Annotated in this window: 103 protein-coding genes and 2 pseudogenes (1 of these 105 running past the window's edge); 18 read left to right on the top strand and 87 right to left on the bottom strand. The window is 47.7% G+C overall.

Annotation, left to right across the window (positions count from 1 at the left end; translation table 11 throughout):
• Positions 1-75: 75 nt before the first annotated feature.
• Together KTH90_RS12625 and KTH90_RS12630 are read right to left on the bottom strand one after the other, a co-directional pair.
• Complete coding sequence (locus KTH90_RS12625) at positions 76-264, bottom strand: (2Fe-2S)-binding protein (protein ID WP_158354233.1); 189 nt, start codon at positions 262-264, stop codon at positions 76-78.
• A gap of 50 nt (positions 265-314) precedes the next feature.
• Positions 315-1,370, bottom strand: a complete 1,056-nt coding sequence (locus KTH90_RS12630) for a lactonase family protein (RefSeq protein ID WP_158354232.1) — start codon at positions 1,368-1,370, stop codon at positions 315-317.
• 229 nt (positions 1,371-1,599) lie between these two features.
• Here KTH90_RS12630 and KTH90_RS12635 point away from each other — a divergent pair, with 229 nt between their 5' ends.
• From KTH90_RS12635 to KTH90_RS25320, 4 genes and pseudogenes are all read left to right on the top strand, one after another.
• Positions 1,600-2,139, top strand: a complete 540-nt coding sequence (locus KTH90_RS12635; protein WP_158354231.1) for a helix-turn-helix domain-containing protein — start codon at positions 1,600-1,602, stop codon at positions 2,137-2,139.
• A gap of 15 nt (positions 2,140-2,154) precedes the next feature.
• Positions 2,155-3,228 (top strand): ABC transporter ATP-binding protein, encoded by a 1,074-nt coding sequence (locus tag KTH90_RS12640; protein ID WP_158354230.1) that lies wholly within the window; start codon positions 2,155-2,157, stop codon positions 3,226-3,228.
• A complete protein-coding gene (locus KTH90_RS12645; RefSeq protein ID WP_158354229.1) occupies positions 3,221-4,033 on the top strand; it encodes an ABC transporter permease in 813 nt (270 codons plus the stop codon). Before KTH90_RS12640 ends, KTH90_RS12645 begins: the two co-directional genes overlap by 8 nt.
• A pseudogene (locus tag KTH90_RS25320) lies at positions 4,033-5,900 on the top strand (extracellular solute-binding protein). Before KTH90_RS12645 ends, KTH90_RS25320 begins: the two are co-directional and overlap by 1 nt.
• 49 nt (positions 5,901-5,949) lie before the next feature.
• Here the strand turns inward: KTH90_RS25320 and KTH90_RS12655 are convergent.
• From KTH90_RS12655 to KTH90_RS12675, 5 genes are all read right to left on the bottom strand, one after another.
• Positions 5,950-6,930: a Gfo/Idh/MocA family protein gene (locus tag KTH90_RS12655; protein ID WP_158354228.1), complete on the bottom strand. Its 981-nt coding sequence runs from the start codon at positions 6,928-6,930 to the stop codon at positions 5,950-5,952.
• A gap of 22 nt (positions 6,931-6,952) precedes the next feature.
• Positions 6,953-8,428: a rhamnulokinase gene (locus tag KTH90_RS12660; protein WP_158354227.1), complete on the bottom strand. Its 1,476-nt coding sequence runs from the start codon at positions 8,426-8,428 to the stop codon at positions 6,953-6,955.
• A 91-nt stretch (positions 8,429-8,519) separates the two neighbouring features.
• A complete protein-coding gene (locus tag KTH90_RS12665; protein ID WP_158354226.1) occupies positions 8,520-9,299 on the bottom strand; it encodes a DeoR/GlpR family DNA-binding transcription regulator in 780 nt (259 codons plus the stop codon).
• Positions 9,300-9,453: 154 nt separating this feature from the next.
• On the bottom strand, positions 9,454-10,059 hold the full coding sequence (locus tag KTH90_RS12670; protein WP_158354225.1) for a class II aldolase/adducin family protein: 606 nt from the start codon (positions 10,057-10,059) through the stop codon (positions 9,454-9,456).
• 32 nt (positions 10,060-10,091) lie between these two features.
• Positions 10,092-11,024, bottom strand: coding sequence for a 1-phosphofructokinase family hexose kinase (locus tag KTH90_RS12675; RefSeq protein ID WP_158354224.1), 933 nt, complete (start codon positions 11,022-11,024; stop codon positions 10,092-10,094).
• Positions 11,025-11,467: 443 nt separating this feature from the next.
• Here KTH90_RS12675 and KTH90_RS12680 point away from each other — a divergent pair, with 443 nt between their 5' ends.
• Genes KTH90_RS12680 through KTH90_RS12695 form a run of 4 tightly spaced genes read left to right on the top strand, consistent with a single transcriptional unit; the run spans position 11,468 to position 14,992 of the window.
• Positions 11,468-12,967, top strand: coding sequence for a sugar ABC transporter ATP-binding protein (locus KTH90_RS12680; protein ID WP_158354223.1), 1,500 nt, complete (start codon positions 11,468-11,470; stop codon positions 12,965-12,967).
• A 19-nt stretch (positions 12,968-12,986) separates the two neighbouring features.
• A complete protein-coding gene (locus tag KTH90_RS12685; RefSeq protein ID WP_238726907.1) occupies positions 12,987-13,937 on the top strand; it encodes an ABC transporter permease in 951 nt (316 codons plus the stop codon).
• Between the two features lie 34 nt (positions 13,938-13,971).
• The gene (locus tag KTH90_RS12690; RefSeq protein ID WP_238726908.1) at positions 13,972-14,439 is read left to right on the top strand and encodes a substrate-binding domain-containing protein; all 468 of its coding nucleotides are present in this window, start codon (positions 13,972-13,974) and stop codon (positions 14,437-14,439) included.
• Positions 14,426-14,992 (top strand): substrate-binding domain-containing protein, encoded by a 567-nt coding sequence (locus KTH90_RS12695; protein WP_238726909.1) that lies wholly within the window; start codon positions 14,426-14,428, stop codon positions 14,990-14,992. The genes KTH90_RS12690 and KTH90_RS12695 overlap by 14 nt, the downstream gene beginning before the upstream one ends.
• Positions 14,993-15,103: 111 nt before the next feature.
• Here the strand turns inward: KTH90_RS12695 and KTH90_RS12700 are convergent, their stop codons facing one another.
• From KTH90_RS12700 to KTH90_RS12710, 3 genes are read right to left on the bottom strand one after another with little or no spacing between them, the layout of a single operon-like run.
• Complete coding sequence (locus KTH90_RS12700; RefSeq protein WP_158354220.1) at positions 15,104-15,790, bottom strand: L-ribulose-5-phosphate 4-epimerase; 687 nt, start codon at positions 15,788-15,790, stop codon at positions 15,104-15,106.
• A gap of 5 nt (positions 15,791-15,795) precedes the next feature.
• Positions 15,796-16,638 carry an L-ribulose-5-phosphate 3-epimerase gene (locus tag KTH90_RS12705; protein WP_158354219.1) on the bottom strand — a complete coding sequence of 281 codons (843 nt, stop codon included), beginning with the start codon at positions 16,636-16,638 and terminating at the stop codon, positions 15,796-15,798.
• A 15-nt stretch (positions 16,639-16,653) separates the two neighbouring features.
• Entirely contained in the window at positions 16,654-18,171 is a 1,518-nt protein-coding gene (locus tag KTH90_RS12710) for an FGGY-family carbohydrate kinase (protein ID WP_158354218.1), read from the bottom strand.
• A 348-nt stretch (positions 18,172-18,519) separates the two neighbouring features.
• On the opposite strand from KTH90_RS12710, the gene KTH90_RS12715 reads away from it, so the two are divergent.
• Positions 18,520-19,311 carry a nitroreductase family protein gene (locus KTH90_RS12715; protein ID WP_158354217.1) on the top strand — a complete coding sequence of 264 codons (792 nt, stop codon included), beginning with the start codon at positions 18,520-18,522 and terminating at the stop codon, positions 19,309-19,311.
• A 55-nt stretch (positions 19,312-19,366) separates the two neighbouring features.
• Here KTH90_RS12715 and KTH90_RS12720 read toward each other — a convergent pair whose 3' ends face one another.
• The 5 genes from KTH90_RS12720 to KTH90_RS12740 form a co-directional block, all read right to left on the bottom strand.
• On the bottom strand, positions 19,367-19,543 hold the full coding sequence (locus tag KTH90_RS12720; protein ID WP_158354216.1) for a DUF3795 domain-containing protein: 177 nt from the start codon (positions 19,541-19,543) through the stop codon (positions 19,367-19,369).
• Positions 19,507-20,454, bottom strand: coding sequence for a helix-turn-helix transcriptional regulator (locus KTH90_RS12725; RefSeq protein WP_158354215.1), 948 nt, complete (start codon positions 20,452-20,454; stop codon positions 19,507-19,509). Before KTH90_RS12725 ends, KTH90_RS12720 begins: the two co-directional genes overlap by 37 nt.
• A gap of 74 nt (positions 20,455-20,528) precedes the next feature.
• Positions 20,529-21,491: an aldo/keto reductase gene (locus KTH90_RS12730; RefSeq protein WP_158354214.1), complete on the bottom strand. Its 963-nt coding sequence runs from the start codon at positions 21,489-21,491 to the stop codon at positions 20,529-20,531.
• 109 nt (positions 21,492-21,600) lie between these two features.
• Positions 21,601-22,827, bottom strand: coding sequence for an L-rhamnose isomerase (locus KTH90_RS12735; protein ID WP_158354213.1), 1,227 nt, complete (start codon positions 22,825-22,827; stop codon positions 21,601-21,603).
• 88 nt (positions 22,828-22,915) lie between these two features.
• Positions 22,916-23,983 (bottom strand): LacI family DNA-binding transcriptional regulator, encoded by a 1,068-nt coding sequence (locus tag KTH90_RS12740; RefSeq protein WP_238726910.1) that lies wholly within the window; start codon positions 23,981-23,983, stop codon positions 22,916-22,918.
• Between the two features lie 343 nt (positions 23,984-24,326).
• Here KTH90_RS12740 and KTH90_RS12745 point away from each other — a divergent pair, with 343 nt between their 5' ends.
• Positions 24,327-24,668: a sensory rhodopsin transducer gene (locus KTH90_RS12745; protein ID WP_158354211.1), complete on the top strand. Its 342-nt coding sequence runs from the start codon at positions 24,327-24,329 to the stop codon at positions 24,666-24,668.
• Between the two features lie 146 nt (positions 24,669-24,814).
• On the opposite strand, the gene KTH90_RS12750 is transcribed toward KTH90_RS12745, so the two are convergent.
• The 7 genes from KTH90_RS12750 to KTH90_RS12780 are packed head-to-tail and all read right to left on the bottom strand — an operon-like array spanning position 24,815 to position 31,423.
• Entirely contained in the window at positions 24,815-25,549 is a 735-nt protein-coding gene (locus KTH90_RS12750; protein ID WP_158354210.1) for a GntR family transcriptional regulator, read from the bottom strand.
• Positions 25,550-25,557: 8 nt separating this feature from the next.
• A complete protein-coding gene (locus KTH90_RS12755; protein WP_158354209.1) occupies positions 25,558-26,487 on the bottom strand; it encodes a GNAT family N-acetyltransferase in 930 nt (309 codons plus the stop codon).
• A 24-nt stretch (positions 26,488-26,511) separates the two neighbouring features.
• The gene (locus tag KTH90_RS12760; RefSeq protein ID WP_158354208.1) at positions 26,512-27,360 is read right to left on the bottom strand and encodes an SAM hydrolase/SAM-dependent halogenase family protein; all 849 of its coding nucleotides are present in this window, start codon (positions 27,358-27,360) and stop codon (positions 26,512-26,514) included.
• A 60-nt stretch (positions 27,361-27,420) separates the two neighbouring features.
• Entirely contained in the window at positions 27,421-28,263 is an 843-nt protein-coding gene (locus KTH90_RS12765; RefSeq protein WP_158354207.1) for an SAM hydrolase/SAM-dependent halogenase family protein, read from the bottom strand.
• A 21-nt stretch (positions 28,264-28,284) separates the two neighbouring features.
• Entirely contained in the window at positions 28,285-29,136 is an 852-nt protein-coding gene (locus tag KTH90_RS12770) for an energy-coupling factor transporter transmembrane component T family protein (RefSeq protein WP_158354206.1), read from the bottom strand.
• Positions 29,129-30,838: an ABC transporter ATP-binding protein gene (locus KTH90_RS12775; protein WP_158354205.1), complete on the bottom strand. Its 1,710-nt coding sequence runs from the start codon at positions 30,836-30,838 to the stop codon at positions 29,129-29,131. Before KTH90_RS12775 ends, KTH90_RS12770 begins: the two co-directional genes overlap by 8 nt.
• 9 nt (positions 30,839-30,847) lie before the next feature.
• The gene (locus KTH90_RS12780; protein WP_158348812.1) at positions 30,848-31,423 is read right to left on the bottom strand and encodes an ECF-type riboflavin transporter substrate-binding protein; all 576 of its coding nucleotides are present in this window, start codon (positions 31,421-31,423) and stop codon (positions 30,848-30,850) included.
• A gap of 730 nt (positions 31,424-32,153) precedes the next feature.
• Between KTH90_RS12780 and KTH90_RS12785 the strand changes: the two genes are divergently transcribed.
• Positions 32,154-32,432, top strand: a complete 279-nt coding sequence (locus tag KTH90_RS12785) for a DUF6061 family protein (RefSeq protein WP_158354204.1) — start codon at positions 32,154-32,156, stop codon at positions 32,430-32,432.
• Between the two features lie 17 nt (positions 32,433-32,449).
• On the opposite strand, the gene KTH90_RS12790 is transcribed toward KTH90_RS12785, so the two are convergent.
• From KTH90_RS12790 to KTH90_RS12890, 21 genes are all read right to left on the bottom strand, one after another.
• On the bottom strand, positions 32,450-33,010 hold the full coding sequence (locus KTH90_RS12790; RefSeq protein WP_158354203.1) for a TIR domain-containing protein: 561 nt from the start codon (positions 33,008-33,010) through the stop codon (positions 32,450-32,452).
• Between the two features lie 16 nt (positions 33,011-33,026).
• A complete protein-coding gene (locus tag KTH90_RS12795; protein ID WP_158354202.1) occupies positions 33,027-33,908 on the bottom strand; it encodes a macro domain-containing protein in 882 nt (293 codons plus the stop codon).
• Positions 33,909-33,931: 23 nt separating this feature from the next.
• Complete coding sequence (locus KTH90_RS12800) at positions 33,932-36,667, bottom strand: Eco57I restriction-modification methylase domain-containing protein (protein WP_158354201.1); 2,736 nt, start codon at positions 36,665-36,667, stop codon at positions 33,932-33,934.
• Between the two features lie 10 nt (positions 36,668-36,677).
• Positions 36,678-37,538, bottom strand: a complete 861-nt coding sequence (locus tag KTH90_RS12805) for a DNA-methyltransferase (protein WP_158354200.1) — start codon at positions 37,536-37,538, stop codon at positions 36,678-36,680.
• Between the two features lie 221 nt (positions 37,539-37,759).
• Entirely contained in the window at positions 37,760-38,062 is a 303-nt protein-coding gene (locus tag KTH90_RS12810) for a hypothetical protein (RefSeq protein WP_158354199.1), read from the bottom strand.
• Positions 38,063-38,167: 105 nt separating this feature from the next.
• Positions 38,168-38,770, bottom strand: coding sequence for a plasmid recombination protein (locus KTH90_RS12815; protein ID WP_158354198.1), 603 nt, complete (start codon positions 38,768-38,770; stop codon positions 38,168-38,170).
• 1,063 nt (positions 38,771-39,833) lie between these two features.
• Positions 39,834-40,868 (bottom strand): LacI family DNA-binding transcriptional regulator, encoded by a 1,035-nt coding sequence (locus tag KTH90_RS12820; RefSeq protein ID WP_158354197.1) that lies wholly within the window; start codon positions 40,866-40,868, stop codon positions 39,834-39,836.
• A 123-nt stretch (positions 40,869-40,991) separates the two neighbouring features.
• On the bottom strand, positions 40,992-41,420 hold the full coding sequence (locus KTH90_RS12825) for an RbsD/FucU family protein (RefSeq protein ID WP_158354196.1): 429 nt from the start codon (positions 41,418-41,420) through the stop codon (positions 40,992-40,994).
• 82 nt (positions 41,421-41,502) lie between these two features.
• On the bottom strand, positions 41,503-42,660 hold the full coding sequence (locus tag KTH90_RS12830) for an autoinducer 2 ABC transporter substrate-binding protein (RefSeq protein ID WP_158354195.1): 1,158 nt from the start codon (positions 42,658-42,660) through the stop codon (positions 41,503-41,505).
• 145 nt (positions 42,661-42,805) lie between these two features.
• A complete protein-coding gene (locus KTH90_RS12835) occupies positions 42,806-43,795 on the bottom strand; it encodes an ABC transporter permease (protein WP_158354194.1) in 990 nt (329 codons plus the stop codon).
• A 1-nt stretch (position 43,796) separates the two neighbouring features.
• A complete protein-coding gene (locus tag KTH90_RS12840) occupies positions 43,797-44,783 on the bottom strand; it encodes an ABC transporter permease (protein ID WP_158354193.1) in 987 nt (328 codons plus the stop codon).
• A gap of 1 nt (position 44,784) precedes the next feature.
• Positions 44,785-46,296 (bottom strand): sugar ABC transporter ATP-binding protein, encoded by a 1,512-nt coding sequence (locus tag KTH90_RS12845; RefSeq protein ID WP_158354192.1) that lies wholly within the window; start codon positions 46,294-46,296, stop codon positions 44,785-44,787.
• 66 nt (positions 46,297-46,362) lie between these two features.
• On the bottom strand, positions 46,363-47,574 hold the full coding sequence (locus KTH90_RS12850; RefSeq protein WP_158354191.1) for a hypothetical protein: 1,212 nt from the start codon (positions 47,572-47,574) through the stop codon (positions 46,363-46,365).
• 374 nt (positions 47,575-47,948) lie between these two features.
• The gene (locus KTH90_RS12855) at positions 47,949-48,980 is read right to left on the bottom strand and encodes a LacI family DNA-binding transcriptional regulator (RefSeq protein WP_238726911.1); all 1,032 of its coding nucleotides are present in this window, start codon (positions 48,978-48,980) and stop codon (positions 47,949-47,951) included.
• A gap of 175 nt (positions 48,981-49,155) precedes the next feature.
• On the bottom strand, positions 49,156-50,463 hold the full coding sequence (locus tag KTH90_RS12860; protein ID WP_238726912.1) for a cupin domain-containing protein: 1,308 nt from the start codon (positions 50,461-50,463) through the stop codon (positions 49,156-49,158).
• A gap of 311 nt (positions 50,464-50,774) precedes the next feature.
• On the bottom strand, positions 50,775-51,857 hold the full coding sequence (locus KTH90_RS12865) for a LacI family DNA-binding transcriptional regulator (RefSeq protein ID WP_238726913.1): 1,083 nt from the start codon (positions 51,855-51,857) through the stop codon (positions 50,775-50,777).
• A gap of 36 nt (positions 51,858-51,893) precedes the next feature.
• Positions 51,894-52,391: a heme-degrading domain-containing protein gene (locus tag KTH90_RS12870; protein WP_158354188.1), complete on the bottom strand. Its 498-nt coding sequence runs from the start codon at positions 52,389-52,391 to the stop codon at positions 51,894-51,896.
• Positions 52,392-52,461: 70 nt separating this feature from the next.
• Positions 52,462-53,466 (bottom strand): tryptophan--tRNA ligase, encoded by a 1,005-nt coding sequence (gene trpS / locus KTH90_RS12875; protein ID WP_158354187.1) that lies wholly within the window; start codon positions 53,464-53,466, stop codon positions 52,462-52,464.
• Between the two features lie 69 nt (positions 53,467-53,535).
• Positions 53,536-54,072, bottom strand: a complete 537-nt coding sequence (locus KTH90_RS12880) for a DUF5662 family protein (RefSeq protein ID WP_158354186.1) — start codon at positions 54,070-54,072, stop codon at positions 53,536-53,538.
• A 184-nt stretch (positions 54,073-54,256) separates the two neighbouring features.
• Positions 54,257-54,925 carry a TraX family protein gene (locus tag KTH90_RS12885; protein ID WP_158354185.1) on the bottom strand — a complete coding sequence of 223 codons (669 nt, stop codon included), beginning with the start codon at positions 54,923-54,925 and terminating at the stop codon, positions 54,257-54,259.
• Between the two features lie 19 nt (positions 54,926-54,944).
• The gene (locus tag KTH90_RS12890) at positions 54,945-56,825 is read right to left on the bottom strand and encodes a hypothetical protein (protein WP_238726914.1); all 1,881 of its coding nucleotides are present in this window, start codon (positions 56,823-56,825) and stop codon (positions 54,945-54,947) included.
• A gap of 412 nt (positions 56,826-57,237) precedes the next feature.
• Here KTH90_RS12890 and KTH90_RS12895 point away from each other — a divergent pair, with 412 nt between their 5' ends.
• The 3 genes from KTH90_RS12895 to KTH90_RS12905 all read left to right on the top strand — a co-directional run bounded on the left by KTH90_RS12895 (position 57,238) and on the right by KTH90_RS12905 (position 58,820).
• Entirely contained in the window at positions 57,238-57,672 is a 435-nt protein-coding gene (locus tag KTH90_RS12895; protein ID WP_158354183.1) for a DUF134 domain-containing protein, read from the top strand.
• Positions 57,650-58,051, top strand: coding sequence for a NifB/NifX family molybdenum-iron cluster-binding protein (locus KTH90_RS12900; RefSeq protein ID WP_158354182.1), 402 nt, complete (start codon positions 57,650-57,652; stop codon positions 58,049-58,051). Before KTH90_RS12895 ends, KTH90_RS12900 begins: the two co-directional genes overlap by 23 nt.
• 295 nt (positions 58,052-58,346) lie before the next feature.
• Positions 58,347-58,820 carry a pyridoxamine 5'-phosphate oxidase family protein gene (locus KTH90_RS12905; protein ID WP_158354181.1) on the top strand — a complete coding sequence of 158 codons (474 nt, stop codon included), beginning with the start codon at positions 58,347-58,349 and terminating at the stop codon, positions 58,818-58,820.
• A 285-nt stretch (positions 58,821-59,105) separates the two neighbouring features.
• Here the strand turns inward: KTH90_RS12905 and KTH90_RS12910 are convergent, their stop codons facing one another.
• The 7 genes from KTH90_RS12910 to KTH90_RS12940 all read right to left on the bottom strand — a co-directional run bounded on the left by KTH90_RS12910 (position 59,106) and on the right by KTH90_RS12940 (position 65,867).
• Positions 59,106-59,717 carry a hypothetical protein gene (locus KTH90_RS12910; RefSeq protein ID WP_158354180.1) on the bottom strand — a complete coding sequence of 204 codons (612 nt, stop codon included), beginning with the start codon at positions 59,715-59,717 and terminating at the stop codon, positions 59,106-59,108.
• A gap of 149 nt (positions 59,718-59,866) precedes the next feature.
• Positions 59,867-61,522: a putative polysaccharide biosynthesis protein gene (locus tag KTH90_RS12915; protein ID WP_158354179.1), complete on the bottom strand. Its 1,656-nt coding sequence runs from the start codon at positions 61,520-61,522 to the stop codon at positions 59,867-59,869.
• Between the two features lie 30 nt (positions 61,523-61,552).
• On the bottom strand, positions 61,553-62,692 hold the full coding sequence (locus KTH90_RS12920) for a DUF3048 domain-containing protein (RefSeq protein ID WP_158354178.1): 1,140 nt from the start codon (positions 62,690-62,692) through the stop codon (positions 61,553-61,555).
• Entirely contained in the window at positions 62,692-63,204 is a 513-nt protein-coding gene (gene ybeY / locus KTH90_RS12925) for an rRNA maturation RNase YbeY (RefSeq protein WP_158354177.1), read from the bottom strand. The genes KTH90_RS12920 and ybeY overlap by 1 nt, the downstream gene beginning before the upstream one ends.
• A 57-nt stretch (positions 63,205-63,261) precedes the next feature.
• The gene (locus KTH90_RS12930; RefSeq protein ID WP_158354176.1) at positions 63,262-64,290 is read right to left on the bottom strand and encodes a PhoH family protein; all 1,029 of its coding nucleotides are present in this window, start codon (positions 64,288-64,290) and stop codon (positions 63,262-63,264) included.
• A complete protein-coding gene (gene yqfD / locus KTH90_RS12935) occupies positions 64,287-65,534 on the bottom strand; it encodes a sporulation protein YqfD (protein ID WP_238726915.1) in 1,248 nt (415 codons plus the stop codon). Before yqfD ends, KTH90_RS12930 begins: the two co-directional genes overlap by 4 nt.
• 21 nt (positions 65,535-65,555) lie before the next feature.
• Positions 65,556-65,867, bottom strand: a complete 312-nt coding sequence (locus KTH90_RS12940; RefSeq protein WP_158354174.1) for a YabP/YqfC family sporulation protein — start codon at positions 65,865-65,867, stop codon at positions 65,556-65,558.
• Positions 65,868-65,917: 50 nt separating this feature from the next.
• On the opposite strand from KTH90_RS12940, the gene KTH90_RS24905 reads away from it, so the two are divergent.
• Complete coding sequence (locus KTH90_RS24905) at positions 65,918-66,052, top strand: hypothetical protein (RefSeq protein ID WP_275061400.1); 135 nt, start codon at positions 65,918-65,920, stop codon at positions 66,050-66,052.
• Between the two features lie 129 nt (positions 66,053-66,181).
• Here KTH90_RS24905 and KTH90_RS12945 read toward each other — a convergent pair whose 3' ends face one another.
• The 14 genes and pseudogenes from KTH90_RS12945 to rsxC (KTH90_RS13010) form a co-directional block, all read right to left on the bottom strand.
• The gene (locus tag KTH90_RS12945) at positions 66,182-67,501 is read right to left on the bottom strand and encodes a pyrimidine-nucleoside phosphorylase (RefSeq protein WP_158354173.1); all 1,320 of its coding nucleotides are present in this window, start codon (positions 67,499-67,501) and stop codon (positions 66,182-66,184) included.
• 102 nt (positions 67,502-67,603) lie between these two features.
• Positions 67,604-68,590 carry a diaminopimelate dehydrogenase gene (locus KTH90_RS12950; RefSeq protein WP_158354172.1) on the bottom strand — a complete coding sequence of 329 codons (987 nt, stop codon included), beginning with the start codon at positions 68,588-68,590 and terminating at the stop codon, positions 67,604-67,606.
• 87 nt (positions 68,591-68,677) lie between these two features.
• On the bottom strand, positions 68,678-69,061 hold the full coding sequence (locus KTH90_RS12955; protein WP_158354171.1) for a VOC family protein: 384 nt from the start codon (positions 69,059-69,061) through the stop codon (positions 68,678-68,680).
• A gap of 56 nt (positions 69,062-69,117) precedes the next feature.
• On the bottom strand, positions 69,118-69,747 hold the full coding sequence (locus KTH90_RS12960) for a TetR/AcrR family transcriptional regulator (RefSeq protein ID WP_158354170.1): 630 nt from the start codon (positions 69,745-69,747) through the stop codon (positions 69,118-69,120).
• On the bottom strand, positions 69,656-70,852 hold the full coding sequence (locus KTH90_RS12965) for a radical SAM protein (RefSeq protein ID WP_238726916.1): 1,197 nt from the start codon (positions 70,850-70,852) through the stop codon (positions 69,656-69,658). The genes KTH90_RS12960 and KTH90_RS12965 overlap by 92 nt, the downstream gene beginning before the upstream one ends.
• Before the next feature lie 148 nt (positions 70,853-71,000).
• Positions 71,001-72,068 (bottom strand): 16S rRNA (cytosine(1402)-N(4))-methyltransferase RsmH, encoded by a 1,068-nt coding sequence (gene rsmH / locus KTH90_RS12970; RefSeq protein WP_238726936.1) that lies wholly within the window; start codon positions 72,066-72,068, stop codon positions 71,001-71,003.
• A gap of 21 nt (positions 72,069-72,089) precedes the next feature.
• Positions 72,090-72,584, bottom strand: a pseudogene (locus KTH90_RS25325) (GNAT family N-acetyltransferase); the annotation flags it as partial.
• Between the two features lie 108 nt (positions 72,585-72,692).
• Positions 72,693-73,178, bottom strand: coding sequence for a hypothetical protein (locus KTH90_RS12980; protein WP_158354168.1), 486 nt, complete (start codon positions 73,176-73,178; stop codon positions 72,693-72,695).
• A 60-nt stretch (positions 73,179-73,238) separates the two neighbouring features.
• A complete protein-coding gene (locus tag KTH90_RS12985; protein ID WP_158354167.1) occupies positions 73,239-74,642 on the bottom strand; it encodes a glutamate decarboxylase in 1,404 nt (467 codons plus the stop codon).
• Between the two features lie 73 nt (positions 74,643-74,715).
• Positions 74,716-75,195, bottom strand: a complete 480-nt coding sequence (rlmH, locus tag KTH90_RS12990; RefSeq protein ID WP_158354166.1) for a 23S rRNA (pseudouridine(1915)-N(3))-methyltransferase RlmH — start codon at positions 75,193-75,195, stop codon at positions 74,716-74,718.
• A gap of 114 nt (positions 75,196-75,309) precedes the next feature.
• Positions 75,310-76,086, bottom strand: a complete 777-nt coding sequence (locus KTH90_RS12995) for a hypothetical protein (RefSeq protein ID WP_158354165.1) — start codon at positions 76,084-76,086, stop codon at positions 75,310-75,312.
• Between the two features lie 31 nt (positions 76,087-76,117).
• On the bottom strand, positions 76,118-77,116 hold the full coding sequence (locus tag KTH90_RS13000; protein ID WP_158354164.1) for an FMN-binding protein: 999 nt from the start codon (positions 77,114-77,116) through the stop codon (positions 76,118-76,120).
• Between the two features lie 29 nt (positions 77,117-77,145).
• A complete protein-coding gene (locus tag KTH90_RS13005) occupies positions 77,146-78,102 on the bottom strand; it encodes an RnfABCDGE type electron transport complex subunit D (protein WP_158354163.1) in 957 nt (318 codons plus the stop codon).
• Positions 78,099-79,442: an electron transport complex subunit RsxC gene (gene rsxC / locus KTH90_RS13010; RefSeq protein ID WP_158354162.1), complete on the bottom strand. Its 1,344-nt coding sequence runs from the start codon at positions 79,440-79,442 to the stop codon at positions 78,099-78,101. Before rsxC (KTH90_RS13010) ends, KTH90_RS13005 begins: the two co-directional genes overlap by 4 nt.
• A gap of 183 nt (positions 79,443-79,625) precedes the next feature.
• Here rsxC (KTH90_RS13010) and KTH90_RS13015 point away from each other — a divergent pair, with 183 nt between their 5' ends.
• The gene (locus KTH90_RS13015; protein ID WP_238726917.1) at positions 79,626-80,624 is read left to right on the top strand and encodes an FAD:protein FMN transferase; all 999 of its coding nucleotides are present in this window, start codon (positions 79,626-79,628) and stop codon (positions 80,622-80,624) included.
• 64 nt (positions 80,625-80,688) lie between these two features.
• Here the strand turns inward: KTH90_RS13015 and KTH90_RS13020 are convergent, their stop codons facing one another.
• On the bottom strand, positions 80,689-81,954 hold the full coding sequence (locus KTH90_RS13020; RefSeq protein ID WP_158354160.1) for an L-rhamnose isomerase: 1,266 nt from the start codon (positions 81,952-81,954) through the stop codon (positions 80,689-80,691).
• Positions 81,955-82,068: 114 nt separating this feature from the next.
• Positions 82,069-83,067, bottom strand: coding sequence for an AraC family transcriptional regulator (locus tag KTH90_RS13025; protein WP_158354159.1), 999 nt, complete (start codon positions 83,065-83,067; stop codon positions 82,069-82,071).
• A gap of 538 nt (positions 83,068-83,605) precedes the next feature.
• Between KTH90_RS13025 and KTH90_RS13030 the strand changes: the two genes are divergently transcribed.
• A complete protein-coding gene (locus KTH90_RS13030) occupies positions 83,606-84,448 on the top strand; it encodes a helix-turn-helix transcriptional regulator (protein ID WP_158354158.1) in 843 nt (280 codons plus the stop codon).
• Between the two features lie 84 nt (positions 84,449-84,532).
• Positions 84,533-85,000 carry a VOC family protein gene (locus tag KTH90_RS13035; RefSeq protein ID WP_158354157.1) on the top strand — a complete coding sequence of 156 codons (468 nt, stop codon included), beginning with the start codon at positions 84,533-84,535 and terminating at the stop codon, positions 84,998-85,000.
• A 510-nt stretch (positions 85,001-85,510) separates the two neighbouring features.
• Here KTH90_RS13035 and KTH90_RS13040 read toward each other — a convergent pair.
• The 21 genes from KTH90_RS13040 to KTH90_RS13140 all read right to left on the bottom strand — a co-directional run.
• On the bottom strand, positions 85,511-86,299 hold the full coding sequence (locus KTH90_RS13040) for an RnfABCDGE type electron transport complex subunit B (RefSeq protein WP_158354156.1): 789 nt from the start codon (positions 86,297-86,299) through the stop codon (positions 85,511-85,513).
• Positions 86,300-86,312: 13 nt separating this feature from the next.
• Positions 86,313-86,888, bottom strand: coding sequence for an electron transport complex subunit RsxA (rsxA, locus tag KTH90_RS13045; protein ID WP_158354155.1), 576 nt, complete (start codon positions 86,886-86,888; stop codon positions 86,313-86,315).
• A 3-nt stretch (positions 86,889-86,891) separates the two neighbouring features.
• Positions 86,892-87,602: an RnfABCDGE type electron transport complex subunit E gene (locus tag KTH90_RS13050; protein ID WP_158354154.1), complete on the bottom strand. Its 711-nt coding sequence runs from the start codon at positions 87,600-87,602 to the stop codon at positions 86,892-86,894.
• Complete coding sequence (locus KTH90_RS13055; RefSeq protein WP_158354153.1) at positions 87,595-88,227, bottom strand: RnfABCDGE type electron transport complex subunit G; 633 nt, start codon at positions 88,225-88,227, stop codon at positions 87,595-87,597. Before KTH90_RS13055 ends, KTH90_RS13050 begins: the two co-directional genes overlap by 8 nt.
• Positions 88,224-89,156: an RnfABCDGE type electron transport complex subunit D gene (locus KTH90_RS13060; RefSeq protein ID WP_158354152.1), complete on the bottom strand. Its 933-nt coding sequence runs from the start codon at positions 89,154-89,156 to the stop codon at positions 88,224-88,226. Before KTH90_RS13060 ends, KTH90_RS13055 begins: the two co-directional genes overlap by 4 nt.
• A gap of 14 nt (positions 89,157-89,170) precedes the next feature.
• Positions 89,171-90,490: an electron transport complex subunit RsxC gene (gene rsxC / locus KTH90_RS13065; protein ID WP_158354151.1), complete on the bottom strand. Its 1,320-nt coding sequence runs from the start codon at positions 90,488-90,490 to the stop codon at positions 89,171-89,173.
• 327 nt (positions 90,491-90,817) lie between these two features.
• Positions 90,818-91,996, bottom strand: a complete 1,179-nt coding sequence (gene rpsA / locus KTH90_RS13070) for a 30S ribosomal protein S1 (protein WP_158354150.1) — start codon at positions 91,994-91,996, stop codon at positions 90,818-90,820.
• Positions 91,984-92,829, bottom strand: a complete 846-nt coding sequence (gene ispH, locus KTH90_RS13075; protein ID WP_158354149.1) for a 4-hydroxy-3-methylbut-2-enyl diphosphate reductase — start codon at positions 92,827-92,829, stop codon at positions 91,984-91,986. Before ispH ends, rpsA begins: the two co-directional genes overlap by 13 nt.
• Positions 92,826-93,500, bottom strand: a complete 675-nt coding sequence (cmk, locus tag KTH90_RS13080; protein ID WP_158354148.1) for a (d)CMP kinase — start codon at positions 93,498-93,500, stop codon at positions 92,826-92,828. Before cmk ends, ispH begins: the two co-directional genes overlap by 4 nt.
• Positions 93,501-93,536: 36 nt before the next feature.
• Positions 93,537-94,796 (bottom strand): BaiN/RdsA family NAD(P)/FAD-dependent oxidoreductase, encoded by a 1,260-nt coding sequence (locus KTH90_RS13085; RefSeq protein ID WP_158354147.1) that lies wholly within the window; start codon positions 94,794-94,796, stop codon positions 93,537-93,539.
• 176 nt (positions 94,797-94,972) lie between these two features.
• On the bottom strand, positions 94,973-95,203 hold the full coding sequence (locus tag KTH90_RS13090; RefSeq protein ID WP_158347571.1) for an acyl carrier protein: 231 nt from the start codon (positions 95,201-95,203) through the stop codon (positions 94,973-94,975).
• Positions 95,204-95,263: 60 nt separating this feature from the next.
• A complete protein-coding gene (locus tag KTH90_RS13095; RefSeq protein WP_158354146.1) occupies positions 95,264-96,916 on the bottom strand; it encodes an AMP-dependent synthetase/ligase in 1,653 nt (550 codons plus the stop codon).
• Positions 96,917-96,946: 30 nt separating this feature from the next.
• Complete coding sequence (locus KTH90_RS13100; protein ID WP_158354145.1) at positions 96,947-98,476, bottom strand: response regulator; 1,530 nt, start codon at positions 98,474-98,476, stop codon at positions 96,947-96,949.
• 12 nt (positions 98,477-98,488) lie between these two features.
• Positions 98,489-100,348: a sensor histidine kinase gene (locus KTH90_RS13105; RefSeq protein ID WP_158354144.1), complete on the bottom strand. Its 1,860-nt coding sequence runs from the start codon at positions 100,346-100,348 to the stop codon at positions 98,489-98,491.
• 32 nt (positions 100,349-100,380) lie between these two features.
• Positions 100,381-108,015 (bottom strand): non-ribosomal peptide synthetase, encoded by a 7,635-nt coding sequence (locus KTH90_RS13110; RefSeq protein WP_238726918.1) that lies wholly within the window; start codon positions 108,013-108,015, stop codon positions 100,381-100,383.
• A 647-nt stretch (positions 108,016-108,662) separates the two neighbouring features.
• On the bottom strand, positions 108,663-110,069 hold the full coding sequence (locus tag KTH90_RS13115; RefSeq protein WP_158354142.1) for an oxaloacetate decarboxylase subunit alpha: 1,407 nt from the start codon (positions 110,067-110,069) through the stop codon (positions 108,663-108,665).
• 29 nt (positions 110,070-110,098) lie between these two features.
• Positions 110,099-111,247 carry a sodium ion-translocating decarboxylase subunit beta gene (locus tag KTH90_RS13120; RefSeq protein WP_158354141.1) on the bottom strand — a complete coding sequence of 383 codons (1,149 nt, stop codon included), beginning with the start codon at positions 111,245-111,247 and terminating at the stop codon, positions 110,099-110,101.
• Between the two features lie 123 nt (positions 111,248-111,370).
• Positions 111,371-111,733, bottom strand: a complete 363-nt coding sequence (locus tag KTH90_RS13125; RefSeq protein ID WP_158354140.1) for a biotin/lipoyl-binding carrier protein — start codon at positions 111,731-111,733, stop codon at positions 111,371-111,373.
• Between the two features lie 22 nt (positions 111,734-111,755).
• Positions 111,756-112,475 carry an OadG family transporter subunit gene (locus KTH90_RS13130; protein ID WP_238726919.1) on the bottom strand — a complete coding sequence of 240 codons (720 nt, stop codon included), beginning with the start codon at positions 112,473-112,475 and terminating at the stop codon, positions 111,756-111,758.
• A 15-nt stretch (positions 112,476-112,490) separates the two neighbouring features.
• On the bottom strand, positions 112,491-113,927 hold the full coding sequence (locus KTH90_RS13135) for an acyl-CoA carboxylase subunit beta (protein WP_158354138.1): 1,437 nt from the start codon (positions 113,925-113,927) through the stop codon (positions 112,491-112,493).
• A gap of 203 nt (positions 113,928-114,130) precedes the next feature.
• Positions 114,131-115,343 carry the 3' portion of a phosphoenolpyruvate carboxykinase (ATP) gene (locus tag KTH90_RS13140; protein ID WP_158354137.1) on the bottom strand. It continues 461 nt past the right edge of the window, so 1,213 of the gene's 1,674 nt are visible here — the last part of the coding sequence; the start codon falls outside the window, past its right edge; its stop codon occupies positions 114,131-114,133.

A 115,343-nucleotide genomic window follows, 5' to 3' on the forward strand; every position in this document is an offset into this window, starting at 1 on the left:
TATGTTCCCCGGTCGATTTGTACCTGTCCCCAACTGATTTGTACCTGTCCCGGATTGATTTGGACATGTCCCCTTTTAACTTTCCTGCTCCTTCAGCAATTCTTCCACCACATTCCTGGCGTATTCCTCACAGGAGCCGCAGGCTGTAGACACATTCGTAATTTCCTGTACCTCGTCAAAGGAGCCGGCTCCATTTTCGATCGCTTCTTTCAGATCGCCGATGGTAACCCCATAGCAGGTACAAACTGTTTTATTCATATCCATAAGTATCGCCTCCTGCTTCCATTGTTCCCACAAGCAGGAAAATGATACTGCTATTCTCCGATTTTTGAAATCAAAACACAGTTTGGCGTATCCACCTTTACTTCCTTCCCGTTCATCACCAGCGTCCCCTGTTCGTAATCCACTGTAAAGAAAGTGATGGAGTCCGATTCATGATTCAAAGAGATCAGGTGCCGTCCGTCCGGGAAAATAGCAATGTCCTTGGGATAGTCCCCGCTGATCGGGAGGATACAGATCTTTTCCAGCTCTCCGGTCTCATGATTCACCTTATACATCCCCACACTATCGTCACCCGCATTGGAACAGATCAGATAGTTCCCGTCCGGTGAAAACCGCAGGGCGCAGGCCGCGCTGCCGCGCTCGTATTTTTTATTTAACGTGGAGATCGTCTGAATCAGCTCGAACTTCGGGCTCTTGCCTGTTCCGTTGTATGTATAGACGTTAATATAATTCTTAAGCTCACAGATCAAATAAGCGAACCGTCCGTCCGGGCTGAACAGCAGCCGGGTAGGCGCGCTTTCTAACTCACAGCGCAGAATGTCAATCAGTTTGATCCGCCCTGTGTTATGGTCCAGCTTATATAGTTTCACCTGATCCACTCCCAGGTCCACCGCGCACAGATATTTTTCATCCGGAGTCATGGCAACGCAGTTCACATGAGGCCTGAAGTTCCGCTCCGCCAGCCCGCCAAGGCCCTGATGGAAAATACCATCCGCGATATCGCCTACGCTGCCGTCTTCATTTAAATGCAGCACCGATACCCGGCCGTCGTGATATCCGGCCACAAACAGGAAGCGGTCTTTTTGATCGGTGGCCAGGAAACAGCCCCGCATGCCCCCGGTTACTGCATTATTAATCGGTTCCAGATCCCCGTCCGGCAGGATTTTAAATGCTTCCACGCCTTCATCCGCGATAGAGTACAGATACTTTCCATTATGAGATTTTATAACATAGGAAGAATTGTTGATCGGAATCACTTTACGCTCCGTCATTCTGCCGGCTTCCACATCCAGATCATACAGATGGATGCCGATACTGCTTCCGTGCGTGTAGGTACCCACATATGCCACATATTTATCTTTCTTCATATTTTATGTCCTCCTCTTATGGCTTGACTACAAAATAATCTCTCAATCTTCTACATATTTTACCACAGAAATTTCGAAAAGAATAGGGAAATTTGATCCGTAGAAAATTGACGAAAATTTTGATTGACAGTGGTATAAAAACGTGTATAATGATATCTGATGCTGCGTTTAGCATTTGTAAACTTTTTGTTTATATTTACTGTTTTTCCACAGAAAAAGGAGTATGGTCATGGAGATCGGAAATAAGTTAAAAGAACTGCGGATCGGTAAGGGCTTAACCCAGGAAGAACTGGCGGACAGAGCGGAGTTATCGAAGGGCTTTATCTCCCAGATCGAGCGGGATCTGACTTCCCCTTCCATCGCCACACTGGTTGATATTCTGCAGTGCCTTGGCACGGATTTAAAGGATTTCTTTAATGATACCGCAGATGAGCAGGTGGTCTTTCACGATGCGGACTATTTTGAAAAAACAGATCCCGAACTTCTCAATAAGATCGAGTGGATCATACCGAATGCTCAGAAAAATATCATGGAACCCATACGCCTGACTCTTAAGCCCGGCGGCTCCACTTACCCGGATAATCCCCACGAGGGGGAGGAATTCGGATATGTTCTTCAGGGCAGCATAACGATCCACATCGGAAATAAAAAATATAAAGCCAAAAAAGGGGAATCCTTTTATTATATTCCCAGCTCCAAACATTACATCACTGCCAGCCCGAAAACCGGGGCCATTATTCTCTGGGTCAGTTCGCCGCCCAGTTTCTAACACAGGAGGATCGATATGAGTCATAAATTGATTGATTTGCAGGGTATTACGAAGACATTTGATAAAGAGATCGTGTTGGATGATCTGAACCTGTATATACGGGAAAATGAATTTCTGACCTTATTGGGGCCCAGCGGCTGCGGAAAGACGACTACCCTTCGGATTCTGGGGGGCTTTGAGACTCCCGATAAGGGACAGGTGCTTTTCAACGGAACGGATATTACGAATCTTCCCCCTAACAAACGCCAGTTAAATACCGTATTTCAGAAATACGCGCTCTTCACCCACATGAGTATCGCAGAAAATATTGCATTCGGATTGAAGATAAAGAAAAAAAGTAAAGACTACATCATGGATAAAATCAAGTATGCCCTGAAGCTTGTGAATCTGCAGGGATTCGAGAACCGTTATCCGGATTCCTTAAGCGGCGGTCAGCAGCAGCGTGTCGCCATCGCCCGTGCCATCGTCAATGAGCCGAAGGTACTGCTTTTAGATGAACCGCTGGGTGCATTGGATCTGAAGCTGCGTCAGGATATGCAGTATGAGCTGATCCGCCTTAAGAATGAACTGGGTATTACCTTTATCTATGTCACCCATGATCAGGAGGAAGCCCTCACGATGTCCGACACCATCGTCGTCATGAATCAGGGCTACATCCAGCAGATCGGAACGCCTGAGGATATCTACAATGAACCGCAGAACGCCTTTGTGGCGGACTTCATCGGAGACAGTAATATTATCGATTCCTTGATGATAGAAGACCGGCTGGTGGAAATACTGGGCACCCGTTTTGCCTGCGTGGATGAGGGCTTTGGCAATCATAAGCCGGTGGATGTCGTCATCCGTCCGGAGGATATCTGCCTGGTCAAACCGGAAGAAGGTACGATACAGGGAGTCGTCTCCAATGTGATATTTAAAGGCGTGCATTATGAAATGGAAGTGGAAGCCTCCGGTTATACCTGGCTGGTACATAGCACCGGGATGTATCCGGTGGGCACCAATGTAGGAATCAGTGTGGATCCATTTAACATCCAGATCATGAATAAGCCTGAATCAGAGGATGAGGAGGCCGTAGCTGCAGATGCGTAAAAAATTAATTGCCGGCCCTTACATGCTCTGGGCCATAGCCTTTATTCTGATCCCCCTGGCCATGGTATTCTATTACGGCCTGACGGATAAAAACGGCAGTTTCACCCTGTCCAATATAGCATCGATCTCTTCGCCGGAGGCGTTAAAATCCCTGGTGCTGGCGTTAGGCCTGTCCCTGCTCAGCACGGTGATCTGTTTGATTCTGGCCTATCCGCTGGCCATGATTTTAAATAACCTGAAGGTAAACCAGAACAGCTTTATCGTGCTGATTTTCATCCTTCCCATGTGGATGAATTTTCTGCTGCGCACCATGGCCTGGCAGACACTGCTGGAGAAAACCGGCGTGATCAACCAGCTGCTCGGTCTGCTTCATCTGCCTTCGTTAAATATTATCAATACGCCCACGGCGATCGTTCTGGGTATGGTATATAATTTCCTCCCCTTTATGGTTCTGCCCATTTATAACGTACTGGTCAAGATCGATCCCAATGTGGTCCACGCGGCCAGGGATCTGGGCGCTAACGGCTTCACCACGTTTGTGAAGATCATCTTCCCGCTGAGCCTTCCCGGTGTGATCAGCGGCATTACCATGGTGTTCGTCCCCTCGCTCACCACATTCGTCATCTCCGATCTGCTGGGCGGAGGCAAGATCCTGCTGATCGGAAATGTCATTGAGCAGGAATTCAAGCAGGTCAACAACTGGCATGTGGGCAGCGGTCTGTCCATCGTCCTGATGATCTTTATCATCATCAGCATGTTTATTACGAATAAGTACGACCGGGATGGAGAGGGGGCCGTATTATAATGAAGAAAACCGCACAGCGGATCTATCTGACGCTCGTCTTTGTGTTTTTGTACGCTCCTATCGTCACGTTGATGGTGCTGTCCTTTAACGGCTCCAAATTCCGAACTAAATGGGGCGGCTTCTCCACTAAATGGTATGTACAGCTGTTTCAGAATGAACAGATCATGGCCGCTCTGTATAATACGCTGGCCATCGGCCTTTTATCGGCCCTGTTCGCCACGATACTGGGCACTGCCGCCTGCATCGGAATTCACGCCATGAAGAAGAAAAGCCGGATGGTTTGGATGGGAATTACCAACATCCCCATGCTGAATGCCGAGATTGTAACCGGTATCTCCCTGATGCTTTTGTTTATCGCCTTTGGGGTTAACTTTGGTTTTATGACCATTTTGCTGGGACATATTACTTTTAATATACCTTATGTGATTTTAAGTGTCATGCCGAAGTTAAAGCAGACAGACAAAGCTACCTATGAGGCAGCCATGGATCTGGGCGCTTCCCCGCTGAAAGCGTTTTTCAGGGTGGTATTCCCGGATATCCTGCCGGGAGTGCTCTCCGGATTTCTTTTGTCCTTTACCATGTCGTTGGACGACTTTGTCATCACCCATTTTGTAAAGGGCGCCGGTGTGGATACCCTGTCCACGAAGATCTATACCGAGGTCCGGAAAGGTATCAAGCCTGAAATGTATGCTCTGTCTACGATTATGTTTATTTCGGTACTGCTGCTGTTGCTCATCATCAACCGGCCGTCCCGTAAAAAGGCACAAAAATCTGCAGTTTAAGAGGAGGACTATCTATGAAAAAAGTATTGACCGCCATTCTGGTAATGGCTCTGATCCCCGGCATCCTGGCCGGCTGCGGCAGCAAATCCGAGGGATCCAATGGGAAAGTTGTCGTATATAACTGGGGGGAATATATGGACCCCGATGTGCTTACACTGTTCGAAGAAGAGACCGGAATCAAGGTCGTCTACGATGAGTTTGAAACCAATGAAATCATGTATCCGAAAGTGGAAGCCGGTGCTGTATCCTATGATCTGGTCTGTCCCTCCGATTACATGATCCAGAAGATGTTAGATAATGACCTGCTGGCTGAACTGGATTTTGACAATATGCCGAACACGAAAAATATCGGAAGCATGTTCATGGAGAAATCAAAGGAATTTGATCCGGAGAATAAATACTCTGTCCCCTATATGTGGGGTACTGTGGGAATTCTCTACAATAAGACCATGGTGTCTGATCCGGTGGACAGCTGGGATATCCTTTGGGATGCGAAATATAAGGATAATATCCTGATGCAGAACAGTGTGCGGGATGCCTTCATGGTGGCGCTCTCTCGCCTGGGCTACTCCATCAACTCCACAGACGAGGCCGAGCTGCAGGAGGCCAAACAGACACTGATCGATCAGAAACCTCTGGTTCAGGCCTATGTCATCGATCAGGTACGGGATAAGATGATCGGCGGCGAGGCTGCCCTGGGCGTGATTTATTCCGGGGAAGCGCTGGTATGCCAGCAGCAGAATCCCGATCTGGATTACGTGGTTCCCAAGGAAGGTTCCAACATCTGGATCGATTCCTGGGTCATACCGAAAAATGCCGAAAATAAGGAAAACGCGGAAAAGTTCCTGGATTTCCTCTGCCGTCCTGATATCGCAGCCAAGAACTTTGAATATATCACCTACTATTCTCCTGTGGAGGGCGTGAAGGAATATGTGGAGGACGAATATCTGTTAAACAGTCCGCTTGCCTTCCCCGATCCGGAACAGTATACAAATTGCAATACGTTCCACTACCTGGGTGAGGAAGCCGATGAGTATTATAACGAGATCTGGCGTGAGGTGCAGGCCGCCGGGACTTCTGAGTAGCTGGTTTCTATCCGGGGCCGGGCCTTAAAGGTCCCGGCCCTGTGTTAATCTATGCAAATAATGTCCCATAGCCGGCAGCCTCTAATATTTGTTCTGTAACCCGGGCCACCTTCATGGAAAAAGCGTGGCTCACAAGCGGGTCTTCTCCCTCTAATATGCATCTGCCAAACTGTTCGATTTCCAGCTTATAATTATCGGGGACATCAAATTTATAGGTATCCGTTCCCGATTCCGTATGAATCATATAGCTTAAACGACCGCTGGAATTAAAGGGGACCGGAGCCTCCAGTGTTCCTTTACTACCGTGAATAAAATAGCGGGAAACTTCCTGGGGGGAACAAAATCCCATCGTCATACCGGCTCTTTTTCCATCTGGAAATTTTAAGACCGCACTGGTGAGCAGATCGATCCCCTGGGCTGTAAATTCCGAAACAGCCCCAACGCTGTATGGCATCTCCCCTAGCAGGGCGAGTACCAGGCTTGTATTATAACAGCCCACGTCATAGCTGGCCCCTCCAAGCGTCTCTTTATTTACCCGGATATTATCAGCCGCGGGTGTTGGAATCAGATAGGTGGTCTCCATATATTCCGGTTTTCCGATACATCCTGCATCCAGGGCTTCTTTTATTGATTTTATTATCGGAGTATGCAGATAGGCAAACGCTTCCATAAAACAAACCCCGGCCTTGTAACAGGCCTCTATCATTTCTTTCGTATCCTGCGGATTACCGGACAACGGTTTCTCACATAAAATATGTTTTCCACGGGCCGCCGCCTTAAGCACCCATTCTTTATGAAGGGAATTCGGGAGTGAAATATACACAGCCTCCACCTGATCATCTTCCAGGAGCTCCTCATAGTTTAAACAGGCTTTTTCAAAACCAAACTTTTGCAGGAACGCTTCCGTTTTTTCCGGGGACCTTCCAGCAACTGCATAGAGAGAAGCGTTTTCTGCCTTCTGCATAGCTGGAACAGTATGATTATTGGCAATATTGGATGTTCCAAGGACACCCCATCTGACTTTTTTCATAATGGATCCTCTTTTCATTTTACTATTTGGATATTAGTTCTACAAATTTTTTATATTGTTCCTCACAGGCCTCAGCTTCCGCTTCCCGCGGATAAAATACGACGGCCGGGCAGGTCTCCTTTACCAGACTGCGGCCCTCCTCTATGGATTTAATTTGTCCATGGGCAATCAATTGCACTATGACATTTCCCATAGCCGCCGCATTTTCCGGGCCTGCATAGACAGTTCTGTGGCATATATCCGCGGTAAGCTGATTCAGCAATCGGTTATTCGAACCACCGCCCACAATGTGAATATCGCACAAGCTCATCCCAGTGGCCTCCTTAAGCGCCTCTATCGCCCAACGGTACTTAAACGCCAGGCTTTCCAATACACAGCGGACAAGCTCTCCGACACCGGAAGGCGCGCTGTTGTACAAGAGCTCACATTTTTTACAGATATGGAGAGGCATATTCCCCGGAGTGAAGAATATTGGGTCATCCGGGTCTATCAGATATTGATATGGCTTAGCCGCCTCCGCTTTTTGGACCATTTCCGGGATCGATATATCCATACCTATCGCGTTATAATACGCCTGCACTTCCTGCAGAATCCACAGTCCCATCACCGACTTCATCAGACGGTGCCTGCCCGGAACCCCTCCCTCATTGGCAAGATTATACCGGCAGGTGGTTTCATTGATCACCGGTCCGTCCATCTCGATTCCAACCAAAGACCAAGTCCCGCTGCTAATAATGACCGAAGACTCCTCACATGGGGCGCTCACAAACGCGGAAGCGGTATCATGTTCACAGACCGTTATTACCGGGAACGGATCTGTATTCCATTCCTCACACAGAGCGTTGGAAAGGTTTCCCACCACTGTCCCGGGCATCGTAACTGTGGGCAGAAGCCGGTCCGGGATGTGATAGGCATCCAGAATCCGGGGATGAAAACTGCCCGTTTTAAAGTCAAACATTTCACTGACGGAAGCTATGGTATATTCCGATATCTGACAACCGGTCAGGAAATAAGTCAGCAAATCAGGGATAAAGAGAAGTTTATCCGCATAATCCAGCATAAATCCACTGTCCTCCAAGCGCATCGCCGCCAAATGCATCAGCGTATTACACGGTGCAATCTGATTTCCGGTTAGAAAATGCCGTTCTCTAGCTGAAAGAATCCGATCGATCTCCTGCCGGTGTGTCTGCGTTCTTTTATCCCGATAACAATGTACGCAGCTTAGCAGCTCCCCGCTTTTACTTACAAGCCCGTAATCATTTGAAAAGGTATCCAGTCCCATAGAAACCACCGGCTCCGATGACTCCTGAATACACGAACGGATCCCTTTTTCCAGATTGGCATAGATAGATATGATATCCCAATACAGATAACCATTCATCTGTATGCAGGAGTTTTGAAATCGGTAAATTTCTTTCAGGTTTAACATGTTATCTTTAAATGAGCCAAGATAGATTTTACCACTGCTGGCTCCCAGGTCAAAAGCGATCATGTTCATAGTGACTCCTCTCTTGCCCGTTTCACCTCAATCGGCCGCGGGCAGCCGTCACAAAGCTTCCTGCCTGCCCCCTCTTATTTCGTGGGTATGCTCACGAGCCTGCGACATACGTGTGTATCGCGTTTCCTTCCAGATAATCCAATTTTATCCTATCCGTCTTACTGTCCGTAATCACATTCTGGATATCAGAAAATTGGCACAAATGCACTGTTCCTGTGCTTGAAAATTTTGTATAATCGGCAAGCACATAATTTTCTTTGGATCGTTCTATCATAAATCGTTTGGTATCCACTTCATAGATGCTGTTATCGGTAAATGTTTTGTTCTGTGTCATCCCGGCACAGGATACAAAGGAACGGTTGGGATAATACTCATTCGCGTTTTTCAGGGTAACGCTTCCATGCATCGAAAAATTACCGGATCTGAAAAGGCCTCCCAGACAAATTACCGTCAGATTATCATTTGTCAGTTTGGCGATCTCCAACAATGCCTGAGCTGAATTCGTGATAATCGTCACCTTAATATTTCGATTGATATATTTAAATAAATGAATGGCCGTGGAACTATTGTCCACAAATACGGTTTCCCCGTCTTGAATGAACTGAGCAGCGAATTTACATATTTGATTTTTTTCCTCATAACGCTGTATCTTTCGCACCGCCACCGGATATTCAGGATTGGCCTCATTCGTCTCTACCAAAACCGCACCTCCATGGGTACGTTTCAGAATTCCATCCAACTCTAATTCTCTGAGATCCTTGCGGATGGTTTCCTTGGAAATATCAAACTTCTCAGCAAGAAAATTCACATCCACTTTTCCATGTTTTTCTAAAAAATTCATAATTTCAGATTTTCTTTCAATCGTATACATATCCGGTATCCCTCCAAATTTGGTTTATCCGCCTGCCCGGGCAGAAGTCTTTTCTTATTATACTATATCTGTGCGGACATGAGTAGTCTAATCCAAATCTTCCAACGGGATGGCTGTACGGCTTATATTGCAGTACATACCAAGTTTTTTCTCATCAGACAAAATTTTTAAACAGATTGCAGATCGCATCCGCTTCAATCCGTTCCAGCATACTGTACGCCATATGTAGGTCAGGGCCTGAGACCACCACTCCATGCATGGGCATTATGGCCCCAATGGGCTGTTCCTCTGCCAGTTCTCTTCTATTGTCAAAATATTCGTAAACCTGTTCATGTAATTCCTTTGTATAAGCCTTTGTATAGGGAATACATTCAACCGGCCCCCGTTTCATAGTGGCCTCCGTAATATTCCGGATCGGTTTACTCTGAGCTACAAAAACCATGCAAAACTGAGGATGGGCATGTATGGTAGCACCAATATTTTTAAAGTTTTTGAGCAACAAAACATGCATATAGGCTTCCCTTGACAGGTTTCCCGATCCCTCCAGAATATTCATATCGTAATCAATCAGCAGAAAATCACAAGCGTTTAGATCACAGAATTTTCGTTCTGACATCAGGGACGGAGAGATGAGCACCCGGTTATTCGCCACACGATATGCAAAATTCCCGCCCGCTGCGTTTGTCAGCTTCCGATCCCACATGTTCTTTGCTACCTTTACCATTTCCATTCGCTCAGCCATAAAAGATAAATTTCCCATACTATTTCCTTCTTTCTTTTTGATTCAAAAAGTTAAGCCAGTTTTTTTATGGTTACCAGATTTTCCAATTGTTTGGCCCGGTCCGTATCAAATCCCACAGAGGTGTTAGATTCCGCCGCTGCGGCTGATGCGGCTGTGGCGATTCTTAAGGTCTCCGCAATATTTTTTCCCTCATGTATTCCGTAGACCAGCCCTGCCAGATAGCAATCTCCGCAGCCAATTGTATTGCTCACCCGGACCCTTGGGGGGTACACACGATAAAATTCATCCCGGTATTTTACCAGCGATCCGTCCCCTCCCAGAGAGACCGCTATGATCTCGACTTGATATGGATCCAGCTCCTTTAAAGCTTGTATAATTTCCTCATCCCCGGACAGATTTTTTTTACTTATATAAGATAATTCATCCAGATTAGGCTTAATCAGATACGGGGATGACCGTATACATTCCATGAGAGATTCCCCGCTGGTATCCAGAAATACCCTCAGCCGCTTATCCGAAAGTTCTTTCATAATCCGATTGTATACCATAGGGTCGGAACAATTGGAAGCGTCTCCTGACAAAACCAGATAATCTTCCTCTTTTAGATTCATCCTCATCTGGTGAATCAGCCTTTCTAATATCCCTTCAGCCAGATCCATTCCTCTGTCCGCTATAATACTGCAGTCATTGGTATCTTCGATTACTAAATAATTTGTCCTGGTCTCCCCTTTGTCTTCATAAATAAACTGGACATCAATCTGAAAATCTTTCAGAAACTGTATCACTTTTTTTCCTGTATCTCCGTAGGCTATTCCAAAAGCCCTGCTTGCAGTATTCAGGAGTTTTAAATTAATGGATACATGCGTACCTTTTCCTCCTAAATAGTCTTTGGTCGATCGGATTCTGTTTGTAATATTCCTGGTGAATGAAGGAATATACAAAATCCGGTCTACCGCCGGATTCAGTGTCACTGTGTTAATCATAATTTCCTCCTTTCTCAATGGTATCTCCATTTTTCATGTCTGCAATTTTCAAACTTTCCCTTTACGTAAATGTACTTCTTATAACTGCGCCCCCATATCGGAACCATATGGAACTTCCGTTCACTTGGATTATAGCAATCGATTCCGTTTTTTACAACCTCTTTTTTGCAAAAAATCTTTTTTATGATTTTTGCATATTTTCTATCTGAAATTTAACCGTTCATATGAGCATTATGCTTATATAAGCTCATTTTAATCAATATTTTTCACATATTTCCAGACTTTATTTAATCTATTTTTACCAAAACCGATTTTTATTTCAAAAATATATTGCCATATCAAAAATTAAATAGTATAATTCGGAATATATCAAGCATTCTGTTTTGTTCCGTTTGTTGGTAAATTACATATAAAACGATTTATGTAGGATGGGAGGATGAAGTATGACCACAGACAGGCTTGAACTCAAAAACCTTCATAAAAGGTTTCCCGGCGTTTACGCGGTGAAGGGCGTTAGTTTCAAGGTCGCACCAGGTGAGGTCCATGCCCTGGTAGGTGAAAATGGAGCGGGCAAGTCCACTTTAATGAAAATGATCATCGGCGAATATCTGCCTGACCAGGGAGATATCTTTCATAATGGAACACCGTGTAAAATCCGTTGTATCGCGGATGCCCAGGAAATTGGAATTGCCATGATCCACCAGGAACTTGCCCCTCTGCCCAATATGACGATTACACAGAATATCTTTCTTGGGCAGGAACTCATGAAAAACGGGTTTGTCGATGACCGTGCGATGAATGCCGCCGCGAAAGAAATTCTGGCAGAATATAAAATGGATTACGAGCCAACGACATACGTAGAAAAGTTAAGTGTGGCGCAAATCCAAATGTTGGAAATTATCAAGGCAGTCCGCAAGAATGCGGATATTATTATTATGGATGAGCCAACTTCGTCCTTGTCAGAAGAGGAAGCAAATAAACTGTTTACTATTATCAAAGATATGACCGCAAGAAGCGTTTCTATCATCTATATCTCTCATCGCCTGGAGGAAATACTCAAGTTAGCTGACAAAATTACAGTTCTAAGGGACGGTGAATATATCGAAACGGTAGATGCGGCTTTGGTTACGAAAAATCGTTTAATTGAGCTCATGGTAGGCCGGTCGTTGGATCAGGTGTATCCAAAAGAGGAGGTCCCCATCCGAGATACGGTATTAAAGGTCGAAAATTTATGTTCCGCGGGAGTTTTCAAAAATATTTCTTTTGAAGTACATAAAGGTGAGATTCTGGGTATTTCGGGATTAATGGGTGCCGGACGCAGTGAAATAATGAGGGCTATTTTCGGTATGGATCCCTGCGACAGCGGAACAATCCGGATACACGGTGAACAAGTGATTTTAAAGTCACCAGCCGATGCGATTAATAAAAAGATTGCAATGGTCAGCGAAGACCGTAAAGAATACGGCCTGATCCTCTGCCGTTCTATCCGAGAAAACATTTCACTTCCCAACCTAAAAAAATGCTTCAAAGGGTTATTTATCAGCACAAGAAAAGAGCTGTTAGAGGCACAGACCTATGAAAGTTCCCTGGGGATCAAATGCTCCAACCTGAATGCAACCGTGGAAACCCTCAGTGGCGGAAATCAGCAAAAAGTGGTTCTGGCAAAATGGCTTCAGTCAGAGCCTGAAATTCTCATACTCGACGAGCCAACCAGAGGAATCGATGTGGGAGCTAAGTTTGAGATCTATAAGATTATGGTGGAACTTGCCAAGCAGGGCATGGCCATCATCATGGTTTCCTCGGAGCTTCCTGAGATTATGGGGATGAGTGACCGTATACTGGTTATCTCGAATGGACAGATTACCGGAGAATATAGCCGGAATGAAATACAGGCCGGAAATGTAACACAAGAAGAGCTGCTAAGCAATGCTTTTAAAATGTAAAGTTGAGGAGGAATCACTGATGAAAGAGATAATAAAAACCAGCAGGTTTCGTTCGAGAGATCTGACCCGAAAATATGGTATTTTGATGGTACTGCTTCTTTTATGTATTATCATGGCCATTACTTCCCCTACCTTTCGAACCGCGCAAAATGTAATCAATATTCTAAGGCAGGTATCTGTAAATGGGATTATCGCCATAGGAATGACCTTTGTGATCATGACCGGTGGAATTGACCTGACAGTGGGTTCTTTGTTTGCAGTTGCCGGTGTCGTCTGCGGTAGTATTCTAGTCCGTAATCCTTCCAATGTATTATTTGCCATTACAGCTTCCCTGGCCATCTGTGCCGTCTTCGGCGTAATGAACGGTTTTTTTGTATCCCGCATGAATGTGCCGGCATTTGTAGCCACCTTGGCCGCTCAGACGATGGCCCGGGGATTCGCATATGTCTATTCCGACGGAAAACCTTACACACTGGCGTCTCCCCTCTTCAGTAAAATTGGGAAGGGCTATGTTCCCATTGTCATATTTGCCGCTATCCTGCTCGTTTCCTTCGTTGTATTATCAAAGACCAAATTCGGCCGCTATATCTATGCCGTCGGCGGAAATCCAAAAGCAGCAAACGCGTCCGGGGTCCATGTATCCAGAATCCTGATGAAGGTCTATATATACAGCGCCGTCCTGGCCGGGATTGCCGGGATTGTACTGGCATCACGTACAAATGCCGGACAGCCCGCCGTTGGTATCGGATATGAAACAGACGCCATCGCTTCCGCTGTGATCGGCGGGACCAGCATGACCGGCGGTATCGGAACTGTAGGCGGAACCTTTATCGGAATTCTGATTATCGGCGTACTTAATAATGGGTTAAATCTGCTGGACGTCTCATCCTATTGGCAGCAAATTATTAAAGGAATTATTATTCTTGGAGCAGTCTGCTTCGATCTGCATTCTAAAAGCAGCACCAAATAATTAAATATAAAGAAAGAAAAAGGAGAAATGAAAGATGAAAGCAAAAAGATTAGTGGCATTATTACTTACAACCGTTCTGGTAATCGGTATGACAGGCTGCCAGGTCAAAGAGGAATCGGCCTCCGCCGCGCCGGAGGCCGGCAGTTCGGCAGCCACCGGGCAGCCACAGTCGAAGCCTGTTGAAACGGCTGCCCTTTCGAACAGTACCGGGGATGAGATTACCATTGGCGTGCTGATGAAAACCATGTCCGATACTTATTCCAATAAGCTGGGCACAGCCATCGAAAACTACGCCGCCGAGACTTATCCAAACGTCAAAATATCCCTAATGGACGGCCAGGCCGATGTCGCAAAACAGATCTCCCAGGCAGAGGACCTGATTGCCAAACAGGTGGATATTATCATACTGAATCCCCAGGACGCAGATGGTTCTTCCCAGGTGCTGGATCTGTGCGCCGCTGCCAACATTCCTGTTATCGAAGTAAACAATGCCACCCGATGACTATCTGTCCTTCGTAGGCTCCAACGACGTAGAAGCCGGTGAAATTATGGGCAACTATGTAGATGAAAAGCTCGGCGGCAGCGGTAACCTGGTTTTGCTGGAAGGGCTAATGGGCGAAAGCGGGCAGCTCTACCGCAGGGAAGGCCTGGAAAATACCATCCTTGCTAAGGATGGATATGAACTGCTGTCAGAATTGTCCGCGGAATGGTCCAGGGCGAAAGCAATGTCCATCACAGAGGACTGGTTAGGCAAATACCCTCAGATTGATGCGATCCTATGCGAGAATGATGATATGGCTATGGGCGCTTTGCAGGCAGCCGAATCCTCCGAAAGGGATCCGCTTATCATCGGTGTGGATGCTATCCCCGATGCTTTGCAGGCAGTAAAAGACGGCCGGATGGATGCCACTATTCTGCAGGATGCGCAGGGGCAGGCTCAGGTTTCCGTAGACGTTGCCGTCAAGATTGTAAATGGCGAATCCGTTGAAAAAGAATATTCTGTCCCCTTCCAATTAATCACAAGTGAAAATGTAGATCAGTTCATGGAGCCTTAGTCCCAATTAAACAGGCGATCCGGTTATGGATCGCCTGTTTTTCAATAGGAAAGTACTCCTATTGAATGAAAAATCCCTCCGGGGCGCGCAGCGGCGGAAATCCTCAAATGCTCAGATCTGCCCGTAATAAGCATTAGCCCCATGTTTTCTCATGAAATGTTTCTCTTTGATCACATCGGGAGCGGGTTTTACATCCGGTTTGATCATCTCAGTACGGCAGGCCATTTTCGCCACTTCCTCCAGGACCACTGCGTTATGAACCGCCTCATCCGCATCTTTGCCCCAGGTAAAGGTACCGTGGTTTGTGCAGAGCACAGCCTGTACATATTCCGGGTTCAGGTCTTTGAAGGTTTCCACGATCACCAGGCCGGTGTTTTTCTCATAGGCTTCGCTGATCTCCTCTGCCGTTAAGCTTCTGGCGCAGGGAACCGGGCCGTAGAAATAATCCGCATGGGTGGTTCCGTAGCAGGGAATGCTGCGTCCGGCCTGTGCCCAGGATGTAGCCCAGGGTGAATGCGTATGAACCACGCCGCCTACTTTGAAAGCCTTATACAGCTCAATATGGGTGGGTGTATCGGAAGAAGGTTTGTATTTACCCTCGATTTTATTGCCGTCAAGATCCATAACCACCATATCTTCCCACTTCAGCACGTCGTAATCAATGCCGCTGGGTTTGATGACGAAATAACCGGTTTCCTTGTCAAATCCACTGACATTGCCCCATGTATAGGTAACCAGCCCTCTCTTCGGCAGTTCCATATTTTGTTCAAATACCTGTTTTTTTAACGCTTCTAACATATCTCTTATCTCTCCTTTTCTATAATTGCACTCATCATATCATGAGCGAACTTCAGATCTTCTCTCCAGGCATCGCTGCCTGTGTACCAGAACTCAGTCACAAACTTGCGGATTCCCAGCTTCCATGCCTCATGCACCATACTCTCAAAATCCACATGTCCGGTTCCAAAGGGAATCTCCCGAAACTTGCCGGGAACCGTCTCTTTTAAGTGCATGGCTACCAGATGTCCTTCACCGGTCCTCAAATCATCCAGCACGTCGGTATCGTACATAACCGCGGCATTGGTGATATTTCCGGCGTCCGGATAAACGTTCAGATAGGTGCTGTTGACCAGTTTCACATAATGCATAGCCTTCTCCACCGTGTTCATAAACTCGGTCTCCATGGTCTCGAATCCCAGGGTAACGCCGGCCCGCGCCGCCATCATCGCAGCGATCTCCAGATTTTTTCCAAAACGCTCCACGGATTCCGGAGTGGATTCTTCATAATACACATCATAGCCGGCCAGCTGTATGATCCGGATTCCTAAGTCCTCAGAAAGCTCAATGGCCTTCTCCATGATCTCCATCCCCCGGCGGCAGACAGCCTCATCATTACTGCCGATGGGGTATTTGCGATGGCCGCTCAAGCACATCGTGCGGATCGGAACACCGACTTCGTACATGATCTTCACCAGCTCCAGCCGCTCCTCTTTTGTCCAGTTCAGCCGGTCCAGTTTTTCGTCGGTCTCGTCAATGCTGATTTCCACAAAATCAAACCCAGCTTCCCTGGCCTCCAGAAGCTTTTCTTTCCAGGTCAGGGTACCTGGCATGGATTTTTCGTAAAGTCCTAACGTATATGCTTTCAATTCGGTTCCTCCATATTAATCGTTTTCGAAGCATTTCCATGCTCCGCTCAAGCTTTCGATTACCTTCCGGTAATTCGCGTACTTCTCCTCATAGATCGCCTTGTATTCAGGCCGCGGCTGCACGGTCTTCGTGATATTCACCGTGCGGGCGATCGCTTCCGGGTAATCCTTATAGATACCGGCCGCGATCCCGGCTGCCATGGCACATCCCTGTGCGCCCAGCTCCTTATCCTCGATCACATCCACAGGGATCTGAAGGGCGTCCGCAAAGATCTGCACCCACACGTCGGAATTGGCGGCACCGCCGGCCAGCCGGATCGACTTGGGTACTTCACGGTTGCGCAGCAGCTTCCTTACATGGGTCAGATGGGAAAATACGATTCCCTCATAGACTGCCCGCAGCATATGTTTCTTGGAATGATAAGCGCTCAGCCCGATAAAGGTTCCCTTGGCTATGGGATCTTCATTAGAACCATTCAGGAACGGCAGGAAGATCACATTATTGTCCTGAGGCTCGATAGAAGCCACCCATTCGTTGGTTATATCATAGACCGACCCGCCATTTTCCTTCGCCTCCGCCTTCTCATAGGACATCAGGTTGCGGATGAACCATTCCATATTGCCGGCAGACGTGGGGCTGCTCTCCTCCACCAGGAAATATCCTGGGATACAGAACATGGAATTCAAAGACACCGTACCGTTCGTAACCGGCTCTTTGGCGATAAACTCATTGATGCTCCAGGTGCCGGCGATCATGCACATCTGGTCCTCATCGGAAAGTGCGGAAGCGATACCGCAGGCATTCACATCGAACATTCCGGCAGCAACGGGAATTCCCTCCGGAAGCAGGGTCTTTTCACTGACTTCCTTCGTAACTGTACCGCAGACATCCGCCGCATAGCGAAGAGGCGGAAGTTTGTCATAGATCTCTTCCAGTCCGAAGTATCCCAACAGTTCCTTATCATAAGCAAGCGTATGCAGATTCACAAGATTAGCTCCGGAGAAATCGGTATATTCCGCATAAGCCTCCCCGGTCAGCATGAAACGGATATAATCCTTCACTGCAAATATGTATTTGGTCTTCTGAAGCACTTCCGGGTGATGATCCTTAAACCATGCCAGCAGGCTGACAGGCTGACAGGCCAGGATGTCCTGGATAGACTTTTCAAATACTTTCTCCTTGGTTCCGTCCTGGGACCACTTCTCAATATACTTCCAGGCTCTGGAATCCGTAGAAACAATACCATTATAAGACGGTTTCCCGTTTTCGTCTACCATATAAAGTCCTTTGCCGTGTCCGGTCAGGGAGACACCCGCGATCTCCTTCGGGTCCAGCCCGCTCTTCTCGATAGCATTGCGAATCGCCTGAGCGTTAACTTCCCAAAGCTCTTCCATATCTCTCTCCGTATATCCGGGCTTCGGCGTGATCGTGATCGTGGGAACGCTGGCCACGGAAATCTGTTTTCCATCTTCGTCAAATATGGCAGCTTTGGAGAAGGTTCCTCCGTTGTCAATACCCATCAAATATCTCATGCTTCACAACTCCTTTTCATTTAATAAGCGATTGGAAAACGTTTTTCCAACCGCCTACTATTATACCATTCCTTAAGAAATCTTCCAATACCAAAAAACAACTTTTCCGCCTGATCACAATTCTGATCATTTTCTCAGTTTACGAGCTGCAAAATTGCTTGTTTGTCACGGGGTGAAGGGAGTCTTTTTCTCTTCAGCCTTTATACTATCTGCAATGTACCATTGTGTATGCCGCCACGAGAGTCATGGGATTCGATAGTAAATCTCCTGCAATCGTGATATAATAGGAACGAAAAAATAGGGTATTCGCAAGAAATGATTCCAATGCCCATGACTGGAGGTAAAAAGATGGTAGTAATAGACGCATCAAAATGTATCGGCTGTGGAAAATGTGCAAAGGACTGTATCGCACAGATAATTGAAATAAAAAATAAAAAAGCGCATGCCGCAGGAGAATGTATCTTATGTGGGCACTGTGTCGCTGTCTGTCCGTGTGATGCCGTCAGCATTCCCGAATATGACATGGATGAAGTGGAACTTTATAATAAGGAAACGTTTCATCTCGATCCCAGGGCTGTTCTACATACGATCAAATTCCGACGCAGTATCCGTGATTACCGGCAGATACCAGTAGAACAGGAAAAACTGGAACAGATCCTGCAGGCTGGGCGATACACGGCCACATCCAAAAATAATCAGGATTGCCATTTCCTGTTTGTGCAAAAGGATCTGAACCAGCTGAAAACCATGGTCTGGGGCTATATCGACCAAATCACGCCTGCCAAGTCCAGTGAAATTTCGCGGGATCTGCTGCCGTATGTCGCCTTTAACCGTCGGCGAAAATCTGACCCGGCAGATGACTATCTGTTCCGCAACGCGCCCATCGTCATCTTCATCACTTCCGACTGGAAACTGGACGCCGGGCTGGCTGCTCAAAACATGGAACTGATGGCCGTCTCCCAGGGACTGGGAATGCTCTACAATGGATACCTGGCCCGGATCGCCGATGACAACAAAGTTCTGAAGGCCTGGCTTGGCATTGAAGGCAAGACGATCAAAGCCTGTATGCTGTTGGGCTATCCCAATGTCACATATGCCCGCACCGCGCCGAGGAAACCTGCCAACGTCATATGGAAATAAGGGCAGTGGATACAAGGCTGCGTCATCTGCCAAGAATCTGCCCGTTTTCATTACCCTACAGCCAGCCTCTGCATTGCTCAATCCGTATTCCGTCATCGCCCTGCTGCTCATCATAAGCAAACTGCTTCAGCAGCTCGCATGGGAATTCCGGACATTGGCCGCAGTGCTCCTTCCCCCGCTCCTCACAGCTGGATTTCACCGGGCAGCTCTCTCCCCAAAACGGTTTCTCCATATGCGTCCTCTTTCCATCTCAAGAATATGTCCGGCCTGCCTCTTTCTGTCCTCGTATAATTCCTCGGGTTCGAGAACCCTTACCCTGTCACCAAAACTAAAAATCCATTCCCGCATATTGTCGTAGCTTACAAAATCCCACTCGAATAACAGCCTGTTATTTTCATCAACCGTATAACAGTCAATCCCGTATTCCTCAATTAAGCGGTGTTTTTCCTCGTTTTCGAATACAGCCTTCAGGCGGATGGGATCCGCCTTATAAAAGTCTTTAAAATCCAGCTCTTCTTTTGGGACCTCTCTTACCGCAAACTGTTCCGGCTCCAGTTCCAGATCCCATAACCGGTTTAATTTGAACAGCCGGTACGCCTGCCTTTTCAGGCAATAGCCAAAGACATACCAGGACGACCATTGGAAAACCAAATGATAGGGCTCTATAGTCCGCTGCTGTTCCCCCTTTTCATAGAAATATCGGAAAGAAATCAAATGATGTCCCCGGATCGCTTGTTTCATCGTATCTATTTTTTGTGTGAGAGGCCCCTGGTAATGGGACGCCAGGTCAATAAGAATCATATCATCCGAGGCGATCCGGTGTTCCCTGCCAGATAGCTTCTCAGCCAGTTTGGTCAGATACGAAGTTTTCGATACACTGTCTATTCCCTTTAATCCCGCGAGAATCGTTTGTATTTCTTCCTGTGTAAATAACGTCTTATCTAATTTATAGCCTTCCGCGATGGAAATACCGCCGCCGTATCCCTGCGTGGTAACCAGCGGGATGCCGGCTTTACACAGATCCTCAATATCTCTGTTAATGGTTCGTCTTGACACCTCAAAACGTTCCGCCAACTGGGGCGCGGTTATCTTATCCTTTTGCAGCAGAACCGTGATTATACCAATTAACCGGTCTATTTTCAATGAAATATCACCACCTGATATCCATTATACCCCAGGAACCTGACATGGCTGCCATCTTCCCATTCCGGGGCAACTTACAGCGCATAGTCCTCTTTGCTAAACGCAACATCCAGCGTACCCATCGCATCCTTCAACTGTTCCACATTCTGCGGGCCATACAGCGGCAGGCACGCAAAGTCCTGCTGATAGAAGTAACCGAGAACCACCTGAGACACGCTGGCCTCATATTTTTCCATGAGGGCTTTCACTTTCTTCGCCACTTCCAGGTTACCCGGTGTATAATATGGGCTGTTCTTCACCGCATCTTCGCCTTTGGCCACGTACAAATGGAAGAATCCGCTGCAAACACCCATATAAGGCATAGCCAGATTTTCCGGGGTTTTCCTGTGGTACTCATACATAGCGTCATCGATCGCGCACATGGTATCATCATCCAGAGGATTCATGTATTTGGAGCCAATATTCAGAAGCGCCTGGTTCGCCACAAAACCACGGTATCCTTTTTCCTTACAGTAAGCATCCGCTTCGGCCATTCTAGCGGCTGACCAGTTGGAGCACCCATAATAGCGGATCTTTCCTTCCTTCACAAACCCCTGCATGACCTCGATCAGATCTTCCACCGGCTGCGCAGTGTCGTCCCGGTGATAGAAATACAAGTCGATATAGTCGGTTCTCAACTGTTTTAGGGATTCGTTCAGATCTTTCTCCATATCGGACTTCTTCATCCGGCTGTTGTGAAGGTCGGGCGTCTCAACCGTCATGTCGGGATGACCGCCTTTGGTGATCAGCACGATGTCATGCCTCTTCCCGCTTCTTAGAAGCCAGTCTCCAACCACTCTCTCACTTCTGGCAACCTCCGGCTTAACCCAGTCGGAATATACGTGCGCGGAATCGATCAGGTTTCCGCCCAGCTCCATATACGTGTTGAAAATAAGATCCGCGTCCGTTCCGTCCCAGTCAAGGCCGGCACCTACGGTGCCCAGGCCGATGGGGCACAGGGACAATTCTGTCTGAGGTATTACTATTTTATTATGCATATTTTCCTCCATCCGCGCGTTTTCCCGCGCATATAATTATAGATGAACATGATGTTCAACCTTTTCCTCCAACCTTATTTGTCAGTAAATATTCCGGCTTTCCAGCACATTATTTCGTGATATCCAGCCACTGTACTCCGGGTACGCCTTCCCGCTCGCAGAACATATCCCATACGAGTCCTGCCGGCATGGTCTTCATCTCCTCACTGAGAGCCAGCCTTCTGGTCAGGTTGCCTTCCCGCTCCACCCGGATCAGCTCTTCGGACGGCTCTAACAGCGCGTACAGCAGCGCTTTTCTCGCATTTCTGGCTCCGATGACGGTTGCCGCCACACGGTTAATGCTGGCATCGAAAAAGTCCAGACCAATATGTACTTTATCCAGCGCCTGATACCGGACGATTTCCTGCATGATCGCTTTTGTCTCATCATCCAGCATTACCACGTGATCACTGTCCCATCTCACCGGCCGGCTCACATGCAGCATCAGTTCCTGGCCAAACACCAGATAAGAAGAGATCTTTGCCGATACGGTTTCCGTCGGATGGAAGTGTCCCGCATCCATGCAGAGGATACAGTTCTTCTGCGTCATCACATAGTTCGTATAAAATTCATGGGAACCCGGAACATACGCCTCGCTGCCCAGTCCGAACAGCTTACTTTCCACACTGTCAATATTGTATCTCCAGTCAATAGGCTCCGCAAAAATCTGATCCAGGGAATCCTTCAGGCGCATCCTGGGCGCTACCTTGTCGATGGTGTGATCCTTGTAGCCGTCACCGATCCAATGGTTCGTGATACAGGTCTGGCCCAGCTCTCTGCCAAAATACTCCCCGATCTTCCTGCAGCGTTTCCCGTGCTCGATCCAGAAGCTTCTCACCCCTTCGTCACTGCTGGCCAGGGTAAATCCGGAATCCGACATCGGATGGGAAAAATAAGTCGGGTTAAAGTCCAGGCCAATCCCTCTCTTTTTCGCATAATCCACCCAGCCAGCAAAATGCTCCGGCTGAATTTCATCCCGATCCACTTTCTTGCCCTGATTGTCCAGATATACTGCGTGCAGTGCAAGCTTTGTATTTCCAGGGATCAGATCCAGAGCCTGATCCAGCTGCTTGATAAACTCCTCTTTGCTCTCGGGCTTGCCGGGGGCGTTTCCGATCGCAGCGATCCCTCCGCTCAATACTGCGTTGGGATTCTCGAACCCGGTCAGATCGTCGATCTGCCAGCAATGCACACTAATGGGCACCTCACTTAAGGTTTTCAGCACCTGGTCCGTATCCACTCCCATTTGCGCATACAGCTCTTTTGCCATCTGATAATTTTCTTCCACTCGTTTCATTTCCTTTTCTCCTTTCTTTTGTCGTCCTTCTCAAAGGATGTATTCGGTATACCCACAGGGTGTTCCCTCTCCTTAACCTCTGATATCTCTACCAGTCCAAATATTTGAGGCTGTTCTTTATCCCGCGTTTCGTGGATTCCCGTTCCACAATTTCGGTATCCAGGGTTATAATTTTGCGTTTCACGGGCGGTTCTCCCTCCCGGATCAGCTCCAGCATATGCTTCATAGCCGCGGCTCCCATTTCAAACCGGGGCACATGGATCGATGTCAGCGACGGTTTCACGATGGACGCGGCAAAAATATCATCATTTCCCATCACCGCCACCTGCTCCGGCACCTGGATCTCCAGCTCGCTAAGCGCCTGCAGGACACCGACCGCCATCTGATCATTGGCGCAGAAAACCGCATCAAATGGGTGTCCTCTTCGAACCAGGTCCCTGGTAAGGGTATAACCGCAATAACTGGTATAATCCCCTTCCAGCACATTATCCTCTGTGAAAAGAAGGCCATTCTGCTCCAGAGCTTCCCGGTATCCGGCGATTCGCTGCTGTCCCATATAATGCTCGAAGGGAAGGGAAATATGAACAATGCTCTTCTTTCCCACCTCACGAATCAGATAATCCACCGCCCGGAATGCGGACTTCTTGTGATCCACGACCACCGCATCCACTCCGGGATTCGAACAGGGATACTCCAGAGTCACCACCGGTATCCAGCTCCCCTTTTTCTCCAGTTTACTCAGGGATTCTATATACTTTCTCGTCTTCATGTCATTGCCATAGGCACTGGAAGCCAGAATGATGCCGTCCACCCACTGTGATGCGCAGGACCGGACCAGCTTAATCTCCCGTTCGATGCTGTCGTGGGTCTCTGATATGAAGATCGAGTATTTCTCCTGATCCGCCTCTTTATTAATCCCCTCCAGCACTCCGGAAAAAAAGGTCCTGGATACGGAGGTTAAGATCACCGCGATATTATTCGTCTGAGAACTCTTAAGCCCCCGCGCGATACTGTTGGTAGAATAATTAAGGTCGTCGATGGCTTTCTCTACCATCACCCGCAGCGATGGGCTGACGCTTTTGGAATCATTGATTACCCGGGATACCGTCGAGATACTGACGCCTGCCTGCCGGGCCACATCCTTAATATTTGCCATGTCTGTTCCCCCACTATCTCTCTGCTTTATCTCTGCTTTCACTCTCAGATATTCTTCTTCGACCACTCTCAAATACCGGAAAACGTTTTCCTGTTTTCCTAATTTTATCATCGGTTTTATATAATGTCAATACATAGTTTTTAGGAATATATTGTATTATAGGCCTATAATATTTAGTTTTATTATACATATTCTCTATAAATCAAATCATTTTAACTCAAATCCACCTTAGATACCCATGCAAATTATCTTGACAACGTTTTCCCGCATCGCTATACTAGAATTAACATAAAAAAGGCAGAACTAAACAATATAGTTCTGCAATCATAGGAGGTATTTAAAGATGAAATGGTACATACCTGACTGTTTCTGGCATTCCAAAAGCAATGGCGTCTTCGTCAGCCATGAGGCTGTCTGCATCCTGAACACCAACGACACTCCGGTGAAGGTTGACATCACCCTCTATTTTGAGGATCGCGACAAGCTTCCGGGCTATAGCGTGGAAGTTGGCGCAGAACGGACCCTCCATATACGGATGGATCAAATGAGGAATGCCGATGGCATCCCGGTTCCCCAGGACACTCCTTATGCGGCGGTTGTGGAATGTGAGAAAAATATCACGATCCAGTACACACGGGTGGATACTTCACAGCCAGAAATGGCCATCGCAACCGCGATTATCTAGATTTGTGTCTCCCTGGGAGCGCATAGGGCTCTGGTATCCGCTAAGTGAAATCGGAAAGCCGGGTTCGGTTCCTGAACCCGGCTTTCCGATTTCACTTAGCGGATACCAGTGCAAGCCCTCTGCTCCCGGCTCCCCCTTTATACCACTCAATCCCGGAACACAATATCATATTCCTCCGGGATAAAATAAAACTTACACCGAACAATCGCGGCGTTTTCTTTGTTATAAAGAATCTCTTCTATAAATATAATCGGTGACTCATTAGGGATCTTCAAAAAGGACGTGACATTTTCTTCGGCGTACACCAGTTTGATGGACATCTGGACCGAAGCCGCCATCTCAAAAATCCGTTTGTTGATCAGCTCTCTGACTTCTTCTTCCTGATTCAGATCCACATTCAGCTCATCGATATATTTTACCGGAATCTGCATAAAGGAATGGCCCACCGGTTTTTGTTTGGCATAATAGACATTGTTGCTGGCGAGAACGATCTCACTGGGCCGAAGCCCCAGTTTGCGCTGACCGACTTCCGTAGCCGGGCCGAAGTTGTAGTAGGTATCCACATCCTCCACCTTATTTTTGCAGCAGGTGATCATCGGATTGAACATGGCTTCCATTGTGCTGGTCTTGTCCTTGTCGTAGGTGATAAAAGTTCCTTTGCCCTGCATTTTGGTAATCAAACCGTCCTCTACCAGAACCGTCAGGGCCTGCCTTAGCGTATTACGGCTGACTCCGTATTTTTCGGCCAGGACAGCCTCTCCCGGCAGCTGCGAACCGGACTCGTACACACCGTTGATGATATCCGAGTACAGCATGTCATAGATCGGCACGTAGGAGGGTATTCTGCTGTTCCCCAGTGTCTTAATGTTATTATTATCCATTTATAACCTTAGATCCTTTCCAGCGTTGTCCATCCGCCCAGCTTCTCAAAGCCGAGCCCGGTAAACAGCGCATCTGCCCCTTCTCCCGTGAACAGGCAGGGTGTCTTTCCCTGAGCTAAAATGTGCGCACACAGGGCGGATACCACACAGGAAGCATATCCTTGCCTGCGATACGCAGGCTCCGTGGCCACTCCGCCGATCATGATCGTATGCTCTGACCCGGTTGTACTGTTGCCGTGGGCTATGATTCTCCCATCCTTGCGGATAATCAGATGGATTCCATCGTTATTGGCGATCCGGTCCCGGATCATATCCTTCGAAGTGTATAATCCGCTGATCTCCTGTATACTGCCGAGGAATGCAAAGACATCATCCACGTCCGCCCCGCCTGCCTGCGATACCTCCCGGAATTCTGTCTTTAACAGCTCCCGGCTTCCCAATCTATATAACTGCTTCTGACAGCAGCGGTATTCTTTTTCCAGTTTTGCTTCCATTGGGGCAAGCAGACTGCTTTTTCCCATTATAACAATAATCTCATAATTTTTCAAAATAAAATCAAGGCTGCCGGCGTTTAGTTCTCTCTCCTGCGTATAAACCAGAAGATTGGTATAAAATCTCAAAAACACCCCGGTACATCTGCCCTCTTCCCATTCCATCCAAACATCCTGGCAATCTGTATCAAACCCATAGGTATTTACATCAGCCAGCAAAAACGTATTGTATTCCTTTTCCTGACTCAGATAACCGGTCAGGATCCCCTTATCTTCGCTTCCACACTTTTTAAGCATTACGATTCCTCCCATAGAAAAAGGGACTGTCACAAAATATACCGCTGCAGCCAAAAGCCAGATGCCGCTGAACAGCACGCCACAGGCGGAATAGATGACGATTACGCGGCCCGCCTTAAACGGCAGGCTGCGCAGTCGAATCTCTATCAAATGTAACAGCCCCTGTATGAACAACTACTGGCGGATCTTATCAATCCGGATCGTCCAGCCTTTCCCGCCTTTGATCTGATATTTTTGTGCAAAGCTTCTCTGATTCAGACCCAGTGCAACAAAGGAAGCCAGGCCGTTAAACAGAACCGGATCTCCGATTTCAGCGAATCCGAAGGACCGGTGGTAGAGCACAGGCTCATCATACACCACCTGATCCTCGTTTTTGATCTGAATACGAACCATGTCACCCTGAACGATACCTGTTTTTTCAAAATCTTCAATCAGGATATTTGTACTGATATTTCCGAATTTCTCCAGAGCCTCGTCGACTTGTCCCTCGGCATATCCCTCTCCGGTCTCTCCATAGGAAAGTTCCTGAACGATGATATCTGAAAGCGGATAAGCCGGCCCCACCTCCTCAAAGGAAATAACTCCCGCAGCCAGTCTGGCCCCGCAGTAGGCAAACAGATCCCGTCCATGGAAAATATTCACTTTCTCAGATCCCGGGTACCGGTTGACCGACTCGTCGATCTCGCGGATCTCATCGATTCCATACATGGCTTTGACATGAGTCAGGGTCCCGTTATCGGGAGTGACGATATAGTATCCGTTGGAAGTTTTCGCTACGCAGGCTTTTCGGGCCGTTCCGACACCGGGGTCCACGACGGATACGAAAACCGTGCCTTTCGGCCAGTATTTAACCGTATACTGCAGGCAGGATGAAGCCGCCATGGTGTTAAACTGTTCAATGGTATGGGAAAGGTCGTAGATCTCAAGATCCGGATCCACCTGCTTGCACACACCGTACATGGAAGCCACCGCTCCCCAGTTCAGGCCGAAGTCGGTCTGTAACACAACAAAAGATTTACTCATAGTTTCCTCCATCTGCGCATTTTTTTGCACATATAGAACTTGTTTTTGTTCAACCGTTCCCTAACACTTGCGGAAAGAGATCTTCCACTCAGGGCCCTGTCCGATTCCATATACTTTGACGAAATTTCTCAGGTTCAGCGCAATCTGAACCGTAAGGGATTCGCTGGTCATAACGACCGGTTCGCCTTCTGAGACATAGCCGAAGGATTTAAAATATTTTACTTTATCATGATATTTCTCTTCACCGTCGTGATGGATCGCCACCTCGACCGTATCGCCGTAGGTAATTCCTGTATTCTCCAGCATATCATATGGGATATTGGAGGATACCAGTCCGAAATGTTCTCCTGCTGCCTGAATCATTCCGCACACAGTCCCATCTTCTTTCACTTCCGGTTCTACGATCGGCAGCAGCACCACATCCTCAACCGGATAAGCCGGTCCCACCTGCTCAAAAGTGATAACACCGGAAGCCAGCTTGGCTGCGCAGTAAGCGAACAAGTCCCGCCCGTGGAAGATGCTGCAGGCCTTGGTGGGCTGCCAGCGGTTCACGGTTTCATCGATCTCACGGATTTCTTCGATTCCCACTTTTTTCGCCATATGGGTGAGCGAACCGTTATCCGGGGATACCACATACTGGCCGTTTTTCAGTTTGGCGACGCTGGCTTTTCTGGAGGTTCCGACTCCTGGGTCAACCACAGATACAAACACGGTGCCTGCCGGCCAAAAATCCACCACATAGTCCAGGTTAATCGATGCCGCAAAAGTATCAAAACTGGGAATTGCGTGGTTGTTGTTAAACAGGCGCAGTTCCGGATCCACCATCTGGCAGACTCCATACATAGTACAGACAGCGCTGGTATCAGCTGTAAAATCTGTCTGCATGACAATTGCTGGTTTCATGATACGAAAACCTCCTTTTTATTAGACAAATGGATACCACAGTTGCAGATAATTTGGAGCGAACATCTTATAGGCAATATAGGCGATACAGATCAGTATTCCGATGATATAAACCACTTTGAATACTTTATCCGCCTTTGTCATCTCATGCTCCGCATAATAAGATCTCTTTTTTAACTTTCCATAACCCCTTAAGTCCATGGCGTTGGCTATATTACCTACTTTATCAAACGATGAAAATAAAAGGGGGACAATGATTAACACCGCCTGTTTCAGTCTGGTAAACAGCTTTGTTTTCTTTTTATCCATCTCAACGCCTCTGGCCTGCATACTTGTGGAAATATTCTGGTAATCCCTCACAATATCAGGGATACAGCGATAAGCCAGTTCCACAACCGTACAGATCTTATATGGGACTTTAATGGAATATAAACCTGCAGCGAATTCCGATGGGGTTATGGAAAGGATAAACACGATGGAAACCATAAAGGAAGCTATGATTTTTATAAATCTGGTAAACAGATACCACAGTGTCTCTCCACTTACATAGAAATAATCGGTAAACTGTGCCAACACGGTTTTGGAAGCGCAGAACTTGGTCCCAATATCCGGGTCAGCGATGTAAAACAAGAACAGGTTGAACAAGTTCAATATGACGATAAACGCAAACATGAACTTGATCGGTTTCCAGTTTGGCTTCAGGGAAAACAAGCCTACCACCCCTGCGACCGCCACCGGAAGGATCAGCCGCAGATCCCAGGACATAATCAGATATACGGTCAGCACTACGAACAGACGCACCTTCGTGGCACCTGTCAGCTTATGTAATACCGTGTCTCCGGGCTGAAAATTAATGATAAATTTATTATTCACCGGCCTTCACCATCCTCTCATAGGAAATAAAATGGGAAATAAATTCTTCCGGTGAAACACCCAGCATACAGGCCAGCGTATAGAGGGAAGTCTGCTTTAAGCTGGCACGGGTGATCACATCATCATCTGAAAGTACCCGGAACACGTGATCATCGGCGATGATTTCACCATCTGCAAACACAATCGCACGATCGGTATTTTCGATGGCGAGATGCATGTCGTGGGTGATCAGAATGATCGTCTTTCCGTACTCTGTGTTAAGCTGATTGATAAATTCTATAATCTCAACGTAATGCCTGTAATCCTGTCCGGCCGTGGGCTCGTCCAGAATAATCACATCCGGTTCCAGCGCCATAACCGTGGCGATGGTGATCCTTTTCCTCTGGCCGTAGCTTACAGAGCTGACCGGCCAGTTCCTCATGGAATACAGGTCGCACATTTCCAAAGCGCGTTTTGTCCTGGCTTCCACGTCTTCCTGCGGATAGCCCCGCAGCTTCAGCGCCATGTCCACCTCGTCATGGATAATATCCTTCACCAGCATCTGGTTCGGATTCTGCATGACATAACCGATAAACTCACCGATCTCTTTAATAGACAGGGCCATATAGTCGTTTCCGCGGATCTTGATCTGCCCTTTCGTCGGCCGGTTGATCCCGCAGACCAGACGGGCCAGCGTCGTCTTGCCGGCGCCGTTTTTCCCGATCAGCGCCAGCTTTTCACCTCTTCTGATCGAGCAGTTGACATTTTTCACTACGACATCCTTGTCATAGGCGAAGTCTACATTCTCCACTTCAATGACCGGTTCTCCAAGCTCAGGCGTATATTCATCTGTCTGCCGGCGGAAGAATTCCTCCAGTTTGTCTCTGTTTTCCTGTGTCAGCTTCATCTGTGCCAGATCTGAGATTCCTTCCTGATTCTGCAGATTACAGCCTGCGTATTTCATCGCAGTCAGGTACAGCGGTTCCCGGATTCCGTACTGATCCAGCAGTTCCGACCGAAGCAGCTCCTCCGGCGACATATCGGCCACTATACGGCCTTCCGCCATCAGGATGATCCTGTCTACCGGCCGGTACAGTACATCTTCCAGCCGGTGTTCAATGATAATCGCCGTCTTGTTCTGATCTCTGCAGATCCGGTCGATCAGATCCACCGCTACCATGCCCATATGGGGGTCCAGGGCCGCTAACGGCTCATCAAAGATCAGTATTTTTACCTTGTCGTGCATGACTCCGGCCAAAGCCACCTTCTGCTTCTGTCCGCCGGACAGCGAATAGGGAAGATGCTCCAGAAACTCTTCCATACCGACGATTTGGGCAGTGGCTTCTACTTTCGGTATCATTTCGGAACGGGGCATATTTTCATTTTCCAACGCAAACGCGATGTCTTCGCCCACGGACAGCCCCACAAACTGGGCATCCGAATCCTGGAGCACCGTTCCGACTACTTTGCTCAGTTTAAATATACTGGCCTCTTTCGTCTCTATTCCGTCTACTTTCAGAGATCCCTGTATCGTTCCTTTTTCTGAAAAAGGAATCAACCCGTTGATGCAGTTGGAAAGTGTGGACTTTCCGCTTCCGCTGGGTCCCAGGATCAGAACTTTCTCGCCTTCATAAATAGTCAGGTTGATATCATGAAGAGTCGGTTTTGACTGCACCTTGTACTGGAAAGTGAAGTCTTTAAATTCGATCAAAGCCTTTTTCATTTTCTTATCCTATTCTTCTCTCAGATTTGATCTGGATGCATATCTCTTTGACAGCAGGAACAATACGGGAATACCTACAATCAACAGTACTGCAATGTTACCAACTGTAGCAAATCCAGCCATAATAAAGGTAACTTTTAACTCGCCGCCGTAGAACAGATAAGTAAAAATGGGGGTAATCAGACCAAATGCGATCACATTTCCAATGATACATAAAATCGCGTAGATCACCGCATGTTTTACTTTGAAGATACCTTCTGTTATGTAAGCGCCATAGACCGGAAGCAGGCCTACGAAAAATCCCAGAACCGCGTTTCCGATGGACCAGTCGAACCACATGCCGTTACCGCCGATCAGATCCGCGATGATGTTACCGATCAGCAGGGTCAGGCTGCACGGAAGCGCGCCATACATTCCTCCTACGACTACCGGTACAATCATGGCCGTTGACAGATTCGTCTGTGAAAATATGGGGATCGACCCATACATCATCAGCACGCCGTACAAGGCGGCTCCCACTGCCATCGTGACGATCGTCTTAGTGCTCCACTCACCTACAATTGCTTTTCCAATTCCTTTCTTCATTGCATTGCCCTCTCACTTTCTTTAAGTTGTTGAACATGTTTAATAAGTTGCCTTTATTATAAGAGACGAGGCATTTTTTGTCAACGGATTTTATGAAATTCTACATCTTTCGAGCCGGGATGTTGGTGATTATAGCTAAGGTTTATGTGAGGGGGATTTGTTGACTTAGGGGCGGGCTGAGCGGGAAGGGGGTGCCTGTGGGAGCCGGGGAGCAAAACTCGCGGGGCCAAATCACTTCGGCCGGACCTAAGAACGGCTAACTCCGAAGGCGGGAGAACCTCTTATTGGCAGGGTCTGGAACAAACTCGCCAAAGAACGGCTCGGACAGTGTTCCAGGCCCTGCGAGGTTCTCCCGCCTTCTGCGTAAGCCGTTCTAAGGCCCGGCCTCAAGTGATTTGGCCCCGCGAGTTTTGCTCCCCGGCTCCCACAGGCACCCCCTTCCCGCTCAGCCCTGCTTTATAAAAAGCCCTTTTACTATGTTCTGATAGATTGTGTGACATCTTATTTAGTCTGACGCGACTAAGATGGGCTGTGTGGTATCGTTGATATCTCGAAAAGCCCAGAAATACAGGGTTTAATGAAAACATTGTTGCATACCTGTTATATATGGTGGACTGCCTAGGGCTGTCCACGACTGCCGACAACACTCCCTGCGGTTGTTTCCATAATGGAAAATACCACTTACTCCTGTAAACATAATTGCTAATCAAATCAAGAAAGGGATCACATTATGAAAATACATTTTGCTTACTACAACCAGTTCAAGAATGGCATTGACATCGCCTTTGCCGATAACACTCTGCTCTTTTTATCCTGCGCTGAAGCAGAGAAAGGTTTACACACTACGCCCAATTCACAAAGGTTGATTGACAATCTAGCGATTGAAGAGCCAATTACTTATGCAGCTATGGCATTGGATGGTGAGTTACAGGTTTGGGCGGATGCTTTGGATGAGGATTGGGGCCATAATGGCAATCTACATTTTTATTTTTTCACATATATTTCTTAGTGCAATTCCGATAATCTTTATTTGTACCCCCATTTTTCATATGCACTTTCGTTATATGTATAAAGTGGTCCATCCAATACATTATCCCCTGTACTATTTACTGAAAATTGATTTATAGCCTCCATAATAGATTTTTCTTTAAATGCCACATGAATTGCACATGCTGTTTTATTTTTTATTCGTTCTTCAAGAGCTTTAGGCCATCTACTTGATAGTTGCGAAGCATTTAAAATATAATCATATCCGGTATATGCAACTATTATGGGGATTTTATAATAATCAACTGCTTTTTCTATTTCAAAATTTAGCATTCCTCTATTATAGTTAGTTTCATCAGATAATATTAAAAGCATATTCTTTGAATTTTTCATTCTTTCCATTAATCTATTTTCTAATGTTTTCTTGCTACTTGAATCCATAACCTGATATGTTTTCTTATGACTATCACTAAAGTTCAATTCATATCTTTTACTTGAATTCCACCTTTGTAACAAGCCATAATATTTCATATCACTTTTAGTTGGATCTGTTGTCCCCTGTCCATCAAATGCTATATATGTACCATTTCTATAAGCCATTATTTTGTCACCTCTTCTATAAATTTGTTATTGCCACTCTGTTTTTAGCTGTATTCCTTACAATAATATGTACATCACAGTTTATAAGATTTCTATTCATTTTAATTAGTTTTACTAAAAATTCCAAAATGTCCCTTTCTTGCTTCTTTGTGTCTGCGGCTCCTGCTCCAATTAATGGCACCAATAGTGGAAAGCCTTGTGAGCGTTTATTGCTGTATATAATCATTTTTATTATTGCTAAAACATATTCTTCATCCGATGTATGTGCATGCAATTCTTTATCAAATGTTGTTAATGCTAATAAGAAAAAATTTATATCATTATCTTTGATTTCCGCAACACTACCAACATCATATCTTTTCAAATTACCCGATCTTTTTAGACTTCTTTCAATATATTCGAATGAATTTTCTGTATTAGCAAGCCAACTTTGAATTTTATTATTCAAAGATTCAGTTGTAAATAAATTCTCATTATATAATTGTCTCATACATTTTCCATGAAGCGTATTTGAAGATATTAAATCATCATCCACTATAGTATCAAAACATCTGTTAACGGGAATAACGATATTCCTTCTTTTATCTGTACTCGGAATTTCATTTGGTGAAAATATATCGCCATATTGAACAAAAACAGCATGACCATCATTCACATCAAGCAATTTATATTTCTTTTTTAATAATACAAAGCCCACCGTTGCTAGAAGTACCAGTATCCATATACCTACTAAAACCATACAACTCCAAATTATTTTTTTAATCATTCCATCCTGCATGCTGAAACAATCTGTCAATGGAGCAAATAACCCTATAAAACCTATAATTGCAAATATCGCACCCGTATATTTTATTGATGTCACTAATATGTAGGATATGTTCGCTAATATTTTCTTCATTTGTTTTTCTCCAAACACATATTTTATTTTACGCAATGTCTTGTATGTTGCATGGAAAGTAATGATTCCTTAATAAGATCATATACTTCTTCATGACCAATTGCTTGAAGCACTTTTTTATCAAATGCCTGTCTATCTTTATCCTCCAATTCAACCTGAAGTTCCATAACATTACGATTCTTAATTTTTGAAAATAATACAATTATCTCAGCAGCATCTTCTTTTGAAATCAAATTAGGATTAATCATACTTATTTTTTGAAATCCCGTTTTACTTATATCTAGAACACCTTGCCCTCTACCGAATCCATTTGCTTCGATTGCAAACATTCCATATATCGAATTTAGCAAAGCAAAAACAAGTTCCTTATCTCCTACAGATTCTTTATACTTCATAGCTATCAATCTTTGATCAACAATTACGCTTTCTTCTAATTCCGCAATAAAAAGTCTTCTGTCTGGATTCTCTGAAGTAACTAAATCTGCTCTATTAGATGATGGCATTTGATACCATGGCGAATAATTAATACTCTTTGGAATCGGATCATAATTCTCATCTGAAAATTTACGAATCCATTTTAATGTTCCTTCTTCTCCGTCTTCCTTTAGCTGTTCAATTGACTTATCACAGCAAAACGCCATCATATTTGCAGAGGCAGTAAACTTTTTAACATTTCTTGACGATTTTAACATAGGATACAAAAATTTGTCCGCTATTGATGTTTCTCCCTTTATGTAGAAAACATCATTTTGACCTGTTCGTTCCCCTCTAATCATGTTCAATTCATTTGTAATTGGTTCAATAAATCCCTTTATTTTTTCAATCCACGAAATATTGTGAAATAATGCATTCAATGAAATTCCATATTGTGTAATATTATCAATATCACTAATTGAATACTCTTTCATTAATGCCACTGATTCATCAATGATTTCATGAAGAACAACACTATTTATTAATATTTCTTTATCTTTATCCTCAATTGAATGTATATCTTTATTAGTCAGCCAGAAACTGATCTTCTTTGTTTTATCTGGTACACTGATTACCTTTTTCTTTAAAATAAGCAATGTTCCAATAACGTCGGCATTATTAAACCATCTCTTACAATTGCTTATAACCACTGACTCAATAAGATAATAATATTGCAATGCATCAAAAAACTTCTTTCCAATGTCCGTTCCTAACCAAGAGTTCGAAATAATAATTCCGAGTTTTCCGTCCTTTTCTAATAACTCATATAACTTAAATGGCAAGTAATTATACAGATCTGTTTTACCAAGTGTAAATTCAATTCCAGTATTATTTATTATTTTTTCTCTGTACTGGGCAATATATGCCTGTTCATCAGCCGCCACCTTGTTGTACTCAACAAAAGGAAGGTTTGATACAATAGCTCCAAACTTTGGAATGCTTTTTTCTATTCCACTACCATCTGTTGGATTTTTTACTTCAATCTTATTTCCGGTCTGTACATCAAATACATCTGTTTGAAACATATTAATCGGTATATTTAATGCATGAATATCTGTAACTGCAATATTTGCAATCTGTAATGGATATGCATATTTATCTGACATCCACGTAGTCATAAAAGCTTTTTCTGCACTATTTATTCGTTTTGATTTATTATTGATAATTGCCTTTGCAATTGTACCTGTACCAGCACATAAATCAGCGCAATCCTTATTCCAGTCTTGAACTGTAATCTGACATAATATATCTGCCAAACAATATGGCGTCGCATATTGTCCACGAATTTCTCTCTTCGCAGTATTCACCGTCTTTTCTAGGATATCTTGCAAATCTTCTTGCTCTATTTTTTCAATATTATTCTCAATCAAGAATTGATTATAATCAACAATATCAATCCACGTATCTTCCGGTATCACCTCATTAAATTCTAATGGTTTAAATACACTATAAAAATCTCCTTGTTCAACTATATGTTCGATAATGATATTCCCTTCATTAGGAGATGTGGTGTAATCAATATCTTTTATCATATATGCGCAATTGTGGTACCTTTTAATTGTATTTGCAAACATAATTCGATTCGTCCAATTTAATAACACTGACTTTGCATATGCAGAATACATATCCTTTTCATCTTTATCATACTCTTCATGAAATGCATTCCACCATACTTTCAATCTGCTTTCCATTGGCATATTCTTACTAGACTCAATCGTAATATTTTCAGCCACCAACTCTTTATTTCGTTGAATTAATTCTGTCATTAAACCCTCTGATATTGTATTTATAATAGATGATGTTGCAATTTTTCCATTGACCAGATAATCATTCACAGTCATTACAATTTCTTTTATTATGGGAAGCCACTCTGCTTTATATGTCATTACATCTTCTCTTGATGTAATGTGACTAGTTCCAGACCACACTTTAGCCTCTTCAAAATCCCCATTCTCATTTTCCACGTATAATTTTCCGTACGTAAAATTCCATATTACAAAGCTATTAAGACCTAATGCCTTAGCTTTTCTTGTTGCATCAGCAATCAGTGCTTCATCTGTGATTAAGACATCTGGCATCTTCAATTCCCATCCTTGAAGAATTTTTGTCTGTGCCTCATCTTCATATAAAAGTACATCTGGGAACATACTTGTCTTATTTACAGACAAAGTACTTTCACCACCTGCACTCTTAATTTTTAGATTAAGTCCACTAAGCATTACTTTGATTTCTGATATTATCACAATAGCCCAGCTTCTCTCATTACGTCTTACAATAATCCCCATAGTGTCACCTCTACCTTTCCTTAAATTCAGAAATTAAGTTTTGCTCCTTAATATATTTACGAGTTTTTTTGTCTAATCCCTCCCAAGCAAGAAACAATCTTCTCTTTGCCACATCAATATAATCTATTTCTTCTCGTTTAAACAAAGCTACATTTTCATTTTTTTCTATCCCAATAAAATTACGTCCTTCCATCAATGCAGCTACTAAAAATGATCCACTTCCAAATGTATTATCCAATACTATATCTCCAGGATTTGTGTATGTTCTTACCATATATCTTCCTAGTTCGATTGGCTTTTGTGTTGGATGTAAAACAGCCCCCTCTGATTCTGCTGTTTTAACATAAATGATATCTGTTGGATATCGTTCGCCATCACTTGCAACATGAACTGGCTCAAAATCTCCATAATTTCCACATAATTGATTTTTTCTAATACCTTTATCATATGGTTCGCCCTGTGTCATTTGAGGGTGATAGGTAGGCTGTTTCTTATAGAAAACACATACATCTTCATGCTTTCTTAGCGGCTGCTTTTTAGCATTCAAGAAATTAGTTGGTTTTGATTTTTCCCAAACCCACTTATATTTATATATATTAGGCTGGCTCAAAATCAATTTTGCTGTAAAAACTCCATTTGAGGTTAAAACAATTGCACCATTTGGTTTTATAATACGATTATATTGTTTCCACAATTCATCCATAGGTATATAGCAATCCCATTGATTTTGCGTCATACCGTAAGGCAAATCACATAGTATCATGTCAACACTTCCATCTGGTATTTGTTGCATATATTCTAAGCAATCACCTTCAAATAAGCGATTTATTACATTGCTCATATCTATTGTTTCATCGTTAATCTTTTTCATTTCAAATCTCCTTAGTTGTATAATCTACTAATATATAATAGCATCTATTTTTATCGAACACAAGTTCTGTTTTCTATAAAAGTGTACAAAATAGCAATTTAAATTTTATCACATTTTCATCTCTTAATCTACTTGTAAATCCAACAATTAATCGAAAGATATACTCATATTTATCAACATAGAGGAGATTATAAAATACTTCTTATAAACTCCTCTAGTTGCTACCTCATTTGTTTATTGTCTTTTTTATAACAGCCAATTGCTTTTTTAATATTCAAAATATACTTATCCATCTGTTCCAAAGTTCCAACCCTATTCTCCGCCTTTATCTCTTCCTGAACACTTTCCACACTGTACTGCTCCTTTGTTACCAAATTCCGATATGCCACCAGCCTATACTCATACCCTTCATTCCGATAATCCGAGAACACCGGTGCCACTTCTCCCTTACTTGTCTGCCAACGCATCAGTCTTGGGAACCAACAGATTCCATCTACAATCAGTTCCTTAAAAGATTTCAGCACTTCTCCAATTGCATTTAACAATCCCCGAAAGCTATTTACAGCTTGAATATTTTTTCAAATCCGCTAGGCTTTTCTTAAATTGCTCAAGCTTCAACAATTCTTCTTTTACTCATTCAAGTTTGACTTCATCGAGCAAGTCTGATAGCCTAAACTTTCTATCTCCATTTCCCTGCTCCGAATATCATCTTTGATCTCATTCAGCCTTTTATCCTGTGTTCGACTCACTTCCTTATATGCCAGTTTCTTTGCAAATAAGTCCAGGTCTGAATCTTTTACCTGTTCTTTCAACTCTTCTAAATGTTCTGCTTCTTTCGTAACCTTGTATTCTACAACAGATAGATCATGATTTCTGCCTAATGATTTCTCTGCCAGTTCCTCTATCACATTGAATCTGAAACACATTCCTGCTTCCTCACGCAACCTATCTTGTAGAATCACTGATAATGTTTCAGGTGTAAATACATTTCTTTTAGATACCTTCTTTGCCAATCCACGCTTTGCGCCTTCCCATACTGGAACTCCCACTACATGCATATGCGGACTGGCTTCATCAAAATGAATTACTGCATTTGCGACTTTGAAGTCCGGAAGATACTCCTGCAACTTATTTAGAAGATAAGAAAAAACGTAGTGCATCTTTTCCTTTTTATCTGTATGCTTTTCCCAAAACTTTTTATCTCCACATTGAAAGATTATTTCAACTGCCATATCCTGATCACCCACTTTGATATTAAGGAGCTTGTAGATGCGATTAATCAAATATAGCTACGGGAACCTCCACTGGAGCTTCCATACGCATGCTATGGCAAACAGAAAAGGACATTCCCCAGTATTTTTACTGAAAAATGTCCTATACATATCATTGATATATTTGTTGCATACTTGTTGCATATGTGTTGCATTCCATTGAAATTCCAGCACATCTGATGGCTTTCCACAACCTCTGTAACCCTTGTAAAATGGGCTTTTCTTGATATTCTCACAAGAGAAATATTATCTCTTTGAGAACTGAAATTAACTTACATGAACTGTGTAGCACTTAAACTGAGTGTTTGATATTGCAGATCGACGATTTTATGTCTGTTGAAATAATAGGTTTGGAACACTGGGAGGATACCAGGCCCTTTCCCAGCTTAGGTGAAAACGAGGCTGTTCAGCAGTTAGGTCCCGTTAAGATACAGACTGGGGCTGTCAGGAAATAAATAGGTCATACCAGATATGGAACATGTTACAGGTTTCACATTAATATCTGGTAAGCAAATTCTATTTCCCGACAGCCCCAAAAAGCTTCAACTTTTACATAATCGGCATCCATAATTATGTTATGAATAATTCTATGTTATATGAATCCCCCTCTCCACGATGCAGCTAACTACATACTTCATAAGTCAGGCAACTCCCAAACAAGCCAGAACTACAAAAAAGCCAATAGTAAAGCAGGGAAGAGGGGGAAAGAGCGTACCCGGGCGGCGCCAGACGGCAAATCTCGTGGGGCCAAATCACTTGAGGCCGGGCCTTAGAACGGCTTACGCAGAAGGCAGGAGAACCTCGCAGGGCCTGGAACACTGTCCGAGCCGCCCTTTGGCGAGTTTGTTCCAGGCCCTGCTAATAAGAGGTTCTCCTGCCTTCGGAGTTAGCCGTTCTTAGGGCCGGCCGAAGTGATTTGGCCCCACGAGATTCGCCGCCTGGCGCCGCCCGGGTACGCTCTTTCCCCCTCTTCCCGGCCCTTAATCCCCCCCAGTTCGCCATAACCATCGGAAGCACCCGCTCTTTACCACCCGAACATATCCCATTCGCTGCCCGCGAATTGATCCGTAGACCTGCGGATAACCAGATTGCATTTGAGCTCCACTTTGTTGCCGGCGCTGCCTTCCCTGGCTCCCATCAGAAGCTTAACAGAGGTTCTGCCCATCTGGTACGTAGGCACATTGATGGTAGTTACGGAAGGGGCTACCATTGACGCGATACTTAGATTATCGATACCGGTGACAGCGATATCCTCAGGCACTTTTTTCCCCACGGAGAGGATCGCTTTAATGGCGCCGATGGCCATCTGATCGTTGGCTGCCGCTACTGCTGTATAATCGGAACGGCGGTCCATGATTCGTTTCATTGCCATGTAGCCGCTGCTGGGAGAAAAATTCCCCTCCTGGACAAGCTCTTTGTCATAGGGGATTCCCGCCTCTTTCAGCGCTTTTCGGTAGCCATCCAGCCTTAGAAGGGCCAGCGGATTATCCAGTTTACCGGCGATATGGACGATGCTTCTGTGTCCGGTCTCGATCAGGTGTCTGGTAGCCGTATACTGGTTGTCCAGATGGTCTACGTAGACACAGCCGATCTCCTCGTCCTGAACTTTACGCTCCATTAACACGATCGGAATCCTTTTAGGGATGAAGGTCTCCTTCAACTCGTCGTAGTAATCCCTCTCCTGTTCCGCCGTACAGACAGTATCGATAATAACTCCGCACAGGGACTGGCTTTGGATCATATTAATAAATTGCTTTTCTTTTTCGAAGTCATAACCTGAATTTCCGAAGATCAGTGTATATCCCTCTTCTGTAACAGTGTCCACGATTCCACTCAGCAAATTTGAGAAAAAGACACTTGTAATATTGGGAAGAGCCACCGCTATTACTTTATCCGGTTTTTTCTTTCTCTCCGGCAATTGATATCCAATCTCTGCTGCCGCCCGCATCACTCTTTCCCGGATTTCGTCACTTACATACTTATCACTGTCACTTAACACGGCCGAAACGGTCGATAACGATACTTGGGCAGCCCTGGCTACATCGCGCATTCCCGGCATCTGCTACAACTCCTCACTCCTGCATTTTCTTAATCCTAGCACGCCTGCCCCGGGCATGTCAAACCCATTCTTTTTTGGATAACTATCCGTATCAAAATCCTGATAATAGGTATACGAAATTCCCTAAATGACCCCTTTTTGCAGCATAATGTTAGCGTAGCGGGCGGTCGTTTTGGTCTGTACGATGACATAGGCGCTGCGGGCGGTCTCATAGAATGGAAGGCGGTCTATGAAACCGAACCCATGAAAGGCCTGCTCCTCATCATATTTCCCGATCAGTTCCCGGTACTGCTGCCAGATCCGGGGCTCTGGTTCTTCCGGGAGGTGCTGCATCAGCTTTACCGGTTCTTGTACATAAATGTCCAGCGGGAAGAAAGGAAGGATCGCTTCCAGCAGCTCCGGAATCTCCACGCCGTCGGCCCTGATATAGCGCTTGGCATTGGTAACGGCCGGGAAGTTGGCGTCTGCCAGAATCAGTATGTCGCTGTGTCCCATCTCCATCATATTTTTCATCAGCTTTGCCGGCAGGATCGGCGGTATTTTTTTCAACATGTCGTTGTCCTCCTTTTTGTCTGTGACAAGAGGCCCCGAAGGGCTTATATACCTGCTTCGGGGCCTCTTGTCAGTCAATTGTTTAGTAATCAAACTGCTCTACATTGTCTTTGGTGATAACCAGGGGATCTCCCAAAAGCACTTCACCGCTGTTGATGGAGGATGCTCCCAATCTTGTTGTCGTCATCTGTGTGGAATCTGCGGTAATATCTCCTGTGGCCAGTTGGTATGCCGCCTGCACCGCCAGATATCCCAGATCCATCGTATTCCATAACACACCGAATTTCAGAGGGTTCTGATCGTTGAGTATATAGGACTTCAACGCGTTAGGGGTCGCCACACCGGTCAGTACGATCTTGTCAACCGGGGGTTTGTTGGTGGATGCCTCATACTGGGACCCCAGAGCCGGAGCCGTCATGGAAGTGATTCCGAATGCGCACTGGATCTTATCCGTGCCTTCTCCCATTCTGGAAATCAGCGTGCCCGCCTGTGTCTGGGTCTCTACTTCGTCCGCACCCGGATAATAGATATCGGAGTCGGGATTCTGCAGTTTCATCCAGTTGTAGTCCTCTGTCTTAATCAGTTCCTGGATGTTGCTGTTCCATGCCTCTACGTTGGTATCGGTCTTTGTCTGTCCCATGATTGCGATATTTACCGGATTTTCGGGTCCATATCCTTTTTCTTTGAGTTCTGCGGCCGCATTCTCTACCAGTGCCTTTGCCACACCCTCATAAGAAGCCTGGTTGATGAAAAGGTCTCTGGCATCCGGCTCTGAATCGGAGTCAAATGTTACGATCTTGATTCCTTTTTCCTGCGCCTTCTTAAGCGTAGGGGAGATGGCGCTGGCGTCCACACAGCCCACCGCTACCGCATCGACCCCCTGGGCGATCCAGCCTTCCAGAAGGTCAACCTGTTTTTGGTTCGTGGCCTGATCCTGAGGCGGACCGTCATACAGAAGCTCTACGTCATAGCCCGCGTCCTTCAGCTCTTTGGCTGCGTCTTCCGCGCCCACCTGGCACGCATCCCAGTAGTTCTCCCCCTTCATCTTCGGGAGTACCGCTATCTTGATCTTTTTACCCTGGGTGTCTTTTTGATCCGCCGGAGCCGCCGACTGCGCTCCGTCTGAAGTTTGCGCCGGAGCCGGAGCGGATGTCTCCTTCTCTCCTGCTTTCGTGCATCCTGCCAGACTTCCTACCACTAAAATACCTGCTACAAATAACGCTGCGATTCTTTTTTTCATACCTTCTTCTCCTTTCTTTCATATGCCTTTTTTCCCAAGGCATACAGGGATACCCGTAGGTATTTCATAAATGCTCCTATATATTTTCCTGTCTCTTTAGAACGAACAGGTAAATACCTTACACAATCAACACTGCCTTGACAGATCAGCCGGTCTTTTTCAGAAGCTCGGTCTTTACTTCTTTCAGGCGTTTGCTGCTGGTCCTTCTGTTCACGATCTCATAGGCGATCAGACTGATGATCAGAATCGTTCCGTGGACAATCGTCTGGGTATCGATGGGGATATTCAGAACAGTCAGGCCGCTGTTCAGTACTGCGATGATCAGGGTTGCCAGGATCGTTCCTTTCAGATCGCCGGTACCGCCCAGGATACTCGTACCGCCCAGTACCACGATAGTAATTACTTTCAGGTTAATGTTGGTTCCAGCGTCATACCGAAGGCTTGAGAACCTGCCGATCATGATCAGCGCCGCCAGGGCACACATCAGGCCGGACAGCACATAGATCCGGATCAGCATCTTTTCGATATCGACTCCGCAGTACTTTGTGGCATTACTGTTCAGGCCGATTCCAAACAGCCTTCTCCCAAATGTGGATTTTGCCAGTATGATATAAAACAAAACCGCACAGATAATGTAGATAAAGATCTGCACCGGAATTCCCAGGAATAACATGCCTCCGACCGCCTCCGCGGCGGGAAACGCATATACGCTGTCTCCTCCCGTCATGCCCCTGGTAAGCCCCAGGAACAGGAACATGGATGCCAGTGTGGTGACCATGGCCGGGACTTTCACTTTTGCAATGATGATCCCGTTGAACAGTCCGCAGACCAGGCCCACCAGGAACGTGACGATCACACCGGCCGCACTGCCCATCTTACCCGCGGCCATGGCGCCGACCATAGCGGAAAGTACCATGATGTTTCCGACGGACAGGTCGATTCCGCCCGTTATAATAATCAGGGTCATAGGCAGGGCGATCAGCCCCAGTTCCACCACATTGCGCAGAACTACATTTAACAGATATTCCGTGGAGAGGAATACCGGATTCAGGATGGAGATAACCGCGAAGATAATGATCAGGATCAGCAACAGCGCAATATTAAAAGTAAATTTTAATTTTTTTACCGTTTTCATCTTATCTTCCTCCCGGCACCGCCGATATCCGGCGTTTTTTCTTAATATTCACCGCGCTGGCCACCACGGACAGGATGATGATCCCACCCATAATCGCGTCCGACCAGTCCGGGCTGATCCCCAGGTAGTTGATGGCCGGGGATACCAGGGAGAGGATAAACGCTCCGATCACCGTACCGATCAGTTTACCGCTTCCTCCCGCTGTGCTGGTGCCTCCCAGAACGACCGCGGCGATAAAGGTCATCTCTTTTCCATTGGCCATGGTGGTCGTCACCCTCTGGCTGGCTGTACCGATAATGATAGCGGTAATCCCGTACAGCGCTCCGGCGATCGTGTAGGCAATCACGATAGTCCGGTCCACATTTACCCCGGCAAGGCGCGCCCCGTTTTTGTTATTGCCGATGGCATACAGCTTCTTGGAGAACTTCGAATATTTCATAAAGAACAATCCAGCGATAACCACAGCCAGCATCAGCACCGTACTTGCCGGAAAGATACCGAAGAGCTTCGCATCGTACGCAAGCCATGTGAATGTCGCCGGAAGATCATAGATCGATCCGTTCACAGCCAGCGGCAGGACACCCTGGAACAGCTGCGTGGTCGCGAGGGTCGCCACAATGGCAGGTATATGCAGTTTGGTGATAAACAGGCCGTTGATCATACTTAACACAGCTCCCGCCGCCATCGTCACCGGCAGGAAGACACCGATCGGCAGCCCCTGTTTGCCCAGGGACGCGGCGATGATACACAGCACTGAGACTAACGCGCCCGCCGAGACATCGATGTTGGAAGTGATAATGATCATATTCATTCCCACCGCCGCGATCAATACATAATTGAACCGGTTGAGCAGGTTCATCAGGTTGCTGAGGTCATAGAATCCTTTGGCAAAGACGGCCAGGAATAAGAGCACGAGGATTAAAAACAGCAGCAGATAAAATTCCGTAGTCATAAGCTTTTTCCAGTTCTTCTTCTGGCTATTATCCATCTTATCCTTCCCCCTCTCCTTCCAGCGCCGCTTTCAGGATCTTGTCCTGTGTGGCGTCTTCTCTTGAAAAGCATCCGGCAATCCTGCCTTCCTTCATGACATAGATCCGGTCACACATACCCAGCAGTTCCGGCAGCTCGCTGGAGATCATCAGGATCGTAAGCCCTTTTCCGGTGAGTTCGCTGATGATTTTATGTATTTCCGCCTTTGCATTGACATCCACGCCTCTGGTCGGCTCATCCAGGACCAGTATCTTCGGCTGAATCGCCAGCGCTTTGGCGATGGATACCTTCTGCTGATTCCCGCCCGACAAGTTGTTCACCGTAAAGTCCGGCGCCGGCGCTTTAATCGTTATTTCCTTCATGTATTCCGCCGCCACCGCGCTTTCTTTTTTCCGGTCGATGATACCGAATTTTGAGAAATCGCGCAGCTGGGGCATCGATATATTTTCTTCTATACTCATATCCACAATCAGGCCGTACTTGCCGCGGTCCTCTGAGACATACACTAATCCTTCCTTCATGGCATCGGTGTAATTGGTGATGTGCAGATTTTTCCCATCCAGGGTTACCTTTCCCTGGGCTTTGGGCGCCAGGCCGCAGACCGCTTCCATCAGTTCGGTCCGGCCGGCACCGGCCAGTCCCGCAAACCCTAAGATCTCCCCTTTCCGCACCTCAAAATTAATATTTTCCAGAAATCCCTCGTCGTAGAAGTTTTCCACCCGGAAGATCACATCGCCTAACTCTGTCTCTGTCTTGGGATAATAGTTATGCATGGTACGTCCAACCATGTCGGCAACCAGTTCATCTTTATTGGTCCCGTCCACGTATTTCGTGGAAATATACTGTCCATCTCTTAAAACCGTTACCCGGTCGCAGATTTCAAAGATCTCCTCCAGCCGGTGACTGATGTAGACGATACCCATTCCTTCTTTTTTAAGGCTTATAATTATGCCAAATAATGCATCCACTTCCCGCTGGGTCAGTGAGGCCGTAGGTTCATCGAAGATCAGGATGCTGGCATCAAAAGTCAGGCTTTTCGCGATTTCCACCATCTGTTTTTGTGCCATTCCAAGAGTTTTGATCTTGGTGTCCAGGTCAATCTTCGTGTTTAACCGCTTGAATATCTCCTGTGCCTTCTCCCTCATTTCCCTGTAATTCAGAACCGGCAGAAATCCCAGTGTTTTTTTGCTGGTTTCGTGTCCCAAAAACATATTCTCCAGCACTGTCATTTCTTCGAAGAGACTGGTTTCCTGGAAGATTATGGACACCCCGCTTTTGTAGGATTCCATAGGATTGGCGAATTTTCTCTTCTGTCCGTTTACGTGGATCTCCCCGGAATCAGGCTGATAAACCCCGGACAGCACCTTCATCAGCGTGGACTTTCCAGCGCCGTTCTCACCGCAGATGGCATGTACCTCACCTTTTTCAAGATCGAAACTTACATCGTTTAATGCCAGGACGCCCGGGAATGTTTTAACAATATTTTTTAACTCCAATACCGTTTCTCCCATAATAATTTCCTCCCACATCCGAAAGCCCTTTACGGACAGGGCTCCCGGAGTATTCATTTTCCCAATTTATTCGACAGTCAAGTCCGGGTTATCCGAGAAATGCTTCAGAATCACAATGGGGTCTGTGGCAGACGGATTCACGATCCGGATTCCTTCTTTTGCTGCTTTTTCTGTCACAAAGTATTCGTCATGGGTTAACTCGCCGTAATGGATCAGGGCCGGAGACTCGATTTCCCACACCCCAAAAGTTCCGTGGCCCTGCAGGCAGATCAGCCCGTAAGGGGCGGGATCTTTGACCACTACCGACTGTCCGGGGAGGACTGTCAGGCGTTTCGCGCTTACATTTTCACATTTATAACAGATCCACTCCTCGATGAATCCGTCCGCCACCATATCTTCCACCGGTCTGACCGGTTTGGGGCTCATAAAGTTGTGTTCGTGGAAATCCGGGTCCACGTTCTTGTCCCAGTCAATGACATCCAGCAGATATTCATAATTGCCAATTTCTTCTTCCGGACAATTCTTCCAGAGCAGATCCTGCTGTACCAGCTCCCCGTTCATCAGCACCGACTGGTACATGGCGTACACATCGGATGCGAACTGCGGCTCATAGGTGCAGAAGGAACCGGGGGCGTGCATGATACCGGGCGCTACGTTATATCCGGTATCCACTTCCAGCTTAAACGCTCTTGAGAGTCCCAGGATGTTATTATCCCCCTTTGTATAATTCTTCAGGCAGTCGAGCACCTGCTCCTTCGTAGTCTCCGGATGGAATCCGAAAAATGTAAAGGGGAATTCTCCGCCGTGGTTGTTCATCTGCGCCGGGAAAAAGTACATCTCCGGCTTGCCGTCCGCTCCCACCCGCGCCGCGTGTTCCTGTCTGTGATGGATGTGATGGGGAAGCGGCCCCTGATTGTCAAAAAACTTGGAAAACATCGCCCACCGGTGGTATTTGTTCCATAAGGTCTCACCGATCAGCTCGGGTCCCATCAGATCCACCGCGTCCCTTAGGAGAATCCGCTCTTTGCCGTACTCATCCACGACGATATAGCTCAATCCTTCGTCTTCCGGTGTCCCGGGGCCGTTCTCCGCCCATGTCGTCGAGGAAAACCATCTTTCGTCGATGCCGCCCCGCATTCCCAGTACAAAATAGTCAGAAGGATGCAGCTTAATTCTTCTTCCCGGCCTGCAATACACTCTTGGTACCCAGGTCGGCGCCAGCCGCAGCACTCCTTTTCCTTTTTCCAATGCTTTTTCGATCCGTTCTTTCTGATTCATACTTCTCACTCCTTCATGATTTTTAATTATAAATTTGATTTGGCAGAAAATGTTTTCTGAAATTCCCGGATTTTTTGATGTGTTCGCTCATTTTTCGCTTTTCATTAATCAAAACGGGTAGTTTTAAAGGTTTTTGAAGTGTTTTTTAAGCGTTTTTGATCATCCCTTCTAGTAAAATCATATTCTTTTAACGAACGTTTGTCAACATTTTCCGTCGTTTTCTATATTTTACTCATTTTCACCATCTGTTTTTATGCAATTTTCACATAGCAATCAGGGGTCCGCCAGAAAACGTCAATATTGTTTTCTGGCGGACCCCTGATTGTCTCCCTTATTTATTTATCATAACCGCAATTGTGCTTATTTTTCCTTTTTTACCACCCAAACATATCCCACTCGCTGCCCGCATACAGATCCGTGGATCTGCGCACGATCAGGTTACAGGGAAGTTTGACGCTCCGTTTTTTCTCATTTGAACGGTCCATCAGCATTTTTACCGCCGTCCTGCCCATCTGATAAGTCGGAACATTAATCGTGGTCAGGGAAGGAGAAATCATCGACGATACGCTGAGATTATCGATTCCAACCACCGCGATATCCTCCGGCACCCGCTTCCCCTCGGACAGAATCGCCTTCATCGCCCCGATGGCCATCTGGTCGTTGGCCGCGAATACCGCCATACAATCCGACCGGATTCCCAAAATTTTCTTCATCGCGATATACCCGCTGTTCGGCGAAAAATCCCCGGAGGCGACCAGTTCTTTGTCATAGGGGATACCGCCCTCCTCTAACGCCTTCCGGTATCCGTTCACTCTCAGGAGCGTCAGAGGATTGTTTGATTTTCCCGTCACATGCGCGATGCTGCGGTATCCCTTTAAAACCAGATGTTTTGTGGCCTGGTACGCATTATTCATATGATCCACATAGACACTGCCAAAATTGGGATCCTGAATCTTCCTTTCCAGCAGAATCACCGGTATCTCTTTGCTGCCAAACGTTTCTCTCAATTCATCAAAATAAGCGTTTTCTTCCGTAATCGGGCAAACCGTATCGATAATGACCCCCTGCAGGGACTGCTTTTGTATCATGGAGATAAAGCGCCTCTCCTTGGAAAAATGATATCCGGAATTGCCAAAAACCAGCGTATAGCCTTCATCCGTAGCCGTATCTTCGATTCCGCTCAGCAGGCTTGAAAAAAATGTGCTTGTTATATTCGGAAGCACCACCGCGATTACCTTTTCCGCTCTTTTCTTTTTCGCGGGGCAGCGGTATCCCATCTTGTTCGCTGCCAGCAGAACTTTATTTTTGACTTCTTCACTCACATATTTTTCGCTGCCGCTGAGTACGGCAGACACCGTAGACAGCGATACTCCCGCTTCCCTGGCCACTTCACGCATCCCTGGCATTGTCCCACCTCATTTCGTACTTTTTATTCACCCTAACACGTCAGCGAACGTTTGTCAAGTATTGTCCGACACAAGCAGACGATACTGATAGATATCCTTACTTATATAAACAAAGCGGCCGGGGGATGTCACAGGGAGCGATTCTCCCTGTGACATCCCCCGGCCTCACTTTTAATCAAATTCCAGGAACAACTCCCGGAACCTCCGGATGATTCGGCCCGAAATGTTTGAGCAGCACCAAAGGCTCAACTTTACTTGTATTTGTGATCGTAACTCCGCGTTCAGCGGCTGCCTCTGAAACGAAAAACTCATCTGTACTCTGCTGTCCGAAACGCAGAAGTGTCGCCGCTTCCGCGTCGTAGACCCCGAAGGTTCCATGTCCCTGGATGAAGATACAACCGTAGGCCGCGCCATCCCGGACCACAACCGACCGGCCGGGATATACGGTAAGTTCCTTCGCCGCAATATATTCGTTGGCATATGTGATCCATTTTTCTATGTATGCGCCGCTCTCTGAGGCGGTTACCGGCGGACGGAAATAATGCTTGCGGTAGTGGGGGTCTGTATTCTTCTCCCAATCCAAAAGGCTGAAAATGTAGTCGATATCTCCCTGCTTTTCGGACGGGCATTCTTCGTCAAGCATTTCCGGCGGGTATACCTCTCCGGATACGATATTTTCATAGACTGAGTTGACATCGGAATTCCATTGGGGTTCGTATGTAAGAACGGAGGCCGGGGCATGGATCACTCCCGCCGGGGTGTACCAGCCGGTGCCCAGCTCAATACGATAGGCCCGTGACAGGTCTGTGATTCTCGTGTCGTCTTCCGTGAAACGGCTGATTCTTGCTTTTATCTCTTCCGGATCCACATCGGGATCGAAGCCAAAATAGGTGTAGTTGGCCTCTCCGAAGTAGTTGTTTAATTGCTTTGGAAAATAATAACATTCCGGTTTGCCTAATTTCCCCACACGTGCCGCGTCCTCAAAAGTCAGATGCAGATGGTGGAACAGAGGATTCTCGTTGTCGAAAAATTTGGAATACATAGGCCAGCCGCTGTATTTGTCCATCAATTCTTTTCCAACCAGCTCCTCACCCAATACTTTTACCGCGGTACGCAGAGAAAATTTCTCATCGGTATTGTAAGACACACATACATAACTCATGCCCTCGTCCGCCTTAGCCAGTTCGCCGTTCTGGGCGGCTATGGTGGAGGAAAACCAGCGCTCTGTGATAGAGCCTCTGTTCATCCCAAATGCGAAGTAATCGTCCGGGTGGAGTTTTAACCGGCGTCCAGCCTTTCCGAATCTTCTGGGGACAAACGCTGGAAACAGCCGGAACACGCCTTCTCCTTCCTCAAATACCCGCCGAATGATGTCCGCATCCTCCAGCGCGTCTTTGACAACCAGATTACCTGTCTTTTTAGCTTCCGCCAGCCGTTGATCCAGTTGTTTGCCTGCCTGTACGGTCAATTCTTTCTCTGTCATCTTTACTGCCTCCTGTTTTTTTGATTTTTATTTTTCTTTTCATTTTTTCTGACTTGTATGCGATGTATTCCGGTATTCCGTTGGATTTTGCAGAAAAACGTTTTTCTCTATTTTGGAAAAAAAGCCCGGTAACCCGTGGCTGTTTTCACTTTCTTAGTATCTATATTAGTCCAGAAAAACGTTTTTGTCAATAAATCAAAGAATTAAAATATTTATTATTCAAATTTTTTGTATAAAAGTATTATATTATAACAATTCTATATTCTTAAACTTATTTTTATCGAAAAATCGTTTTTCTACAAATCAAATAATTACCAGTCTGACAAAATCCAATCTGAAGGGGCATCGCTCTGTGTAGACCTGCGCACTACAAGCCTGGTCTCCATCTCAATTCTGACTGTTTCCCGGGAAACCTCATCTTCTCCTTCGATCTGTCCGATCAGTGCCCGGGCCGCTTCCAGTCCAATATGTTTTTTCCGTACGTGGATGGAAGAAAGGGGCGGATCTACCACACTGGACAGGAACACGTTGTCATACCCGATAACCTTGATATCTTCCGGCACTTTCCTGCCGCATTCTTTTAAGGCCATACACGCTCCGACAGCCATTTGATCATTGGCTATATACACCCCGTCCATATCCGGACAGGATTTCAGAAGCTGTTTTATTGCGAGATAGCCGCTCTGATGGGTATAGTCCCCATTGGCTATCATTTTTTCTTCGTCAACCGGCAGACCGTACTTCATTATGGCTCTTTTGTAGCCCAAAACCCGGTCTTTTACTACTTTCGCATAGATCGGACCGGTGATATGGCAGACCTTCCGACATCCCAGCCCCAGAAGATAATCTGTGGCCTTAAAGGCCCCCTCTTCGGAATTGGAAAAAACCGAATCGATTCCGTACTTTGAGAAATCCCGCTCGATACTGACCATCGCGATCCGCTTTTTTTGAGAGGTCATCCGTTTGATCTCTTTGACATAGGTTTCCTCCATGCCTTCGGTAACCATCGAGCAGAAAATGATTCCATCCACCCGGTTTGCCACCAGCGCTTTAAAATACTGGCGTTCCCTGTCAAAGCTGGTGGGACCTTCATTTACCCCGTTCGTATCATAGATCATGACGCTGTATCCTTTCTGGATCGCAACCTCATAGATTCCTTTCATGATGTAGGGATAAAAAAGGCCGCACATATCCGCAGTAATGACCCCTATGGTCTTACTTCTCTGTGATTTCATATTCCTGGCCACCGGGTCCACTTCATATTCCAGTTCAGAAACTGCGATATTTACCCGTTTTTTCAGATCTTCACTGACATATTTCGTTCCATTGAGCACATTGGAGACTGTTGAGATCGATACTCCCGCTCTTCTGGCCACGTCCTTGATGCTAGCCATATTCTGGTCCTCCCGCCCGATGTGCAGTACTGCGTGCTATACCAGAGCACGGATTCTGGGCACTTCGTCCACATGCAGATATTTGCTGATGCATTTTACCACCAGATCGTGATCTGCCACGTGATCCAGTCCGGATACGAGTACGGAACCGATCACGCCGACCTCTTCTACCCGGATGGGGAAACCGCCGCCACAGACCGCATACTCTTTCGGATCCAGGAACCATTCCTCGATCGTCTCCTGTGTTTTCTGTAATTCCATATATACATGCAGGCTGCTTTTTTCCAGCACCTTGACTGTGTTATGTTTTCTGCCCATCCAGTTATCATTGTGCAGGTTGGTACCATCAAACCCAAACTGAAATACCGTATATCCATTGTTCAGACGGATACTTGCCGCTATGGGCAGCCCTCTCCTGGCCGCTTCTGATACGATTACATTCCCCAGCTCCCATGCATCCGCATTGGTAAAGTGGCTGAACTGTAAGATTTCCTCCTGCATTTCCAATATCCTGATTGCTTCATCGATCGTCATGTTAAGTCCCTCCTGTACTTTATATTTTCTAATTTCGTTTTTCTGCTCTGATTTTTTCTAAAGTTGTCAGTTAACGAATCCGGTCCGGGAAACCGACCTTTCTTTGCACCTTACGCAATGTCTTTGTGGCAAAATAATTTGCTTTCTCGGCGTTGTCTTTGATGATACCGTCAATAAAGGCTTTGTCCTTGCTCAACTGGCCAAAGCGTTCCTGTACCGGCCGCAAATGATCTGCTACCACTTCCCCTACCGCCAGTTTGAATTCGCCGTAACCTTTTCCGTCAAATTCTTTCACCGCTTCCTCCACGGTTTTCTGCGTAATCGTACAGTAGATATCCAGCAGATTCTTAATACCCGGTTTATCGTCCGTATAGAGGATTTCCTTGCCGGAATCCGTTACCGCCCGTTTGAACTTGCGGACAATGGCATCCGGATCATCCATGAGATAGATGCTGCTGTTGGGATTCTCATCAGATTTGCTCATCTTCTTGGTGGGATCCTGAAGGCTCATGATCTTGGCACCGGTCTTCCCGATATAAGGTTCCGGAATCGTGAACACATCCCCATAGATATTATTAAAGCGCTGCGCGATATCCCTGGTGATCTCCAGATGCTGCATCTGGTCGATCCCCACAGGGACCACATCAGACTGGAACAGCAGAATATCCGCCGCCATCAGCACCGGATAGGTGAACAGGCCCGCGTTGATGTTATCCGCATGCTTCTGGGATTTATCTTTAAACTGGGTCATCCGGTTTAACTCGCCCATATAGGTAAAGCAGTTCAGTATCCATGACAGCTCCGCATGGCCCGACACATGAGACTGATAGTACAGGCAGTTCTTCGTGGGATCCAGTCCCGCCGCAATATAAAGAGTCAGGAGGTTCCTGGCCCTCTTGCGAAGCTCCGCAGGATCCTGCCGGATCGTAATGGAGTGCAAATCCACTACGCAGTAGAAACATTCATATTCGTCACTTAAGGTCACCCAGTTTTTCAGTGCCCCCAGATAATTTCCCAGTGTCAGCGTTCCTGTCGCCTGCATACCGCTGAACAATACTTTTTTGTCGTTCATCATAGCCGTAAACCTCCGTTTTTCTTTATTAGATGATTGACGGAATACGCTTTGTGCATCCCGTATGTAATCTTATTTTTTCTTCAGTATTTCCTTTTTTATATAGGCAAAGGTCTTATCCTCTCCCATTTCTGCCAGCATGTGCAGAAACCGCTCCAGCATTACCCTTGTCTCCGGATGGATCAGGGCACCGATTTTTCCTTTTTCATAATAGGTCAGAGGACTGGCGTCGGTATACTTTTCCTTCTCATATATTTTCGACGCTGCTATCCTGTCCATCAGCATTTCCACGACATACCTGGTCGGCATCTTGCAGCCCTCCAGCAGACGCCCTTTCCCCAGGCTGTAATCGATCCAGTATTCAAAATGATGCTTGTTGCGCCCCTTGTGGTGCAGCCAGGCGGACGAGTATCCGATCTCTTCCCGCTCCGCATTGTTCGGGCTTCGGTTTCCCTGAAAATATTTGCAGCCTACTCGGAACTCTGTAGGACTGTATTTCGACATGTCGTGCATGATTCCCTGCCGGTAAAGCCCTACCTTGAAGCAGCCTTTCATGACCAGATATTTGTGATGTGTAATTGTACAAAAGTGTTTCCAAGCATTTCCCATGTTCATTAACTCCGCTCATTTCTTTCTGTCACAGTACTCCGCGCTAAGGAAAGCGCTCCGGCGCAGATATAATGTCTGACGACATTATATCACGATTGCACAGCAATCATGATACCTCCGTGGGATGCACACTCCGCGCTAAGGAGAGCGCTCCGGCGCAGATATAATGTCTGACGACATTATATCATATAAATATACGTATGATACACAAAAGCAATAAATGTGCAGGATAAAATACATAAAAGAAATATTTCATCTTAGGCCCACGCTGTCCGTTGTACAGCCAGATGGGAAGAATGGATAGAATAGCAAAATTCTGTATTCCTCCGAACATACCCCAGTCCAGGAAGGCCAGTGAGGCCGCTTTTCCAAGTATGGATGTTTGGAATACGTAGAAGGCCAGAATCAGCAGCACGCCCATCATATTGTAGTCCGTCATGAAAAAGTACGCAGCCAGGCAGACCAGCACAGTCATCAGCATCCTCCACCATACCTTCGGTGAACGCTCGATCAGTATGAGCAGCAGCAATCCCAAAAATAGCGTGAAGAACACATTCTGCTGCGCAAAATAATTCGTCTGGCCCATGGACAGATAGATTGCCAGATCAAAGGGGATTTCGGAGACCACCGCAAACAGAAGCAGCCGCAGCGCATATTTCTTACGGTCATGGGTATGAAGGAATCCTTCCACCAACAGAAAACAGAAGATGGGAAACGCCATCCGCCCTACTATTCTGGGTATACTGCTGTATGGGAAAAACATCATTCCTGTATGATCAATCACCATCGTTATGATGGCGATCCATTTTAAAGTAAAGCCGTTGATGCCTATTATTTCTCTGATCTTTTCCATTCCATTTCCCCTGCTGTCTTTATTTGCCGACCAGAACTATTACCGTCCTGGCTTTTACCGTCATCATTTTTGGTGTTTGAACCACCGGCTCCCGGCCGGATTCATAGAAACTTCCATCCGCGGCAAGGGAGGTATCCATGACAATCCTCCAGGACTTCCCATCCGGCAGCTTCGGAAGAGCGAACTCATGCTCGATCCAGTGCATATTATAAGCCACATAGAAAAAATCATCTTCCTGCCGCGGTCCGGTCTTCGCGTATTTTCCACAGTACATCAGTCCGATCTGCCTGCTGAACGGCTCGAATTCACCATACCAGGCCTTTTTGCCGTGATAAGACAGGTCCGGATAACCGCAGGCGATATAATCCATGATCCGAAGTTCCTCCGGCCTGTGCAGAATCGGATGTTCCTGGCGCAATGCGATCAGTTTCTTTACATAATCTAAGACTTCCCGGGCATCCTTCGTGAGATTCCAGTTGATCCAGGCCGTATCGTTGTCCTGGCAGTAGGAATTATTGTTCCCCTTCTTCGTATGCATCAGCTCATCACCGCTGAATATATAAGGGGTCCCCTGGCTTAACAGCAAAAAGCTGAAGGCGTTCTTGACCTGCTTCATCCGAAGCTCTCTCACCGCTCTTTTGCGGCTGGGCCCCTCGGCTCCACAGTTCCAGCTGTAATTATAATTCGTCCCGTCCCGGTTATCCTCTTCATTTTCTTCGTTATGCTTCCCGTCATAAGATACCAGATCCAGAAGGGTAAATCCATCATGATTCGTTATATAATTGATCACGCCCTGCCCGGAAGGGTTTCTTCTGACCCGCCAGGTAAAAGCGTCCAGCATATCCTCATCACCCTTTAAGAACCGCCGGGCATCCACCAGGAAGCCGCTGTTATACTCCGCCAGATTCCTGAATTTTGGCAGCGCGCCCCCATGATTGATCTCTTCCATAGGAAAACCATGATACATAAGCTTCGTCCTGGACAGAATCGGATCGGCGGCCAGCAGGCCGGCCGGAACCTCCTCCCCGTTCAGATGGATTCCGTCCAGATGATAGGTAAGCACCCAGTACCTCAGGCAGCGCAGCATCAGTTCCACACCGGTCCCCTTTGGAAAATAAAATTCCATGGAAATCTCGATTCCATTTTGATGAAGCATACGCACCATATCCCTGAATTCCGTCACCGGATCAGAGGATGCGGCGTAGGATGCTTTCGGCGCGAAATAACTGCCCGTCCCGTATCCCCAGGTATTCAAACGGTATGATTTCCCCTCCGTTTCCACGTTTTCCCTATAATAACTTGTGGGTCTGCGGATCAGGATCTCGTCAAACTCATAAGACGGCATAAGTTCTATATGATTGATTCCCAGCTCTTTCAGATAAGAAATTTTCTCTGTAATTCCCAGAAAGGTTCCTTTTTGTTTTACTTTCGAAGAAGGATGCATCGTAAAATTCCGGACATGCAGACCGTACATGACGGTATTTTCATATGGGATCTCTAAAGGCTTATCCCCGTCCCAGTCATAATCCGAAACCGCAAAACCGCAGCGTACAAAGCCGCCTTCGCTTTTTTTCACAGGCTCTCCAAAATGTTCTCTGCCCAGTATCCTTTTCGCGTAGGGATCCAAAACAATCTGACGGCCAATTCTGAAATTATATTCGTACTCATCTGCTTTAAAATCCCGGATCGCAAGAGAATATACATTTCCTGTCCTGCTCTCCCCGGGAAAAGGAATCTCGATCGCCGTATGTGTCTCATCCTTATGATACAGGATCAGGGCACACGGCTGCCCGTCCTCTGCCGCCACGGCAAAGTTCATATAACCATCCTCATAGCTGGTCCCCAGCGGCAATGGTTTTCCCGTCCGTATCATTTTCCGGAATTGATTCTTGGTCTCCATCCTTATGCCCGCCCTTCTTGCATTATTTGTAATTCCTGACATCAGCCCATGAATAAAATTATTATATCATTTTTTTCCGGTTTTTGTATACTCTTTTATCGCCATGAACACTTAGCTAGCTGATAAGGGAGGGGACTGGCTCCTTTCGGCTGTAAAGTAAGCACGTCAGAAACCACGTGGAGAAAGGGGCCTGTCCCCGTATATTGACTCGAATAACCCCACATCCGGGGACAGGCACCTTTCTCCACGTGGTTTCTGACGTGCTTACTTTACAGCCGAAAGGAGCCAGTCCCCTCCCATTTGGCCGCTGTAGGCTGGGGGCAGTTATATCTTTTTGAGAAGCAATTATTGACATATGTCATAAATAGACGTATACTAATGATACTAACCGGAGAGAACAGGAGGAGTTTATATGCCGCGTCCATCAAAATGCAGGAGAATCTGCACACTTCCGCGGACAAGCCAGTTCGGGCCGCTGGAGCTTACGGATGATACCCCTAAGATTGAAATGACCCTGGACGAATTTGAAACGATTCGCCTCATTGACTATCTGGGTTATGATCAGGAAGATTGCGCGGTTCAAATGGGTGTCGCCCGCACCACGATCCAAGCCGTTTATAACAGGGCGCGCCATAAGCTGGCCGAAACGCTGGTTTCCGGGAGTGTTCTTCTGATCGAGGGCGGCAACTATATGCTCTGTTCTCACTCCGGCGACTGCTGCGGCAAAAACTGCGGGAAGCATTCCTGCTTTGGCCGCCGCTGTCAGGGCGGTGGGATAGCCGGACAAGCAAAAAATAATGTTGTAAAAAATGGAGGTTGTAAACATGAAAATTGCAGTAACTTATGAAAATGGTCAGGTATTTCAACATTTTGGTCACAGTGAACAATTTAAAATCTATGAGACGGATGAACATTCCATCCTCTCTTCTGAAGTGGCAGACACCAACGGCAGCGGCCATGGGGCTCTGGCAGGTTTCCTGAAGGACTATGGGATAGAGGTTCTTATCTGCGGCGGTATCGGAGGCGGTGCCAGAACCGCGCTAGCGGAGGCAGGTATCACCCTTTATCCAGGTGCAAAAGGTGACGCGGATGAGCAGGTAAAAGCCCTTCTGGCCGGGAACCTGAATTATCAGCCGGATATTGTATGTGATCACCATAATCACGCCCATGGGGAAGGCCACACCTGTGGGGAGCATGGCTGTAAGGATCACGGGACTGCGCATTAGAATGGGATGATAACGGTTAAACATTAGGGGGCACCTGGTAGCGTAGTCACAGACCTTTATATGTCTGCGGCTAGCGGACCTAAGTGCCTCCTGAATTTTTTGCTTATCCAGGTAGACATCCAGGGACAGGCCCCTTTCTCCACGTAGCTGCTTGAAGGGGTGGCGTTACTACCGAAAGATGCCAGTCCCCTCCCAATTGACAATGGATAGATATTTAACTAATAAAGACAATACTACAAACATTATGTTATAATAAAAACCAAATATATTTTTTTGAATACAGTAAGGAGAATTTATGAGAAGAAAAGATAGAGAAATAAAAGATTTTAATGAAATCATTGAGATTATTAAAAAGTGTGATGTATGTAGAATTGTATTAAATGATAAAGATTTTCCATATATTGTCCCCCTGAACTTTGGATTGGAAGTACAGGGAGAACAAGTTTTCCTTTATTTCCACGCCGCAAAGGAAGGGAAAAAATTGGACTTAATCGCAAAGGATAATCGTGCGACATTTGAAATGGATTGTGACCACCAGTTTATTCTTTACAAGGAGAAAATGAGTTGTACAATGGGGTATGCTAGTGTGATTGGACATGGCAATATAGAAATTGTACCGGAGGAAGAAAAATACGAATCACTAAAGATTTTAATGAGGCAATATCATGCTGAAGAATTTAAATTCAATACAGATATGATGAAAATCACGACTGTTTTGAAAATGACCGTTACAGATATGGTAGGCAAGAGAAGAAATAATATACATTAAAGATAGAACAAGATTTTTCGTTTACAGTGATCAAGTTCGCTCTTATTACAACATTACCTTTATGTTAAAAAAGAAATAAGGTTATAAATGTACTGCTATCGAATCATAAGAGTTCTATAATACCCTTGCACTGACTGTCACCTTGTTTTCCCGGGAATACGAATTTGCATAGGGTCTGGAAGAAAGAAACAATGCAAAAGACCTCCGAAGCAGCTTCACTCATTGTGCGCTGCCCCGAAGGTCCGCTCATATCATTTCAAGAAAGACATGCTTTCCTTACCTTCCTTAACTTGAATAATTCTCCAGAAAATTATACAGCTGCTGAATATCCGTAATATAGTTTCCTGATTTAATTTTTTTCTGAATCTCTTCCGGAAGAATCTCTACTTGAATATCCGTGTATTCATAGACCGTCTTTTTATCCATGTAGTAGACGGTAATATACCCATTTTCCTCGATCAGATAATATTTATAATCCTTAGCCGGCGGCTGAAAAGTCTTACGCAGCACGATCCGGTCCTTTGAAAATGAGATCAGCTCAAAGGAAGTAAGCCCTTCCTCCAGATCCTCGATGGGCGGTGCCTCTTCATAGGTCTTGAGGTATTCAATCAGTTCCTCTCTGGTTTTACCTACGAACTCCGCCGGTATATTCTTCTGCTCTTCCTTTAGGGAAAAATCGGTCGCATTGTAATGTTCCAGGACGTATTTGGTGGTGTTGGTAATCCGGTCCTGGTCAATGGTGTCCACGGTCAGGAACTCATTGCCGGACGGATCTGTATCACCGATCCCGGACAAATCTATATTGTCCAATTTATATAAAGAATAGCGGTAGCTGCCGTATACGATTCCTGCCAGCAAGACCGCCGCAATACAAAGGCCGATACCATATTTTTTCATAGGATTTCCTCCTTTTTCCATAGTATCGGCCTGAATTTATGAAATTATACATTGTCGAGCGGCGTATGCCGCGAGCCTGCCCGAAGGGCATGATTAATGGGATACTGGTAAGTATACATTGTCGAGCGGCGTATGCCGCGAGCCTGCCCTTAGAGCAGATGAACTTTTTTTGCGATACGGGCGATCAGATTCCCTTTGGGGAAATTCTGGAGCTCCTGCTCATTCACTCCCTTTAACAGCAGCAGTACGCACATATAGATCAACGCGCCCAGAACGATAGCGATCAATACGCTGACCGTATTTGATTTTATCAGCTTCATCAGTCCGGTATAGATCAGGAATACGGCGATTCCCATCACCGCGGAGGACAGCGCCGGTATCACAAACGTCCTGCGGATCTCCTGCCGGTATCCCATGTGCTTGCGGATCGCCAGCCCATTCAAAATACACATCATCAGGGAAAAGAATATGTTCGCCCAGATCACCGCTTTGATATCCATATGAAATACCTGGAGCAGCAGGACCAGGAAGGCCAGGTGGGACACCAACGATATCGCGGCATTGCGCACCGGTATCCGCATCCGGTTAATTCCCTGCAGGATACCGTTTGTCAGGGTAGACAGGGAATAGAACACCACGGATACCGCTCCCAGTCTCAAAAGCTGCGCGGGCAGCTCGCTGGAATCGTGAAACAGCAGCTGCTGCACCGGCGCGGCCAGCGCAAAGAACCCCGCGGCGCAGGGGATCGTCAGGATCATGGTAAAACGAATGGACAGGTCCGTCCGCTTCTTCACCACGCCCCCGGCCCCTTCCGCCATGGCCCTTGTGAGCACCGGAACCGTAGAAGCCGCCATGGCCGACGCGATAGCTATGGGGATATTGGTCAGCACTTTAAACTTGCCGGAAAATATACCCCACTGGGTATCCACCATCGCCGCCTCGAAGCCATTGGCATACATCAGATTCTTAAAAACCCCCTGATCCAATATCCCGCTGATATTATAGACTGCCGTACTAAGCACCACCGGTACAATCGTAAGAAACAAAATCCGGTAGACTTCTTTATAGGACTCCTGCTTTCTCGTGTGGTCTTTCGCTATAGCCCGCCGGTTTACCCGCCGGTACAGGCTCCAGATCCACATCAGGAACAGCATTGTCACAAGGGAAGCCGCCACCACGCCAAAGGTAGCGCCCGCCGCGCCGTAAGCCGCGCCCCAGACTTCACTCTCCAGGATCGCGCTGATCTTCATTCCATACCGCACCATATAGTATGCGGCGATCAAACCTACAGCCGTCTTAATGACCTGCTCGATGATCTGGGAAACCGCGGTGGGCATCATGGTCCCCATTCCCTGGAAATACCCGCGGTAAACTCCGATAAATGCCACCAGCACAATCGCCGGCGCGATCACCTTCAGAGCCATGGCGCTTTCCGGGGTGGACAGGATCTTACCTGTGAAAAAATCCGCTCCCAGATATGTAATCACCGCGATCACTGTTCCGATGATACCGGCAAATACCATGGCGCCCTTATAGATCCGCTGCGCATTTCTCCTCTGTCCCGCGCCGATCCGGGCGGCTACCAGTTTGGATACCGCCAGCGGCAGACTGTAGGAGGAAATCAGCAGCATCATCGAATACAACTCAAATGCACAGGAATAATAACTGTTTCCCGTATCCCCCAGAATTCTGGTCAGCGGGATCCGATAGACAGCCCCGATCAGACGCACAATAATAGATGCGGCCGCCAGAATACTGCCCTGTACCAGATAATTAGATTGCCTGCGTTTTCGTCCTGTTCCCATAGGACACCTCTGTTCCGATTATTCTTCCGTCTATTCCCAGCGAACCTCTCCCGCATCTGTCGCGGAAATGATGCAGACCCAGGTTTTGCCTTGATTCAAGAGGAGCTCATTGCCGTTCTGGTCATAATAACGACCGGAATCCGTATCATCTTCGCCTCTCTCCCAGGTTCCTTCGATCACTTTACCATCGGTAAAATATCTCATAGGACCGCCGGTCTTGGTGTCTACCCACCAGTAGCCTTTTGCATCCCTGGTATCCGCATAGCAGTACTGCAGGATCACATTCTTGACAGCCAGCTGCTTACCGGTCATATCGTCGATCTGTTTTCCTCCATACTGGCTTCTGTAATATAAACCATCACTTTCATTGTACTCGAAGGCCGGCTTGTTCACCGGATATCCGGGTTTGACCACCTTACCGGACTGTCCGCCAGACATGTCCGCCGTCTCTCCCTCGGAGACAAAGCCCAGTTTTCCGGTGTATTCCTTGTCATAATCCATGCTGTATCCGAGCTTATCGATCCCTTTCAGAATGCCCTCGCCGCTTGCATAGCAGTTATGAGGCGCCTTTCTGTCGGAGGTACGGTAATATACGATATCTCCGGGATAGCCCGCGCCGCTGCTGGCCAGTCCGCTGACATTATTTACATAATCCTTGGACAGCAGATCCAGCGCGTATACCGCCTGGCCATAGTGACAATAGATAGCGTCAAATTCCAATGCGAACTGCACAAAGTAATCACGGCAGCTTCGAACCGAACCAATTTTCTTTAAATCCTGCCACTCTTCCATCACACCCATCAAACGGGTCATATATCCTTCCACCGGTGCCTCATAAATCACGCCGGATCTGGAAATACCAGTCTGGGGGCAGGCAACCTGCGCGTTGTTGAATACATAGGCGATGGGCCTGGTATCTCCAACGGACTTGTCCACCCATTCACCGGTCAGATAACTCTGTACCTGATTGCCGTTGGTCTGCCGAACCCACATATTGCCCGTGTTCTCTTCCACTTCGGCAGGCTCTTCCTCCGGGACCGGAGTCTCTGCCGGCGCTTCGGGTACCGGTGTCGCCGCCGGAGTTTCCACAGGTGCCTCCTCTTTCTTACCGCAGGCAATCATGCTGACCGCCATGGTAAGAACAAAGGCAAATGCTAATATTTTTTTCATCACTCTTTCCTCTCTTCCTTTTCTATCTGCAAGCAATGCAGGATTTCTTCCTGTTTTGCTTCCATTCGCTTCGCTTCTTCCTCGGTTATATGATCATAACCAAACAAATGCAGCATACTGTGGGCGATTAAAAACGCGTATTCCCTCTTCTCGGAATGCCCATATAGCTGCGCCTGTTCCCTGACCTTTTCCAAAGAAAGTATGATATCCCCCAGCATCAGTTCCCCTGTTTCCGGGTTAAAATAATCCAGCTCATCCGCCTCAATACCGGAAAAATCCGCCGGAGAGTCATAGTCGACCAGCGGAAATGACAATACATCCGTCGGCCTGTCGATCTGTCGGTATTCCCGGTTAATCTCACGGATCGATTCATTATCCGTCAAAGTTACGTTTAATTCCACCTCATAGGGACAGTTTACGTAGTCCAGGGCCTGCTCCACCACCTGCCCCGCTACTGCCTCCATATCCAGATCCAATTCAGTCTCACATTCTCTGATTATCTGTAAACTCATACGAGAACCTCACTTTTTATATTGCCTACACCATGTATCAGTTATCCGGTCATATACTTATCTTGTCTTTTCAGGATTACTACCGGGTTTCGTTCTCCCGCCGCTACGATATCGATCGGTCTTTTTCATGGTATTCTGTTCGTACTCCTCATAAGCCTGTACGATCTTCTGCACCAAAGGGTGACGGACCACATCTTTGCTGGTCAGATAGGAAAATCCGATATCTTCTACCTTTTTCAGAACCCGCACGGCGATATCCAGTCCTGATTTCGTGCCGGAGGGCAAATCCTTCTGAGTCATGTCTCCGGTAATGATCACCTTGGATCCGAATCCGATCCGGGTGAGGAACATCTTCATCTGAGCCGGCGTCGTATTCTGCGCCTCATCCAGGATAATATACGCATTGTCCAAAGTACGCCCGCGCATGTACGCCAGCGGGGCCACTTCGATCAATCCCTTTTCCATATTCTTCATAAAGCTTTCCGAACCCATGATCTGATACAGCGCATCGTAAAGGGGCCGCAGATAGGGATCCACCTTGCTCTGCAGATCTCCCGGCAGGAAACCTAATTTTTCCCCCGCCTCGATGGCAGGCCTGGTCAGGATAATCCGTCCCACCTCTTCGTCCTTAAACGCCTTGATCGCCATAGCCATAGCCAGATAGGTCTTGCCGGTACCTGCGGGGCCGATGCCGAATACGATCATCTTTTCCCGGATCTGGTCCACGTACTGTTTCTGGCCCAGCGTTTTGGGTTTAATGGGCTTTCCATTGATGGTATGGCAGATGCAGTCCTTATCGATCTCGACGACCGCCTCTTCCTTTTCTTCAAAAGAAAGGGCTATGATATAATCCACATTCTGTTCCCCGATAATATTTCCCCGTTTGGACAGCTCTACCAGCTGTTCAAATACTTTTCTGGCCTTGGCAGCCGAACCTTCCGGCCCTATGATTTTCAGGCCGCCGTCCCTGGCGATTACCGTTACCTGGAAGGCTCTTTCGATCTTCTTTATATAAGCATCAAACTGTCCGAACACATTTTGGGCATGTTCGGACGGAACATCGAGAATTTTTTCAGTTATACTCATTCTTCTTCGGTCCTCTCTTCCGGATCAGGGATGGTCAGCATCTCTGTCGGCGTGCGGGCACCGATTTTTTCTTCAATCAACAGCTTTCCCGCGGCTTTGCAGAAATCCCCATCAATTCCTATTTTAACATTATTTTCAACAATTTGAACCCCTTTTTTTCTTAATTTTTCTAAAAATTCCGACAAATGCTGTTCTGCTATGGCATCTGCTTCTTCCTGTGTATACATTTTTTCCACAGGTGTGTAGTCATTTACCGTGGAAATCTGTAAAGTTAGGGGCAAATAAAAGTTTTCCCCGATTTTCAGTGTGTATTCATCGGTGACGATGTCGAAGGTCTGATAGGGTATCTTTGGCTGAAACAGGCGGATCTGTTTTTGCAGGATTTTAAGGCCAACCTGAAATTTATGTTCCCCGCTGTAATTTTTATCTGTATAGGCCAGCGGGAATTCATCGCTGTATTCATGGACTGTTTTCGCATAGATATCCGCGTCTGCGGACCGGAACTGATAGTTGATGACGGTCGCATCGTCTCCTAATACATCCACCCGCCCCAGCACCAGCAGGTCCCCTTCTTTTACCACATCCCCCACTTTTACCTGAGGGGTCCCCGCCCGTGTGATCATCTTTGTAATAAGCCCGTCTTTATCGGCGATCAGATCCGTAACGGTATCATCCCCCTGTTCCTGGACCGTATCCACCACATCTGTATCCGTATTTTCCCGGACATGGATTAAAAGCCTGGTTCCCCGGATCTCCGCCGAAGCCCAGATGATATCGTTAAACTGAGCGCGGATCATGGATTCCACTTCCTGACAGTCCACCTTTTTTTTGGAGATTCCGTGATATACCTCCTGAGTCGACAGATAATCCAGGATCACATCCGAAGTCTGGGTATAATTTCCTTCTATATGAATGTCCCAAATAAACAAAGACATCACGTAGAGCATGGCTGCGCACAGAACGATACCAATAAAGAACATTTTACGCTTCCGGTATTTATGTAAAAAAAAAGGAAGTCCACATTTGTCCAATATCACTACCTTTGTCTTGGTTTTCTTCAATATTGGCTTCAGTTTGCGGAATCCCTTAATCGTGATATACATTTCATAATCATCACCGACATTCTCAATATTCCATAGCAGAATATCATGGTAACTGCATAAATTGATGAACCGTTCCGGGGAATATCCCACCAGCCGGATTTTAATATACCCTTTTATATACTGAATGATTTGAATGAGCAACCAGATGCACCTCGACTTATTTTAAGTATAATGGATCTCTATAATGCGTCCTGTAATTTTCATTTCATCATTGGTATAATAATCTATATGCAGATTCGTCCCTTTCATCTCCAGCTGGCAGGTTTTTGTCTGTAGACGGATTCTCTCCTTCGTATATTCTATAATTCCCCGGTAATTTTCCACGTAAGCTTCACACTGCCCGGTCACGGTCAGGATCACCGCGCCGAACATCAGATCCTTGGGAAGCTTCAGGGAATCCACCACATTTTCCTTTACACCCGGAGTCTCTCCTTTTTGTTTTGCGATGCGGTCTGCGTTTCTTGATTTCCTCATAGTCATCCCATATGGTTTATTATCTAATATATGTGGAGGATTACCGGATTATGAATTTGGACGGCGGCTGTGCCGCTTTTGTGAAGGAGGGTCCGCAGTCCCGTACCCTGGATATTATCGGAGCTGATGTGGAAGGGATTATGGGCCGGGCAAGCAGGGAAATTCTTGCGGCTTTGCTTGAATAGATGAGGTTTTTCATTTGTGCTTTCCATTTGTTCATTTATAATGATTCATGTGAACCGGCAGGTGCCTGAAACCCCTTCCGCGCGCCTGCCGGTTTATATGAAATATAATGTGCCTAGTTTAAGTAAAAATTATGATTGATGATCGGCTTGTATGATCGCTTTAATAAAAGCAGGGCGTTCCACCGGCTCTTCCGAGAAATGGCAGGTACTACGGAACCGTTCTTTCGCCTGCCGCAGTTTTTCAGGATCATTGGCGTGGATGGCAGCAAGGGATTCACCCGTCTTTACGTAGTCCCCTACTTTTTTGTGGAGAACGAGTCCTACGGATAAGTCGATCTCACTGTCCTTCGTCTCGCGGCCGCCTCCCAGGATCAGGGATACGATCCCTACGTCCTCGGTATCGATGTGGCATATATAGCCGGACTGTTCAGAGGGGATCTCTTCGACCAGGGACGCCTGGGGCAGAAGCTCTGTGTTGAATACCGCCGCTTCCTCACCGCCCTGGGCATGGACGAATTCCGCCAGCTTGGCCAGTGCGCTGCCGTCGTCTATGGTTTTCTGCAAAATATCTTCCGCCTCTTCCATAGAATGGGAACGTCCGATGCTGACCAGCAGTCCGGCGCCCAGCTTCCTGCACAAATTCTTCAGATCTTCAGACCCACGTCCTTTTAAGGTCTCGATGGCTTCCTTCACTTCCAGTGCATTTCCCACAGCGAAGCCCAGCGGCTGATCCATGTCGGATACGATGGCCGTCATCTTCCTTCCCGCCGATGTCCCGATCTCGACCATGGTTTTGGCCAGGGCCAGGGCGTCTTCCTCTGTCTTCATAAAAGCGCCGCTTCCAGTCTTCACATCCAGCACGATAGCATCTGCTCCGGCTGCCAGCTTCTTGCTCATTATGCTGCTGGCGATCAACGACAAATTATCTACCGTAGCCGTTACGTCGCGCAGCGCGTACAATTTCTTATCCGCCGGGGCCAGGTCTGCCGTCTGCCCCATGATGGCTATTTTGATTCGGTTCACATTTTCTATAAACTGGGTTTCCGTCAGGGAGACAGAAAAGCCCGGGAAGCTTTCCAGCTTGTCAATGGTTCCTCCGGTATGGCCAAGGCCCCGCCCGGACATTTTGGCAACGGGCAGTCCCAGCGCGGCCAGCATGGGCGTCAGAACCAGTGACGTCTTATCTCCGACGCCGCCGGTGCTGTGTTTATCCACTTTAATTCCCTCGATGGCGGAGAGATCCAGCATATCACCGCTGCGGGCCATGGACATGGTCAGATTTACGGTCTCTTCTTTGCTCATTCCCCGGAAATAGACCGCCATCATCATGGCCGACATCTGATAGTCCGGTATTTTTCCGTTTGTATAATCATGGATCATAAATTCGATCTCCTCTTTGGTAAGGACACCGCCGTTTCTTTTCTTCATAATCAAATCATACATTCTCATAGACCATTCCTCCATAATCCTTTTCGGATCGATCGAATTTTTTCTGCTGCGCATTCTTTTAAATCTTTTCGAAGAATTGATTACTGATACTTCTCGCTGCAGCTATAGCATGGATGCCCGGAGTTCCTCGCCGCTCTTCGCGCTCAGATACGCGGGCGGTATATCAAACACGGTTTTACAGCCCGTCTCCCCCTGCGAGGCTAGCCGGTATGCTGCCCTGGCATATGCCACGATCACGCAGGACGTGAATTCCGGATTCGAATCCAGCTTCAGACTATATTCGATCAGATGGCTGTGCTCTTCCTCCCATCCCGTTTTCCCGCTGCGCAGCACGAACCCCCCGTGGGGAATCCCGCTGTGATTCGCGCGAAGTTCTTCCTCGCTGATGAAATAAACTGTCGTATCGTAATCTGCGAAATAGTTGGGCATCGTTATAATTTCATTTTCAACCGCTGTAGCGTCCGCACCCGGTTCCAGTACCACAAAACATTCCCTGGTATGCTTTTCACGGGTCGATAGCTGAGGATTCTCCCCTTTCCTCACAGATTCCAGCGCTGCTTCTACAGGTATCGTATACTGCTTGGCATCCTTCACTCCCGGAATCCTCCTGAGCGCGTCCGAATGTCCCTGGCTCACACCTTTCCCCCAAAAAGTATAATCATTTCCCTGCGGCAGAATCGCATTCGCATACATCCTGTTCAGAGAGAACAATCCGGGATCCCAGCCCACGGATATGATCCCCACTTTATTACCGGCCTTCGCCGCCGCGTTCACATTGGCAAAATGCTCCGGAATCCGCGCATGGGTATCAAAACTATCCACCACGTGAAACGCCCCGGCATATTCCGGGGTCTGCACCGGCAGATCTGTAGCGCTTCCTCCGCACAAAATCATAACATCAATCCGGTCTTTCCAATCCATTGCCTCCGCCACGCTGCACACAGCCGCTTTCTCAGTCAGGATCGACACTCCGGCCGGATCCCTCCTGGTAAATACTGCCACCAGTTCCATATCCGGATTCTGTTTAATGGCGCATTCTACACCGCGTCCCAGATTACCGTAACCCAATATACCAATTCTAATACTCATTTTTGTTCAACCTTCCTCCTGTGTATTAAAAATTTCTTAACAATGTTATCTTATTAGACGATTATCTTTATTACACGATTATCTCTATTACACGGTTATCTCTATTTGATTGCCTTCAATACCTATGATGCAGCTTTCATAGTAACCGTCGCCCGTTGTCCTCGGCCCGCTTATGACCTCATAGCCATCTGCTTTCAACTGTTGAGTCAGTTCGTCCACTTTTTCTTTACTTCCCACAGAAAAGGCAATGTGAATATACCCCGTTCTCTGTGTTCCCTTGATTTCATCAGACATACCTGGCTTATTCATTATTTCAATCCTTGCTCCGTCCCCGAAGGAAAGAAAATAAGATCTAAAATCAGTTGTCGTATTATGATAGCCTGCATTTGCAACAGCGTTCAAATACTTTATAAAGAATTCTTTCGCAGCTTCCAGATGGTTTACGTACATAGCAATATGCTCTATTTTCATTTTTCCTCCATGGGTGCTCTTTCACGCACATATAGGCAGACGCAAACATTTTATGATCAGCCTCCGCTCTCCTTTCCCTGATAAATCCTGGCGAACTCCCTGATCTGGCGTTCCAGCGCCTGCAAAGCCTCCGCTTCCCTATGCGGCTCCTGGTCATATTTATTCAACAGGAAAAAAAATGGGGCATAAAAATTGACTGCCATAGCCTCCGGATCATTTCCAGTGAAGATCCCCCGATGAATCATTTCGCCGAACAATGCGGTCTGGTATGTTACGGCCGCATTCATGAATATACTGCGGTACACTTCATAAATATCCCGGTCCCGGTACTGCTCGATCGCCAGCATCCGGCGAAAGCGGGATGCGAACTCATCCTTGAGATAAAATAGAAAAATCTGTTTGCTCAAGTCCAGCAGTTTATCGATCCCGACTGTGCCGTAGAGGCCGGCCGCCTCCAACAGGTTCCCCTCGTCAGGCAGTCCGAACGCCCGGGACATCTCCTCCATCCGCACGGACATCTCCTGGACGATGGTGTCGAAGATCTCTTTCTTGCTGCTGAAATGCTTGTACAGGGAACTGTCCTTGATCCCCACTTTATCCGCAATAATTTTCACACTGGTGCCCTGGTATCCCTGTATGGAAAATAGGGTCAGAGCTTCTTCCACAATCCGTTCTCTCGTCGTCATTGCCCGATTCCTCCAAACATTTTTTTACCGACTCCTCCTGCTCAAACAGGACGCATCCGCCCGTATGTGTTTTCTTTAAAATGCCCTCATCCTTTAATTTAAGAAAGAGCGGGGATCGCAGCGCCTCCCGCAATCCGGTATGTAGCAGGCTGGTATCCGAATATGGGGAAAACGGACAGGGTTCCGCCTGGCCGGCCGCGTTAATATGGAAGAAACCTCTGCCGGCCGCCAGGCAGCCGCCGGCCTCCTTTTCGTCTCCGGGAAAGGATAGGAGCAGCATCTGCTCCCCATCCCTGCGTAATTGTTCCAAAGTCCGGGCCAATGTGTCGCGTTCCTTTGCGTCCAGGCATAAATGCCGGGACCTTTTGTCGGCCGGTACATACTCAACAAAAACAATTCCTCCGCAGCCGCTGGTTTTCATGTTGTGTACGAATTCCGCGGAGGCCACTTCCCGTAGATTTTCCGACGTGACCGTAACAGAGGCGCCAAAGAGCCGCCTCTCCTGCTTTAGCAGTTCCATCGCTTTCAGGAGCTGACCATATACTCCTTCCCCTCTTCGCCGGTCCGTCTCTTCCCGGTCTCCTTCCATGCTGATAATCGGGATCAGGTTCCGATTACGCAAAAAAATCTCCGCTTTGCCGCTGTCAAACATGGTTCCGTTGGTAAATACCGGAAACAGAATCTTTTTATGACGGCCTGCTTCCTCCAGTACATCCCCCCTGGCCATCGGCTCTCCGCCGGCCAGCAGCACAAAACTGACTCCCAGCTTCTCTGCCTGAGTAAATATATCTCCCCACTGGCTTCCCGTCAGTTCATCTGCAAATCCCGCCGCGTCCGCCATATCTGCACACGCGTTGTTCGCCCTCGCGTAGCACCCTTTGCAGCTCAGATTGCACCGCCGGGTGATACTGGCGATCAGAAACGGAGGTATATGCTCCCCCTTCTGCTCCGCTGCCGCCCTTAATTTCCTTGCTCTTTTCTCATCCGAGGCATAATGCATCAGGAAACTTCTCTCTCCGGATTTTCCGGCAGACGAAAGAATAATCCCCCGCACAATATTTTGGACGCCCCGACTCAAATATTCTTCTAACTGAAATTCCTGCATACGATCCACTCTCTTTCTGCCCGCTGTAATCCGTCAGACGCCGGCCCAGATTCCTTGATCTTCCCATTAGCTAGTATCCACTAGCCTCCATTGCCTTTTCAGTATAAGCTAGCATTCACTAGCCTGTCAAGAAAAATATTTAATCCGGTCATGCTTTCACGGCCCACCTCATTTTTGTAGAGCGTGCCCGGCTGTTCATGGAACACTCTTCTGCCGTCGGGCGTATTACCTCTCTGGAGAAATCCTGGTAAACTCCCGCCCGGCATAAACGTTGAAAGGACTTCTTCACCAGCCGGTCTTCCCCGGAATGGAAGGTCAGTATCGCAGCCCGCCCCCCGCTTTTCAGCGCATCCGGAAGCTTATCCAGAAATTCTTCCAAGACTTCAAATTCGCTGTTCACATCGATTCTAAGTGCCTGGAACGTACGCTGACAGGATTTCTTGACCCCCTCTTTTTTCTCGTTCTCCGGAAGGAACGAGAGCGCTTTCCCGATAATCTCCCTTAGCTGCGTCGTGGTAGCGATATCCTTTCCCTTTCTGATCTCTGAAAGAACAGCCCGGGAAATCTGCGCCGCATAAGGTTCATCCGCATTCTCCGCCAGCATTCCTTCCAGCTCTTCCCGCGTAATATCACGGAGCCGCTCTGACGCCGGAATCCCCTTCTCCGGATTCAGCCGCAGATCCAGCGGACCTTCGTGCTTATACGAGAATCCCCGCTCCGGATTATCGATCTGCATGGAGGATACCCCCAGGTCGGCCAGCGCGAAATCAAAGGGGCCTGTCTTAGCCGTCAGCTGATCGATCTTAGCGAAATTCATCTGCCGGATCGTCAGAATCTCCGACCCATATCCACATTTCCCCAGCCGCTCCCTGGTTTTTACAAGCTCAATCGGATCCACATCCAGAGCATATAGATGCCCCTCTCCCTTCAAGCATTCCAGCATTTTCTGCGTATGTCCCCCATAACCCAGGGTAGCATCCAGCCCGGTCTGTCCCGGTTGAATCTGCAGAAAGTCCAGGATTTCCCTGACACAGATCGAGATATGCATACCGGCAGGCGTGCTTCCCTTCCGTATAACCTTCTCCACAGTTTCCGCATATTTCTGCGGTTCCAGCTCCTTATATTTCTCCTCGAATCTTTTGGGATGCGTCCCTTTGTAGCGGACCCGCCTCTGATGCTTCTGCTCCCGCTCAACCGAATAAACCAGATGCGGCATGTCGCAGTGATAATAATGCTTCACAAGGTTCCCCTTAAGTGACATGCCGTTTCTCTTGGCTACCTGGATCGAAGCCTGATTCGTATCCCGTATAATGGAAAATACCTCATCCATATCCAGGGGCCCAAACGCATATTCCCTGCAGGCAGCCGCGGCTTCCACCGCATACCCTTTATGCCAGCAGGCCTTTTGGAACAGGTATCCAATCTCCGGTACCCTTCTGTCATTCCAGTCCTGCATCGTAATCCCGCACTGTCCGATCATTTCCCCGGTCTCTTTGAGAATAACCGCCCACAAGCCGAACCCATACTCTTCGTACCGGCCAAGCTGTCTGTCCAGCCACTCCTGCACTTCCTCGTCAGAAAATGCATGCTCGTAGGCATACATCACTTCCGGGTCCTGCAGTATTTTGCACAGGGAAGAGATATCTTCCTGCGTCATTCTACGCAAGTATAATCTCTCAGTCTCCAGAATTATATTTTTGTTCCTTCTTTCAACTCCGTCTCTTTGTTCCATTTTTATTACTCCTCATTTTGTTCCATCCAATGGTCCTATGTATGCAGTATTTCATTTGACTATTCTTCTATCACCGGCTCCAGGGCTATTACCGATATGATATCCCCGTCACTTTTTCAAATAATACTTGCAGAGATAGCGGCCTTTTCTGTCTATTCTGGCATGAAGCTCCAATTCTTCATCACTGTTCCCTCCGAAACCATACTCATCTTCCCAGTATCGCCCGTCCGGCTGGAACAGCCAGTTTATGCCGGCCTCGCCGTTCTCAAAATTGTAGATAATAAAAGTATACAGGACATAGGGGAAGATCGCCCAGCATTCGGCAATTTCGAATACTTCCTGCTCATTTTCCACACCGGGGAAATTACAGATACCCCCTTGTTCATCTACGATCTGGTATCTCTCCTGAGTCGTCGAATCATACAGAATCACGTTGACCACTTTCGTCCCGCCCATCCCATTGCTGATGAGATCATTAGTCATAGTCATCCCTTCGCCCAAATCCCTTTGTTCAGAGCGGATAATGTAGCTTTGCCGGCTGTCGGTGCCTGCTGCCTGGCTATTCGAATCTGTCCCCTTCTGCTGTTTTGCCATCAAACTTTTCCTTATCTTGTTCAGAAGCATTCCCATCCCCCCCATGAAATTAATCGCTAATTAATGTGTAAATCCGTACACTTTTGGCTCTGTTTTCTTTCCATGAACCAGAACAGCAGCATTGTCCAATTCCTGTATTCCTTCCAGCAGGTCATTCATAAGCAGTCCTGCCATATCATAATTTAGGTCGGCCCGGCAGACGATGCGCTGTATAATAATGTTTTCTAACCGGGCAGGCAGGGGATAGGTCGGAATCTGCCAGCCTCTCATAAGCAGCCGGTCTGATAAGTCATACAATGTCCATTCCAGTTTTACATTTTCTTTCAGAGCGTAACATACTACCGGCAGGTCGCTTCCGTCATTGTAAATGCGGAACCGGCCTGTCTTTTCCAGCCTGTCTGCCAGGTAATGTGCCACATCCTGGGTTTTCTGCTGGATGCGGCGGTAACCTTCTCTCCCCAGTCGGATAAAATTATAATACTGGCCGATAATCTGGCTGGCAGATCTGGAAAAATTAATAGCAATGGTCGGCATTTTACCTCCCAGATAATCTACTTCGAAAATCAATTCCTGAGGCAGATATTCTCGGTGTTTCCAGAGGGCCCAGCCGATTCCGGGATATACGAGGCCATATTTGTGACCGGAACAATTGATGGAGATCACATTTTTCAATCGGAAATCCCAGCGCAATTCCGGTTTGACAAATGGGACGAACAGCCCGCCGGAAGCGGCATCCACATGGATATACACTTTATGCTCCGTGGTCTCGTTATATTGACTGAGAACCTGGTCAATGGCTTCCAGGTCATCAAACTTTCCGGTATATGTAATACCCAGAATTCCCACCACCCCGATCGTATATTCATCTATATAGGTAAGTAACGAATCCGGGCACATACTCATACAGTCCGCATCCATAGGGACCTGGCGGAGTTCGATATCCCAATAGACACAGAATTTCTCCCAGCATACCTGATAGCCGGACGAGATTACAAGATTTGGCTTTTTTGTTAAATCCAGTCCTAATTGTTCGGCCCGTTTCCGCCAGCGAAACTTCATGGCCATTCCGGCCAGCATACATGCCTCTGAAGAACCTACGGTAGAGGTGCCTATCGTGTCCTGTTCCCCAGGCGCGTTCCACAGATTAGAAATAATTTGAATACAACGCTGCTCGATTTCAGCTGTCTGAGGATACTCCGTCTTATCAATAGCATTTTTTTCCAGTGTTTCGGACATCAGTTTTACCGCTTCTTCCTCCATGAAGGTCTGGCAGAAAGTCGCCAGGTTTAATCTGGCATTTCCCTCATTCATTAATTCATCCTTGATCAGCTGATATGCAAGCCTGGGTTCCAGGGGCTGCTCTCCTATCTTATTTTTAGGGATCGGTGAGTCGGCGGCCAGCGTTCCAAACAATGGCGTATCGTAAGAATCTTTTACTTTTCCGTTTTTATTATCGTACAGCATACTCATTACTCCTTTTCTTTGGCAGGCGGGCATTTATTCGGTTACATACTGCTTTTCTGAATGGAAACTCCAATTATTTATGATACGGTTCCCCATAAATAATCCGGTAACTCCGATAGATCTGTTCCAGCAAAATCACCCGCATCAGCTGGTGCGGGAATGTCATTCTGGAAAAGCTCAAAAGCTTATCCGCTCTCTTCAAAACCCTCTCTGAAAGTCCTAAAGATCCTCCTATGATAAAAGTCAGCTGACTGATTCCAGCAATCCCATATTGTTCCATCTGGCCGGCCAGCTCTTCAGAGGAAAGCATCTTCCCTTCGATGGCCAGAGCGGTCACATAACTTCCGTCCCGGACTGCTTTGAGGATTCTTTCGCCTTCTTTTTCCCTGATCTGATCCTCCAAAGCGCGGGACGCGCCATCCGGTGTCTTTTCATCCGCCACTTCAATGATCTCCAGCTTACAATACCGGCTCAGCCGTTTGCTGTACTCCTTTATTGCCTCCACAAGATATTTTTCTTTGATCTTTCCTACGGCGATCACGGTTATTTTCATATTTTCCCTCATATGTATCCGGGCTTGCAGCCCGGTGACACACTATCATGCTTTTCTGATTCTCTCGAATTATATCATATCCGGCTCTGTAATAATATACTTCGTACAGGAAATTTATTTGACAACTGTCAGTACCATGTAGATAAGCCCTGTACTGACCAGTTCGATCGGCAGCCCTCTCATCCGCTTACCGGTCCACGAATAGCTCAGCCGGTTTCTGACGGATAACACCAAGATTCCTACAAGCAGGATCCCCAGAATCCAGTTTACCAGCTGCCAATCCGAAAACAATTGGATTGGCACCGCCAACGCGGCTGCCGGAAGTATGGACAGCAGGCTGCCCCTTTCTTCTGATATCTCATTGGTAACCGCATTGGCAATACCCAGCACAGCTCCGGCCGTGAGGAACCCGATGATCGGTGACTGAAATGCCTTTGTCAGATATCCGCCCTCCATAAATGCCCGGCCGAAAATCTCTCCATAAGCAAGGAATTCTCTGAGGAGCCCCGCCGCCATCCATATCGCATATACCATAGCCATCGGGTAGAGTACCGCATCGATATCGGTATGCATCTTTCCCCAAAGGAAACTGCAGGCCATCAAAAGCCCCAGAATTAACCAGATTAGCATCCTGTCCCGGCCAAATGCCAGCCCGCTGACGTAGTTATAAGCGATCCTGCCTGCAGCATAAGAAAGTGCTGTTTCCCCGATCAGCAGGGAGGGAATCCTGGACCATTCCGGTACGCCTGCCTTACACATAAGATCATGAAGCAAATAAGCGGCCACGGTCAATACGATCGTCAGAATTCCTGCCACCAATGCTTCCTTCAGGGTTCCGGAGCAGAAAATTATTACAAAGGCAGCCGGAACCATCGGATATCTCTCAGTCATATATATCCCTCCTATATTAAGGTCCCTGCTTCTAAGATAAGGTCCCCAGATAATTTTTGATAAATGTATAGCCTTTATCGATTCCTTCTATCACTGCCCGTGAAGAGATGGTAGCCCCCGATACTCCGTCCACAGTGGTTCCCGTACCGTTATCCGATGTGCCGGCAGTATCCGCTGTGCCGGCAGTATCTGCCGGCTGAGTACCTTCAGTCTGCATTCCGGCTGCCTGCACGAGACACTGCTTCACCAGGGTGACAAAATCTGTGATTGAGATACTGACCCCTGCGACCGCGTCGGTCTTTCCCTGATCATCCGGACTTAAAAAATCTGTAGACTGATTTTCAATCACGGCCGCGGCCAGGGCCTCCGCCTGCTCTTTCCATGTGGGACCGCTCTCTGTCATCACATATTCTCCATTATCACTCAACACCCTTTTTGATTTTCCCTCGGCGTCCAGCGCATCCCATATGACTTCTGTAATCTTCCCATCTGTTATCGTTAGTTTCATCGTATTCCGATATCCGTTATAATCCGGCTGGTCTGCTTCCACCGTATAGGTACCGTCTTCAAACGCCGTGCCTTCCGCCGGCAGTTCCGGCTCTGCGGCCGCATTTTTCAGTGTAACAGGGAGCGGTACGTTTTTAAATTGTTCCAAAAAGGCGGGTTCCTTAATCAAAGCGCCCAGCCCTTCCGTCTCATTGTGCTCCAGGACCTCCATCCGGGTTATGGTATCCCCATTTTTATCAAATATCAGTTCCAGCAGAAGATCTCCTCCGTAACCCTTTGTCTTTGTCACCACTTTATAACCGCCTGCGTTTCCCTGTTCATCCAGGATCCGGTAAGCTGATTGAATAGCCGGATCAATATTTCCAAAGCTGTTGATATCGATCTCCTTTTGCTCTCCTGCCACCGACTGCTCTGTCTCCCCAGCGGTTCCCCTGCCAAAATAATTCGCACCCAGGATAACTCCAAAGGCTATGATCGTTACGATAACCAGTGTAATAATTCCTTTCCATCCGTTATCTTTCATAATTTCCTCCTTCTATGTCCATACATGATTTACATAGCTGTTTTTTGATCTTTGTCGTACTTTGTGCCGTATACATGCTTCTGTTCAAATCTGGATAGCAGGCCGACCATACAGTTGGCAGCCAGAATACCAAAACAGACACCTTCCGGATAGTTACTGTAGATACGTACCAGCGCGGTTATGACCCCTGCCGCAATGCTGTAGATCAACCTTCCTCTGGCTGATATGAAAGAATAATCCGTCAGCATATAACAGGCTCCCAGGATCAGGCTTCCTCCCAAAAGATTGGTCACCGGATCACCGCTGAACAGACGTCCTCCTCCCAATACAAACGTAACGGCCAGCACGGTTAGGATATAGGCCAGAGACGCCTTTACATTGATCAGGCCGCGGTAGCACAAATACCCCGCACCTACCAGCAACAGCAGCTTACTGGTCTCTCCCAGCGCCCCTGGAACGGATCCCAGGAACATATCCAGCCAGGAATATTGCCCCTGCTCACCCGCTTTCATGGCAGCCAGCACTGTCGCGGAAGATACCGCGTCATTTCCCGCAGCCGGTACATACTGAATAATTTTTCCGGGCCATACCACCATCAAAAGCAGACGTCCGGCCAGCGCCGGATTCATGAAATTACTTCCAATCCCGCCGAATAATTGCTTCACAACAATAATCGCGAATATGCCCGAAATAATAATGAGGATCACCGGTGTCGTTACCGGTACCTGAAACGCAATCAAAATCCCTGTAACTACAGCGCTGAAATCAAATGCCGTGATCTGCTTTCCGGTCAGCCATTCCCATACGAACTCCGAAAGTACGCAGGTGATGACAGACGTCACGACCAGCAGCAGGCTTCGCAGCCCAAAAAAGTAGATCGATCCCGCAAATGCCGGCATCAGCGCCAGCGCCACATCCCCCATAATCCGTCTGGTAGAATTTTCACCTCGTAAAAAAGGCCCTTTTCTTCCATGTTCTTCTGTCATTGGATCACTCCTCTCTTGCGGAACGTCTGCTTCACCGCATTCCTGGCCGCGATATTCCGAAACGCCAGTTCGATCCTGGCCGGGCAGACATACGAGCAGGCGCCGCAGCCAATGCATTCTGTAGCATAGAGTTTCCTGCAGACATCCAGTTTCCCGTTCCGGTATGCAAAATCAATCTTAAACGGATTCAGTCCCGCCGGGCAAACCCGTCCGCAGGCACCGCAGCGGATACAGGGGGTCTCTGTGGTGATCTGCTCCGGCAGGATCAGGATACCCGATGTGGTCTTCGCAACCGCGCCTTCCGCGCGTTCTGCCCGCACATTCGTTCCGATACAGTAACCGGTCATGGGACCTCCCACGATCATCAGGTTCTGGCCGGCGGATACATCACCAGCCTTGCGGAGCAGTTCCTGAAACCTGGTTCCCACTGGTACCAGAAAATTCCCGGGCCGTTCCACACAGCCGCTGACCGTTACATAGCGGCTGATCAGCGGCTGGCCGCCGAACACCATATCGGCCGCGGCATTCGCAGTCGCCACATTCGATACGATAACTCCCACATTCGCCGGCAGGCCGCCGGCAGGTACTTCCACATCAAGTACCGACTGTATCAGCTGCCGTTCTCCCCCCTGGGGATATATGGTGGGCAGTTCCCGCAGACGGATGGGTACTTCCTTTTTCTTCAGGATCGTCCGGAAATTTTCGATTACGTCCTTTTTATTATCTTCAATACAAAGAACCGCCTCGGCTGCTCCTGCCGCTTTTATCAACAGCTGGATTCCGTTCAGTATCCCCATAGGCTGCTCCCGCATCAGTATGTGATCACAGGTAAGATACGGCTCGCACTCCGCTGCGTTGATCAATATGGTCTGGATACTTTTATCTGTCTGATATTTTCGAAATGCCGGAAAGCCCGCGCCTCCCATACCGATAATTCCGCCTTTTTCCATGGAGTGCAGGATATCCTCCCTGGTCATCCCATCAATTTCCATCCATTCAGACTGATAGCTGCGCACTTCCGGCGCTGACCAAGCCCCCTCAGATCGTATGACACAGATCTCCCCCTGGCTTCCTATCCTTTTGATCTTTGTCACATGGCCGGTAACGCTTGCATGAACCGCCGCTGCGGCAAATGTCTCCGGAATTCCGATCAGCTGGCCGCGTTGAACGAAATCTCCTTCCTTCACCAGCAGCCGGCAGACATTCCCGGGAGTTTGTTCCATTGAAATCTCGACTATGTCGGGATTTACTTCTGTCACCGCAGCCTGAACAGTCAATTCCTTATCTGAACCATCTGCCGGATGGATCCCACCCAGGAATCCGGACGAATTTTTTTTCATGTCTGCTCCCTCTTTCCTTTTATCCCATTCTTTCTTTTCCCGCAGTAGAAAAACATCCTGCTGATCTTCCATGCCTTGACAGTTTCCACAATCTTATTTAATATGAAAAGAAACGCTTTAAGCAGATATTTTACTGCTTCCTAAAAGCATCTCAGATGGTACTACGCACACATGGAGGAAAAAATGACACGTCATTTTCATAGATATATACTATTTTGGCTCATATTGGCAATTTTTATCCCTTCCTTATCCGGATGTGATATAAAAAATGCAGGACAGCCTCTCAGCGCTTCTGCAATCAAGTTAAATACCTTTGTCACCGTCAAGATTTATGACAATAAAAAACAATCCATACTGGATCACTGCATGGAAATGATCGATCAGTATGAACTGTTATTTTCCCGGACGAATCCGGATAGCGAACTGTATCAGTTAAACGAACATCAAACAGAGGCGGATCTTCTCTCCCCCTCCCTTCAGGAGCTGATTCAAATAGGTCTGGACTACAGTTCCACTTCCTCCGGCGCCTTTGACATAGCCATCGAACCGATCTCCTCCCTTTGGGATTTCACTGCCGAACATCCGGTTCCCCCAGATCCTGCCGCCATACAGGCTGCGCTTCCTTATGTAAAAGCCTCCGGTATCCACCTGCAGGACGGCCGCATCACCTTTGACGATCCTCATATGGGCATCGATCTGGGAGGCATCGCCAAGGGTTATATCGCCGACCGCCTCAAAGACTATCTGATATCGGAAGGTGTGAACAGCGCCATGATCAATCTGGGCGGCAATGTCTTATGTGTGGGTACGAAGCCTGATGGTTCCCCCTTTGAGATCGGCATTCAAAAACCGTTTTCCGAGCGCAACGAAGTCATTACCACAATCCCCGTCACCGATCAGTCCGTAGTCTCCTCCGGAGTCTACGAACGTTATTTTGATTATGAGGGTGTCCGCTATCACCACCTTCTGGACCCCGCTACCGGTTATCCCGTCAAAAACGATCTGCTGGAGGTCACCATTCTTTCCGACCAGTCCGTGGACGGTGACGCCTTAAGTACCACCTGTTTCGTACTGGGACTGCAAAAAGGAATGGAGCTCATAGAATCCCTTCCAGGCGTGGAAGCCATGTTCATCACCGACGACAATCAGCTTCATTATTCCAGCGGGTTTCCAAAGATGTGAGCTCAAATTGAAAAGCCCTGCCCGGAAACATTCCAGACAGAGCTCTTTTTGAGTAGTTATATCGTTAGCTTCTTACTTTTAAAATCTCTGATTCGTAGGCTTTTACTTCTTCCAGCCAATCCAGGCTTACGCCGGCATTCTGCTGCGCACAGTAGTAATCCCATACAAGAGAGAAGGGAGCGGCTTTGAACTCCTCTTTGAAGGCCAGTCTGGCGCTCACATCTCCGGTTGCTTCCAGTTCTTTCATCTTATCAACCGGCTGTAACAAGGCGGCCAGCATTGCTTTTCTGGTATTGCGAAGGCCGATGGCCCATGCACAGATTCTGTTGATGGATGCGTCAAAGAAATCGGTTGCAATATAGGTATCCTGGAGTCTGTTCAGGCGGACCAGCTCTTCCATGATCGCTCTGGTTTCGTCGTCAAAGCTGACTACGTGATCGGAATCCCACCGTACCGGACGGGATACGTGTAATAAAATATGATCCACAAACGCATACAGCGCGCCTAATTTTGCGGAAACCACTTCGGTTGGATGGAAATGACCGGTGTCCAGAGTCATGATGATGTTATCTTTTCGGGCATTTAACGCATATGCCATACTGAATTCATGAGATCCGACGGTATAGCTCTCAGCTCCGATACCGAATACTTTGGATTCGATACCATCCATAACGCCTACCACGTCTTTGGTAGCTTCGAAGATCTGATCATAGCTGTCTTTCATCCGCAGTCTCGGTCCAACCGTATCGATCGGGAATTCTTTGTCCCCGTCGGGAGTCCAGTGATTGATCACACAGGTCTTACCGGTTCTCTCATAGAAGTACTGTCCGATCCGGCGGCAGTTGATTCCATGCTGAATCCAGAATTTACGGATCTCTTCATCCGCGGAGGATAAGGTCGCTTTCTCACTTAACGGATGAGAGAAGTATGTAGGGTTGAAATCCAGGCCAACGCCTTTTTCTACAGCCCAGTCCGCCCATTTTTTGAAATGCTCGGGAGCAACTTCGTTTCTGTCTACAAAAGTATCGGCTTCCAGGTAGCTGGCATGCAGATTTACTTTTATCTCTCCTGGAATATATTTCATCGCAACTTCCAGGTCCGCCCGAAGTTCTTCCCCATTTCTGGCTTTTCCGGGATAGTTACCGGTCGTCTGGATTCCTCCGGTCAGAGCGGTGTCTTCCTTTTTCTCCAACCCTGCCACATCATCTCCCTGCCAGCAATGCATGGAAATCGGAGTCTCATTGGCAGCCTTTATTGCCTCGTCTACCTCTACACCAAACTGTGCATAATACGCTTTTGCGGCTTCATAGCCCTGCTTTACATCGTACATTGTTTTTTTCCACCTTCCCTATCTGATTCGTTTTCGTAAAAGTTCCTTGATGACATTTATTATACGGGATTTCCCCACAGATAACAAGGACGTTAATTCTCAATATTTACGTCCTTATTTTCCATCCAAATCCTCACTGTCACGGCGGTCGGAAAAGTTCATCCGGTATTGTCTGGGACTCATCCCAAATCTGTCCTTAAACATCCGGTGAAAATAGCTGGTATTATCGTAGCCCACCCGGAAAATAATATCTGTGATCGGAAGCGCCGTTTTCATCAGCAGATGCACGGTTTGATTCAACCGTTTTTCGTGCAGCAGTTCCTGGAACGTTCTGCCTGTGCTGCTCTTTACCAGTTTGCTCATATTGGAGACGGACTGTCCAAAACTGTCCGCCAGCTCGGTCAGCGTGGCCGTCTGATAATTTTCTTCAATATATTTCAGCGTCTGCATGGCGGTAGCGCTCTGCTGCTGATCCGGGTTGGACTGCTCGATCTTATCCGTATAGTTCACCAACAGCATAAATAACAGTCCCATGGTCGTCTGGTTTAACTGCCTGTGGTTGACCGGCTGATTGAGCAGAGACCAGATCAGGTTCTCCACCAGATTCTGGACCGGCAGTACATCCGCCACCTTATAATGCAGATAACCCGCGCTGTTATTATTTTTCCGCAGCGTGTCCACCACAAAATCGCTCAACACATTTTCCCTCTGAATCATGGGCAGCACTTCGTCGAAAAACTGGGGCAGGATAAAAAAGTTAATACAGATATCCTCTTTTCCGGCTTCCAGAATCTCATGGGAGGCGAACTGATTTAAAAACAACAGCTCCCCCTCCCCCAGCACCAGCCTGGTCTCCCGGTTGATGATATGAGTCGTCTTTCCCGAACACATATACATGATCTCTATATAATTATGTCTATGTTCCGGGAACGGTATGAACCTGGTATGGGTACGGATATCAATCAGGCGGCCCTTATCCATCATTTTGGCGCTGTCTACTGTAAATTCACTGGAGCTGGTATACAGTTCTCTCTGCACCTGCTTATCCCCCGTCAGGATCCTTCTCTCCTCTTCCGTAATCGCGGACAGTCTCTCCATCAGTTCCTGCTTCATCTTCTCCGGAATTCCTCCTTTTTGATGGCATACTTCTCTTACCCTGCTATTTTACCACAACTGCAGAGGGGATTACAGCTCTTATTCCTTTTGCGTATTGATACCTGGGTACTGATAGCTCCCGTTACCATTCACAGCCGCACCGGGAGGGGACTGGCACCTTTCGGCAGCAGTGCTGGGCTTTCCGGCAACTGTGTAGAGAAAGGGGCCTGTCCCCGGATGTCAACTGGAATACTATACTCCCATATACGCAGAAGCAAGCATTTTTTCCTCGTATAGACCGGCATCCGGGGACAGGCCCCTCCCAGTTGACCGTATTTGGATAAATCTAGGAGGGAAATATGAAGTTTTTGATTGTGAATCCACAGGCTTTTGTATATAATTTTAATGAGGTATAGAGAGTGAGATATTGAGAATATGACATTGAGAGTATGACATTGAGAGTATGACATTGAGAGTATGACATTGAGAGTGTGACATTGAGAGTGTGACATTGAGAGTGTGACATTGAGAGTATGACATTGAGAGGATAAGAGGAATGGATCGATTGGATTTTCATGTCAGGTACCAACCTGTGACTGCGCATCCGTATACTATGGATGACAGTTATATTCAGGTACCGGCCTCAACGCTGCTGCAGCCCTTTGTCAGGTGTTTTTGGGGATCGGTACGCAATTTTAATCCCCATGACTCCAGGGCTTATGACGGCGTGCTGCTTATACCGGATACCTGTTCTGACTTGATTATGATTCAAAACCGTGACAGCGGGCTCATCCGAATGCTGTTTGTTGGTTTGAATGATACCTATACCGTTGATGCATGGGATGTACAGGAGAAGAATATCTCTGTATTCGCCATACGTTTTCATTCCTGGACGATGAACCTGATCAGCCGGGTTCCGATGAAGGATACTTTAAACCAAGCTGTAGCCCCGGATGATTTTTTCCCTGGCGTCCGGGAATTGGGGGAAAGAATTTTTGAAATTAAGAATTTTAGGATTCGGATGCTGACCGCGGAAGAATATGTGAAGAGCCTTATCCATTCCGGACAAGTCTGCCTGCCTTTCTTTGACGGTATAGATTTTATACTGAAGCATAAGGGGGTGAGCACCCTAAAAGGACTGGCTGAGCATCTGTGCTACAGTGAGCGGCAGACACAGCGGATATTTATGAAATCACTGGGTATAACACCCGGATATTATATGGATTTGGTACGGTATCAGTCAGTCTGGCAGGAAATGCTGGCCGCCCGTAGTACCGGCAATAAAATCGACTATATAGATATGGTTGCCAAATATAGCTATGCAGACCAGTCCCATTTCATTGCTAATTTTAAAAAATATCATTCCATGACGCCCAGTGATGCCTTAAATAACCTCTAAACATGTCGTCTTTTTCCTATATAACCGATACCCTTTCGTGATATTGTAAAATATATCACAAATCAAACGAATGGAGGTTTTCACATGATTTTTAGCTGTCTGTTCGCAGTAGCGGATATCCATAAAGCAAAAGCTTTCTATGAGGATTTATTTCATTTAACTGTATCAGATGATTACGGGCGTATGATATCTTTCGACTGCGGTCTGGTACTGCAGCAGGATTTTGACTGGCTGACCGGCATACCCAAGGTAGAAATGAAGAAAAAAGAAAATAACTGCGAAATCTATTTTGAAACAAAAGACTTCGACACCTTCCTTCAAAAGCTTAAATCCCATCCAGAGATCGACCTGCTCCACCCCTCCCGGGAAATGCCCTGGGGCCAGCGTGTCATCCGCTTCTATGATCCGGACCAGCACCTCATCGAAGTAGGCGAAAGCATGAAATCCGTAGCAGAAAAATACATTACCGCTGGTATGACACTGGATGAAATAGCTATCCGCATGGATGTCAAAGTCCCAGACGTCCAGAAAATGCTAAGCGAAGCCGATTAACCGTCTCTGTGCATCTTTCACCAAAGCAGGAGCGGCTGTCGCAAAGGCGGACGCCGAGGCGGGTGACTGTCTGAAAACCAGGGCGCCGGCCGCCGGGTGTCCGCTCAGTCCAAGCGTGTCCCGGGAGGCTGGCAGAGAGAGCGGGGGCTATGGTCCTCCTCCTCACATAAGGCACCCGTGTAAAATCTTAATGAAATCGGGCCGGCAGGTTTGTGGCGAAAGACTGCGTTCCCTGCAGTCTTTCGGTGGCTGCTGAACCGCGAATGCATCGGCATTCGGGGTGAATCAGCCACGAACCGCAAACCTGCCGGCCCGATTTCATTTAGATTTCACCGGGTAACAGCCTTAAGTGAGGAGGAGGACCATAGCCCCCGCTCTCTCTGCCAGCCTCCCGGGACACGCTTGGACTGGGCGGACACCCGGAGGCCGGCGCCCTGGTTTTCAGACAGTCACCCGCCCCCAGCGTCCGCCTTTGCGACAGCCCGCTCCGGCCCTAAGTAAAATCCCCAATCAAAGTATAATCTTCCTGGGACACTTCTCCTTGCAGGCACCGCAGCCGGTACATTTTTCCGGATCGATGTGAGCTACATTATTCGTTATCGTGATGGCGTCTGCCTCGCAGACCTTTTCACACATGCGGCAGCCGATGCAGCCTACTTTACAGATCTTCATGACATCTTTGCCTTTGTCCATGGAATTACACTGAACCAATCGCTCCTGCTCATAGGGAACCAGCTCGATCAGGTTCTTCGGACATTCGCTGACGCATTTTCCACAAGCCTTACAGGCTTCTTTGTCCACCAGGGCGATCCCGTCCACGATATGGATGGCGTCGAACTGACAGGCTTTCACACAGGATCCGTAGCCGATACAGCCGTGGTTGCAGGACTTAGGCCCGCCGGCCGGTACGAATGCCATCATCTTACAGTCTTCGATTCCATGATAATTGTAATCCTGCTCCGTGCGTTCACAGGTTCCGGCACATTTGACGAAAGCCACCATCCGGGTCGCTTCCCCGACTTCCTGGCCCATAATGGCCGCCACCTGTTCCGCCACCGGGGCTCCGCCCACAGGACAGCCGCCCACCGCGGCTTCTCCTTTGACGATAGCAGCTGCCAGACCGGAACAGCCCGCATAGCCGCAGCCTCCACAGTTGTTACCAGGGAGTACGCCCAGGATAGCCTCCTCCCGCTCATCCACTTCTACTTTTAATTTTTCACCGGCTACGCCTAACATCAGGCCGATCAGCAGACCGGTTCCGCCGACTACGGCGGTCGCTATCAATATTCCAGTTAACATCTGTCTCCCCCTCCTATATCAAGCCGGCAAAGCCGCAGAAGGCGATTGCCATCAGGCCGGCCGTAATCAGCACTATGGGTGAACCCTTGAATGCAGGGGATATATCATTGTATTCAATTTTTTCCCGGATACCGGCCAGAATCACGATGGAAATCGTGAATCCCACTGCTGTCGCAAAACCGTTTACGACTCCTTCCAGGATGCCGTAGCTTTTCTGTACATTCGTCAGCGCAACGCCCAATACCGCACAGTTGGTGGTGATCAGCGGCAGGTACACGCCCAGCGCGTTGTACAGGGAGACCATTTTCTTCTTTAAGAACATCTCCACAAACTGTACCAGAGCCGCGATGACCAGGATGAAGACGATGGTCTGCAGGTAGGTCAGCTGTGCAGGAGTCAGGATATACTGATAGACCAGGCTGGTCACAAACGAGGAAATCGTGATGACGAAGATGACCGCTCCACCCATACCGGCGGCCGTCTCCACCTTTTTGGATACCCCAAGGAAGGGACACAGACCCAGGAATCGGCTCAATACAACGTTATTTACCAGCGCAGATCCGATGGCAATTAATATCAATTCTTTCATCTGTTATTTTCCCTCCTTTTCCTGTCCCGGGAACAGATGTCCCCCACAGGCGTTATTCATGCAGGAACTGCAGTCCCCGCCGAGACATCCCTGCGCGGGAGGCAGGGGTCTTCCCTTTTTCTCCGCACGGGCGCGAACCTTATTCATGATGGCAACCAATACCGCCAGCACGAAAAACGCGCCGGGGGCAAGCACAAAGATCGTAATGGGCTCATAGGAAGCCGGCATGATCTGTCTTCCAAGCAGCTGCCCGGAACCTAACAGCTCTCTCACCGCTCCGATGCAGCACAGACCTATGGTAAAACCCAGCCCCATACCGATTCCGTCGAAAATAGACGGAAATACCGGATTCTTCGAAGCATAGGACTCCGCGCGGCCCAGGATGATACAGTTCACCACGATCAAAGGAATATAGATTCCCAGCGAGTCATACAGGCTGGGCAGAAATCCTTCTACCAGAAACTCCGTTACCGTAACGAAGGATGCCACGATGACGATAAATGCGGGCACACGGGCCCGGTCCGGGATAATATTGCGCAGCAGGGAGATCAGCAGATTGGACATGACCAGCACTGCTGTCGTGGATAATCCCATCCCCACACCGTTGATCACCGACGTGGTTACCGCCAGCGTGGGACACATACCCAGCATCAGGACAAACGTCGGATTCTCTTTGATGATACCGTTATAGAGACGTTCAGTACATTTATTCATTTACACTGCCCCCTTCCAATGTCTGAAACCAGCAGAGCCCGGCATTGATCGCGTCCGTCATGGCTTTGGTCGTGATCGTCGCACCGCTGATCGCATCGATCTCATTATCCGCAGAGGCACCTGTCTTGGTATAGGCAAAGCTGTCAACTTTTTTGCCGGAAAACTGCTGTTTGAACGCATCCTCCTTCGCCTTCATCCCTAAGCCGGCCGTCTCGCTGATGGAGAGGATCTCATAGCCGTTCACGGTTCCGTCGTTTCGAATTCCCAGTGTAAAGGTGATGTCACCGCCGTATCCCTGGGTTGTAGTGATATTCATCGCATAGCCCAGAACATTGCCGCCGGCATCCAGAGCTTTCATCGTCTCATTAATCACGATACTGGCCTTTTCGGCATCCGCACTGTTGAACCCGCCGTCCACAAGCGCTTTTGCGCTTGCATCCTCTGTATCCGGCGCCTGCTCGAATTTCTCCGCGTCGGAAAATACGGTCTTGTATGCTTCCTGTTTTTTCAACTCTTTCTGCACTGCTATGGGGTCCTTGGTCACTTCATACACCAGCCCCAGCAGGACTCCGGCCACCAGTGTGATGACTGTCAATATAATCGTATCTTTTACGATTCTGTTCATGCGCGTTTTCCCCCTTTCCCAAATGCCTTCGGAAGGGTAATGCGCTCAATCAGAGGAACCAGCAGGTTGCTGATAATGATCGCATAGGATACCCCTTCTGCGCTGGGCCCGAACAGACGGAATAAGCCGGTCAGAACCCCCAGCAAAATTCCATAGACGATCTGCCCGGTCTTAGTGATCGGGGACGTGACGTAATCCGTGGCCATAAACCAGGCACCCAGCATCAGGCCGCCGCCGGCCAGCTGTGCGGTGATATAATTCATGTCAAAGCCGTGTCCCCCGAAAATGACCAGGAACACAACGAAAGTAACAAGATATGTACCGGGAACGCGAAGATCTATGATTCCCATCAGGATCAGGAAAATAGCGCCGATCATAATCGCAATCACGGAAGTCTCACCGATGGTTCCCGGTATACGTCCGATCACCATATCCAGCGTGTTCACAGAACCGCCGCTCTTTAATACGGCCAGAGGAGTCGGACCGGTAACCCCGTCATAGGCAAAGGATGTCATTCTGGCCGTAAAGGAGATCAGCAGGAAGCATCTGGCGCCTAACGCCGGGTTCATAAAATTCTGTCCCAGACCGCCAAACAGCTGCTTGACTACCAGGATGGCAAACACACTGCCGATAACTGCGATCCACCAGGGAAGCGTCGGCGGCAGGTTCAGGGCCAGCAAAAGACCGGTAACAACCGCGCTGAAATCCCCGATCGTAATCTTTTTGTGCATCAGCTTTTCATACAGGTATTCTGTCAGCACACAGGTAGCTACCGATACCAGTATCAGGCTTAACGCCGGTAATTTGAATTGAATCACACCGAACACCGTTGCCGGTAAAAGGGCAATGACCACCATGAGCATAATAAAACTGGTGGTGGCTTTATCTCTGATGTGCGGTGAGGAAGATACGCTTTTTAAATCACTCACAATTTCCACCTCTCTTATTTCTTTTTCCGATTCGCCAGAATCATTTTTCTCATGGATTTTATGGACTGCGTCAGGCACCGTTTCGCCGGGCAGACGAAACTGCAGCAGCCGCATTCACAGCATTCCATGCCGTCCCATTTCTGGAAGGCTGCCTCATCATAATGCTCTGCATAATCAGCCAGCCTGGACGGAATCAGATGTTCCGGGCATCCTTCCACACAGCGCCCGCAGTTAATACAACTGGACGGCTCGTACATGGCGATCTCATCTTTCGTCATACACAACAGTGCGGAGGATGTTTTCGTGGTGGGCACATTCAGATCATAGATACCAAATCCCATCATAGGGCCGCCGGATACAATTTTTGCCGGTTCCTGTTTGAACCCGCCTGCTTCTTCGATCAGTTCCGCATAGATGGTGCCGGTATGTACACAGAAATTCCGGGGATCCTTTATGGCATCTCCCGTCACTGTAACGATACGCTCCATCAGAGGTTTTCCCTCCAGAACCGCCTTATAAACCGCCACAATGGTATCCACGTTATTCACGATACAACCCGCATCAGCAGGCAGCATAGATGAATTAATCATGCGGTCTGTCGCAGCGTAGATCAGCATACGCTCCGCTCCCTGAGGATATTTGGTCTTCAGCGGTCTCACTTCTATCCTGGGTTCGTCCTTAGCCACCTGTTTCAGCAGCGTGATGCAGTCCGGTTTGTTATCTTCCACCGCCAGTATTCCTTTTGCGTTGTCAAACAACGACAGGATCACTTTCAGACCGCCTACCAGCTTCTCCGGTTCTTCCAGCATTCTCCGGTAATCGCTGGTCAGATAAGGTTCACATTCTGCACAGTTGGCAATGATATATTCGATCTTCTCCGGTTCCTTCGGTGAGAGCTTCACATGTGTCGGGAACCCGGCCCCGCCCATTCCGACGATACCGGCATTCTGGATCCTTTTTATGATCTCCTCTTTTGTTAATTCCGACACGTCATCAACAGGCTCATATGCAACTTCTTCGTACTTCCCGTCGTTTTCGATGATAATCGCGTCCATCAATGTACCCGTAACCGTAAGTCTGGGTTCGATTCCCTTCACTGTTCCGGATACGGATGAATGCACCGGAGCGGATACAAACCCGCCGGCTTCGGCAATCAGCTGCCCTCTCAGCACGGGATCGCCCTTCGCAACCACCGGCTTGGCCGGCGCCCCGATATGCTGAGACAGCGGAAATACCAGATCCCCCTTTGGCAGCACACTAACGATTGCCTTGTCTTTGGATAAATCCTTTCCGTCATAAGGATGGATTCCTCCCTTGAACGTCAATCGCGCCATAATTCTTTACCTACCTCTCTCATGATTTCCTGAAGCGGCACAAATTTTGCGCACCGCATATTCAGGTATCGGTGAACCTTTGGCTCACCTTTTTTTCTCCTGATTCTCTGAACAGATTAATAAGTTATATTCAGAGCCCTACTACTAATATACAGATTTTTACATAAAATTACTACCCTATTTCTTTGCAAAGTGTTATAATAAACTTGGATTGGGAACCATCTGACGTTAAAATTTTATCAATATTGAATTCCTATTCCTATCGAATAAAAAAGAATGCCCTGTTGGACATTCTTTTTAATTTACAACCTCTGTTCGAACCAGTGTTTAAACTTCTTCGGTATATTCCTCTGTATTCTCTACAGAAGCCGCTTCCAGCGCTTCCTCATCCGTCTGTTCCGCGATATAAGCATCCACATCCATCGAAACTGCTTCTTCTGTATGCTCTTCCAACGGAGCCTCCAGGACTTTCATGCTCAAGCTGATCTTGCGGTCATCCCCGTTGAAATCTACCACTTTCGCAGTGATCTCCTGGCCGGCCCGCAACACATCCGAAGGTTTCTCCACATGTTCCCTGGAAATCTGGGATACATGCAATAATGCATCCACACCCGGCTCCAGTTCCACAAACGCACCGAAATCGGTCATTCTGGCCACCTTACCGGTTACGATATTCCCAACCGCATATTTTTCCGCGGCTGTTAACCAGGGATTCTGATCCTCAAATTTTAAACTCAGGGCAATCTTATCGCCGTTAATATCCTTGATCAGTACTGTCAGCACTTCGCCAACCTTGAATACTTTCTTAGGGTTCTCCACTCTGCCCCAGGACATTTCAGAGATATGAAGCAGACCATCCGCACCGCCCAGATCAATAAATGCACCAAAATCGGTCACATTCTTGACGGTACCTTCCACCACATCGCCCACATGGATTCTGGCGAACAATTCCTTCTGAAGTTCCGCTTTCTTCGCAACCAGCAGCTGTTTGCGATCGCCAATGATTCTTCTGCGTCTCGGATTGAACTCGGTAATCACGAATTCGATCTCCTGATCCGCGTATTTCGTCAGGTCTTTTTCATAAGAATCGGACACCAGACTGGCCGGAATGAATACACGAGCTTCATCGATAACTACGCTCAATCCGCCGTCCAGGACCTGGCTGACCTTAGCGGTGAGAACTTCCTGATTATTGAAGGCTTCTTCCAGTTTCTTATTGCCTCTCTCGGCAGCGAGACGTTTATAGGTCAACAGAACTTGTCCTTCCCCGTCATTTACCTTCAGAACTTTCACTTCCATCGTATCCCCTACGGAAACAATCTGGGTCAGGTCCACATTCGACTCATTGGTATATTCATTTCTTGTGAGAATGCCGTCTGCTTTGTAACCTATGTTTAAGATGATTTCATCTTCTTTCACACCGATGACTGTGCCCTCGACTACCTCTCCTGTACGTATTGTTTTAAAAGATTCTTCCAACATTTGTTCAAAGCTCATTTCTGCCATTCCTTTTGAACCTCCTCAATTATTTTCTTTGGGGTGGAAGCCCCTGCAGTAATACCTACGCAGCCAACGGACAACAGCTTCTGCACATCTAAGTCATTCAGAGTCTGTATATAGTAAGTATCGTTACATTCCTTTTTACATATTTCATATAGCTTCTGTGTATTGGAGCTGTGCCTGCCTCCAATCACAACCATAGCATCGACTTCCCTGGCAATTTGCCTTGCTTCTGCCTGTCGCTCTTCTGTGGCATTGCAAATCGTATTTACAACAAGTATATCATAACCCTTTTTAGAGAGAATTTCAACTAAATCTTGAAATTTATTGTTGTTAAATGTCGTCTGGGAAACCACGCAAAGCTCCTCGTTCCCGGGAACCTGGAAGCTTTGGGCCTCCTCCAAAGACTCTATAACGGTAGTTTTACCACTGCTCCAGCCTTTGATTCCCTCCACTTCGGGATGCTTATCATTGCCAATAATTACAATATGTTTTCCCAGGGCACTCTCCCGTTCCACGATCCGATGGATCTTCAGGACGAACGGACAGGTCACATCGATCATTTTCAACCCCTGTTTCTCGATTACCTGGTAAATATGTTTGGATACTCCGTGAGAACGTATGATAACGGTACCTTTTTTCAGCTGTTTTAATTCTTCCTCCGTATGAATTACCGATACACCTTTCCGCTCCAGATCATCCACGACCTCCTCGTTATGAATGATCGGACCAAATGTATAGATCGGGCTTCCTCCCTTTTCCACTTCTTCATACACTCTGTCCACCGCGCGCTTTACTCCAAAACAGAATCCCGCGGATTTCGCAAGCTTTACTTTCATAACTTTGCTCTCTTCTCCTTATATAACTTCAGGATCTGATCTACCACTTCTTCAATATTCATAGAGGACGTATCTACCAGAACCGCGTCTTTAGCCTGCCGAAGCGGAGCGAAATCCCTGGTCATGTCTCTGTGATCCCGTTCTTCTATATCTTCGGTGATCTGTGCGAGATCGCATTCCATTCCCTTTTTCTGCAATTCCAGATATCTTCGATTTGCCCGGGTCTTAACACTGGCCGTCAGATAGATCTTCACGAATGCGTCCGGCAGCACATAGGTGCCGATGTCCCTGCCGTCCATCACCACATCCGCTCCGGCCGCCAAAGCTCTCTGCAGCTCCACCAGCTTCAGTCTCACCTTTGGATTTACCGATGAGGCGGAGGCCATATTTCCAACTTCCTCCGTGCGGATCAGCCCGTTTACATTCTCCCCGTTCAGGAGAACCTGCTGCTCACTGTCCTGATAGCGTATCGTGATATCCGCCTCCTGGCATACCTTTCCGATCTGATCGGAATCGCCCGGCCAAACCCCCTGTCTGATCAGGTGCAGCGCAATCGCCCGATACATGGCCCCGGTGTCCACATATACAAATGACAGCGATTTCGCAATCCGCCTCGCAATCGTACTCTTCCCCGCTCCCGCAGGTCCGTCAATTGCAATACTATAGCCCATAAACCTTCCTCCCTTGTTGCTTCTTCGACGCACAGCTTATGAGACCTGTCCGTCTTCCGCCGCTGCTATGATTCCCTGCGCGGCCGTATATGCTGTAGACCAGGCGATCTGAAGATTAAATCCCCCGGTCACTGCATCCAGATCCAGAACCTCTCCGATAAAATAAAGTCCTTGTGTCATTCTGGATTCCATGGTGGACGGATTGACTGCTTTTACATTCACTCCACCCCTGGTAATAATCGCTTCCTGATATCCCCGAAGCCCGGACACTGTCATCGTCAGATGTTTGATCAGTCTCACCAGCTGCTGCCGTTCTTCTCTGGAGATCTCATGGATCTTTTTCTCCTCCGGTATTCCGCTTAATGCCACGATCACCGGTATTAATTTTGCGGGGAATAATTTCCCCAGTGAATTTTTAAAATCCCTGTTCCGGTTTTCCTCAAAATCCCGCAGAATCCGATGGTCCAGCTGTTCCTGGGTAAGCGCAGGTTTCAGGTCGATAGAAAGCGTTAGTGTTTCCTTCCCAATCTGGTTCGTGATATAACTGCTTCCGCTTAAGATCAGCGGACCGCTGACCCCGTAGTGGGTGAACAGCATTTCCCCAAAGTCCGAATACAGCTCCTTCTTTCCGGCTGAAATCGTTACCTGTACATTTTTCAGGGACAGGCCCTGCAGACGCTTTACATAGTCCTCTTTTACTTCCAGCGGGACAATGGATGGCGAGAGCTGGGTCACCTGATGGCCGGCGGCCTCTGCAAACCGGTAGCCATCGCCGGTGGAGCCGGTCGCCTGATAGGAAAATCCGCCTGTTGCTACCACACAGGCATCAGCGTCCACCACCCGGCCATCCTTTAACCGGATTCCATGAAAACGAGTTTCTTCTATTATAATGTCTGCCACTTCCGCACGCAGATGGATCTGCACATTGAGGCGTTTCATTTCATTTTCCAATCCACGGATGATGTCCGAAGAATGGTCGGACACCGGAAAGACCCTGTTCCCACGCTCCACTTTCAACGGGACTCCCAGATCTTCAAAGAATTGCATTGCATCCTGATTTGTAAATCCATAGAAAGCGCTATATAAAAACTTCGGATTGGACCGCACACTGGTGAATAATTCTTCCGTATCACAAGCGTTTGTCACATTGCAGCGTCCTTTTCCTGTGATAAATAGTTTTTTTCCCAACTTCTCATTTTTCTCAAAAACTTCTACCTGACAGACACCGCTTCGGGCGGCAAAAACAGCCGCTGCCATGCCCGCAGCGCCTCCGCCGATAATTAAAACCCTTTTCATTCCTGTCTCCATTCCAAATATCTGGTCTATTCATGTCTGACGACATTATATCACGATTGCATAGCAATCATGATCCCTCCGTGGGATGCGCACTCCGCGCTAAGGAAAGCGCTCCGGCGCAGATATAATGTCTGACGACATTATATCATGGCCCCAGGTTTTTTGTCTATTCTAATTTATGGCTGGGTGATTCCTCTCTCCTCCAGATACTCGATCACATCCCGGACCAGATGCAGATGCCAGACCTCCCGCGGTTGGATCGAGATATCAAAATGATCTTCAAAAATGACAATAATATTCATAATATCAAATGAATTTAAAGCCAGATCTTTTATAAAATCGGTGTCATAGGTGACCCCTTTTTTACCGGTCACTGTATAAATTGCGTCCTGGATAAATTCCAGCATGATTCATCCTCCACCCTTTCATTTCTAATTCCATAGTTGATTCTCAAGCCAAATCGAAGCTTAAGCCATATGCCGCTTAATCTTTTTCGTGCCTGTCTTAGAAAATTCTTTTTCCCGTATATTAATCATCTGGACCTGCTGATAGGTCGGCAGTTTTTCATTAATGGAGTCGATCTCTTTTTGCAGCGCTTCCAGTATTTCATAGGAAGACATATGACCGGTGCGGTCCGGATCCGGATAGATACTGGCCGTAATCTTAACGTCATCCACGGATGTCCCGCTGGCCGTACCGGTTACGACAACCTCCTTTACCAGGGGTACCTGCATGATCATCTCTTCCAGCTTCTCCGGTGATGTTTTCTTCCCATTTTTAAATACAATCAAATTCTTTTTTCGTCCGGTCAGATACAGGCATCCATCTTTATCCTGATATCCCAGATCACCGGTTTTAAACCATTCATTCTCCATTACTTCTTTCGTCTGCTCCGGTGATTTATAGTATCCTTCCATCACGGAATCTCCCCGGACCCATATCTCATCCTCCACGATCCTGACCTCACAGCTGGGCAGCACATACCCTACGGACCCCATCTTGTAAGACCGATTGCTGTTTACGGAGATCAGCGGTGAACATTCGGTGATTCCATAGCCCTGTAAAATAAGGATACCTAAGGACTCAAAATCCTCCGAAATCTCTTTTCCAAGATGAGCCCCGCCACAGATCATGATGTGCAGATTGCCCGCGATCTGTTCCCGGATTCCTTCCAGAGTCTTACTCTTAATACGGATTCCACATTTTCTTAAAGTCCGGACCAGTTTTAACAGTTTTTTCAGCTGCTCTGCTTTTCCTGCTTTCTCCGCATTCAGCCAGATTTGATTATAGATGGATTCCACAATCAGGGGAACTGTCAGCATAGTATCTGGCTGGGCCAGTTTCAGATCCCGCAGCATCGTTTTCAGATCCCCGTTTATATAGACGTGAGTCCCTCTTAGCAGCGATCCCAGTATGGAACAGGTCAGCCCGTATGTGTGATAAAAAGGCAGCGAGCAGAAAACGGTCTCTTCAAAAGTCACATACAAACAGGAATCGCACATATTTTTCAAGATATTCTTATGGCTTAAAATCACCAATTTGGATTTGCTGGTAGTGCCCGATGTAAAGGCAATTACCGCTGGCTGCTCCGGCTGTATCGAAATACGGTCACTTTTCTGTTCTTTCGCATGTTTTCTACCCTTTTCGCACAATTCTTCAAGGCTCAGTGTTCCCTCCTTTTGTGCTCCCATTAATATTACATGCTTTAAATCTAACTGGTCCACACTGACCGGATCAAAAACCGACCGGTATCCTGCGGAAGTAAAGACTGCCGCCGCGTCCGACATCTGAACCATCTCTCTGATGCTGTCATCGGACTGCTCGATATCCACACACACGGCAACCGATCCGCAGGCCATAACCGCCAGGCAGGCCACAACCCAGTCGCAGCTGTTTTCACTGACGATCGCAATATGGCAGCCCGCCATACCCATTGCAATCAGCTCTTCTTTCAAATATGTGACGCGTAAGATCAGTTCCTCATAAGTGATTGTAACTTTTTCCTGTTTTCTGGTAAAGTAAGAAATAGCCTCCCGAGTCCCGAATTTACGTGAAAGTCCGTCTAGGTATGCTGGTATCGTATCAAAATATTCGGTATCATACAAAGGGAATTTTTTCATTTAAGCCTCCTGCTTTTTAAGTGTTTTCTTCTACAGAACCGCCTCTTCATATGTCCAGGTCAGCTCCTCTTTTATCTTCTCGTAATCGTTTAATACAATTAAAAAGGCATCCACTATGTCCGGATCAAACTGGGTGTTCCTGCCGTCTGTCAGTTCCCTCACCGCTTTGTCAAAACCCAGGGATTTCCGGTACTGCCGGTCGGAAGTCATGGCGTCGAAGGAATCTGCCACCGCTATGATCCTGGCCTCCTCCGGTATATCATTCTGCCTGAGCCCGTCCGGATATCCGCCGCCGTCATACCGTTCATGGTGTCCGCGCACAATAGGCGCGATATCCCCAAATCTTCGGATCGCTGAAAGTATCTCCGCTCCTTTTGCCGCATGTTTTTTGACCCTTTCGTATTCGTCTTCGCTCAGCTTGGTTTCTTTTAGAAGGATAGAATCCGGTACCCCCAACTTCCCGATATCATGGAACAGGCTGGCGACTTTAAGCCTCTCGCAGTAGTCGCTGCTCCTGCCTAGCTGCTGCGCCGTGCGCACCGCGTAATAGGAAACCCGGTCCGAGTGGCCGCGGGTATAGATATCTCTGGCATCCACCATCAACCGCATGGTGCTGACCACCTCTATATAGCCGTCCCGCAGATCATCATAAGCTTTTCCCAGTTCTTCCTTATGTTTATTTACCATGGCATGAAGTATGGTATTCTGAACAGCCTGCGCGGACTGTCTGGCAAAAATCTCCAGAAGCTGCTTTTGCTCAAAACGGATCCCATGCAGGCATCTGATCCCGATCAGCCCAATACACTCCAGCTGGCCGCTGCGGATCGGGATCATCAGGAGCTCTTCCTCTTCCATCGGCTCCTTTCTGCCCTCATCCCGGAACATATGTACATACCGCGCCACCACTTCATCCGAAAAATAGTGCCCGTTCCGCTTCATAATGCATTCTGGCAGTTCTGTCCCAAGTCCGTTCCCTGCCGGAAACGTAACGCAGTTACAGGAATTTATCCCCACAAATACATCTTCCGACCGGGTGATTTCCCGGACACCTTCCATAATGCTTTCCGCCAGCTTTTCCGCTGCCTGAAGGTGATAAATACGAGGCAGAATATCCAGAATGGCAGACAAACCATGTTGATACTCCTGAATCGTCCGCATCTGGCGAATCGATTTTACACAGGATTCCACAAGCAATTCCAGTTGATCAAACCGGTCACTTTTCTCAAAATATCCCTGTATCTCCAGTTCCCGTATTGTCTTGATCGGCGGAGCCATGCTTTTGTGACCAGTCAGCAAAATAATATAAATTTCTTTATTAAACCGACGGATCTGCTCCACCACCTGATCTCCACAGATAGGAATCATCAGGAAATCCAGCAGAAGGATGTCATATCTGCCGTTTCTCACCCGCTCCACAGCCTTCGACGGATCATTCTCCGTGTCAACGAGATATCCCGATCTCTGGAAATAAGCCTGCAGCGTTGATGTCATAATAGGATCATCATCCACTGTCAAAATCGAGAAAGTGTTCCTTTTAGTCATTCGTTTTCCCTGTCTCATACACTGTACCTCTTACGATTCCTCTCTCTTAACAACAGGAGCAGCCCCCAATGGAATTGAAAATCCAAAGACAGCGCCTCCGCCAGGGTTATCCTGTAACCACATGGTTCCGCCAAACTTCCCTCTTACTACGGCGTTAGAAATATACAGTCCCAATCCGCTTCCCATCGTTCCTTTACTGGTTATCATTTCTTTAAACAGCCGTTCCCTCACATTCGGGCTGACTCCTGGACCGGTATCCGCCACAGATACATGCAGCTCTTCCCTGTCCGCTTTCATACCGACCACGATCTTCCCGCCGCCGGCCTGCTTCTGTGCATATATCGCGTTTGAAACCAAATTGTTCATTACCTGGATCAGATTATTGATGTCCCCATGCAGCGTTACATTCAGGGACGGATCATAGTCGGCCACAAGAGTACACCCGCTGGTATAAAGTTCATGGCGCATCAGCAGCGTCGTCCGTTTCATCAATTCATTCAGGGTAAATGTGGAATCCCCAAATGGGGTCACGCTGTTGGCCTGGCCCTTAATCGCCGTGATGATCTCGGACATATAGGAGGTGGATTCGCTGATTTTCTGCAGCCAGTCCCTTATCTCATTGCAGATCTCCCGATAATCTTCCTCCACCACCTGCGGATCATTGAGGCTGGACTCATATTCATCTACCAGGCTGTCCACCGTTGCCACACAGCCCGATATACTCATGATCGGAGTTTTCAGATTATGGGCCAGCCCCGCCATCATCTGCCCCAGAAAGGCGAACCGTTCCTGCTCCATCATATGCTTTTGTCCGTCCTGCAGCTGCTGCATACTTCTCTTTAACTGCGTGACATCTTTAAAAATTACTACAAAACCAGCCAGCTGATCTCCATTTTTTAACGGAGATACATCTGTCACATAATAGTATTTTACCGGCGTACCTTCTTTTTCTAACGTGACGGCCTGTTCGTAAGAAATCACCGTGTCGGCTTCCATACAGGCATCGACGGCAGTCAGCATATTATATATTGCCGTCTTTTTAGAAACATCCTCCTCTTTGACACAGTCCTTCAGATATCGGTTCTCCGTAATCCCGTACTGGGAGGCGAACACCTTCCCAAATGGAACATTAAAATTAATCACGAGACCTTTATCACTTAGGACCATGTACAGATCCGAGATCCAGTCCAGTACGTGCTGCATGGCGATCGGTTTGATGTCCACCAGATGCAGCTGATAGATCGCGATGCCGTCGAAAACAATAATAGGTATAAAGCTAAGGGCCGTCGCCGAGATAGGCAGGCTGTTGGTAAACGTCGCGATCACACTCACGATCAACGGGCTGAAACCTCCCAGCGCGAACAGGATACTCTGCTTTAAATACAAGCGGCTGCGGTTCTTTATAGCGAAATTAATCATAATAAAGCTGCTGGCCCCTAGACAGATATAACTGTAAAATCCAGATATCGGAACATAGGGCCCCATCACCAGTTCACTTTTGATCACTGAAAATTCCACATAATACAGATGGTGGAGCGGGTTCGTGACACACAATAAAGTCGTGAGACAGGGGACGATAAACAGCAAGTAACAATACTTCGGCAGTTTGTCGTAGCTTTTTACAAATGCAATCGCGATCGTAAGATATAAGGCCGCCATATGCGCCCCCGCCGTCGTGATACAGTCCAGCACCATGAGCTGCGTCGTGTTATCCGGTTTCGTAAATTTCATTCCCAGAAGCGCCACCACCCACAGACTGTACAGCAATACCAGTTCCATAAACAGAGTGTTGAGCAGGCCCTGTCTCCGATTCTTTAAACTTGAGCCAAAATAAAATACAATTGCTGCCAGGGATATAATAAATATAACAGCGGTCAGGTCGGAAACCATCTTCTCCCCCCTCGTCAGTATAATATGTATTACTAATGGGATTCGCCCTCATCCTTCCAGGCTGCAAACAGAAAATTCTTCAATAACCGTTTGGGGCCCGGGATCTCCCGTTGAAATCCCAGCTTCTCCAACAGCTGCCATGTGTATTCGGCAGTAACTTCGATGACTGGAGGAGCCGTTTTTATATGATTCCAGAAATCAGCAAGAGGCATCAGCTCCGCGTGATATCCTTTGGAAAGCCGCTGTGACAACCGCATTTCAAATTCCGGCTCCGGCAGGAACCGGGTATCCGGCAGTACTGCCCGAATAATTTCTTCCATCCTCGTCTGACGCGGGCTCAATATGTGAAATACGCGTTCCTGTGAACGTTCCAGAGCCAGAATCGCATCCGCACTATAATCCACCGGTGTCAAGTCTGTCAGATGATCCGCCATGGTATCCGGAAACGCTCCCAGAACGGCGATCCCTTTCATCAGCAGATAGAACGCGTTGCTGTCGGGATTCACCTGGAAAGTACCGTCCGAACATCTGCCCACCAGCCTGCCCAGCCGGTAGATTCTGGCGTCCACTCCCCGCTCTATGGCGTCAAATACTCTGGCTTCCGCCAGGAACTTTGTCTTTACGTACAGATTCGACTGCCAGTCCTGTCCAATGTCGAAATCGTGCTCGGTAAAAACTGCAGGCCCTTCCCTGCCTACCAGCTGCTCAGCGCTGACGCTGCATGTGGACATGTGATGAAGGATGGCCCCTGACCGCTCCGCCAGCTCTATGATATGCTCCACGCCGGTTACATTGGTAGCGGTATATTCTTCCGCGTCGGAGGCATAATGGCGCACATCCGCCGCGCTGTTGTAGATGGCATCCAGCCTGCCCACCAGATCGATATAATTCATATGGGACAGACCCAGTTCCTGCCTGCTGATATCCCCGGCGATCACCTTAATCCTGGCGGCAACACTCTGCAGCCAGCCTGCACCAAAGTACCAGGACAGCCGCTCCATCAGCCGCTCCCTGCTGCCGTCCCGCATCAGACACAGCACGGTTCCCGCGCCGGCGTCTATCAATGCATGCAGAAGATGAGCTCCCATGAAGCCTGTCGCACCAGTCAGTAACACTCTGCCCAACCGGTGGGGGCGATGTTTCTCTCTTTGGTTTGTTTCCTTAACTACTTCGTTCTGTACCGGCTCCTTAATGCGAGGTTCCCGGTTATTCTCCGGTTCCTGGCTGTTCCCTGATTCCTGGTTATTCTCCGAATTCTTTTGACTCTTCCAGTTTGGATTCAGAATATTAAGCTGCTCTGCCACGGTCGGATGTTCATAGAATTCCTGAAGAGACATCTCCCATTTATGATTATAATATCTGCTGAGTACGCTGAGGGCCGCCAGGGAAGTACCTCCCTGCTCGAAGAAGGAAACACCCGGTTCCAGATTCCCCCTGGCCAGTACTTCCGACCAGATCTGTAACACGGAATCCACATTCGCCTGCGGGACGGATATTTCACTATTTGTATCGGAGCTTTCTTCCGGCCGCGCTTCCTCCTCTGCTCTTACCCGTTGCTCTTGAAGCTCCTCCTCTGCTGTCCTCATTTTCCCGGAAGAACTTCTCTCTGTCGAAGGTGACGCCTCCTTCATGGACGCGGCCATCTTTTTCAGCGCCTGCAGATCCAGCTTGCTGCTGGGGGTAAAGGGCATTTCCTTAAGCTCCACCAATCTTGACGGCAGCATATAAGCCGGAAGAAGCTTCTTCAGATGTCCGAGCAGTTTCTCCTCGTCAACCCTGCCGCCATCTTTTGCCTGGTAGAAGGAACACAGCTCCATCGCTCCATCCGGTTTAGCAACCGGAACGGTAGCGGCCTGGACCACGAATCCGGAATCCAGTATCGCCCCTGATATTTCATCCAATTCCACACGCTGTCCGTTCAGTTTGACCTGGGCATCCCTGCGTCCCTGGAAATCATAGGAACCATCCAGACGGAGCCGGCCAATATCACCGCTTCGATACATCAGCTCTCCCGGAACAAACGGATCCGGAACAAACGCCTTTTCAGTCAAGTCCGGCCTGGATATATAGCCCGCTGCCAGGCATTCTCCCGCCAGGCACAATTCTCCGCAGGCGGCCGGCATCACCGGCATCAGATTCTCGTCCAGCACATAGATTCTGCTGTTGCGCAGCGGACGGCCGATTGTTATGTGCCCGTCCGGAAATACCTCTGTCATAGTCATATAGACGGTCGCCTCGGTAGGCCCATACATATTGATACTCACCGCTTCACTGGCCTGATGCAGCTTCTGTAACAGCGCCGGCATCAGCACCTCACCTCCCAGCAGCACCAGCCGTAAACTCTTCGCTGCCGCGCAGAAGGAAGTGTTGCTCAGACACATCTGCAGACGCGCCGGTGTAACCTGGAATATCTCCACATCCTCATGGACGATCAAATCGGCCAGCTTCCACGGAAGCATCATTTCCTCTTCATCGGCCAGTACGATCTCTTTCCCCATAGCCAGAGGGAACAGACTCTCGCCGATAAAACTATCAAATACCACATTGGTAGTACACAGAATCGGCCCCGCCGCACGTTCCAACAGTTCCCGTATACTCACATACAGATTGGATACCGAACTGTGTTTTAGCATAACCCCTTTTGGCCTGCCGGTGGAACCGGAGGTAAACATCACATTTACCAAATCCTCTCCCTTGACCGGCACATCCTGAAACTTACCTGCCGCCGGTGTCTGACAGGCATCCGCTCCGAAGATTTCCCCGTCCTTCTTTTGTCCCACGCAGACAAGCGGACAGCCTAATTCTCCAGGGAGCACCGCCTGTGCCCGCTCATCACAGAGGATCAGCCGCAGCCCTGCTGTTTCCCGCATAGTCTTAAGCCTTAGTTCCGGATAAGACGGCAGCATCGGCACATAAGCGCAGCCCGCCTTCAGGATACCAAGCATGGCGGCAAACAGATCCGGCGTCCGATGCATAATCAAACCGATCCGGTCACCTCCAGCGGCTCCTGCCGCTGCCAGCAGGCCGGCGATCTCATCCGCCCGGGCGAGAAGCCCCGCTCTGGTAATTTTCTCTCCGTGAAATACCACCGCCACTGCGTCCGGATTCAGATCCACCGTACGTTCCATGATTTTATGTATCGGTAAATTCAGATACGGCGTATACATAAAATTCGGTTCTTCCACCAGTTTCATCTGGTCGCTGTTGGTTACCGGATACAACTCATATAAAGTCTGATCCGGATTCTTGATAAATTCTTCCACGATCTGTTCCAGGCAGCGGCCCAAATAGGCTGCGGTTTCCTCCAAAAACAGACTGGCTGCATATTCCAGGCAGAAGAAATAGCCCCGCTTATCTTTCGCCGCCTCCAGGGTTAAGTCCGACTTTGCGGTACCCATGGGGATGGGGTAATAGGTCAGAGATTCTCCGCCCAGCTTAAATTCTCCTGCATCCAGGGGCCTCTGGGAAAACATTACCTGATACAACGGATTCTGGGAGAAGGTTCTCGGAAGATTATGCATCGCTATAATCTCCTCCTGTGATATCCGTTGATGATCCAGAAGGCCTGTGGAAGCCCTTTGCACCGCATGCATATATTCCATTACCGTAATTCCACGCTCCGGATGCAGCCGCAGTGGAAGTGTATTGATAAAAGGCCCGCAGATCTCAAGCTCCTGAGGCCGTAATCTTCCGGAAACCGGTGTCCCGACCACGAGATCTTCTTTACCGGAAAGCTTTGCCAAAAGCAGGCCAAAGGCCGCCACGAAAAACGTGTAGCTTGTAATCCCGGCCGTTGCACAAAAAGCATCACATTTCCCGCTCAGCGAACCGGACAGCCGATGAGTCAGTATTTTCCCCCGATAATCAAACTGGTGCGGCCTGGCAAAATCCGTGGGAAGATTCAATGCTTCCGGCAGCGAATTCAGGTTTTCAAGCCAATATTCTTTACAGGCCGGATCCACGTCATTTTCCCATTGCATCTGTTCATACGCATAGTCCAGATAACTGACTCCTAATTCGGAGAGTCTCTTTCCACAGTACAGCTCATCCAGCCGCCTGATCAGAAGCGGTGTGCTTAATCCATCCCCGATCATATGATGCATATCCAGCAGAAGCAGCCATCTACCATCTGGTCTGCACCAGAATGCGGCACGCAAAAGCGGCGCTTCCTCCAAAGAAAACGGACGCAGAAATTTTCTGAATACCTCTTCCTGATCCTCCCCCTGAAGTACGGGGATATCAAACGGAACCCGGTCATTCACATAAGCATATACCCCGTCCGGATCCTGCTTAAATGAAGTGCGCAGCACAGGATCCCATGCGATCAAATCCCGGAATGCCTGCTGTATCCTGTTTAAGTCCGCCTCTGCAGGCAGACGGAAAGCGCCTGGCATATGATAAGCCAGCTGTCCGTCCTCAAAGTGGGACTGAACATAGATCCCCTGCTGAATCGGCATCATGGGATAACGCTCCAGTTTCGGAGCCGGCATCAGTTCTCTGAGCAGTCCCTGCCCGGGAACCGTATCCGTTTGACCTGTATATCCGACCGCCTGCCCGGCCGCAGCCCGGCCATCATCACCCAGATATTCTGCCAGTCTCCTGACATTCCGGCAGGCATACAATTCCGCGATCCGCATGGCATGCCCTGTCTTATTCTCTATTTCATAGATCACCTGCATGGCATTCAGAGAATTCCCTCCATACAGGAAATAATCACTTTCAATATCCAGATCCGCACGCTCCAACACTGCGCGGAATATCCCCAGCAGTTCTTCCTGGAACCGGGTACTGACCTTTCCGGTCCTGCCGGCAGGAATCGGACCCGGGAGTGCGGACTCATCCACTTTTCCATTGGAAGTAAGCGGTATCTTTTCCAGCCGTATGATCACTGTGGGAAGCATATAGCGCGGCAGATAAGAGGCGGCATAGGCCAGCAGCTCTCCTTCCGTCAATGTTTCCCCCGAGGTGTAATAGGCAGCCAGAATCTCCTGGCCCATGTCTGTAAATACTTTGATCGCAGCCTCCTTCACTTTCGGATGGGAAGCCAGGCAGGCGGCGATCTCCTGGGGCTCCAGCCGTATGCCTCTAAGCTTTAGCTGCTGATCCGTTCTTCCCCCGAGAACGATCTCACCTTCCGGTGTCCATCTTGCGGTATCTCCGGTCCGGTATATGCGGTCCCCCAATACAAAGGGGTTTTCAAGAAAGCCTTCCTTCGTCAGCTGATCATCATTGCGATACCCCTTGCCCACACACGCACCGCCGATATAAAGATTACCATAGATCCCAATGGGCAGCGGATTCATCCAGTCATCCAGCACATAGAGCCTGCAGTTTTGCATCGGAGGGCCCGCTGTGATCTGATCCGTATGATTTAAAAGCTTCATACTTACCCCCACGGTAGCTTCAGAGGGGCCGTATTGATTGTAAATACGGGCATTGGAACAGATCTGCAGCTGCGAAAGCAATTCACCGGGAAATGCTTCACCGCCGCAGACAATACTTTCCAAAGAACGCATGGCCACCCGAAAAGGGCCGTTCTTTAAAAATGCCATCAGTCTGGAAGGCGTCAGAGCCATAAAACCAACCCCATACCCGGTAATCAAACCGGCAATTCTCTCCGGCGATTCGGTATCCTCCTCCCTGGGCAGCACGATCGTTCTGCCGTTCAGCAGCGCCACGATACTTTCCAGCATAAATGCATCGAAGCCCACATTACATATGGAAAGAACCGCTCCCTTCCCATATACGTCAGACATTGCCTGGGCAAAATTGCTGACATTCTGCCGGGTAATCTCCACACCTTTTGGTTTACCGGTACTGCCGGAAGTGTAAACCACATACGCCAGATCCCCCGGCTGCTCCTGCGCACAGCCAACCTGATCCCCTTCGTTTTCCACCAGGCTTCCTATATCCAGAACAGGTACCGGAATACTGCTAAAACCTGCTTCATGCAGGATCTTCTCTTCCGAAATCAAGAATTTCGCACCGCTCTGGTTTAAGATATCTAAAACCCGCCCTACCGGCTGGTCCACAGATAGCAGCAGATAGGCGCAGCCGGCCCTTAGGATACCGGCCATCGCCGCCAGCAATTCCGGTTTTTTCGGAAGGAATACCGCCACCAGCGCATTTTCCATAACGCCGCCCTGGCGGATGGCTTCATAAACCGGATACGCCAAGTGTTCCAGCTCCCGATAGCTGACTCTCGTACCGTCACAGATTACAGCCGCCCGCCCCGGATGATCCTGCGCCTGCTGATGCAGCTGCCCATACAGCCCCTCCTCCGGCACCGCTTTTGTAGTTCTGTTAAAGGTATATAAAACCTGCTCCCGTTCCTCACTGCCCAGCACCGCCAATTGATAGATCGGTCTTTCCTGCGCATACAGCGCCTCCTGTAAAATATTCAGCAGACATCTGTGTAACTCTTCAATCTCCTGGTCCGAATAAAACTGAGTCAGATAATCATAATCCACCGAATACCTCCGGTTATCCTCCAGATTACTCAAATGAATGCACAAATGCTCGGCCTGGTAGCCGTTATAATGCCAGCGCCCGGAAAAGTGCACCGATGTATCCCTGCTTTTTAAAATCGTACTATCCTGATAGGACAACGCGATATGAAACAATCTTCCCGACAGTTTCTGCTCTTCCTCCGCCATCCGGACAATGTCCGCAAAAGGGAATTTCTGATGACGCAAAAGCTCATACCAATTCAGTGCCAGCTGCTCATTGAATTCAGAAAAACACCATTCTTCATAGATATCACTGATAAAAGGAAGCGTACTGACAAACATCCCTGTGGTCTGTTTGGACACGTAACTACTGCGGTTATAGATCGGAACCCCGATCGTAAAACGGTCCGCACCGCCGATCCGCTTAAAATAGATAGCCAGAGCCATGTAAAACACCGCAAAAGGCGCTACCCGGTTCTGCATACAGAAGGAATAGATCGCATGATTGATCACATCCGGAAGCCTGAAACTGCTCCTTCGGCCCACAGGGCTTACCGCCGCACTCTTCACCTGCTTGATCATGGAGGGCTCACCGGCATCCCGCATCACCCCGGACCAATATGCCAGGTCCTTCTGATAGGCCGCTGATTTCAAATACTCCTGCTCTTCCTGGACATGCAGCTGATAGCTGGGAAACTCTTCAAGCTCCACCTCCTTATCCGATAGCAGATCCAGATAAGTCTGTCCGATCCGGTTACAGAGCAAAACCTGCGCCCAGCCGTCCGAGATAATATGATGGACCTTGATCAACACTCCCCCTGAATTCTCTCCGGTACGGAACAGTACAAATCGATACAGCGGACCATCCTCCAGCGGAATCACCTCTCTGGTCACCGCATGTTCCCAGCTCTTAATCCCCTGTCCGCTGGTATGCGAAAAATCCAGAACCGGAAAAATCTCCTTCGCATAAGGCGCATGATACTGTACCGGACGGCCCCCATCCCTGAAAATGCGGGTACGCAAAGAACCATCAGAAGCCAGCACCCGATTGATGCTTTTCTGCAAAGCATGAAAATCAATCCGTCCCTGGATTCTAATGGTCGTACTGATATTATTAATGGATGTTCCTGGATAAGCCTGCTCCAGATTCCAAATATTCTGCTGGCTCAAAGACAAGGCAAAAGTTCTCGTTTCCAAAGCAACACCATCCTCAACCATACACGTCCTTCCTCTCTCTAAGTTACCAACATCAAGTCCTCCGAAAGCCGTCATCCATCCTATCTCCAATTTCCATTTTTTGCAAACCAAAAACCCTTACTTATATTTATACCGTTTGTTGTATCAAAAATCAAGCAAACCAGACAAAAATAATCAAAAACGCCACAATTTCTACCAAATTTCGTCATAATACCAATGTGATTTCAAACAAATCTGACAATATTTTCCATTCCTGCCTTTTCTTTTCATTTGCTTTTCTTTTAGAAGCTTGCGGGGTTCCGCCTCCGGCCTTCCCGGCGGATGGCTCCGGGCCCAAACTATGGATCCGCCGGGAAGGCTTGGCCGAGCTGTGACGGGCTAATGGAAAACGAGTGGGACAGGAGAAACCAACTTTTTGCTTCCCGCAGAAAGTTGAGTGCCTCTGAGCCGGGAATTTCTTCAGAAATTCCTGGTGAATAGGCACGGTGTTTCTTCTGTCCCACTCGTTTTCCCTTAGACCCGTCCAGCGAAGGACAGCCTTTTGGGCGGATCCATAGTTTGAGCCCGGAGCCATCCGCCGGGAAGGCCGGAGGCGGAACCCCGCAAGCCGGCCAGCCTGTGTACAGCCAAGCTTCCGCTCCCCGCCATTACCGGCCCTTAGTCAAAATCTAAACCGGATAAGCCCCATTTTTCGTATCGGCCACAGCCGCGTCCACTTTGGTCTGCTGCGCCTGACGATATTTGAAGAAGTCCACTGCCACCTGAGGGAACAGCGCATAGGTGAGGACATCCTCATCCTGCTGCTTCCAGGGTGCCACTTCTTTCTCTAACTTGTCTAATTCTGCCTCGATCAAATCTGCCGGCCGGCAGGTAATCGGGGTTGCATCTCCGATCACTTTTTTCTGGAGCTCCGCGTTGAAAGGTTTTGCGGTGGCGCCGTATTCACCCATAAGTACCGCCTTGGTCTCTTTGGTTACCATCTTGTAGCGTTCTCCCATCAGCACGTTGAACACTGCCTGTGTTCCGACGATCTGGCTGGAAGGGGTAACAAGCGGCGGTTCTCCCAGGTCTTTTCTTACTCTCGGAACTTCTTCCAGAACCTGATAGTATTTGTCTTCCGCATGCTGTTCCTTTAACTGGGACATCAGGTTTGAGAGCATACCGCCCGGTACCTGGTACAGTAAGGTCTTGATGTTGACGCCCAAAACCTTCGGATTCATTAAGCCGCTGTCCAGAGCACTGTCTCTCATGGGACGGAAATAATCGGCGATCTCAGCCAGTAAAGCCTGATCGTATCCCGTATCGTATTCAGTTCCACGGAAGGTCTCTACCATAACTTCGGTTGCCGGCTGGCTGGTTCCCAGCGCGAACGGGGACATGGCGCAGTCGATGATGTCACATCCAGCTTCGATAGCTTTTAGGTAAGTCATGGAAGCCACACCGGAAGTATAATGCGTATGCAGGTCGATCGGAATCTTAACTGCTTTTTTCAAGGTTTCTACCAGACGGGTAGCTTCATAAGGGACGAGCAGTCCTGCCATATCCTTGATACACAGGGAATCCGCGCCCATTTCCTCTACCTGTTTTGCTTTCTCAGTCCAGTATTCCATCGTGTAGGCATCGCCCAGGGTATAGGATAATGCCACCTGCGCGTGTCCGCCCTCTTTGTTGGTCGCAGTAACAGCTGTCTGCAGGTTGCGAAGATCGTTCATACAATCGAAAATACGAATGATATCAATTCCGTTCGCGATAGACTTCTGTACGAAATATTCTACCACATCGTCTGCATAAGGACGGTATCCCAGGATATTTTGTCCGCGGAATAACATCTGCAATTTGGTATTTTTGAACCCAGCTCTTAATTTGCGCAGTCTGTCCCACGGATCCTCTTTCAGGAAACGAAGGGATGCGTCAAAAGTTGCACCACCCCAGCACTCTACTGCGTAGTAACCAACTTTATCCATTTTGTCAATTATCGGAAGCATTTCTTCCGTTTTCATTCTGGTCGCGATTAAGGATTGATGTGCATCACGCAAAACCGTTTCCACTATTTTTACAGGCCTTTTTTCTGCCATTCTATTTTTACCTCCTTCTTATATTTAAATTACACACCGAAGATTGCCATAAACACACCGGCTGCCACGGCCGTACCGATAACTCCGGCCACGTTGGGTCCCATCGCATGCATCAGCAGGAAGTTGGTGGGATCTGCCTCCGCACCCACCTTCTGGGATACACGGGCGGCCATCGGAACTGCGGATACACCGGCGGATCCGATCAGCGGGTTCACCTTGCCATGGGTCAGGTGACACATCAATTTACCAAACAGGACTCCGGCCGCCGTACCAAATATAAATGCGATCAGACCTAATACCACGATAGCGATGGTCGTGGGGGTCAGGAAAGCCTGGGCACTGGTGGTCGCGCCAACGGAGGTACCCAGCAGAATAACCACGATATACATCAGGGCATTGGATGCCGTCTCGGTCAGCTGACGTACCACTCCGGATTCCCGGAACAAGTTACCTAACATTAACATACCGATCAATGGAGCGGTAGAAGGAAGGATAACACAAACGATGATGGTTACGATAATCGGGAACAGGATTTTTTCCAGCCTGGAAACCGGACGCAGCTGTTCCATTTTAATCTTCCGTTCTTTTTCCGTCGTCAGTAATTTCATAATCGGCGGCTGAATAATCGGAACCAGTGACATATAGGAATATGCCGCTACCGCAATCGGACCCAGGATCGCCGTCTGCCCGAGCTTTCCAGCCAGGTAGATCGAAGTTGGGCCGTCGGCTCCGCCGATAATGGAGATCGCTGCCGCAGCCTTATCACCGAATCCTAAGGCAATCGCTCCGAAATATGCGATAAAGATACCGAACTGTGCCGCAGCTCCCAGTAAAAAGCTCTTGGGATTCGCAATCAAAGGACCAAAGTCCGTCATCGCTCCCACGCCCAGGAAAATCAGCGGAGGAAGGATTCCCCATTCATCCAGCAAATAGAAGTAATGGAGCAATCCACCGGTACCATTCGCGGAATCTTCAATCGCCAGCATGATATCCGGATAAATATTAACCAGCAACATACCAAAGGAAATCGGAACCAACAGGAGCGGTTCGTATCCTTTTCGTATTGCCAGATACAGGAAAACACATGCAACCAGAATCATCACCACGTTTCCGATCGTTAAATTAAAAAACGCGGTCTGGTGTATGAGGTTTTCCATAGTCTCTAATACATAACTCATGATCTAACCTCCCATATTTTTGATTGGGAATTCATACTTTATTGAGCAGCGCAGCTGCACACCCGCCCAAAGGACATGTATTACAAATTGCCCGGAAGGGTATTGTCTTTACGCGTATGAATCCTAGTTGAGTGTTGCTAAAACGTCTCCGGACTCAATGGCGTCGCCTACTGCCACGTCGATACTGGCCACTGTTCCATCCTGAGGTGCCACAACCGGGATTTCCATTTTCATCGCTTCCAGAATAACCAGATTATCTCCGGATTTTACTGCCTGTCCCACTTTCGCTTCGACCGCATAAACCTTGCCGGGTACACTGGCTTTTACCTGGACGCTGCCTGCTCCTGCAGCCGGTTTTGCTGCGCTGGGAGCCGGTGCCGCTTTGGGAGCTGCTTTCGGAGCGCTTGCCGCCACAGGAGCACCTGCGCCTTCTTCTACGGTTACATCATATACGTTGCCATTTACGGTAATGGTATAATTTTTCATGGATAAATCCTCCTATCTTCAATTAGGCCTTTTGCCATTTTGTTCTTTTTTTGATTGATCTTACCACAAAGCCGTCCGCGGACGTACCTTCTGACGCAGCGATCGCCGCACTGATGACCGCTGCCAGTTCATAATCATCTGTAAGTTCCTCTACAGGTTCTGCGAGAACCGGAGCTGCCGGAGCTGGTGCTTCCTGAACAGCCGTTATTTTGTTCATTTTTGCTTCCAGTTTATTAATATACTTAAATAAAGAAATCAGTAGACTGATCAGGATCAGAATGACAAACACCGTGCCCATACCCATCAGGGTATTCAAGGCGGCCTTGCCCATTCTCTCCCCCATACTGTAATTCACATCCACAGTGATCGAAGTTGGCTGCAGATCCTCATTGTAAGTAATGGTTAATGTTCCGTCTCTATTCTCAAACTGAGCGGTCAGGACAGCACTCAACTGCTTTCCTTCCCGTTTCACCTCAAAGTCCTTTACCCCTTTATAAGCGCCAAGCTCTTTTTTGACATCCAGCCAGTTTTCGGCAGCGGCAGATATCACGCCGTCTTCCTGGTCAATCAGGCTCTGCAAATAGCTGTCATCGGACTGGCTGAGACCCTGAATAAAGCCTTCGGAATTCGCGCGAAAATCTTCATCCTGATAGTCATCAAAAGGGCTTTCTACTTTCTGTCCACAGGCGGTCAAGGAAAAGAGACAGGTCATGATACATATTGCTACAAGGAATTTTCTCATATCTTTCCACCTCTCCTAGACCGTGCCATGTTTTTTACTCGGACGATCCTCTCTTTTCGTAAACAGCATTTCAAACGCACCGATTACATATTTTCTCGTATCCTGTGCATCGATAATGTTATCTACATATCCTCTCTTAGCCGCCGCCAGCGCACTTGACTGAAGCGCAGCATATTCCGCTGTTTTCTCATTGATGATGTCCGCGCTCTCGCCGTCATACATGATTTTGGCCGCTAATCCCGCATCCATCATACCGATCTGTGCCTGAGGCCATGCGAATACCATATCCGCCCCTATGGATTTGCTGTTCATCGCCACATAAGCGCTGCCGTAAGCTTCGCCTATGATCACATTTACTTTCGGCACTGTAGCGTTGGCAAATGCGTAGGTCATCTTCGCTGCCTCTCTGGCAATATTCTTTTCTGCGCACATGCTGGATTTGAAACCTTTTACATTGGTCAGGGTGAGCACCGGGATATCAAAAGCATCGCAGAAGTTTACAAACTCCGCCGCTTTTCTGCAGCCTTTGACAGACAATACATTGTCGAATTCCGCAGTTTTCTCTCCGTTTTCGTCATACAGCTCTGTGCGGTTAGCCAAAGCGCCTACCGTCACGCCGTTTAATTTGATGAATCCGGCCACCATGTTCTGTCCGTAAGCTCTCTTAACTTCAAAGAACACGCCGTCATCAGAAATATTGGAAAGTGCAATCGCCGTATCACCTGCCGCGTTTGCCAGATCTGTACATGTCCGGTTCAAATCATCCGTACACTCTTCGTAGGACATATCATCCTCATTATTAGCAGGGAGCATACACACTAATTGTCTGATTTGTTCTAATATGGAAGCGGCGTCTGCCACTACATCAACAAGACCTGCTTCTTCACTCTGGAATTTAGCGGAAGCACTGTCACACTTGGACACATTGTTTCCGTCAATCGCGTTGGGACTGTTTACAAACAGCTTCGCGTCTTTTTCTTCCATAAAGGTAAAATCCGTCAATCCGGGTACCAGAGCCAGACCGCCGCCGCAGGTACCGAAAACAGCCGTGATCTGAGGAATCACACCGGAAGCCAGGGACTGTTTCAGATAGATCTCGCCAAAACCGTTTAACGCATCGGTAGCTTCCTGAAGCCGTAAGCCCGCGCAGTCTACCAGACCGATCACAGGAGCTCCCATTTTCATAGCATAGTCGTACAAACCTGCTATTTTCTTTGCATGCATTTCGCCAATGGAACCGTTCATCACAGAGGCATCCTGGCTGTACACATACACCAGATTCCCATCAATTACACCATAACCTGTTACGACCCCATCTGCGGGTGTTTCTTTTGCTGCTAAGTTAAAATCTGTGTTTCTTGCCGTAACATATCCACCGATTTCAACAAAACTGTTTGCGTCCAGAAGAGCGTCAATTCTCTGTCTTGCCGCATTTGTTGCATTGTTACTCATGTTTCACCCTCCATATTATTCTATAATTTATATCTGATCCGCCATTTTCAAAGCGGATAAGCCTACCATAATTTACATCCCGTAATCTCATGCCCTACGGGCGGGCGCGCGGTGGCCGCCGCTCGATATAAATTCCGCCAGATCCTATAGTCATCTTATGAGAGGGCTGTCCTATCTTCAGAACAGCCCTCTGTTAGTTCTAATTAGTTTAATTCGTCTACTACCTTCTGAATTGCCTCTAAAGCATCAGCAGGAAGCTTATCGTAACCGTCTTTGAAGGTGTCTCTGGATTTTACAAACTCTAATCTATCGTTCATTCTGGCTTTTAACTGAGCAACATAATCTGCATCATTCATATCCGGTACGAAGCCTTCCCAGTCAAAGATCTCAATATCAGAGAAAGGTCCCCAGGGTTTGAAATCCGCTTTGCCTTCGACGATCGCTTCCAGGATGCCAAGCGTATCGGCAGGTTTTACTTTCTTGCCCATGAAGTCGCCGGTGTTGACGATATAGCAGTCTACATTTTTCTCAGCAACTAATTTTTTAAATTTGTCAAAGTCATGGGACAGCGGATAGGTCCGGAACGGGTTTGCGTAAGGAACCACAACCAGTGCGTTCGGGTCCACGCCTTCCGCTAATCTCTCCGCAGAGGATCTCTTAGTTGCAAGAGTCGCTCCCATAACGGAGGCTAAGGAAGCACCTTTTAATTTAACAACCGGAGGAATCGTCGGGTCTTTCATGATCCAGATAATGGAATTAACGGGAGCATCGATCTTGTCAACACGGTTCGGTGACCACAGTTTGGATTTGATCGCACGTCCGTTACCATTCCGGATATCTTCTGTTACGATAACAACTTTTCCGTCCTCATCCAGAGTCGCGGAGTTATTCATAACAGTTAACAGATATTTATTGTCCTCGCAGTTGGTCGGATAATCCTGGGTCTTATCAAAGTAAGTAGGCTCCAGAGCTACGGATGCGCAGGTATCGGTATTGATAACGAAAGCGTCATCATGAAGCACCTGGATCTCATATTTTCCATCGTGTTTTGCATGGGTAAGAGTGGATTTTCCGGATCCTGACAGACCGAATACGGAAGCAACATATTTGGAGCCGTCAGCCAGAGTGTATTCCTTCTGTCCGCCGTGGCAGGAAGCGTAACCGTTACGGTTAGCGATCGCCCAAGCCATAGTCAGGGTTCCTTTTTTATGTTCACCGAAATATCTCATTCCAAGAATAGCGGCACAGTTCTGATCTGTATTGAAGTAGCACAGGCATTTCGGATCATATCCGGGTTTGTCGGTGCCGGGCCACTGGGGATTTGAGAAGATATAGATGTCAGGCTCCTTTCCGTCACCTACCGGTACGGATTCCTTGTACATCTTTACATAATAGTCACTCAGATACTGGAAATTC

This window comes from Diplocloster modestus (assembly GCF_019042245.1).
In the GTDB taxonomy this organism is placed as follows: Bacteria; Bacillota; Clostridia; order Lachnospirales; family Lachnospiraceae; genus Diplocloster; species Diplocloster modestus.

Excerpts from the sequence above, each read along its gene's own strand:
- KTH90_RS12625 (WP_158354233.1), bottom strand. The coding sequence starts at position 264 with ATGGATATGAATAAAACAGTTTGTACCTGCTATGGGGTTACCATCGGC.
- KTH90_RS12630 (WP_158354232.1), bottom strand. The coding sequence starts at position 1,370 with ATGAAGAAAGATAAATATGTGGCATATGTGGGTACCTACACGCACGGA.
- KTH90_RS12635 (WP_158354231.1), top strand. The coding sequence starts at position 1,600 with ATGGAGATCGGAAATAAGTTAAAAGAACTGCGGATCGGTAAGGGCTTA.
- KTH90_RS12640 (WP_158354230.1), top strand. The coding sequence starts at position 2,155 with ATGAGTCATAAATTGATTGATTTGCAGGGTATTACGAAGACATTTGAT.
- KTH90_RS12645 (WP_158354229.1), top strand. The coding sequence starts at position 3,221 with ATGCGTAAAAAATTAATTGCCGGCCCTTACATGCTCTGGGCCATAGCC.
- KTH90_RS12655 (WP_158354228.1), bottom strand. The coding sequence starts at position 6,930 with ATGAAAAAAGTCAGATGGGGTGTCCTTGGAACATCCAATATTGCCAAT.
- KTH90_RS12660 (WP_158354227.1), bottom strand. The coding sequence starts at position 8,428 with ATGAACATGATCGCTTTTGACCTGGGAGCCAGCAGTGGTAAAATCTAT.
- KTH90_RS12665 (WP_158354226.1), bottom strand. The coding sequence starts at position 9,299 with ATGTATACGATTGAAAGAAAATCTGAAATTATGAATTTTTTAGAAAAA.
- KTH90_RS12670 (WP_158354225.1), bottom strand. The coding sequence starts at position 10,059 with ATGGGAAATTTATCTTTTATGGCTGAGCGAATGGAAATGGTAAAGGTA.
- KTH90_RS12675 (WP_158354224.1), bottom strand. The coding sequence starts at position 11,024 with ATGATTAACACAGTGACACTGAATCCGGCGGTAGACCGGATTTTGTAT.
- KTH90_RS12680 (WP_158354223.1), top strand. The coding sequence starts at position 11,468 with ATGACCACAGACAGGCTTGAACTCAAAAACCTTCATAAAAGGTTTCCC.
- KTH90_RS12685 (WP_238726907.1), top strand. The coding sequence starts at position 12,987 with ATGAAAGAGATAATAAAAACCAGCAGGTTTCGTTCGAGAGATCTGACC.
- KTH90_RS12690 (WP_238726908.1), top strand. The coding sequence starts at position 13,972 with ATGAAAGCAAAAAGATTAGTGGCATTATTACTTACAACCGTTCTGGTA.
- KTH90_RS12695 (WP_238726909.1), top strand. The coding sequence starts at position 14,426 with ATGCCACCCGATGACTATCTGTCCTTCGTAGGCTCCAACGACGTAGAA.
- KTH90_RS12700 (WP_158354220.1), bottom strand. The coding sequence starts at position 15,790 with ATGTTAGAAGCGTTAAAAAAACAGGTATTTGAACAAAATATGGAACTG.
- KTH90_RS12710 (WP_158354218.1), bottom strand. The coding sequence starts at position 18,171 with ATGAGATATTTGATGGGTATTGACAACGGAGGAACCTTCTCCAAAGCT.
- KTH90_RS12715 (WP_158354217.1), top strand. The coding sequence starts at position 18,520 with ATGGTAGTAATAGACGCATCAAAATGTATCGGCTGTGGAAAATGTGCA.
- KTH90_RS12720 (WP_158354216.1), bottom strand. The coding sequence starts at position 19,543 with ATGGAGAAACCGTTTTGGGGAGAGAGCTGCCCGGTGAAATCCAGCTGT.
- KTH90_RS12730 (WP_158354214.1), bottom strand. The coding sequence starts at position 21,491 with ATGCATAATAAAATAGTAATACCTCAGACAGAATTGTCCCTGTGCCCC.
- KTH90_RS12735 (WP_158354213.1), bottom strand. The coding sequence starts at position 22,827 with ATGAAACGAGTGGAAGAAAATTATCAGATGGCAAAAGAGCTGTATGCG.
- KTH90_RS12740 (WP_238726910.1), bottom strand. The coding sequence starts at position 23,983 with ATGGCAAATATTAAGGATGTGGCCCGGCAGGCAGGCGTCAGTATCTCG.
- KTH90_RS12745 (WP_158354211.1), top strand. The coding sequence starts at position 24,327 with ATGAAATGGTACATACCTGACTGTTTCTGGCATTCCAAAAGCAATGGC.
- KTH90_RS12750 (WP_158354210.1), bottom strand. The coding sequence starts at position 25,549 with ATGGATAATAATAACATTAAGACACTGGGGAACAGCAGAATACCCTCC.
- KTH90_RS12760 (WP_158354208.1), bottom strand. The coding sequence starts at position 27,360 with ATGAGTAAATCTTTTGTTGTGTTACAGACCGACTTCGGCCTGAACTGG.
- KTH90_RS12765 (WP_158354207.1), bottom strand. The coding sequence starts at position 28,263 with ATGAAACCAGCAATTGTCATGCAGACAGATTTTACAGCTGATACCAGC.
- KTH90_RS12775 (WP_158354205.1), bottom strand. The coding sequence starts at position 30,838 with ATGAAAAAGGCTTTGATCGAATTTAAAGACTTCACTTTCCAGTACAAG.
- KTH90_RS12780 (WP_158348812.1), bottom strand. The coding sequence starts at position 31,423 with ATGAAGAAAGGAATTGGAAAAGCAATTGTAGGTGAGTGGAGCACTAAG.
- KTH90_RS12785 (WP_158354204.1), top strand. The coding sequence starts at position 32,154 with ATGAAAATACATTTTGCTTACTACAACCAGTTCAAGAATGGCATTGAC.
- KTH90_RS12790 (WP_158354203.1), bottom strand. The coding sequence starts at position 33,010 with ATGGCTTATAGAAATGGTACATATATAGCATTTGATGGACAGGGGACA.
- KTH90_RS12795 (WP_158354202.1), bottom strand. The coding sequence starts at position 33,908 with ATGAAGAAAATATTAGCGAACATATCCTACATATTAGTGACATCAATA.
- KTH90_RS12800 (WP_158354201.1), bottom strand. The coding sequence starts at position 36,667 with ATGGGGATTATTGTAAGACGTAATGAGAGAAGCTGGGCTATTGTGATA.
- KTH90_RS12805 (WP_158354200.1), bottom strand. The coding sequence starts at position 37,538 with ATGAAAAAGATTAACGATGAAACAATAGATATGAGCAATGTAATAAAT.
- KTH90_RS12815 (WP_158354198.1), bottom strand. The coding sequence starts at position 38,770 with ATGGCAGTTGAAATAATCTTTCAATGTGGAGATAAAAAGTTTTGGGAA.
- KTH90_RS12820 (WP_158354197.1), bottom strand. The coding sequence starts at position 40,868 with ATGCCGGGAATGCGCGATGTAGCCAGGGCTGCCCAAGTATCGTTATCG.
- KTH90_RS12825 (WP_158354196.1), bottom strand. The coding sequence starts at position 41,420 with ATGTTGAAAAAAATACCGCCGATCCTGCCGGCAAAGCTGATGAAAAAT.
- KTH90_RS12830 (WP_158354195.1), bottom strand. The coding sequence starts at position 42,660 with ATGAAAAAAAGAATCGCAGCGTTATTTGTAGCAGGTATTTTAGTGGTA.
- KTH90_RS12835 (WP_158354194.1), bottom strand. The coding sequence starts at position 43,795 with ATGAAAACGGTAAAAAAATTAAAATTTACTTTTAATATTGCGCTGTTG.
- KTH90_RS12840 (WP_158354193.1), bottom strand. The coding sequence starts at position 44,783 with ATGGATAATAGCCAGAAGAAGAACTGGAAAAAGCTTATGACTACGGAA.
- KTH90_RS12845 (WP_158354192.1), bottom strand. The coding sequence starts at position 46,296 with ATGGGAGAAACGGTATTGGAGTTAAAAAATATTGTTAAAACATTCCCG.
- KTH90_RS12850 (WP_158354191.1), bottom strand. The coding sequence starts at position 47,574 with ATGAATCAGAAAGAACGGATCGAAAAAGCATTGGAAAAAGGAAAAGGA.
- KTH90_RS12855 (WP_238726911.1), bottom strand. The coding sequence starts at position 48,980 with ATGCCAGGGATGCGTGAAGTGGCCAGGGAAGCGGGAGTATCGCTGTCT.
- KTH90_RS12860 (WP_238726912.1), bottom strand. The coding sequence starts at position 50,463 with ATGACAGAGAAAGAATTGACCGTACAGGCAGGCAAACAACTGGATCAA.
- KTH90_RS12865 (WP_238726913.1), bottom strand. The coding sequence starts at position 51,857 with ATGGCTAGCATCAAGGACGTGGCCAGAAGAGCGGGAGTATCGATCTCA.
- KTH90_RS12870 (WP_158354188.1), bottom strand. The coding sequence starts at position 52,391 with ATGACGATCGATGAAGCAATCAGGATATTGGAAATGCAGGAGGAAATC.
- trpS (WP_158354187.1), bottom strand. The coding sequence starts at position 53,466 with ATGATGAACGACAAAAAAGTATTGTTCAGCGGTATGCAGGCGACAGGA.
- KTH90_RS12880 (WP_158354186.1), bottom strand. The coding sequence starts at position 54,072 with ATGGGAAATGCTTGGAAACACTTTTGTACAATTACACATCACAAATAT.
- KTH90_RS12885 (WP_158354185.1), bottom strand. The coding sequence starts at position 54,925 with ATGGAAAAGATCAGAGAAATAATAGGCATCAACGGCTTTACTTTAAAA.
- KTH90_RS12890 (WP_238726914.1), bottom strand. The coding sequence starts at position 56,825 with ATGGAGACCAAGAATCAATTCCGGAAAATGATACGGACGGGAAAACCA.
- KTH90_RS12895 (WP_158354183.1), top strand. The coding sequence starts at position 57,238 with ATGCCGCGTCCATCAAAATGCAGGAGAATCTGCACACTTCCGCGGACA.
- KTH90_RS12900 (WP_158354182.1), top strand. The coding sequence starts at position 57,650 with ATGAAAATTGCAGTAACTTATGAAAATGGTCAGGTATTTCAACATTTT.
- KTH90_RS12905 (WP_158354181.1), top strand. The coding sequence starts at position 58,347 with ATGAGAAGAAAAGATAGAGAAATAAAAGATTTTAATGAAATCATTGAG.
- KTH90_RS12910 (WP_158354180.1), bottom strand. The coding sequence starts at position 59,717 with ATGAAAAAATATGGTATCGGCCTTTGTATTGCGGCGGTCTTGCTGGCA.
- KTH90_RS12915 (WP_158354179.1), bottom strand. The coding sequence starts at position 61,522 with ATGGGAACAGGACGAAAACGCAGGCAATCTAATTATCTGGTACAGGGC.
- KTH90_RS12920 (WP_158354178.1), bottom strand. The coding sequence starts at position 62,692 with ATGAAAAAAATATTAGCATTTGCCTTTGTTCTTACCATGGCGGTCAGC.
- ybeY (WP_158354177.1), bottom strand. The coding sequence starts at position 63,204 with ATGAGTTTACAGATAATCAGAGAATGTGAGACTGAATTGGATCTGGAT.
- KTH90_RS12930 (WP_158354176.1), bottom strand. The coding sequence starts at position 64,290 with ATGAGTATAACTGAAAAAATTCTCGATGTTCCGTCCGAACATGCCCAA.
- KTH90_RS12940 (WP_158354174.1), bottom strand. The coding sequence starts at position 65,867 with ATGAGGAAATCAAGAAACGCAGACCGCATCGCAAAACAAAAAGGAGAG.
- KTH90_RS24905 (WP_275061400.1), top strand. The coding sequence starts at position 65,918 with ATGAATTTGGACGGCGGCTGTGCCGCTTTTGTGAAGGAGGGTCCGCAG.
- KTH90_RS12945 (WP_158354173.1), bottom strand. The coding sequence starts at position 67,501 with ATGAGAATGTATGATTTGATTATGAAGAAAAGAAACGGCGGTGTCCTT.
- KTH90_RS12950 (WP_158354172.1), bottom strand. The coding sequence starts at position 68,590 with ATGAGTATTAGAATTGGTATATTGGGTTACGGTAATCTGGGACGCGGT.
- KTH90_RS12955 (WP_158354171.1), bottom strand. The coding sequence starts at position 69,061 with ATGAAAATAGAGCATATTGCTATGTACGTAAACCATCTGGAAGCTGCG.
- KTH90_RS12960 (WP_158354170.1), bottom strand. The coding sequence starts at position 69,747 with ATGACGACGAGAGAACGGATTGTGGAAGAAGCTCTGACCCTATTTTCC.
- KTH90_RS12965 (WP_238726916.1), bottom strand. The coding sequence starts at position 70,852 with ATGCAGGAATTTCAGTTAGAAGAATATTTGAGTCGGGGCGTCCAAAAT.
- rsmH (WP_238726936.1), bottom strand. The coding sequence starts at position 72,068 with ATGCCGCATCTGGTTTATTCGGTTGAGCGGGAGCAGAAGCATCAGAGG.
- KTH90_RS12980 (WP_158354168.1), bottom strand. The coding sequence starts at position 73,178 with ATGGCAAAACAGCAGAAGGGGACAGATTCGAATAGCCAGGCAGCAGGC.
- KTH90_RS12985 (WP_158354167.1), bottom strand. The coding sequence starts at position 74,642 with ATGCTGTACGATAATAAAAACGGAAAAGTAAAAGATTCTTACGATACG.
- rlmH (WP_158354166.1), bottom strand. The coding sequence starts at position 75,195 with ATGAAAATAACCGTGATCGCCGTAGGAAAGATCAAAGAAAAATATCTT.
- KTH90_RS12995 (WP_158354165.1), bottom strand. The coding sequence starts at position 76,086 with ATGACTGAGAGATATCCGATGGTTCCGGCTGCCTTTGTAATAATTTTC.
- KTH90_RS13000 (WP_158354164.1), bottom strand. The coding sequence starts at position 77,116 with ATGAAAGATAACGGATGGAAAGGAATTATTACACTGGTTATCGTAACG.
- KTH90_RS13005 (WP_158354163.1), bottom strand. The coding sequence starts at position 78,102 with ATGACAGAAGAACATGGAAGAAAAGGGCCTTTTTTACGAGGTGAAAAT.
- rsxC (WP_158354162.1), bottom strand. The coding sequence starts at position 79,442 with ATGAAAAAAAATTCGTCCGGATTCCTGGGTGGGATCCATCCGGCAGAT.
- KTH90_RS13015 (WP_238726917.1), top strand. The coding sequence starts at position 79,626 with ATGACACGTCATTTTCATAGATATATACTATTTTGGCTCATATTGGCA.
- KTH90_RS13020 (WP_158354160.1), bottom strand. The coding sequence starts at position 81,954 with ATGTACGATGTAAAGCAGGGCTATGAAGCCGCAAAAGCGTATTATGCA.
- KTH90_RS13025 (WP_158354159.1), bottom strand. The coding sequence starts at position 83,067 with ATGAAGCAGGAACTGATGGAGAGACTGTCCGCGATTACGGAAGAGGAG.
- KTH90_RS13030 (WP_158354158.1), top strand. The coding sequence starts at position 83,606 with ATGGATCGATTGGATTTTCATGTCAGGTACCAACCTGTGACTGCGCAT.
- KTH90_RS13035 (WP_158354157.1), top strand. The coding sequence starts at position 84,533 with ATGATTTTTAGCTGTCTGTTCGCAGTAGCGGATATCCATAAAGCAAAA.
- KTH90_RS13040 (WP_158354156.1), bottom strand. The coding sequence starts at position 86,299 with ATGTTAACTGGAATATTGATAGCGACCGCCGTAGTCGGCGGAACCGGT.
- rsxA (WP_158354155.1), bottom strand. The coding sequence starts at position 86,888 with ATGAAAGAATTGATATTAATTGCCATCGGATCTGCGCTGGTAAATAAC.
- KTH90_RS13050 (WP_158354154.1), bottom strand. The coding sequence starts at position 87,602 with ATGAATAAATGTACTGAACGTCTCTATAACGGTATCATCAAAGAGAAT.
- KTH90_RS13055 (WP_158354153.1), bottom strand. The coding sequence starts at position 88,227 with ATGAACAGAATCGTAAAAGATACGATTATATTGACAGTCATCACACTG.
- rsxC (WP_158354151.1), bottom strand. The coding sequence starts at position 90,490 with ATGGCGCGATTGACGTTCAAGGGAGGAATCCATCCTTATGACGGAAAG.
- rpsA (WP_158354150.1), bottom strand. The coding sequence starts at position 91,996 with ATGGCAGAAATGAGCTTTGAACAAATGTTGGAAGAATCTTTTAAAACA.
- ispH (WP_158354149.1), bottom strand. The coding sequence starts at position 92,829 with ATGAAAGTAAAGCTTGCGAAATCCGCGGGATTCTGTTTTGGAGTAAAG.
- cmk (WP_158354148.1), bottom strand. The coding sequence starts at position 93,500 with ATGGGCTATAGTATTGCAATTGACGGACCTGCGGGAGCGGGGAAGAGT.
- KTH90_RS13085 (WP_158354147.1), bottom strand. The coding sequence starts at position 94,796 with ATGAAAAGGGTTTTAATTATCGGCGGAGGCGCTGCGGGCATGGCAGCG.
- KTH90_RS13090 (WP_158347571.1), bottom strand. The coding sequence starts at position 95,203 with ATGCTGGAATTTATCCAGGACGCAATTTATACAGTGACCGGTAAAAAA.
- KTH90_RS13095 (WP_158354146.1), bottom strand. The coding sequence starts at position 96,916 with ATGAAAAAATTCCCTTTGTATGATACCGAATATTTTGATACGATACCA.
- KTH90_RS13100 (WP_158354145.1), bottom strand. The coding sequence starts at position 98,476 with ATGAGACAGGGAAAACGAATGACTAAAAGGAACACTTTCTCGATTTTG.
- KTH90_RS13105 (WP_158354144.1), bottom strand. The coding sequence starts at position 100,348 with ATGGTTTCCGACCTGACCGCTGTTATATTTATTATATCCCTGGCAGCA.
- KTH90_RS13110 (WP_238726918.1), bottom strand. The coding sequence starts at position 108,015 with ATGGTTGAGGATGGTGTTGCTTTGGAAACGAGAACTTTTGCCTTGTCT.
- KTH90_RS13115 (WP_158354142.1), bottom strand. The coding sequence starts at position 110,069 with ATGGCAGAAAAAAGGCCTGTAAAAATAGTGGAAACGGTTTTGCGTGAT.
- KTH90_RS13120 (WP_158354141.1), bottom strand. The coding sequence starts at position 111,247 with ATGAGTTATGTATTAGAGACTATGGAAAACCTCATACACCAGACCGCG.
- KTH90_RS13125 (WP_158354140.1), bottom strand. The coding sequence starts at position 111,733 with ATGAAAAATTATACCATTACCGTAAATGGCAACGTATATGATGTAACC.
- KTH90_RS13130 (WP_238726919.1), bottom strand. The coding sequence starts at position 112,475 with ATGAGAAAATTCCTTGTAGCAATATGTATCATGACCTGTCTCTTTTCC.
- KTH90_RS13135 (WP_158354138.1), bottom strand. The coding sequence starts at position 113,927 with ATGAGTAACAATGCAACAAATGCGGCAAGACAGAGAATTGACGCTCTT.